Genomic DNA, 115,343 nt, shown 5'->3' with positions numbered 1-115,343 from the left:
TTTCTCTTTGCTATTGATTAGCATTTATTCTTTGCTTTTTTTTACCGTATTAAATTATCCTAGTAAACAGGATTTCACTTCATTTTATTCTGCACTTCTATCACTAAAAAATCATGAAAGTCCCTACGGGACGCTATACAGCAATTTTTTACCACTGGCTAAGAAACTAACCCCTAATTTAAATCCGCCTACTGCTTTATGGATCTTTAGTCCTCTAACTTATTTTAGTTATCATACTGCGCTGTTGATCTGGGTTACCCTCTCTTTTACTCTTGGTTTAATCGGCGCATGGATAGCGTTTTATTATACTTTTTCAATTAAATTTATTAAAAAATACAGAGTTATTTTATTTGCTTTGTATTTAGCATTTTTCCCAACAATGATTAATACCGTCTTAGCGCAATTTGGTTCTTTCCTATTATTTTTATTGATTGTTGGTTATCATTTTTTTCTATCCAATCGTCATTTTATTGCCGGCATTTGTTGGGGACTTTGTGTAGCACTTAAATTTTTTCCTGCTTTATTGTTTTTTTTCCTCTTTAAGCAGAGGCGCATGAATACTTTTATAATTGTGGCAATCAGTTTTTTTCTATTTAGTTTAATTCCATTGATTATTTATGGGGTAGAAATTTATTCGCAATATTTTTTACTGCTGAAACGTGTATTTTGGTATGGAGATAATTGGAATGCATCGCTTTACGGTTACATTTTTCGCTTATTTGGTTACCACAATAAACCGTATTTAGAAATTGCTTTTCCTGCTTTATTTTTCATTTTATTAATTTGGTATTTTCTTAATCTTCATCCCTACAAAACAGAAAGGATTAACCATCAACCTTTTTGCCTGACTTTAGCAATGATGTTGCTCATAAGCCCATTTGGGTGGTTATATTATTTTCCAATTCTCGTTTTCCCTTTAGCATTAATTTGGGCAAACGCCGTTCAAGAAAAAACCTTGACAAACAAAACGATGTTGTTATGGTTATTCTGCCTTTTTCTCATCAACCTACCCCAAGGGTATGTTATCACCGGAAACATGCAAAATTTCGCTGTTCGATTACTTCCATCTTCATTTTATTTTTATGGACTAGTTTTACTCAATTATTTATTAATGAAGAAAACAACTTTCTCAGGCAATAATGAAATCGAACTTGAGCACAGTGAATACCAATTTTTATATATTCTCTTTTTTATTTTCCTGTTTGCTGCAGTAATAACACCACTAAAAATTATCCTAACGGGTTAAAACATCGCTATTATCTTTTAATTAACTTCCTTTGCGTCAATTGGCTTGCTATTAACAAGAGGAATTGACAAACCGTCTAGCGAAGTCTAACGTTAACTGAGAAGCCTGCATTTTGCCAACTAGAATAAGCAGCAATGATTGATTTGATTATTCATACGCAACCTGACGATGAAAGCTGTGGACCAACAAGCTTACATGCTATATACCGTTATTATGGCTTGGATGTCGATCTTAAACAGGTTGTGAACTCTGTCGAACGCTCCCTTTCCGGAGGGACTTTAGCGCCTATGTTAGGCAAGCATGCGCTGCAAAATGGCTTTAGTGCAATTATTTATATCAACAACCTCGATGTATTTGATCCGACCTGGTTTACTTCCGAACAGGGAGACGCTTGTCAAAAGAATTTAACAAATAAACTAACCGCGCAGATGAAATTTAAATCTGACAAAGCAATTATTCAAGCGAGCGAAGCTTACCTAGAATACTTAGCTTTAGGCGGAAATGTCCGTTTTCAAACACTTAGTGTGCAGCTATTAAAGAAATATTTTCTCAAAAACATCCCTATTTTAACTGGGCTGAGTGCCACTTATCTGTACCGCAGCTCACGTGAGTGCTTCACTAAACAAGGCGAATCGATTTACGATGATATCCGCGGTACACCTTGCGGTCATTTTGTTGTATTGTGTGGTTATGATGAAAGAAAAAGACTTATTGTTGTGGCTGATCCACACCGAGAAAATCCAATTTCAAATGATAACTATTATAAAGTGAACTCTAATCGTCTGATTAATTCGATTCTACTTGGCGTATTAACATACGATGCCAATTTACTGATAATTCAACCGAAGGGCTTTGAATGGAAACTATAATTGTTACGGACCACCCGTCTAGTTGGAACTTTTTGGCTCCTCTAGCTTCTATTGTTCAAGCTTCGGATTATTTGTCCGATGCCAATTATCACCATAGCAAATCGGTACGAGTCATTAATCTTTGCGGCTCGTATAATCATCAAACAATAGGCTACTACGTCTCTTTACTTGCCCATGCTCGTGACCATAAAGTCATTCCTACAGTAGATAGCATCCAAGATGTCTTAAGTACAAGCCTATCGAAATTTATTTCACAAGATGTTGATGAGGAAATTCAGCATAGTTTGCATGAAATCAAGACTGATGAATTTGTATTCAGCCTTTATTTTGGCCAAAATATGGCCAAGTGCCATGCTGCTCTAGCTCGAAAACTCCATGGACTATTTCCTTTGCCCCTACTTCGTTTCACTTTTGAGAAGAAAAAACAGTGGCGAATCAAAGGCGTGCAAACCCTTTCTCCAAATGATGTGCCTGACCATCATCAAGAATTCATGCAACAAGCAGCTGAATCTTATCTTTCGAAAAAGCGTTTTCATCAATGGCGCAAAAAACAGCGCTTTCATGATTTAGCGATTCTTATCGATCCAGCAGAACCGAATGCACCATCGAATAAGAAAGCCCTGGAGATATTTGCCAATGTGGGTGAATCCATGGGGTTAAATATTGATTTTATTGAAAAAAGCGACAGTAAGTGCATTGCCGAATATGATGCACTATTTATTCGGGCCACAACATCCGTGAATCATTACACATATCGTATGGCAAGACGCGCTGCACAAGAAAACCTTGTGGTGATTGATGACCCGCAATCCATTGTTAAATGCTGCAATAAGGTTTATTTAGCCGAGCTCATGCGAAGTCATCAAATATTGACTCCTGACACTAAATTTATTAGCAAATATGATAAAACGATTCCTGAAATTGAATTTCCTTGCGTGCTTAAGCGTCCTGATAGTGCTTTCTCGCACGGAGTAATTAAAATGGATGATGCTAAAGCATTACAAAAGTCGTTGGCCCAATTCTTTAAAACCTCTGATTTAGTGTTAATACAGCCATTTATCCCAACTGAATACGATTGGCGTATCGGTATTTTAGATAATAAGCCTATTTTCGCATGTCGGTATTACATGGCTAAAAATCATTGGCAAATTTATAATTGGGATGCAAGAAGCGAGAAGGTGGAAGGCCCAAATGAAACAATTCCATTAAATGAAGTCCCCGACGCCATCATTAAAACCGCCTTAAAATGCACTCGCTTAATTGGCGATGGCTTGTACGGGGTTGATATAAAAAGTCAAGGTGATAAACACTATGTCATCGAGGTAAACGATAACCCTAACATCGATTGCGGCATTGAGGATAGGCTTCTAGGAGAAGCACTATACCAACAAATTATGAATGTCTTTTTGCAACGTATCCGTAGGAAACATGGTTATGTCTAATTATTCGCTTTTCTCTGTTATCGGTCTCGAAATTGAATACATGCTTGTCGACCCTGAGCATCTAAACGTACAACCCAAAAGTGATGTCATTCTTCGAAGCTTGGCTGGGGAACAAGTCAATGAAGTCGAGTTGGGCGATATCGCTGTAAGTAATGAATTAGTGATGCATGTCTTAGAATTAAAAAACAATGGACCTAAACCTGCTTCTGCCCCACTTACGCAGCAATTTCAACAAGCCATTCTTAAATTACAACCGTTATTAACCCAATGCAATCTGCAACTGCTTCCGACTGGTGCGCATCCATGGATGGATCCCTTAACTGAAACGAAGCGTTGGCCTCATGGTAATATGGCAATCTACCGCCAGTACGATTCGATTTTTAATTGCCAGGGCCACGGTTGGGCCAATTTACAAAGCATGCATGTCAACCTACCTTTTGCTAATGATGAAGAATTTCGCCAATTACATAATTCAATTCGCTTAATTTTACCTTTGCTTCCCGCTATAGCTGCAAGCACACCTTTTCTTGACGGCCAAAAAACCGGTTTAAAGGATTCCCGCTTACATTTTTACGGTAAGAATCAACAACGCATCCCTTCGATCAGCGGAGAGATTATTCCTGAATTCGTCTCTTCTGAATCAGAATATCAACAAACGATCTTAGCGCCTATGTACAAAGATATCAGCCCATTTGATCCTGAAAAAACCTTGCAGTATGAGTGGCTTAACTCCCGTGCGGCAATCCCCAAATTTAATTATAAGGCGATTGAGATTCGTATTCTTGACTCTCAAGAATGCGTGCAATCCGATATTGCAATTGCACTTGCTATTCATGCAATTTTAAAAAATTGGTTGGCCAATTCGGATTATTATTTAAATAGCCCTTGCGATACTATGCGTTTGCGCAATGTCTATGATCAAGCGGTTAAAGAAGGACTTGCTTTTAGTGTGGATGATTCAGAATTATGCGGCCAGTGGCAACTACCTAAGCGAAAAATGAGTATTCATGAAATCTGGTCTCAGCTTATTGAGCGCGTTAGCTCTGATTTAGATCAAACAAGCCAACTGTGTCTTGAATATATTTTAAAGCATGGAAACTTAAGTGAGCGAATTTTACGAGCTTGCGGTAATGATCACAGTAAAACCAATTTGAAACGGGTGTATCGCCAACTGGGTCATTGCCTCTTAACCAATCAATTGTTTAACCCTTTATGAAAGAAATTGCGCTCGTTATTAGTTGCGAACATGCCGTTAATATCGTACCTAAACCGTATCAAGCTCTTTTCGCCCAACACCAGGAATTGTTGGCAACCCATCGTGGTAGCGATTTTGGGGCTCAAACGATTGCTCTTTCTTTTAGTCAGCACTTTAAGTGCGATTTTATACAAGCTCAGGCTACACGCCTATTGATTGATTGCAATCGCAGCCTCCACCATCGTAACTGCTTTTCGGAAATTACCGCCTTATTACCCAAAGAAGAAAAGAATCGGATAATCCAGCAATATTACTTGCCTTTTCGCCAACAAGTGGAGCAAACAATAAAAAACCACGTTCAACAAGGAAAATTAGTTTTACATTTATCCGTACATAGCTTTACACCCGAGTTAAATAATCTCATCCGCAATGCAGATGTTGGTTTACTCTATGATCCGAAGCGCAACAATGAAAAGCGGTTAGCCAAGCATTGGCAACATCTACTGAAACAACATAATTCTGGTTTAAGGGTGCGCATGAACTACCCCTACCGAGGAATAAGTGATGGATTTACTAGTGCACTCAGGAAAATTTTTCTCGATAGTGATTATGCAGGTATCGAAGTAGAATCTAATCAAATTTTAATCGCTGAGAAGGAATCCTTAGTTTCCCTATGCGACACACTGACCCGCACTTTAAATAGTTTAATTACTTACACCAAAACATCTCTAGACGCGAAACAATTTCATCAGGTTCTTTAATTAGCAACTAGTATTAATTGACGGCAATGAGCGCTATACTCTACATTTTTACTCTTTTTTACATTTTTTAATTGCCATGAAACAAGCGGTAGATGCCATCATTACTTGGGTAGATGGTAATGACAAAGCCTATGCTGAAAAACTAGCTAATTATTGTTCACGCCAAGGGATTAAGCGTTCGGAAGGCGCTGCGCCAACCCGATTTAACGATCGTGGTGAGCTGACTTACTGTGTGATGTCCTTACTTCGTTTTGCACCTTGGCTCAATACGATTTACATTGTCACCGACCAACAAACACCCCCTATTATCAAACAGTTACAAGGAACCCCTCACGCAGAAAAAATAAAACTAATCGACCATCGCGAGATTTTTTCCGAGTTTGAGAATTACCTACCAACCTTTAATAGTTTATCCATCGAAACAGTCTTATGGCGCATTAAGGGTATTTCAAACCAATTTATTTATCTCAATGATGATTTCTCGCTGATTCGTCCTGTCTCTCCGACAGATTTTTTTCGAGATAACAAACTTGTCTTACGTGGAGGGTGGAAAGTTCAGCTAGAACAAAAATGGCACTATAAGCTCAGGAATTATTTACTGGCCAGAGAGGCTCAAAACGCGGGATCGAACAATCTACATCGAACCGTTCAGGAAAGAAGTGCGCAATTAGCGGGTTTCACTAAACAATTTTTTCATCTACCCCACTCACCCTATCCTGTTAAAAAAGAGATTTTTACCAGTTATTTTCAAGAAAATCCCCAACAATTATCGGAAAACATCAGCTATCGTCTTCGCGATCAAAAACAATTTTGGCCAATTTCTTTAGCTCAACACTTGGAAATTCAAAAGAAGAATGTCATTTTTGATTCATCTTTAGAGGTAGTTACCATTAACGGTGCCTGTCATTCGCTCGCTAAAATCAAATCTCGTTTGGCTCGCGCGGATAAGAAAAAAAATGTTCCTTTTATCTGTCTGCAAAGTATAGACGAAGCGCCTGAATCCACACAAAGACTGCTCTTTAGTTGGCTGGATCAAAAGATTATGTTGTAGAGTTGGATTGAGACAAACATTCTGGCCTCAAACTAAGGAGTTTTTGATGCTGGGATAATCCGGGCCTAGTACCCGGGCCATCTGAGCCGCCTTCGAACAAGACGCTTATTTTACATACATTTTACCCGGTCTATCGAAGCGATAAATCAAGCCAAACGCAACCTGCGCTGTCTTAGGCGTGATTTTTGTTGCTTTGGTTACATTGCCATTTGACTCGAAAACAATGCTATGGATGCTGTTATAGGTTATTTGGCTAAAATCCATCATAAAAGAAAAATGCTCATTAAAAGCATGTCTAATTCCAAGCCCCCAGCGAAGGCCATTTTTTCTAGTGGCCGCACCATGGATCGTAGGATCACCCCCTTCAACAAGCTTTATCCTGCCATTTGCATAGCCTATACGCCCATAAAATACAGTGTTTTCTGAAAGAAGAAATCCCGGTAACGCACTGACTCCTTCACTATTCCTCACCGTAAAAGAGGTTTTGGCAAAATTCTGATGGACATACTCATCGTTGGTCAGTTTATACTCAACCGAACTCATCGTCCCATTGACTTCCGCGGCCAGATAGATTTGTTTGTAAATCCAACTCAACCCCGCAAAAAGGGTACCGAATAAACCAATACCGGCATAATGATTTCTGTCGATGACATTAAATGCATCAAATGTCCCTGGTCGTTGAACATGCACCTTTTGACTAAAACTTGCCCCTTCAGGGCCAACCGCTGCACCAACATAGAAACCAGAAAAACAAGGAGTCGCTATCAATAAAGAAAGGGCTCCGACAGAAGGTGTCATCCTTAACATGTTATTCCTTAACAAGGAGTGATTGCGACGCCTATTCTGCCATTGCAGTTATATCTCTTGTCAATAGAAAAGGTATTAAATTTGCGGGTAAAAAATGTTAGCTTAAGTTATACCCGCTTCTTACTCGCTTAGAGGGAAATATGAGTCAAACCAAGCAATTACTTTCTTTCGCTCGACACGGTGATTTCGCACATCCTGGGGAAGTCGAAGCGATCCAACTCGCCATGGCGCCGATTGAGAAAAACCCATCGCAACGGCTTTTGGATGTAGGGTGTGGTTTAGGCGGTACAGCTCACTATTTACATCAACGTGGTTGGGGAGAGATTACCGGTATTGATCTCGATAGTGAACTCATCCAATATGCAAAGAAACATTACCCTGATATTTGTTTCATCCATGGCAATGTATTGCAATCGGAGCAGCTTTTGTCACAAAGGTTTAATGTGATTTACTGTTTCAGTTCATTTTTCTGTTTTGCGTCGCAAGTCAATGCGCTTCGCCAATTCTCACGCATGGCAGAAAAAGGTTGCAACTTAATGATTTTTGATTATTCACGTCCTAACACTACGGCAATCGCAAACCCCTTCTCCTGGTCAAAAACCGCCTCACGATTTAACCCAATTTACCTACCCGAATTAAAAGAACAACTCGCAGAAGCAGGATGGAAATTTAAGGCCAGTTTGGACTTGAGTAGACAATTCGAACATTGGTATATCCAATTATTGCATCATTTTGATGCAAAGCGAGAAGCAATTGCCGAGCGTTTCGATCTTACTCTGTTTCAACAAATGTATAAGGGTTATGAACAACTACTCACCGATATTCGAGAGCACAAAATAGGTGGAATGGCAGTTTATGCTACGCATTAGTCCCTTTTAACAATGCCTGCATATCTAAAATCATCATCCAATGGGGAATGGGATCCATCTTTGGAAAAAAACGTTCAACTTTTTTAAACCCTGCTTTCTCGTAAACATGCACAGCACGTGCATTTTCTTCAGCCGGATCAATGATAATTTTATCCGCATGCGAGAATTTGTCTAAAAGAAACGCACGAATCATTTTTGCAGCTAAGCCTCGACCTAGAAATGCTTCCTCCCCAATGAGCAGATCTAAACTTACTGTTTCCTTACCCTCCTCATACCATTTATCATAATCATCCTGTTCATCATAAGGACCGTCAATTGTTGAGGTCATCAAAAAAGCAAATGGTTGATTTTGTAGGGAAGCAATCCAGTGCTCGAAACTGTATCTTCCATTGTGATTTTTACCGTTCACAAACAAATGGAGATTGTTAAGTGTATTTGCTAAACCCTCATCGTAAAAATAAGGCTTGACGTGATCTTTTTTTAACCAACCACATACCCGTTCGTAATCTTTTTTATCGACTTTGCGAAACGAAAAATCAACATTGGGCGTAGACATACAACTCGCTCCCGAAAATTTTTAGAGAAAGGATTATAACCTAACTTTCTATCCAACACAGGCTAGATAATAGGGCTTGAGACGCTTTCGACAACCTGATCTTCACTAATAATATTTTTTTCGACCAAATATTTCGTGAATAAACGATCGGATGCTGAGGCGTTAAAGCAGTCAAGCTTTGAGACCAGAATGAATGGTTGTAAGCAGGCCGTGGTTTCCTAACAATAACAATCTTATTTTTTAAGCCGCCATCTACTTCGGGCAAAGCAGATGCTGCCCTTCGCTCAGAAGGAGGCTTCGCAAAAAGCTCAGGAGGATAATATTTCATATCATTCATGCAATACCACTCTGCACCATATTTATAAAATACTTCAGGCTTCCTGCAAGGAGACAACTGGCTTGCCGAGTCAAATATGTCTTCAGCTTTTGCCCAATAAAATTTTCCCCATTGACTGACGATAAAACACAATTCTGCATTTTTATTTATGAAATAACCTGCTACGACTGTCGCATGTTCACGGAAACTGTTCATTTTCGCCGGCTCACCATTTTCATCAATATCATAAAAAAGGATCGGGAGCTCACCAGCCTCAATGGTCGAAGTAACCATTTTTACGTAATCATCAAAATAAACTGCATGAGAAATGGTTACCTCTTTAAAGCCACAATCAGCAGCAATGGCAGCCAGAATTTTTGCACTATAAACTTCGCCGACCTTTGAACCATAATAAGTTTTAGCAAGCTGGCGAATTGACATCCAATTTAAGGGATCTTTATCTTTTCTTATGGGGAAAGGTTGAACCTCACCATAAGTGTGATGTAAGGAATTTAAAACAACGCTTAGAGCATTTAGCTTACATATTTGCCCACGTTGTTTTTGCGGGATAACGGGTATACCCATTCTAATGGCATATCCGCTATAGGTATGGCGAACCTCTGTCAACAAAAAATGTTCAAAATTGCTGATAGCTGGCATGATTAAAACCCAAAAAGAGATCATTATGCTTAATTAATAAGCAATTGTCAATATTATCTTCCTTCTGCACCTTTACTCAAGATGACTATAATTTGCTCAGAAACACAGTATCACATTAACCCATAGTGGCATGATATTGCACTTTTGTCCGATAAAATCTATTTCTCTCCATGCAATTTTGTGGATAATAGTGAGTGTACTTATTAAAGGATTGCTTCGTGAAACGTATCGTAATCTGCTGTGACGGAACATGGGATGTTCCAGATAATGAAATCAATGGGTTACCCGTAAAAACCAATGTCACTAAAATTGCTGGCGCTGTATCAGAAGTCAGTGCAGGGATTAAGCAATTAATGTTTTACGAAACTGGGATCGGTACCCATGGCAATCGACTCAGGCGCCTCATTGACGGAATAACCGGAAACGGTTTATCAGAAAACATGTTGAATGCTTATCGCTATCTTATTCACAATTATGAAATTGGCGATGAGTTATTCTTTTTTGGCTTTAGCCGCGGTGCTTTTACAGTAAGGACATTAGCGGGGATGATCCGAAATTGCGGCATTCTTCGCCTTAATGCGATTGATCAAGTTCAACAGGGCTTCGAGCTTTATAGCTCGCGTTCACTGGCATCCCACCCTCGTTTGATTGAGTCAACCCTTTTCCGTCGGACTTATGCCGTTGAAGACATTACCCCCATCAAATTCATTGGGGTATGGGATACTGTCGGTAGTTTAGGAAATCCCCTCTTATTGAATGGTATCTTTACCAAACGCCATAGCTTCCATGATTATCATCTTAGTTCCATTGTCGAATACGCTTATCACGCAGTTGCCATCGATGAACAACGCCTTTATTTTCAACCAGCATTATGGGAAAAAGATAGAAAAGATACTCACCAAACCCTTGAGCAGGTTTGGTTTGTCGGCGTTCACGCAGATGTCGGCGGAGGCTATGTCGCTACGGGCTTATCCGATATTGCTCTTCAATGGATGGCAGATAAGGCGATGGCAGCCGGTTTAGGTCTTAACCCTCTCGATATTAAACCAAATTTTATGCAACCTTGTGGTAAATCAAGAACCGGTTTTTATCGCCTTATCCCTCCCTATCATCGTAAAATCGATCAGAGAATAAAAAACCCTGAGAAGGAAAGTTGTCAATCTTTACATCCCACTGTCATTGATCGTTACTTGAATGATGAACATTATCGCCCAACTAATTTAGTGGATTATATGAAGCGCCAATATAAATATTAACCTCATCCCCACGATAGTGCTCAAAATCAGAAATATAATTGCGTTTGTACTCAGTACATGATTCAAAATAAGTCCAAATTCTTAACCAGGTTTCTATCACTGTCTTAGGCATTACCCCTTTCCCGCTAAAAACCAAATAATTACCTGGATGAATTTTAACCGTAGAGAACTCAGGCACACTCTTTTCGGTAGACATTCCAACCGTTACTTTATAGTAGTCTGTGGCATCCGATTCGTAATCCGTGTATACACCGAAAATCTCAGAATTTTTTGTGAAGTGCGTTAATCGATTTGCTACCAGTGAAAACTCCTCCCAAAGCTTAGGTAACTTAGCCGTGTTCTGATTGAATTCCTCGCTATTTTTTGTCCTCACACTTAGCCCCGAAATAAGGAAGCTATCGAGAGTGGTTAATTTTGGTTCCTTAAATGTCATATTAATACTCCTCGTAAGTCAAACAAGGCCATTTTAAGAAGAGTATGTGACAAGTTCTGTCAGCAATGCGAGGTCAAATCGACCTGGGATGAACATGCCAAACCCCGAATAAATTTTTCGTGTTTCATATTACTCATCCCCAGCTAAAAATTACCAACTTTCGATAAGTTTAGTTCAATCCAATCCAGACTGACAAAAAATTAATCATAGCAATGAAATATCTAAGGGAGATTAGTAACTAAGTAAATTACGATTACCCCTGAAATATGACTGCAGGCTTGTTAGGTATTTTAATCGAATTTAATAATTTAGAGTAATTTTTGGTTAACTGGTACAGTTGAAAGAATCGCTTCTAGGTCATTGGTTAATTTTACAATTCAATGAGTTGAATAATTTTTTACCCTTACATTATGATTTTTTTTAATATTATACGTGTTATCGAATACACAGCAGGCAAACCTTCTTGCAATGTCAATTTGCAGGCCAATGTCTTTCCCTCATTTAGGGGGGTATCGGAAATATAATATGCAAAACGCAAAATAATATTAGGATCGATTAAATTTTGTATTTTAGCTCGGCTTATTTCTTGCAAAAAATAACCCCCTTCCATTTCTACGCCAATTGCTTTCCAAAAATGGCGATAAAACCATAACATTTCGGAGTTCTGCATTAAGGTCCCTAAAACAGTCAACATCGGTCCACAATGAACTTTGCGTTGCCAACCGAGATCACGGAAATCTTGCTCATTCAGATCAACGGTTGTAATGGGATAAACCACATCATTTTCTTGAATAATAAAGCGATTTGGCAACATTAATTCGCCACGCTCTCCAACAATACTTCCTGCCTTACCTAAGATAGATAAGCTTTTAATTTTTTTACCGAATAATAGTATAAGGTTGCGAATAATGGGTTCTGCCTGTTTACCAAAAGCATAATCAATATTAAATAAAATTGATTTTTTCTTAGAATAGAATTGGCGTAGATAAGGATCGATGTGTCGCGATAATTTACCCAAATCAATCACACTAACTGTGATACTTGTTAAACCAGGATTATCGAGTCGAAAAATACCGTACCTTTTTTCAATCTTTCTCCGGTCTTTTATCATTTCAGGATTGGTAGCCAGTAGTTTTTGGACAGCTGCGTATAACCGGTCTGTTGTATTTTCTAATTCAGAAAACTGGTCTCGATCTACGATTGCACTTGCATGTTTATGAACCCAGGGAGACAAGCAGTTTAAAACCGAATGGGTATTACTCGATATAATATGGATGTCAATTCCTTCATCAATAAGGTAATTGGAGAAATGTTTATTCAGTAAGTTGCTAATTTGTTCTATCCATAACTCCGTAATATCCGAATAATAACGAATATCCGAGGCAATAAATTGCACTTGTATATTGCCATTTTGGGAAACCATTTCATAAAGTCTATTGAGTAAATTATTTTTATAAATACTTCGTAATCGTGCTAATTCACTTACAGTAAAAGGTAATTCCGTTGTTTTTCTGTCGATTAGCTCTTTATCTTTTGCGCTGCCATAATAATAATTTGCTAATAACTGGATAGCCGATGGTTTTTTTATCAAGCGCGCAACAATTTTTTTCGATTCGATGGTATAGGCACATAACTTAGTAACAATATCAATATAATCAGTGTGTTCATCGCGTAATGCAGCAAATATTCGCCCCGGAAGAAGCTCATAAAAATTACGTTTAACTTTTGCAGGGGTCTCAATTTTAATGATATTCTGAATCTTCTTATACTGTGTTGGTAAATCTAATGCTAATATCAATTGGCTTAATGAAGATAACTGTTCCGGAAGCCTCGATACCACATAACTAAGTACGTAATAATCGATTTTTTCCTGCGTGCAATACTTATGTAAAACAGGGGAAAGCCGTTTATAGTCAGGTAATAGTTGTTCAATGTGAACCATTTTTCTTTGCTTCAACAAATTGACAAAATGGTCATAATTATCGAATAGATTGTGTTTGTTGCGAAAAGAGGATGCGAAAGCGTAGCAAAAATTGAAGTTACTGTTAATTAAGTTCTTGATACACTGACTATCAACGATCAAGCATTCCACTCCTTTATCTGCCATAATTGTCGCTTTACGGGGTTGCTGAAAAAAAACTGCACGTTCGCCAAAATAAGCAGGCGCTTCGATGTGACCTATAGTAACATTATCTAAGATAACGGATACGCTGCCTTTAAGTAACAGAAATAGATAATTAAGCTTTTTAGTTGACCCTGCTTTACAAAGTACAAATTTTTTTGGATAAATAGTGTATTTAGCATGTCTGATAAGCTCTATTTTTTCTTCTTTCTCTAAGTAAGAAAAGGGAAATATCCGATTTAATATATTGATATATTTATCCACGAATATATTTCCTTGCCAAGTTGTATTTAACTCTATAAGTTTAGCTTCTTATCCACAAAAAAATGGCCTTATTCTCCGGCGCCCTCTTGGAATCCCTATATTGCTTTATGTTAAGCTTCTTTATATTACGACACAGGACTATAAGGAGATTTCATGTCCTATAAAAAGATTATGGTGGCAGTGGATGATAGCCATACTTCCGTTTTAGCCTTAAATGAGGCCCTTCATCTTGCTGAAAACCAAAAGGGAAAATTGCGGATTATCCACGTATACAAACCATTTATACATGACGATCTTGATTATAATGAACAGATGACATTTTATAAAAACAATGGTGAGAAAGTTTTAAATTCTATGAAAGAAATTGCCCAGCGCTCAAAAATCAAGTTCGAAACACTATTAGTTGAAGCAGAAGGGCGAGTTGATGAAAAAATTGTAAAAGAAGCAGAAATATGGTCAGCTGATATCGTTGTTATAGGGACGCATGGACGTCAAGGATTAAGTCATGTGCTGATGGGGAGTGTGGCAGAAGGCGTTATTCGGCTTGCAACTTTTCCTGTACTCCTTATTAGAGGTTAATGTTAAAGCCGGGCATCGAATTTCTAGTTCTTTTTAAAGACATTATCCAAGTTAGGACAACAATATTATGTCTGCAATTGTCAAATTAATCATGGAATCAGACATCAATGAAAGCCATTATCCTAAGCAGTTTGTAGGCTGCCTTGTATTAACCAAAGATAATCGCATCTTGCTTCAAAAACGAGGGCATGATTGGAGCGCTTATCCTGGTTATCTTTGTGAATTCGGTGGCAAAATTGAAAGACAAGAGCGGCCTATTCAAGCAATAATCCGTGAGCTTAATGAGGAACTGGGGGCTCATGCGCACGAGAAAGAATTTGTTCCGTTAGGGGCAATCACTGAGTCTACATCAAATTATACTGAGTTAATTTATACCTATTTTTGGCATGATAAATACGGCACAATCACTGGATGCTATGAGGGTGAAGCCCGTTTTTTTGAAGATAGTACCAGTATTTTAAGCCATACTGATATTACTGCCGGATTACGTTGGATGCTTGCGGAGTGTAAGCATCGTGGCCTGATAAAATATTGACAATTATGGAACTGAAAAGCTATCAGTGATTAAGCAGTACTGAAAGAAAAACAACTTAATCGATTAGCCCTTTTTGTTGTCTTATCACTATTTAACTCCGCATTGAGTTTTTTTCAGGAAGAGCGCGCTAATAAAGTACTTGCTTTATTACGCCATCATCTTGCGTTAAAAGCGCGAGTACTTCGTGATTTACATTGGCGATTAATCGCGGCTAACGAGTTGGTACCCAACGACATTGTGCATCTTCGCACAGGCGGCATCCTTCCTGCCGTGTCTTGATAAAAAACAAGGACACCGGCTCTATCTGAATCATCTTGGGTTTATTTGAAAAGCGGGCTAATGAATGGGAGGAGAAATACATTTAAAAGTCCTACTAAAATCATAACTAAACTGGCAATAGCCCCTTCTGTATATCCTATTTTCTGCGCCTGGGCAGTCCCGGCTGAATGTGCTCCAATCCCTAAAAATGCCCCTCTAGCTAGTGCTGAATTAAACGACAAGCGGGTTAGGATGAACTCACCAATTACAGCGCCTAAGATCCCCGTAATAATAACAAAGATAGCGGTTAAATCAGGACTCCCCCCAATTCCGCGTGAAACTTCTACTGCAAAGGGGGTGCTTATAGAGCGTGGTAATAGGCTTAAGCGTAAATTTTCATCAAGCCCCAGAAGTGTTGCTAAAACCCAGCTTGATAATATCGCTGTTAAACTTCCTGCAATGACACCAATGATAAGCACAGGCCAATACTTGCGAATTAGCGCACGTTGCTCATAAATAGGGATTGCAAAAGCAACAGTCGCAGGTCCTAGTAACAGCGCCAACCATTTTGTTCCACGAAAATAATCGAAGTAACTTACATGCAATAAAAGGACGATGCTACCAACCAGGATTGGTGCGAGAGCAATTGGCATTAGCCACCAAAATCCCCAGCGACGATAGAGCCGCTTGGTAATAAAATACATGCCTATCGTGATGATCGACCAGAAAATTGCTTGTAGCCAGGGATCAACCAGAATATCACTGAGCATGTTTCATTCTCCAACGATAACAATAGTCAACGACCACAGCAGTGACTAACATCACAGAAATTGTACTTAGCACTATAACAAAAAGAATCTTCAACCCTAACAGACTAAGGAACTCACGATGCTTCAATATACCAAGGACGGATGGAATAAAAAAAAGCAACATGTCGCCAAGAAGTAATTGCGTACCCCGTTTTATATTGTCTAGCTTGATGCGCTTTGTCATTAGAAGAAACAAAACGACCATTAGGCCAAGAATTCCGCCGGAGAAAGGAAGTTCGGCAAAATTAGCGACGAGTTCGCAAACTAGCCAAAATAAGCAGACTAAGCCGACTTGGAATAACGCGTTTTGTTGAAATTTCAATGTCATATATGTGGTCGTTATGATCGTTTTTCCTTCATTTAAGTTTACACTTTTCGCTATTATGAATAAAATGAATTTATAGACTAAAAATCATTCCAATATCGAATTATTATGGAAATTAAACTCTTAAAAGTTTTCATTGAGGTAGTACGGCAAGGGAGTTTTTCTAAAGCAGCAGAGGTTTTATTTACTACCCAGTCCACAGTAAGCAAAGCAATAAAACAACTTGAAGATGAAGTAGGGACTCCTTTAATTGAGCGATTTAAGCGGCATAATATACCTACCACGGCCGGTGAAATAGTTTACCGAAGAGGCCTCAAACTGATTGCTGAACGAGATGACCTCCTCAAAGAGCTTGACGAGATCCGAGGCTTGAAGCAAGGCCGTTTGCGCCTAGGTATTTCGCCGGTAGGAAGCAGCATCTTATTTGCCCCTCTCTTTGCCCGCTATAATCAGCGCTATCCTGGTATCGAGGTGGAACTTATTGAACATGGAAGTGACAAGCTTGCAGAATGTTTGCGCGCAGGTGAGATAGACTTTGCCGGGACTTTATTACCTATCTCTGAAGAATTTGAATTTCAATTGATCCGTTCCGAACCTTTAGTCGGACTCTTGATAGCTAGCCATCCATTAGCAACGCACAGTTCAGTTTCTTTACCAGAGCTTAAGGATATACCCTTCATCCTATTTGGCAGTGGTTTTGCCTTACATCGAATTATACTTGATGCATGTCATCGAGCTGGTTTCGAGCCCAAGATTGTTGCCCAAAGCAGCCAGATTGATTTTATGTTAGAACTTGTTTCAGCGGGACTTGGTGTTACTTTTTTGCCACGAATGATTGCCACTGAAAGAAATAATACTCAAATTCACACGCTTTTACTTAACGAAAGTGAACTTCAATGGAATATGGCTATGACTTGGCGTAGAAATTCGTTCCTTTCAGAAGCAGCAAAAGCATGGTTGTCTTTAGTACGTGAAGTACATGTAAGTAACGCTTAAATCATTCAATTTACCCTCTAGCCTTCATAACGTGATTAAAATAATTAACCAATTCAAATAATAAAATGACCGCAACGCCATATTGCCCGTAATGGGTAATTTCTTTAATAAAACAATTTGTATACACGTGATGCCCTATGAGAGAAAGATTAAACGTATAATACATTCCAAAAGTAAAAACACGTGCCCATTGAGAAACATCGTATACCAGTATCCCTTGAGTGAACCCAGCGATTCTAAGCCGATAAAGCCCTTTTATCACACTTATCCCTTCGACAAGAAGAAGAAAGACGGTTGCTAAAAACCATGTACCAATAATAATTTCTTCAGGCATTATCTCAGTGGTGGCCGCGGCTAATCCTGAAATGGACAATGCGCCATGAATGATGCTATTTGTGCTATTCCATCCTAAAACAATGCGCTTCCATTGAATTTGAAGGAGATATCTTCCAATGATAAAAAGCCCCGTGAGGTAAAATAGATAACCTAAGACGATAAGCATTTGATAGGCAAAAAACCCAATTGAAGTTGCGAACAAAAAATAAGTTAACAAAGCAATTGATTGCGTACTCACTGTGGCCAATAAAATAATTCCAATATGGACTGTGGATTGTCGAACTACGATAAGCCATAGATTGGAAACAGCAAGAATGAGGTAAATTAACCAAATAATAAACGCCAAAAAAGCACACATCCAAGCTACGAAGTGGTAACAAGAAAAATCTCGGAAAATTAACATAGCCAGTATTGACGAGCCGGCAACCCATGTTCCTATCCCAAATTGGCTTACTTTACATTTGATAGTAACGTTGAAAGACCCCTGCAGGTATTGATTGATATAGCTACTCGCTAAATATAGCCAAATAATTAATAATTCCAGGGTAACTACCTGGCTAAACTTATGGGTGCAAAATGAAAGCTGTTGCAACGCATCGAATGAAAAAATACCTATGGCCATAACGATACTGCCATCAGAGGTGGAAGTGTGCGGCTCTTTTTTGTAAAAGTGGCGGATTAATCTTGATAAGAAAAGTAATATCAAAAAATAAAAAACAGTACTAAGGCATTCGTGTTTCATTTCTTATTTTTTTCACGTCCCTGTACGGCTCGCATCAGTATTCCTGATGCGAGGAATTGGCTCTAATTTAGTCTTTGTCTTCCTCAGAGAGAGCTCCGGTCGTTGCATCAATTTTTATCTTAAACTTCTTACCTTGAGCGTTTAACCCCTTCACTTCCCATTGACCGTCTTCGTATTTAATTTTCCGAATATCGGTATATCCTGCCTTTTCAGCTGCAGACAGCGCTTGCTGAATAGTCACTTTAGGTGGAGTGGTTACATCCGCAAAAGCGACTGAGGCGCTTAAGACCAAGGATGTGAGGACAATCGTTTTCATTCTCATTTTGGTTCCCTCCAAAAATTTCTTCCAATATTAAACAATTATGTATACATCACACTGTATATTATTGCACAAATTAATAAACATATCTGTTGGACAATCTCACGGCTATCCCATTAAAAATGTGGCGCCTTTCCGGGCGCAGCGAGGAATCTCCTGCAAAGTAACACGATCTCATTAAAATGCCGCCATTAAAATCATATCGAGACTCGAGCCTGTCCAGCCTGCTTTTTACTGAAGATGCCTTATGCTCATGTCTTTAAATTTCTTTTTTGGTATTTTGAAGTAATATACCGAATCATCGCAATATTTTCGGGAGCATGATCTTTTGCATCGAAATAGCATAAAAGTCCAGGCGTATCTTCCTCTGATATCATTAATCCCCTTGTAAAAAACAACGAGTTTAAAAATTAAAAGTTAATGGTAGTCAATGCACTAATTTTTCGGAGATTCCTCGCTATGCTCGAAAAGACGGCACAATTTAATGGAGTATCATCCGTAAGACTATCAAAAAAAAGAAACTCCTTCTTTCTGTTGAGGCTGCTAAAAAGTGGTTGACCTTGCTTAATGGATGCCTCCAAAAAGGAGCTTATCCATTATTCATAACATTGCAATTACCAATCCCCATCAGTCGTTAATGACAGCGTTTTCCAGTCTTTAAGTTCTGCTTCTTTTTGCGCAACCGTGTTTTCAAGCCACTCAACTGCATCGGAGCCTGCTACAAAAGACACGGGAGGATTTTTAACATCCACCAACTTGCGAATAACATCTGCAAGTTTTTTAGGGTCGCCTAATTGTTGATGTGAGCGGTTGTTAATGAATGCTTGATAGTCATTCATCACCTGATCATAGTCATTAATCGAGCGATTTAGGTGTTTAACAGATCGTTGATCAAGAAAATCAGTCCTAAAAAATCCGGGGGAAACGGCGGTTACATATATCCCAAAAGGGGCTAATTCCTCGGCAATAGATTGGGAAAATCCTTCAACAGCAAATTTACTGGAATTATAAAGCGCACCTCCAAAATTTCCTCGAAGTCCAGCAATTGACGAAATATTCAAAATATGTCCTCGGCGTTGCTCACGCATGAGGGGTATAATTGATCTCGTTACATCCATGAGGCCAAACACATTAGTATTGAATTCAGCGCGAACTTCTTCGGGGGTAGACTCTTCAAAAACGCCCAGATGACCGTAGCCTGCATTATTAACAAGCACATCAATATGGCCAAATTTTTTAATGGCAGCGTCTACAGCAACATCTATTTGCGCTGCAATGGTGACATCAAGTGTTAGTGAAAGTAAGTTAGGTAAATTCCCAAATTGGGATATTAGTTTACTTGCCTCACGCGCGGTTGCGACAACATTATCACCCGCCTCAAGTGATTTTTTTACTATTTCTGCCCCGATACCACGAGATGCACCTGTTATAAACCATGTCTTTTTCATCATTTTTTAATCCTTGCTAAACTTTTGCCAATTAATATTGGGAATATAAAGGAAAAACTACAGTATAGGCTTTAACCACTCGCGAATGTGGTGGTTCGTCTTCTGGATGACGTTTATGAGCTGATGGTAAAGCTCATCTAATAATTCCTCATGCCCCGCTTTGCGATATCGCTCCACATATTGACACGCGTATTTTAACCTAGTAGTCCCGCAATAAAGAGCAGCACTTTTAAAATGATGTGCCAATTTTTCAATTGATTCCCAATTCTGTGCTTTATAGGCTTCCTCTAAGCGAGTTATCGTTTTAGGTATTTCTTCTGAAATCATAGAGTTAAGCAAATCCCTTAAAATAATCTCTTCGCCAAGGTTAGAAATACCTTCTTGCACATCCAGTAAAGGATAACCATCGAGCTTAAACAACTCTTCCTTCGTATCGGGTAAATCCAATCCTAAAAATTGTTTTTCAGCCTCTGTTGAAGAAGATAGCCCCTCTTTTTGAGGTAGGAATTGAGCAAGCACAGATTGGAGGACAGTTAACTTAATTGGTTTGGAAATAACTTGATTCATACCTGCTTTTAGCGATTCATTTTCTGCTTCGGTTAATCCGTGCGCAGTTAAACCAATAATTGGGATTGGCTTTTTATCTTCACATTCTTCCCATTTGCGTATTTGGCGTGTTAATTCATTACCAGATATACCAGGTAAACCAATATCGGTAATAATTAAATCAAATTTTTTCGATTTAGCTAATTGAAGGGCATCCTCGCCATTATTCGTTGAAACATAATGGCAACCACTTTTCTCTGCAGTTACCTCAATCATTCTTAAAGCAATTTCGTTATCTTCGATTAACAAGAGCGTTGCCAAAGGACTCGAATTAATAGAAGTTGAAATTTTTTTGTCGTGGGGATTTGAAATTCGGCGAGACGATGATTGCTTAATTTTTTGAGATAGTCTGGTGGAAGGAACAGCCTTTTCCTCCTGGCCGATGGTTAAAGGTAGGGTAAAAAAAAACGTTGTGCCCTGCCCCTCAACACTTTCTAATTGGATTTGGCCGCCTAATAAAGCGACATATTTCTCTGCAATATGAAGCCCAATCCCATGACCATGATGATCACCTTTATAGGACGGACTAATCCGATAAAATTGCTCAAAGACTTTCGATTGCAAAGACTTTGGAATACCGGGACCTGTATCTCTGACACTGAATCTTAAGATAACAGTTCGTCCAGATTGGCTAATTTGCTTTATCGCAAGCTCAATGTATCCTTTTTGCGTGAATTTTATCGCATTGCCAACCAAATTAAGCAAAATGCGGTTTAGTTTAAAGCGATCGCAAATAATATATTGTGGAACGCTGTCGTCAATATCGACTTTGAATTCAAGGTGTTTTGCATGGATGGTCGGTCTTTCTAACCGGACAATATCTTCTATGCTTTGGCGAAGATCAATGCTCTCAGCCACAATATCACCTTCAGACAGATGAGCAGCAGAAACGACATCAAGGACCCCATTGAGCAATTTTAGTAATTGCTCCCCGCTTTGATTGACCCACAATGCGTATTGTTTCTCTTCTGGATCGTCTGTGTTTTCTTCTAAAAAGTGTGACATTCCGATGATGCCAGAGAGCGGTGTGCGAATGTCATGGCTCATATTCGCTATAAATTCAGTTTTAGCTTGGTTAGCAGATTCGGCAATTTCCTTAGCAAGTTTTAAATCATCAAGTAATTTTTTTTGTTCGGTGATGTCAATCGAGGTGCCAACAATACCAATAATATTTCCTTCATCATCACGTAACGGGGCTTTAATTGCAGTAAAATACTTTAATTCGCCTGTTGAAATATCGCGTATGGCTTCTTCTTGAGAAAGAATTTTCCCAGTTCTCATCACTTCTTCATTGTGCTGTTTAATATGGGCTGCCATATCGGCAGGATATAATTCAAAAAGCGTTTTACCCACGTAGGCCTCAGGCAACATTGCTCCTGTCGCATTAAATACTGCCTCATTTCCTCCTAGAAGCACACTATTCACATCTTCCCAATATATGGGGGCTGGAAGAATAGGGGCAACTATCTTAAGGAGTTCAAGAATTTTCGCCTTGCTTTGCACGATGCATTTCCTTTTTCAAATAGTTGATTACTATCTCATGTGTAAGTTTAGGCCAATCGAACCCCAATTTTTTCAATATCGCTTGGGTTTTATCTTGTAGTATTCGAAATGACGTTGAATAATCATGGTGCTCATTTAACCAACGTCGATGAAGTAAAAAAAGCTCGATGGTCTGGTGATAATCCGGATTATCTAACTGCTTGATAATCTTTGTAATAAATTGATCGATAGCCACTTGCTCAACATTAAAGGTATCCTCTTGTGAAAGAATCTCACTTAAATTACAGGGAGTCGGGTTAAAAACGTGAAAGGTAGTATTATTAAATCCGGTGCAATTAAACAGTTTTACTATGGCCTGTGCCGTTGAATCAACTGGCGAAACTTCCTCAATACCAATTTCAGGCGCAATCATCTTTAAATTAATTAAACATCGAAGGCGAGTAAAAAAACCATTCTCATTACTGTTTTCTTGTGCTTTCTGGTTAGACGCTATAAAGGCTAAATTGCCTACACGATATATATTGCCAATAACCCCGTGTTTTCTGTACTTAATAACAATTTTTTCCCCTTCATACTTCGTTTTGACATAAATATTCGTGCGATCTTCTAAATTGTTACCTTCATCATCTTCGGTAAAAATATAATAGTCACAATTGGGAATATAGCCTTCGTTTAGCACTGAAGTTGTCGAAATATAATGAAAATGCTTTAAGTGAGTTAACTTACAAAGCTCTAAAAGATGACTTGTCGCTTGCACATTCGCCAAATAAAATGTGTCGTATTCGCCGTAATGCTTGGTGAGTGCTGCTGAATGGATAATACTATCAATTTGGGTCACTAGTGTTTGATAGGTTTCCTTTGAAATCCCTAAATCTTTTTTCTCAATATCGCCTGCGTAAACAAACAGGCGTTTATTATGGAAATGGAGTAAATTACTGTCAAAATAATACTCAAACTTCTTGTTGACCCGCTCAAAGGCCTCATGATCCGAATTAGCTCGGACTAACAAAAAAACACTGTAATCAGTTGTGGTTAAAAAGGTATGAAGTAAATTACACCCCAAAAAGCCCGTAGCACCAGTAAGCAGCACATGGCTTACGGAATTTTTAAGAGAAGTAATTTCTAAATGCTGAATGCTTTCAAAATAGTGATCTAGTTTTTTCTGAAATGGTGCTTCATTTAATACGCAGTGCGCTTTTTCCAGGTAATCAGTGCGAATTTTTTCCAAATGATGTTTCAAATTATCTTTAATAAAGGGGATGTTCTTAGCAATTTTTTTGGGCGTTTTTAGGTTAAAAATGTCCATTACATTAATATTAAAATTGACTTGTAGGGTAGCTACAAGACTAATAGCACTTATAGAGTTCCCCCCTATTTTAAAAAAATCATCATCAATTCCCACTTTGCTCAAACTCAGGACCTTGGCAAAAGCGCCACAAACTAAAGTTTCTTTATCGTTAGTTGGTGCAATATAATTCTGGGTTAGGGTTAACTCTGGCATAGGGAGCGCATTTCTATCTAACTTGCCATTAGGTGTCACCGGTAATTGGGTTAAATGCACCATTGCACTCGGATGCATATAATCCGGTAAGTAGAGGGTAAGATGGGCATCAAGGTTGTGCTGGTCTATTCTTTCAGGGGAAACATAATAAGCAACTAAAATGTTGTGAGTAACTGACGCATCGTCCGTATCGGCAAAATTTTTTACAAGCACCACAGCTTGTCTGATATCAGGATAACTGAGGAGCGCATTTTCAATTTCGCCTAGTTCAATCCGATACCCTCTTATTTTTACTTGAAAATCATTACGTCCTAAGTATTCTAAATTACCGTCTGGATGCCAGCGGACCAAATCACCAGTCTTATAGAGGCGGCTATTGACCCCTCGGATTTTTTCATCCTCAGTCTGAAATGGATTTGCAATAAAGCGTTCTGCGGTTAACTCGCGTTTATTTAAGTAGCCTTTTGCAAGTCCCTGCCCACCAATATAGAGCTCACCTACAATGCCAATTGGAAGCGGTTGTCTTTCTTGGTTGAGTACATAGGCTGTCGTATTGGCGATAGGTTTACCAATTAAATTCACCTCATCAACTTCTATCTGTTTGCCTGTTGCATAAATAGATGCTTCAGTAGGTCCATAGTAATTATATAGCTTGACCTTATTTGACCAATAATGTGCTGTTTCCCTATCACAGGGCTCGCCTGCATAAATGATTGCTTGTAAAGAAGGGTATTTAATACGGGGTAAATTGGCCAGTAAAACAGGCGGTAGATAAACGTAGTTGATTTCATGCTCATTAATATATTTACTTGTTGCTAATATATCCCTTCTTAATGTATTACTCAAAAGATGCAATTCGTCCCCACGCAAAAGCGGTACAAAAAATTCTGAAACGGAGACATCAAAAGCATAACTAGTGAAAGCGGTAATTTTTAACGGCTTATCAGCATTGTCATCCTTCTTATAAACCCAATTCAAAGCATAGAGAGTATTGATCACACTTTTATGTTCAATCATTACTCCTTTAGGTTGGCCAGTTGTTCCGCTCGTGTATATGACGTAAGCAAGATTGGCACTTGTGTCAGCAGTAATGACATTAGTTACATCAAGCTCACTTAATTTTTTTTGAATTCCGTAACTGTCGATTGCAATAATATCAACCCGGATAGTCCCTGCTTTATATTCATAATCACGGTAATTAATGAGGGGAGCTAATTTATCGCGGTGAATTTCATTCGTGAGCACCATTTTAACTTTTGTATCGTCAAGAATATATTCGATTCGTTCGAAGGGGTAACTTAAATCAAGCGGTACATAAGCACCACCCGTTTTTAAAACTGCCAAGATAGCCATCAACATGTGTTCATTTCTTTCCAGCAGTAGCGCAATGATGTCGTCTGGTTTGACCTGATGTTGGATGGCCAGGTAATGGGCAAGCTGATTGGCTTTTTGATTAAGCTCTTCGTAAGTAAACTTAATCCCTTCAAAAACAAGTGCGATCCTATCAGGTGTTCTTTCCACTTGCGCTTCGAAAAGATCGATAAGTGTCTCTCCTTGAGGAAAGCCTTGTAATGTCTGATTAAATTCGGACAGAATTAATTTTTTTTCCCGTTCAAAAGTTAAATCAATAGTTGATAATGCTACCGTTGGATTATCCAATAATTTATTGCAGTAATTAAAAAAACGTGGAAGAAGGGAAGATGAAACATAATCCGGAAACAAATCTGACAAAACATCCATACTAAATAAGAACAAATCTCCTTCTTCTTTATACTTTACGCTTAAATTTGCATTCGCAATTTGCGGGTAGCTTTTGCCTGGGAAGGATTGGTTATCAATGATAATATTCGCAGGTTTTGCGAAATTCGAACTTGCAAAACTCGAAGTAGGAGCAAAGTGTAGTCTATTGCGCAGCTCAATCCTTGAAAGCAATCTATAAAAAGGAAGTTTATCTCTTTGTTGCTTGATTAAAGTTAGATAGGATTCTTCTGGCGCAAGGCGCAATGGCAAAACATTTAAGTTGATAAAACAACCTGGTATTGATTTATCATTGCGAATATTCACTGGATAATTGATCAGGATGCTTTTTTGGTTGCCTAACTTACAAATAAACACCCCCCAAGCTAACAACAATAAATTAAAAATACTGAGGGTATACTCCTTGCTTGCACTTATTAGCTTTTGACGCAAATCTTGGGGCATCGCGCGGGTAAAATAGCAAAGCTCCGAATTATTATGAGTTATTTGATATTCCATATTATCAGCAATATCATAAACTTCCTGAAGATAAGCATCTAACTCAGGATTATTGATATCCTGTTGCAAAGCCGTCTCATTTTTTACCTTTGCTATGTAATCGTCTGCACTTTCACTTGCTACGCTTTTGCCTTCGATTAATTGATTTAAATCATTTATGAATCCATCAAGGCTAAGTCCATCCATAAGGATGTGATGAATATTAAAAAATGCCAGATAACTGCTTCTGTCGGTTATCTTTATTATACTGAGTCGAATTGCTGAGTGTTTTGCGAAATCATGCGGTTCGTTTACAAGTGTTCTTTCAAGATTATCAAGCTCGGCTGCGCTCGAGGTAATATAATGAATGTTTGCGGGTAATTCATTGTGGATACGAGCAACTAACGTATCATGCTCAAGGGTAAATGTTTGCCGTAGGTGCGCCTTCAACTTAATTAACTTTTGCAGCATCTCCACTAACAAAGTAACTTGGCTTTCACTAGTTAAGTAATAAGAAAAACATAAATTGTATCTGTTTTGCGAATTATTAGTCCGACCCTGCTCAGCAAGATAAAAAGGTAACAAGCTATTGGGTGCATGGTATTTTCTCATAATGCGCCCACCCCTCGTAAAGAGCAGCTAAAATAATTCGTTTTTTTTCCAAAAGCAGATGCAAAATTATTCTTACATGTTGAGCTTAAATTTTGCCAATATAAAGAAGACATTCTGGACAGATAGATAGGCATAATTTTCTTATTGTTGACATACTAAATTTAATTATCGAGGTGCTCTAATTATAGTTTAATTGTCAACCCGAGTAAAAAATTTTCCCTTTGGACGATCTTTGGGCTTTACGCCGAAGCTAAATCTCTCAGTTTAATCTTAGGGTTATAGTGCCTAAACTGGTCGGTTGTGAGATAACGAATCGTCTGATTTTTGCACCCACAGGACATGCGAGAGATGAAAAATAAAAATTACATTAGGTAACGTCCCTAAAATTTTTTGTAGACTACAAAAAACTCTAAGGAGTTATCTAATTAAGCTCTGGAAAAATGGATAAAAAATAGTCCTTCCCACCCACTAAGAAAATCATTGCTTTAAAAAACAAACTACTGATTTAATCCGTAGGGCAACCTACCCAAGCTTAGAATTGCATTTTTAGCTTCGATCATTAACGATTTTCTAGCCAATAAGAAATTTCCTGTAGACTTTCCTCAATCACCCACAAAATTTGCTGATAAAGCTTCTCTAGTAAATCGCGCTGCCCCGTTTTCCAATAGCGCTCAAGGTATTGGCAAGCCACTTTCACTCTAACATTTCCCACATAAACAGCCCCACCCTTAATTTTATGGGCAAGTTGCTGGGCTTTATCCCAATCGCCAATTTCGTGCGCCTTCTTCATTTCAGACAAATCTTTTGGCAGCGATTCATCCATCATAAAAACCAACATTTCGGCCAATGCATCCTCGCTCCCAGTTGTTCTAACACCTTCATCAATGTCTAAGAGTGGAAAGGGGGAAAGATTGAATAAATCCTCTGCTTGCTCCGGCAAATCAGAATGGTAGTCTGAAGACTCTTGTTGGACTCTATTGTGATGTCTACCCGGAATGAAGGCATCCACGATGTCAGTGCAACTCTTTGCAGTCAATGGCTTAGTGAGAACCGCATTCATTCCAGCATCGATACAGCGTTTTTTATTTTCCTCCCCTGCATGGGCTGTCAGTGCAATAATGGGTGTATGGGATTTTTTTGCCAGTTCTTGAACACGAATGAGATGGGTTACTTGATATCCGTCTAAATCAGGTAAACCAATATCCATAAAAATCAAATCGTAAGACTTTGCTTTCCACATTTCGATTGCTTTATTCCCACTTTCGGCAACATCGGCTTGGCAATCCAATTGGGCTAAAATGGATTTTGCTACAGTCTGAGCAATGGCATTATCCTCGACAATCAAAACACGATGTTTTTTTGTCGATTCGTTTTGAATAGGCTTTATTTCTTGGGCATAGGTAGTTTCATAGGGCTTATCGATGGCGTTTTCCATTTCGCTATCAACGCCGAATTCATCGTCAAGGAGGGATTCTTGAAGCGGCAAAATACAGGTAAATCGGGTACCCTTTCCAGGCTCGCTTTCGACATAAATTTCACCACTTAATTCGTCTATAAATTGCTTAATCACAGAAAGACCAAGGCCTGCGCCTTTATAGATACCCTGATAAGAAGGGGTTAATCGCTTAAATTGTAAAAATATTTCTTGTTGTTTGTCTTTAGGGATGCCAATTCCTGAGTCTTCCACAATGAGCCGGACAATGATTTCGCGGTGGTTGCGTTTTGCAAGTGATGCAAACAACTTAATAAACCCGCTGTCGGTAAAATTTAGTGCGTTGGCAACTAACTCCAAAACAATGCGATGAATACGTATCTTATCTCCAATTAAATACCGAGGAATATGAGGATCATAATCGAAAGTCATTTTAAGCCTTTTCTGGGCAGCTTTGGCGCGATTAAGTTCGATAATTTGCTGCAATGTTTTCTGTAGATTAAATTTTTTCTTTAATTTAGGAATTTCCCCGGAACTAACCCTAATAGCCTCCAGCACTTCGTCCAGTAAATTAAGTAAAGCATGACTCGAGGCAACTAAATTTTCGGCGTATTCTTTGACTTGCAGACTATTAGATTCCATTTTAATAATATCCGCAAAACCAACAATCCCAGAGAGCGGGGTGCGAATATCATGACGCATGTTTTCTAAAAACTCGGTTTTTGCTTTATTGGCTGCTTCCGCTAATTCTTTGGCTTTACGCAACTCTTCTTCCATTTTTTTGCGTTCGGTTATATCTATGGAAAATCCAAGGAGTCCTATTATTACATTGTTATGATCTCTAATAGGTTGTTTTTGCGAAAGGAAGAATTTTTTTTCTCCTTGTGGAGTAACTACTGGCTCCTCCAGAATAGCGGGTATGCCATCTTGCATTATTCGATTATCAATCTCATCAATTAACTTAGCCGAATCTGGATCTTTAAGTACCTGGAAAATAGTTTTACCAATAAAATCCTTTCCAGCCTTTCCAAAAAGTTTAATTTGATTCGTATTCGCTCCTAAGTAGACACCTTGCTTGTTTTTCCAAAAAACGTAAGAAAAAGGCATGCTATTGAAAAGCAGTTCAATAATGTCTGATTTATTCTTCAACTTTAAACGAGAGTTCATCATTAATGATATTAAAATAGTCCTTGAATATATTAAATTTTTTAACTAGTTCGATAAGTATAGCTGTTTTTTTTAAAACTTGCAGATAGTAAACACCAAGTATTGTTTTTGCTCCGCATGTTTAGAAATTAGAAAAACACCGTGAACATTAAATAATTAACCTGTAATTATTTCAAGTTACAAATATTTAGTTTGTTCGAACTGGAAATTATGAGGCCAAATGAAAATGTGATATATTAGTCAATTCGAGGAAATTCACTCTTTGAGGGAATAAATGCAGGTCTATATTTTTATATATAATGTAATAGGAATAAAATCTAATTTTTTAAATCTAAAACAAAATAATTCTAAATTTATTCTAATTGGCAGTGATTATTCCTTAAAAAATTTATCTGATGAGAACCGAAGTTGCTTCGACGAAATTCACATGATTACTAGAAATTTTCATCAGATTAGCTTTAAAGAAGTAGAACCCATTTTGTTAAAATATATTCGTTTGTATGGCAGAAAAAATATTAACCTATTAACAAATGAAGAAAGTACTCAACTCGTTTGTGCTCAACTACGTGAAAAATATTGTATTCCTGGTAATAAAACAGAGCAGCTTCTGCCTTTTGTTAACAAAATAGTGTCAAAGAATAAGCTTCAAGGAAAAATAAGAACCCCTAATTTTATTCAATTTAATAAATCCGAATATAAAAACAATCCCCCAAAATACTTGCAGCATTTAATAAATAAAATTGGATTTCCAATGTTTATCAAACCTATCGATTTAGTGAGTAGCATTGGAACGCATTACATAACAGATCTTAATACTTTAAAATCAGCTGTCGAACAAATTTTAGTTGTGCCATATGAATTTGAGGTAGATGAATACATCGAAGGCGATTTGTATCATTGTGATATGCTCGTCCATAACAATGAAATTAGATTTTTTATGGCAGGTAAATATGCTTATCCTCTGGCAAGGTTTTCCAAAGGAAGTCCTATGGGCAGCATACCTGTCAAGGATGAAAAACTACTTACTAGCCTAGAAGAATTTAGTCGTAACATTTTAATTAATCTTGGCTTCTTCTCCTCTGCTTTCCACATAGAAATATTTCGAAAAGAAGATTCAGGAGAATTAATTTTTCTTGAAGCAGCGGCCAGAACGCCAGGAGCATTAGTACCTAATATGTACGAAATTATTTTTAATGTTCATCTCGAGGAATTACATTATAAGGTACAAATTGAGCCTTCTTACGATTTAAAAATCAACAAATCAGGGAATTATGCTGGTTGGCTAACTTTCCCTAAAATAAAAGGGAAATTAATTGAAGTAAAAAGCCCTAGTATTCCTATAAATAATAAAATAATTAATTTTGTTCAATCTGGTGAAGAACTTGAGCAAGCACAAAGCCTTCTCGACAGCTCTTGCAGTATAGTTTTTTGGGACGAATGTTTTCAAAAATTAGAAGAAACCTTTGAGTCTCTTAAAAATCATCAACCATTGATACTACATACAACATAAGAAGTGTAGGTTTTGAGGCTAGAACAATGGAAAACCGCAAACTTGAAGAGTTTTCCTAAAGGTTAAGTTTATTTATATGCAATGCTCTCTTTTTCAAGAAGGTGCTCTTTTAATGACTCAATATTCTCCATATCTGAAGTGATGTAATATTTACTTCCGTCCTTTAAAATTAAGTCTAATCCTGGAATATGTTTAGCAAATCCCGTTAAAAATTTGTCTATAACTGAAAACCTCGAAACTTCAACCGACTTGATATCTGAAGCCATGAAATTAATTTTTTTCCTAAAAATATTGGTTAGGATAAAACAATCTTCTTTTTTTTCAATTCGCTCAACATATTCACCCCCTTTTAGAATCATAAACGCATTGCAAAGACCATAAAAGATTAAAAAAACCGATACTATTCCCGAAATAATCCCATCTCTTGTGCTCATATTAAAAACAAAATCATTGATACCCCAATAGGCCATCATAAAAAGAATAGGTGAAATAACAACATAAACCGGTCTTGGAAGTGCAGGCTTTTTACTTAAATGAGTATCTTTCCAAATCATAATTACCATCCCGTAACTTTACCAATATTACTGCCCATACCACTAAAAAATCCATTAAACATGGAATCAATCATAGTTTTTGTAACCCTCACACTTATAGGTTTACTGATTGCATTCGAAACCCCTGCCCCCAACAATACAAAACCAAAAGAGAATAGGCTGTAATGGTTATTTGCTGGATCTCGTAGATGAGCAGCATATTGGCCAATGAGATTTGATAATCCAGAAGCTATATAAGGATTGCCTAAAACTGTTTTAAAACGGTTTATTTCTCCTCCCATCGAAATAACCGCCCCCGCTAAAGCCCCAACCCCAACATCATATTTATTTCCCCCAGAAGCAAAAGCCCCGTAAGCTCCTGAAAGTCCACCTAGCATCCCGCTCCCTATAACGCTACTAAACTCTACCCCTCTTCTTGCTCTCCAGGAGGTAAGACTTGCCATTACTGAGGTTTGGTTGAAGTTATAATAGCTTTTTTCGCCATATTTCCCAACTTTAAATGCGAGCCTTTTTGCTCCACCGACAATTGTCGCTGCTGAGAAAGTATCGTCTATGAGGGTGATATTTTGCTCCGTAAGATTGGTTTTTTGTAGGGCGGTTAGCGTTTGAGATTGGGCTAGTTCTCCTGTTGCTGTCATTTTTAGGCCGGTTGCGATTTTATCTGCAGCGTGGATGCCAAGGAGGTAGCTGAGTGGGGTTGATAGGCCTGCCGAGCTGCCTTCCAGTGCTGCCGCACCTGCCATTTCTATTACCCCCTCTCCTACTTGTTCAACGCCTGTTAGCCTATTCCCTATTTTTCCTTTTTCCCAAATGGTAGAACTTAGTTCCCGCATCCAGTTTATTGATGAATCTTTTACAAATGTCGATAAACCAACTGATAAATCACTCTCCGTACTTACTCCTGCTGATTTTTCCCCCCAAACCCCGAACAATTTAGGTCCGTATGTCAGCAGGGTATCACCATAATCATTCCATAATTCATTCGCTTTCTCACTAATGGATTCATACACTTGGCGACTTGCTGTTTCATCTTGATTAGATTGCCCATAAGTGCCTGCCGGAATGGTCGACATTTCTTCCGGTGGCACTTGAGGGAAGGGACAGTATTCCCCTTCTTCTATTTCCTGGAACAATTGAGACGGTTGACTGGGTTTTGTTTGGGCAATTTGTGATCGAATCAACCCGGTGCCAATTGCTGAACCCAGATTATCACTTAGCACTTGAGTTGCATTAAAACCGCCGCCACTTATTGCACTTTGTAACCCGTCGGTGGCTAATGCATTTAACTCAGAATGGATAACACTTCCTGCACCTTCACCGAGATTCCTGTTTAATGATTTGCTAAACTTCTCCCCTTGCTTACTCCCTGCAATTCCTCCAAACACTCCTTTTGCCCCTAATTCTGACCAACTAAAATGTTGATGGTTTTGCAGTGCCAAGCTAACGCCCTGGCTTACTGCATCTTCTCCCATCATCTCCGCTGCTGAGGAGACACTAAACCCTGAGGGGGAGAGCTTGTCGAATTTCCCAAGGAGGCTTGTGAAAGCTTCGCTTGAATTTAAACCATTCAGAATTCCTGCAGATGCTGCAGTAGAAAGGCCTGTTACTAAAGACCCCTTTAAATTGAGCCCTTTTTGTAAACCTAGGATATTGGCTAATCCCTGGCCTGCGAGGTTGCCTGTGACTCCAGCCGCAAACCCTGTTGCCAGAGAGCCTGCCATCCCCATTGCCTGGCCGGCTAATGCCTTCATACCTAAATGTAAAAGACCTTTTAACCCTTCGCTTAAGGTTGCACCTATCGCACCTGCTAGTGTTGCAAAAGCAGCGGCAGCCAATACCGTAGCAATGACAGTTACAGCGGCAACTGCTATTTTCTTAAACAATGAATGTGATTTTCTATGCGGGATTAACGGTGCAGGAGTAGATAGGGGAGACATCGGAACAGTCGGGGAAGTGTCACCAATTAAATCGCTACTGCTGATGACACGATGGGTTGCATTGTTTAAATGTTGTCTTGTCGCAACTGGCGGAATGACCAACCTCTGGCCATTGTGGAGTCCCCCTAACTTATCTGTAAGACCATTAGCGTCTGCGATAAGATACCAAAAACTGCTATCACCATAAATTTGGAGTGCGATACTCTCTAAATTATCTCCTGCCTGTACCGTATAGGCTCCTATATTGTCTTGAGGCGTATTTACTGGAATTTCGTTGCTCTGAGTACCTAACGCTTCCCTTTGCAAAAACTCAGCAGTACTATTCATGAAGGCAGGAGCAAAATCCCCGAAATAAGCCGCAAACGAACCAGCCCGTTGGCTGCCTGTTGGACTAAAGCCGCCATAGACATTCAAGTGCTGGGTTCCATCACTATCTAATCGTAAATCGCCAATCGTTTTGCCAGCCACGGTTAAATAATTCGTTTGCCCACTGCCTTCTTTTCTACCACGGATCCCTTCAAGCGTACTGATTTTGTAATCAATACTACTGGGTATGCCGCCACTACCTGTTATCGGGATATCGACCGCGTTAGAAAGTTGGCCATTTACATCATAATGACGTACGCTTAAACCCTGAGTGAGCTGACCATTATTAATAGACAAAGAGGCTATGTCCATCGATTGCAAATAGCTACCCCAATGTTCAAAGGTATAGTGATGATAGCGCTGATACCACACTCCGTTTTGGTAAAATTGGTTCGCTATATCCACTAAATTACCGACCGCATCGTAATAATATTGATTCTTATCGGTTTCTTGCCAAGTGCCTGCGACAAGAGTACTTGTGGTTTGATATTGAAGGAGATCCCTGTCATAAATCATTCGAGTGATGCTTGCAGCATGAGCAAACACATCATATAAGCGCTCTTCGTCAACTCGGCCTATCGCATCATACTGTATCGTCTTTAATAAGCCGCCATTCTTACTAATCGACTCCAATTGATTTAAATTATTATACTTGTAATTGTATTGTTGTAATGCCCCGTTCTCAAATTTCCATGCACTTTTAATATTCCCAGCATCATCATAATCCAGGTAAGAGCTTTGCGAGTCGCTGACGATGATTCCACCATTGACGAAGCCGCCCTTATTAATCAACATACGGTTATTCGCATCATATGTGTAATAATCATCCCGCCTCACTTTTTGGTAGCCCGTATAATTTGCCTCCACGGAAGTATGGCGAATGTTACCAGCTGCATCATAGTGATAATCAATATTTAAAAGTGCATGCTCCTTCTCTGGGAACCGATTATCAGTGTCATTAGGACGGTGGCGCCTGACTGCAATTAACCGCCCGTTAGTGTCATAAGCATACCCATCTGTTTCACGTATCCAACCATCTGGCTTTTCGAGAGGGCGTGATGCTGTTTTTGAGATTATGTTGCCATCCGCGTCATAGGAGTAAAAGACAGACTCTTCGCAGGCGTTATCGGAATAGGATAAAAGCTCACCGTTCCCTCGATAGCGGTAGCTGATGCTTTTACCGGTTGTCGAAGTTTCTTCCAATAAAAGTCCATTTTTATTGTATTCGTAGGCGGTAATATGTCCACCTAAATCGGTATGGGATCGCAAACGGCCATTTGTGTCATAGCTCCAGGATTGACTAAGGCTATTCGCCTCTTGTTCGAAAGTCTTATGACCCGCATCATCATATTTTGCATAAGTCATGCGGCCACTGGTGTCTTTTTTAGCAATTTGGTGATTTAGATTGTCGTACCAAAATAACAAAGACTGCCCAAGCGCATTCGATTGGACGATTAATTCACCTGTCTCATCATAAACATAAGTTTGCTTGCCTTTTGCAGAATTTACACTTACTAAACGGTTCGCTTTATCGTAAGCATACGTCGTTAAACCGCCTAACTCATTTTGAAGTGAGACTAGTTGCCCCAAAAGATTGTAGTCTTTAAATCGCATCTTCCCTTTCGCATCAATTTCAGCCCGTATTCGCCCTTCGGCATCTAAAATTTTCCCTACGATATGTCCATTTGCATCAGTCATTGCAATGGCACGACCTAATGCATCATAAGCATAATAAAGAGTGGGTTTAAGTGAATGTGCAACCATCTTTTCATCAAAAGCAACCGTTTCTGGAAGCTCTTGCTTAATCACTTGGTCAAATGCATTGTATTCATACCGTGTTTCAAACCCCCGTGCACTGATATGCGATAAGATATTACCCCACCGGTCAACTTGCTGTGACTGCTGTACGATTTCTAAACGGTCCTTTTGTCCAATTTGTTCTGCGTGAACAGTAAATTCCTTACGCTGGCTTAAAGTACGACCAAGCCCATCATAGATATTATTTTGGCGTTGCAAATTAAAACGCCACTGGTCTTCAGTAAATTGCTCGGTTTCGTTGAATCGGTCGCTGGATAAATCCACACCATGGTTATCATATTCTTCAGAATAGGCATTGGTAGAAGTCACTACTTGGGTAACATGGTCAATTAAATCGTATACATAAATCTGATAAAAACCTTGGGTGTTTGAGCGCCGAACCCGACCTAGATGGTCATATTCGATATGAATAGTTAAATTGCCGTTTATTCCTTTGGCAACCGTTTCACCAAAAGCATTATAAACAGCATCTTCCGTCATGGGCTGGCCATCATTTTTGTAGGTTGCAGTTTGTACTAAATGTCCTTCTTTATCATAGGCGTAGCGTTTATCAATCAACCTATGCGAACCATCAACCTGCGACACGACTTGCCAACTTCTTACCCTTTGACCGTTCGCATCATAGCTATATTGAATGGCGTGATTTAAACCATCAATTTCTGTAAGCAGCCTCCCTTGGCTGTCATAGATAGCATGCGTAGTAACATCTTCAGCTGAAACACCGTTCAATACATAATGTTCTTTGTCGGCATAGGCAGCACCATGAGCAAAACGAGTGACCTCAACGAGCTGCCCTAAAGCATCGTAGCTATAACTTGTTGCAGCTCGGCCTTTTGATGTCGCGGGTCCTACTTTAGCGATTAATTGATTTAGAGCATTGTAATAACAATAAGCGGTATAACCTAAAGCATCAGTGATGGATGTCAAATTTCCCAATGCATCATAAGTATAATTAGTTGTTACATCGGCGATGATCGTTTCATAACGATTGCTTCCATTAATGAGCCGCTGACAACTTACTTTTTTTAATGTCTTGCTGGTTAATTGCCCTAATACATCATAGGTAAAAACCACATGACGATCGTTCACACTCAACTCAGGAATAATAACTTGGCTTTTATCCCAAGAATTTGCTCGATTTGCATACTGAATTTCGTCAGTCAGTTTGCCGGAAGTATTGTACGTGTAAGTGGTCAGATAGTGCTCTGCATCCAAGCAGGCTTGTTTTAAGCCATCCTTGTCGTAATAGTAGTTTGTTATTGCCCAATCGATTTCATTACGCTTAATGGCAACCTGAGTGATTTCACCAAACGCATTATAGCTAGTGCGTGTGGTCGGCCTAAGAGTATCATAATGATTCGTCGCGGCATTGTAAGTGCGGGTTGGACTTTGGGATTTTTCGATTAAACGGTTATCTAAATCATATTGATAAAACTCTTCGCGATCAGAGGCACTTGGAAGTGCAGCTTCGGCAAATGCATCACTGCTGCAATCCAGGTCTTTAGACCAGCTCAAGGCTTTGGCATAACGCGTCCTCGACACTACATTGCCAAAAGCATCATAAGTAAACCTTGTTAATGCACCTTTGGCATCCAAGCTATACAATAATTGTCCTTTACTATCGTAAGCATTATAACGCCAGTTGCCTGCCCTATCTTGACTAGCAACTATTTCACCAAAAGCATTATATTCTTGCACTTCGGTTAATGTTTGCGCTTGTTCTTGACGATCGGGGCTCGCTTTATTGCTGGCAATGTTCAATAGCACATCGGGATAGATCGTTTTTATTTTGCGGTTATTGTTATCATAAACATAACGGGTTACTTGGTTTTCCCCCCCCACATCTCGAATTGTTGAAATGACATTGCCGAAACTGTCATAGCTATTTCGCGTTAGGATGGAACGAGTTTTTGCTAACCATTGCCCGGCCTCTAGGCTCATGATTAACGTACTTGGTGAGTGTGTTTCAATGAGCTGATTCGCCTCGTCATAAACATATGTCCATTCGGCTGAATTAGCCTCATTTTTAGCTAGCAAGTTACTATTGTTATCATAGCGATAGCGCGTGGTTTGTTGTTTAGCATCTGTTTTAGCGACGAGACGGCTAACATCATCATACGTAAAGGACGTGATAATCGCTTGCTCATCAGCTTTTAAAATTTGTCGCAAATCGCTTTTAACTCCACTTGATATAACAAACCGTTCATGATGGACGATTTCGTTAATGACATTGCCTAAAGCATCGTAACGCCTCTCCAAAACACGGCCTTCAGCGCTAACCCGATATACTTCCCTCCCTGCTGCATCGTAGACGAAACGCGTTAATCGATCCTGACCACTTGTTAAGATCTGATTTTGCCAATCATCCCTTAAGGTGGAATGCTCAAGAGGTACTGCATACTGTAAATTGGCAATGATATTACCTGCTCCATCATAAAAATAAGCTCTAGCAATACCGTTAGCGCTTAATTCATGACTTAAGCGGCCGGCAGTGTCATAAGCATAAAGAGTGTATTGATCTGTGGAAGAGGACTTAATGTTTGCGCGTATAACTTCCGACGAAACAACTTTTCCTTCAAGAGCTAGGCATTGCGCAAATCGGGCTTTGGCTATTAATTGCCCAGAAGAATTATAACTAAATTGAGTAAGATAATTTTTCTCGTCAAGTTGATAAATCAGTTGGTTTAGGCCATTGTAGGCAAAATACTGATGGCGATCTCTTTCTTTCTTACTCTTAGGCAAAACTAAATTTCCGGCTTTAAGCATATCCAATGACTGGGGGTTGGCAAATCGAGTCATGTGCACCAAATTACCATTACCATCATAGGCATAGGTAGTCGCGTAACCTAAAGCATCGAAATAGACAGTAACGCGCCCTGCAAAATCATAAAGTCGGAATTGATATTGGTCATTTTCTGAAGGTTTTAGTACTAAACGAAGATTCGCTTCTGTGTATTTATCCAATGCAGGGATGCGGTTTGCATAGGCAATCGTTTTTTCTTCGTGGCCATTTGCATCATAGATATGTTCAGTCACTGTACCGCGGGCATCGATTTGAAAACGGCACTGATTCTTCCCATCATAAAGAAAATGACGCGTGTTATTGTTCGCATCAGTTTCACTGATAAGATTATCATTCTCGTCGTACTCATAGCGCGTAGTCAACTTTAAACTTTCTGGATCAAGAATGGTTGCCTTACGCCTTTCCAATGCATCCCACTCGTAGGCTGTAACTTTATTTTTACCTTGCGGATTAAATTCAATTTGCCTAAGAAGCAATCCGCGATCATCGTAAAAAAAATCCGTTGTGAGGTTAAGTCCTTTAGGATCGATGCGGGTTTGAATCAGGTTGCCGCAATTATCGTAACTAAATTGTTTACATAAGCCGTTCGCTTCAATCACTTCCAACTGACGCCCAACACCATCATAGCGATACCGAGTTGTCAGTGCTAAGCCGTCTGGGGCGACCGTTTTACTTAAGACACGCCCCTCCGCGTCATAGCTGTAGCGGATCGCTTGTCCATTGCTGTCTTGCCAAACTAAATGACCTGCTTCGTCATAAAGGTAGTGCTTGCTAACCCCTTCAGGGGCACTCACGCTCAGTAATTGTCCCTTCGCGTCAAAGGCATAGTGTGTCACTTGGCCGTTAGCATCGGTAACTGTGATTTTGTCACCAAATGCATTGAATTGGGTAACTATTTTGGTTTTTTGTTCTGGGTGTTCGAGAGTAAGAGTATTATTTTGGTCATCATAAACAAAGAAATTAATCGCTCTATAAGCATTATTCGTTTCTGAGAGAATACGGCCAAATGCATCGTAAGCGAATTGCTTTTTATACCTTGCTTGATCTTCAACCATAACGCGTTCGCCGCGGCGGTTTAGGCTGTAACTCGTTACTCCTCCTCGACCGTCAATCGTCTTTTCAATACGCCCAAAAACATCATACTGAATTTCTGTTTTGCGGTTAAATCCCCCTAGATTATCCACTTGATAACGCAGCAATCCACGTCGATCATAATGGTACTGGGTCACTACTTCCTGAGAGGAATTGATACTTACATGCGTTTCTTCTAGTTCACCAAAAACATTATATTGGGTCGTTTGCTGAGCCCTACTACCTGTTAATTTTTTTACTAATTGCCCTAATGTGTTGTATTCATAATAAGTGATTTCATCCACTGCGGCATCTTGCAGAGCACTTACACGATCCACAAGATCGGCAGACGAGATCGCTGTTTCTTTCAGCAACTTGCTGTAACGGCGCGTCATGACCATTTGGTTAAACGAATTATATTGATATTCGGTCACCCGGCCCTCAGCATTCACCGCATAATTCAATAATCCAGTTTCATTATAATAATAATGGGTCGTTTGATTCAGTCCATTTGTAAGACTTATTAATCTCCCAGCTAAATCATAACGGTAATGAAGGCCATGCCGTTGCCAGATTCCTTCACATTCTTCTGGAGTGGGCGCAGCCGCTTTTAGTAATTCTTGAACCCCAATCTCATCTAAACGTTGGCTCACTCTACCCATAGCATCATAGCGGAAAATCTGCCCGCGAATTTCAGCTGTTTTGGTATCGGTAATTATTTTTTCAAGAATTAAGCCTTTTTCGTCATAGCGAAATTTTGTCAGTAAACCATTTTGCGAGCGCTCTTCAATTAATTGATCCAGATCATTGTAAAGATAACTCGTGACATGGTCAGACGATTTCTCTTTGAGTGCAAGAGCGCTAAGAAATGTCTTTTCATTGATGCTTGCTAATACTTCCTTACTTAATGCTGTGGAAAAGCCACGTTTTTGAATAAGCAATCCCCTTTCATTGTACTTATAGGTGATAGCAAATCCTAAAGGGTCAATATCAACAACTTTTAAACCAGCTGCGTTGTAAAGACTGAGATTATGAATATCCTTAAAGGTGCTTTTGGGTGCTTTCCACTCTGCATCAAGTGGGAAGCTTAAGCGATTCGCGTAGCGAATGGTTTCTATTAAATGCCCTGCTTTATCGTAACGAAAAGCAGTTGCTGCCCCTTCACCATTGACCTCAGCAAGTAAACGGCCTCCACTGTCATAAAAATAATGAATACTACGATCCTCTTTACTGCCTTGAAGTTTTATCTCGTCGAAAGATAAAATTTGCCCACTGTAACCATTTAAGCGCGTGGCGTAAGCCGTCTTAGTCACTACACGGCCTGTTGCATCATACTCAAGAGCAAGAATGCCCCCTTCGGCATCAATTTGGTAAGCAACTTGGTTATAGCGGTTATAGACTGTTTGGCTCGCGCGGTCTTTAGGACTTTTTTGGGGCTTTACGGTGAACCATAAAGGAATGTTTTTCTGCCAATCAATTGTGCTCACTGTTTCATTATAATGAACTGTTTGAATAAGGCGTCCGTTATTATCGTAGCAATATTCGGTTAAATACCCACCCGGATCGCATTTAGCTTGGAGCCGTCCTTCACCATCATAAAAGTAATAGGTGATGCTGCCATCCATACTGGTCTCGGATTGTAAGAGGCCTGCTTTATCATAGGAGTAATAAATTGTGCCGTAATCTTTTTGCCTACCATCCAAATATTGAGTGGTTAGCAAGAGTCCGGAGCTGTCATAAGTACGAATGGTTTGTAAACCATTTGCATCGGTTTCGATGGTTCGTTGATGAAGATCATCATACTCAAATCGCTGGCTATGGTTTTGATTATCAGTGCGCTGGATTAAGCGTCCTAGATCATCGTAGATGTAGCTCGTTGTGCTTAATTTTCCATTCACAGGAACCGTTTTTTCCACAAGCCTTCCTGTTGCATCATGCCGAAAATAAGTGATTACAGCCCCATCCTGTTGCCCTTCACCTTCAGCATTGATAGTCTGATAATGAGTTTCTTCATCTAAAAGTCCTCGCCAATCATAATGATAGGTCGTGAGTGTGATTGCTTGGGCTTTTTGCGTGCCGACCCAACTTAGCAGATCTTCTAATTTAAGATTTCGCTCATTGGTTAATTGCGCTATATCGTAATTTGTTTGAAAATAAACCCGACTGCTAATGCATTGCCCATCTCGATTATAACGGTATTCAGAGACGGTGCCATCACCCGCAATTTTAAAGCGTAAATGTCCCTTTTCATCATAGACAAAATGATTGGTCTTAGGAGTGGCCGGATGATGATTGCCATCAAAACAGGTATAGCTGGTTTCACTTAACAAGCGATGTTCATTATCATAGACTCGAGAAGTGATTTGCCCCGATGGTTCTTGTATGCTTACACAATCGCCAGCTTCATTATATTTCAGCAACCAATGTAAATCACCTTGATAAATGTCGGTTAAATAATTACCCTCATAAGCGTAACGAACATGGCTGCTTCCGGGACCGTCAATTCCGGTTAAACGGTTCTGATTATCATAAAAATAGACCCATTTTTCACCTTTATCATTAGTAGCCAGTGTCTTTCCGTCAGGATATTCATAGGTGGTTGTTCGATTCTCACCATCAACTATTTTTTTCACCCGACCTTTATCATCGTAATCAATCAACAAAGCAGTGCCATCTGATTGACGTATAGTCGAAATGCGATTTGAGTCGCCTACGTAATGATAACTTATCCAGTAACTTTTGCCCTCAGTTAAATCCCGACTCACTTTGCTTAAGCGATTTTGTTCATCATAGTCATACTGCAAATGATGCACAGTTATACCATCACTTGTTACCGTGAGTTCATGCAATAGGCCTTGATTAAAGGCCCACTTAATGAACTGGTTACTGCTGTTATCAACGATATAATTGAGTAACCCTTCACGGTAGAAAAATTGCAGTTGGTGACCATCGCGATCAGTAAGTTTTGTTAAATAGCCATCAAGGTTGTATTCGTAAGAGCAAGCACTGGCACCTTCTCGATAAATCCATTGATTCTCTTTGAAACTGAGGGTCGCAGTTCCGCCCTTCTTATCAACATAAAGACCTTTATTTATATTAAAAATAAAATGACTAATATGCCCATCCGCGTCAATGCGAGTGAGCTCAGAGCCTTCGCAATTAGCTGTTCCCTGTAAAGAAAGATGGCTCTGCGTGTTGAACTGCCAGTTTTTCCCTCCCTCACCGAGGGAGTTATAACTTTGGATGACTTCAAAGCCTAAACCTTGACTTGCTAAAAAACCGTCCAACTGACGCAATACCAAATTACCATTTGCAGCATTCATGTAAACAGACTCGCCGCCCTGGCCTAATTCTGCTTTACCTTTCGGTCCATAATTGCCCAATTGTCCAAGCGAAGAACCACTTATTCCTAAGCCATCATTAGTAAATACTTGTGTCATCCTGAGCTTCTCCTAATTAATTCATCACAAATAACGACAAAGGGATAACTTCTGACTTCCCTCCAGGAACGTTTTGGATTGTTAGGTAAATTTGCAGAAATTGTTCTTCAAGATCAGGTACCAAATCTGCAATCAGTTTATTGTCTTCAATGCGTAACCAGCATGGTTTTTCATGAGTTTGTGCAAATTCGACAACATAAGGAGTATCTTCATATTCGGGAAAGATATCGTGGTTAAGCACGAAATCATGATAAAACGGCTGGCCTGGATAAACGGTTGGCATTTGTGGATTGGCATCTTTAAAACGGGGTTTTCTTTCCTCATCCGCCGCAATACTCAACGTCACTTTAATTGGATAGGAATCGCCGCCAATCCGGGTATTAACGCGCAAAGTAATCTGGTATTTTTGCCCAGTTACATCCAAGGGAACTGAACCCGTTAATAAGGTTGGGTCAATGGGAGAAATTTGTAACCATTCTGCTTGAGGTTCAATATGATCGATAACCAATTTAGGATTAGGATCATTTGTCGGATCAATGACTTGTTTTCTCATATCATAGGAAAATTCATTTCCTACCGATTTTTCGAGTGAGAAGGGCTTAATCGAGGGTTTACTATTCGGATCAGTGGCGACAGGAATCCTAACCTCTAATGGCCAAGAGTCCCCTCCTGTGTTAGTGGAAGCAATGAGTGTTACTTCATATTCATTGCCTGCATCTTCAAGCTGAGGAACGCCAACAAGGTAGTTATTACCTCCCCCATCAACCTTAAGCCACTTGGGGTGCACTTCATTTTGATCGATGCGAAAGCGTACGGGACTATTTGGTTGGAAGTGCTTAGATTCCAGCAATTCAACGAGATTCAATCGGTAGTCTTTACCTGGAGTGGCACTGGGAATATAGTTATGTGTTTTGAACACGGGTTTATCACTGGGATTAACCCCTACATTGATGATCAATTGAGTAGGCGCTGCCCTGCCGTAAGCATTGGTTGCACCGATACTAAACACATAGGTTCCAGTTCTTGTTGGCGTACCGACAATAGCAAAACTCGACGGATCAAAAAATAATCCGTCTTGTGAAGCTGGGATTAATTCTGCTTGGGGCGGAACTCCGGCCTGAACATTTTCTCCATAGTAGTTAACAAATTTTTTAAGATCCAAAGCAAAAGGGATGTTCGCAGTTCCTGTCTGAATAGGAATATTTGTCATTGACAAAGAATGTGGGATGACATTCACTACGAAGGGTATGAGTGGCCAATCATCCCAGAATAAGCCACCTTCACCACCAACAAGGTGGTACATATTGCTTCCGATGATCTTATGCCCAAGTTTATCGCCAGAAATTATTAAACTGAAATAGCAATCGCCAGTGAAAGGAAAATAGATTGGCCCGCTAATTAAAGGAGGACACACACCGCCATCAAGTATTAGCTGGATACCAGGCGGCAGATACCATTCCTGGGCGTATTTCAAGAATCGATGAGTCATTTTTATTTTAATGACTTTTCGCTCACCAAAATACACCGTATTTTCAAATGGGGTTAAATTCTGAAATTGAACCCATGGAGGCAGAGCCATTGCCATTACTGATATTAGATTCAATAAACAAAACAAAACCCATTTCATATAAACAATCCTTATTCCATTTGAGGATGAACTTGCTCTTAATTCACGTTGAACCAAAAAGTTCCCTTACGTGAATTAAACGCTTCCATAAAACCAGAAGAATCGAAATAGGGAAAAGAAATTTGAATTTTTCAAATCGGGAGTTCACAGCAACAGCGGTTATGCCAAATGGCATTGATTTTACAAAATCATCCATCTTCGTTTCCTTGTGTCGTTGACTTGCGCGTATAAGCTATAGGGAAGCTAGCTATTAGTAGGAAACGGATAGGGATTTTGGCGATGATTTGAGGGGTAACCGAGGGTGCCCATTATTTTAGAGGTATGCTTGCTTGTATTCTTCATGATAAAACTCCATAGTTTCCATTTACCTTTCCAAGGGTTGGAGACATACTACTGCATAGTTTTGGTTAAATCAATCGGATTTTCCGACGATGACTTAAAATTGAATTGCTGCTCCCGCCGCCACATAATTTTCTACATCACCTAAAAAACCTCTAATGCGTTGCCCCCCCTCAAAATCAATCGTCATATTTTTGAAAGAAAGGAAAATCATGCCCACAGCAGCGTTAAAGCCACTGCCTTCGTCTGGCGCTGTTTTACTCTGACCATAAATTTCTGCATAAATTTCTAATCTGTCTACTGGATACCAACTGAAAAAAGCATCTGGATTTATGCTAGTAAAACGCTTACCCCCTGCGAGAATAGATTGGGTTTGACTACTAAATCCTAACTGGGAGGTAAAACTAAATTGTTCACTCAGGTTGAAACTAAATATACCATTAATTTCTCCGCCCCATCCTTTACTGCCGAAAGTTCTACTACCAGATGAAGGGATAAGAGAGCCATCTAAGGTAAAAATCATTCGGCTGGTATAAAAAAGTTCATGCTTATAGCCAACCGCCATCTCACTGAATCCAGAGCTCGGTTTTGTCGACAAATGAACATAAGTAGGCAAAAAAACAAAAATCTCGTTGTTAGCCGGTAGACCATAACGAAACTCAGCGAACGGGTAACTCTGGCCTTGAATTCCGCCAAGCAAATTCAGGTATTGATAACCGAATTCGAGGATTAGTTTTTTATTGGGTGCAGTGCAAGGGCTATCAGCGATAGTCGGCCGGTTCACAATCGAGAGAAATCCATTACAAGGGCTATCGTTAGTATCAGCAAATGCATTCAATGTTATTGCAAAGAGGAAGATAAGCCAAAGCTGACTCCATTTAGATTTTCCACTCATACTTTTCTCAATATTAAATCAGGCTATCTTGAACCAACCCCGAATCAGCAATCTATGCGCCCATCCGCCCATTAGAAACCTTCCCCTATTTCTTGGGGGGAAGAGGTGGGGTAAAGTTCTTTGAGACTAAGGATATGGTTAGTGTGCACCATTAATAACCGAACCATCTGCGTTTTTAATGACTTCGGTACCATCAGGATTGGTCTGTACAGATGAGCCATCTGGGTTGGTAACGATTTTTGTGCCATCAGGCCTTGTTTCTACAGAAGAGCCATCCGCATTTTTGATGACTTTTGTACCATCAGGGTTTGTCTGTACTGACGAGCCATCTGTATTCCTCACAATTTCTGTACCATCAGGGTTAGTTTGTACAGAAGAACCGTCGGCGTTTTTAACGATTTTAGTTCCGTCAGCATTCGTTTGTACAGAAGAGCCATCTGCGTTAGTTATTATTTTGCTGCCATTAGGAAAGGTTTGTACAGAGGAACCATCCGGATTCTTAACCGTTTGGTTAGGTGTTGAAACCGATGATTGGCTATCTGCCGCTGACAATTCAAAACTGGTTAGCAAGCAAATCAAACCAATCACCGCAGCCGAACATGTTGTTTTTTTTAAAAAATCATTTACCCTCATTTTCTCTCCTTAGAATCTTTTTGTTTATTTTGTCCTCTTAAACCTAATGCAGACAGCAGCGTTCGGGTTAAATCACGCATTATTTGGCGTACGATTTGCCTAAACAAAGTACTTTTACTGATTTTTTCCACCAGTGTCTCATCATTCATCTTAGCTTTGTTTTTAGGGGTTTCGATCGTGCTGTTTACTGCCTCAGCAGTTTGCGCACCCAACACTTGCTGTGCAGAGGCTTCTTTTACTCGTTTACCATAATGGGGCATTATAGTAGAGGTCGCTATTACTGCAGCAATTTCCTGGGGGCTAATTACTCCCATACGCGACTCGGGCGCCCTTACCCGGCATTCAACTAATGGCGTGGGCTCCCCCTCAGCATCTAGCCCGCTAACTAAAGCCTCTCCAATGCCAAGTGAAGTTAAAAGTACTTCTGTATCATAATATTGAGAAGATGGGAAATTTTGTGCAACAAGCTTCATTGCCTTACGATCTTTCGCAGTAAAAGCGCGTAAAGCATGTTGTATTTTTAATCCTAACTGGCTTAATACTGAATCTGGAATATCGTTAGGCGTTTGCGTACAAAAAATAAGGCCAACACCTTTAGAGCGAATCAACTTAACCATCGTATCCAACAAACTTAATAAGGCTTTACTCGCATTACTAAATATTAAATGTGCCTCATCAATAAATAATACGAGTTTAGGCTTAGGAGGATCACCTAGTTCAGGCATCTGTCTATACACATCGGATAACAATTTCAGCATAAACGTAGAAAACAGTTTCGGCTTATCTTGCATGTCGAGCAAGCGAAGAATGGAAATAATCCCAAGTCCCTGCGCATTCGTCCTCACTAAATCCATCACATCAAAGGCCGGTTCACCGAAAAACTGATCCGCACCTTGAGATTCGAGTTCAATAATCTTACGAACAATAGTCCCAACAGAGGCAGAAGATACACCGCCGAAGCTGGCTTCAATCTTTTCTTTACCTTGATCACTTTGAGCGAATTGCAACAATGCTTTGAGATCGGCTAAATCAATTAAAGGTATCTTATTAAGCTTGGCATATTCAAAAAGAATGGTTACGACCCCAGCTTGGGTTTCATTGACATCAAGCATACGAGAAAACAAAACAGGCCCAAAGGCTTCAACTGTTGAGCGTAAAGGGATACCTTCCTGAGCCGACTCATTTAGACTAAGTAATTCAACTGGGAAAGCGCGAGGGCTGTAGGTTAAACCTAAAGATTTTGCACGTTCTTCCAAGACGGGGTTAGCCTCTCCCGCCTCCGCCAATCCCGAAATGTCGCCTTTAATATCCATGACCAAGCTAGGAACCCCCAGTAAAGAGAGTTGTTCGCTGAGCACTTGCATGGTTTTGGTTTTACCACTACCGGTCGCTCCGGCAATTAAGCCATGGCGATTAAATGATTTTACGACTAAATTAACAGGTGCGTCAGGAACCAACTGATCATTCAATAAAATTCCGCCTAACCGCACTGCCGGTAAATCCCCTATCTGATAGGGTTTGCGTAAATCATCGTACATGCCTAACATCCTTGCTAATGGCTCATGAGTATAGTTAATTATAATTCATAACCTATGTTTTTTGACAATCTGGGCATAGGCCATAAATATTCAAGGCATGATCAGTCATTTTGAATTGGGCATTTTCAGCAATCATTTTTTGTCGCTCTTCAATGATCTTATCCACGAATTCTTCAACTCGACCACACTTAACACACACGAGATGATCGTGATGCTCGCCTTGACTTAGCTCAAATACAGAATGCCCGCCTTCAAAATTATGACGAGTAACCAGGCCCGCTGCTTCGAACTGAGTCAAAACACGGTATACAGTGGCTAACCCAACATCTTCACCCATATCTAATAAAGCTTTATAAACCCCTTCTGCACTTAAATGATGCTGCGGAGATTGCTCTAAAATTTGTAATATTTTTACCCGCGGCATGGTAATCTTCAATCCTGCATCTTTTAATTGCTGACTCTCTTCCACAAGCGCTCCTTTCTAGCTAGATACCACACCTTGGAGGGTGTCTTTCTCTGGATGACATGGTATTATGGCGAAATTTTTCATGGCAGGCAAAAAAATGCGTATCGTTACAATTCTGGGTACTATCACTTTAGCATTATCTCTTAGCCACTGTGCATCCTATGATTTTTCTCGGCGCGTTGTTGAGCAAGGCAATTTATTACCACAATCAAAAATAGAACGCTTAAAAACGGGTATGAGTAAAAATGATGTGGCAATTTTAATGGGGACAAGTCTGCTAAGTCCCACTTTCAATAATGATCGCTGGGATTACGCTTATACTTTACGGAAAGGAAACGGATCCCTGATGGTACAGAATTTAAGCTTATATTTCTCACACAATACGTTGATACGCATTGAACATAAGCCTTAGACCATCATTGCCAGCCTCTAAAGCGCCCTTTTTAGGCGCTTGCTTGTAATGGTGGTTTAACGGAGAGAGGCCGGGCTGAGTGCACCAAACTATAGCTGTCAAGCTATAGTGGTGGTTTTAATCGCATTAAATTATTCCACTAAGGTAAGCTATTTTGACCCGCGGGAGCACTATCCACTAACGCGCGCAAATTTGTTCAAATTTTTTGGAATTCTTTTGTAGACTAGGCGCATTAAAACTCAACGCTTTTTATAACCCCAACCCCTTGTTGCAATAACTCGTTTTTTATCACTTGGAATTTAGATTGGTCTAACGGCTGAGTAGCATCTTCGATCAACCAACTCGTAAATCCCTCGGTTATCGCATCTTTGAGTGTATAATACACACAAATATCGGCACATAGTCCACAAAAATAAAGATTTTTCGCCCCTTTTTCGCGTAAAAAACCTGCCAATCCTGTGCTTTTTTTATGCTGATTGTCATAAAATCCGCTATAGCTGTCATTTTCCCTATCTGTACCTTTGCGAAAAATAGCTTCTATCGGTCTAGTTTCTAGTTGGGGATGAAATTCAGCACCAACTGTTCCTTGTACACAATGGTCTGGCCAAAGTGTTTGCTCAACCCCGTGGAGCATGATTTTTTCAAAAGGTTTTTTGCCCGCATGCTGAGAAGCGAAAGTTTTGTGATTGGCCGGATGCCAGTCCTGAGTTGCTATGATTAAATCAAAATTCGTCAGCAAATTATTAATGACCGGAACAATTAAATCGCCATTTGGGACAGCTAACGCCCCCCCTGGCATAAAATCATTCTGAAGATCAATGATGATTAAGGTCCTCATTGTCCTTACGCCTTCATTTTTTGAATTAGTTGTTCGCGTTGAAGTTTGAGCTTATAACTTAAACCCACTTTGTAGTTGTGGGGATTAATCAAACGCTTATATTCATCGGGTAGGAGGGCTAAACGCTGTTGACTATACTCAGCAATTTCGTTTAGCGTTTTCACTGCAAATAAACGCTTCCCTTTTTCCATAACCTTATGCAACAACGGTTCTTTTTTATAATTTTTTAGGGAGAATGACTTCGCCTCCTCAAAAGGATGGAACATCATGTCTAAATCCTCTTCCTCAGCAAGCGCAATTACATCAGCGCCTAAAAAAATACCATCAGCTTCTAAAACACGGTAAGTTTGTTTTTTGTAGGGCAAAGTAATTTTAGAGAGTGTCTCAGAAAGTTTAATACGGGGCTTATGGTTGGCAAAAGCCAGCTTATATACGCCATCTAAGGCGGCATCAGGGGCGCCAATAACTAAATTGGTGCCCACTCCAAAAGAATCTATGGGCGCCTCTTGTTCCAGAAGGCTTTTTATCACTTCTTCATTGAGCTGATTGGAAGCAGTAATTTTGACATAGTCTAATCCTGCTTCATCTAACATATCTCGTGCTCTTTTTGCTAAGTAGGCTAAATCACCGCTATCTAAGCGGATCCCCTTAAGTTTTTGCCCTCGCGCTTCCATTTCTTTCCCAATGATAATGGCGTTAGGGACACCCGACTCCAGCGTACTGTAAGTATCCACGAGCAAGACACAATTATCTGCCCAACATTCAGCAAAATCACGAAAAGCAGAGAGTTCATCATCATAACTTTGCACAAAAGAGTGAGCCATCGTCCCGGATATAGGGGTATGATAATCGCGTCCACAACACACGTTGCTTGTGCTATTAAAACCACCAATGATAGCTGCCCGACTTGCATAATACCCACCGGGACCTTGTGCCCTGCGTAAACCAAAGTCTATCAACTCACGTTGCCCTGCCACATGCCGCATCCGGCTAGCTTTAGTCGCAATAAGCGTTTGAAAATTTAATACATTTAACAGTATCGTCTCTACTAATTGTGCCTCAATGATATCCGCTTCTACAGTGACAACAGGACAAGTAGGGAACACCAGATCACCTTCCTGCGATGCGTAAACAGTACCCTTAAATTTAAAATTTTCGAGGTAATTAAGAAAATCAGAATGGAAACCCTGCGTGTGCAAATAGGCGATATCTGACTGATTAAATGAAAAATTTTCTAATATCCCTAGTAAGTCCTCAAGCCCGGCAAAAATAGCATAACCTCCGCCAAAGGGAAGTTTACGAAAGAAATAATCAAACATCGCGACATGATTTTTTTGTCCTTTTAGAAAATAAACTTGAGCCATTGTCAGTTGATATTTATCGGTATAAGTGGCTGTGTAGTTGATCATTTAGCAACCTTTTCTACGCTTTAGTGAAAATCTAGATTTACCCTAAGGTCGTGTTGACAATTCCCTAGGCAGCAGAATTGTCAACGCTCACTCTTTTTTGCTCGCTGGCGTCTTCTCTCCTTGGGATCGAGCGTAAGTGGCCTGTATACTTCAATTCGATCACCTGACTTTAGTACAGTGTCTAAGGAAACTTTCTTTGAAAAGATACCGAGAGGTAAATTTTCTACCTCCGGATATTCCCGCAAAATACCGGATTCGGTTAAGGCAGCAGCGACAGTAGCACCGGTCTCTAAAACGAGAGAATGATGCACTAATGTTTGATCGGCGGCTATATAAACAAGCTCAACCTTTACCATATACCGCCTCAGCCCGATCACAAAAAGCATCGACCATTTTATCAGTGACTTGCTCAAAAATAGGGCCTAAAAGCATGGAAAACATACGCCCAGCGAATTCGAATTCCAAATCAAAAGAGACTTTGCAACCTTCAGGATCCTCATCGAAGCGCCAAAAGCCTTCCAGGTGGCTAAACGGGCCGTCTACTAAACGAATTTCTATCATTTTATTGGTCTGTAAACGATTGCGCGTGGTAAACGATCGACTCATTCCGGCTGCAGCTATTACCAACGTGGCTTGTACTTCGTCTTCGTCACGATGATGCACCAAACTTTGGGCACAGTAGGGTAAAAATTCGGCATAACGCTCAACATCATTGACTAAGCCAAACATTTGCTCGCAAGTAAAAGGAACCACCCTTGATTTTTTAACTATGGTCATTAACGTTCTCCCTTTTCCTGGGCAACAAGCCAATGAGAGAGATCATTGATTTCTTCAGCACAAACAGAATGCTCCATAAGATAATTATGCATACTCACCTGATAACCCGCCGCACTTAGCCATTCAGCAGTTTGTTTTGTCCAGATCGGCAAAACTATTGGATCATACTGCCCGCCAGCCATAAATATGGGAGTTGTTTTAGTCAGATCTGTTCTGCATTTATCGGCGAGAGGCAAATAGGCGGATAACGCAATCACACCAGCAAGCGCTGTCGGCATATGTAACGCGGTGTATAAAGCCATCGCACCACCTTGGGAAAACCCAGCCAGATAAATTTGTTCCGAACTAAACCCATCCTTAATTTGGCTGTCAATGACTTCATGGATAAACTTCGCAGATTGTTGAATCCCTTCGCTGTCTTCCCTATCAGTTAATTTCATACCCATAATATCATACCAAGCTCGCATAGCCATGCCGTTATTGAGTGTTACCGGACGTATTGGCGCATCGAGAAAAACATGACGCAAACTTAAGTCATCTAATCGCAATTGTTCTGCAAGACCAGCCATATCAGAGGCGTCAGCACCTAAACCATGCATCCAAATTATGCAAGAATGGGCTTGCTGCTGTGGTTTCTTTATATAAACGTTCAACCCATATCTCCAAAAAAACTCAAATTATCCTCAAAGCGTTTGATTAAGGCAAGGTCATGGCAAAAACTTAGGGCCAGTTTGGGACGCAACAGGGAAATTATCCTAACTATTTTTAGTAAGCCTGTGCTAAGCTTAGTCTCTTCCGCTTTGTATGACTAGGCTTTTGATTCAATGTTAGAAAAAACAGCTCTTTTTAAACGACGTGCCCTCAAAGTTATTCCTAATTTAAAAAAACTACGCTTAGAGGACGATCACTGGCTTCAAGCCAGTGTTGCTGTGGAGAAATTGGGGGTGAAGCGGCTTACCTCTACTACCTTGCTCCTTGTTTTTAGTGAAATCACCAAAACCGATATCGATAAACTCCATGCAGAATTGGCTCGAAAACCATTATCCCGTTCTGCAAAACCGATTTTTGATTCGCACCAACAACACCAACGTCCACTTAAAAGACGTAGAAAAGATAGCGGTGAGAATTCTTTCCTTTTTGCCGGTAATACACAATTGCATTCACCTATTCGAAAAACAGGCGTTCGTATTATTCCTGAACCTGCTCCAGCAACACCAGAGCGCGGGTATCCGCAAGTTTATTTAACCCCGAATAAAACGAACAAAATACGTCCATTCCTTTCTAAACGACTTGGTACCTTTTTCAAACCCGTCACACCAGATGGGCCGAAACCTCGTGGCAAAATCGATATAAGCATGGCGGATAGGACGAAACTTCGAAGTAAATTCAAATCTTATTTATTTGATCGGCCTTCTCCAATCGAATTCACCATCACTTTAGAAAAAATTGAGGACAGGCAAGGTAAAAAAAGGATTATCAGTCAGAAAAAATTAACTGGCATTTCTTGTATTGAAGTTTTTAAAGCCGATGGTTGCAGTAATGAAGAATACATTACTGTTAATGGTCATGATTATCATTGGTCGCACATGGTTGCTTATTTTTTAGGTGGAGATCACCATAAAGAAAATCTCATCCCTGCAACTGCAGCTGCAAATTACAATATCTTGGAAGTAGTTGAAAATTTCATTGCTGAGAAGATGTTAAATCAGGTTAAAGAAGATCGAATCAGCGAAATAGCTGTCACAGTTACGCCCTATTACAGCACCGAAAGCCAAAGCGACATTCCTGACCTACTTATTTTTGAGCTAAACTGGCAATCACCTAACGGACTTAATTTTGCAGAAAAAATAGAAATTAACCCACGCTCATATCAACGAGTTACAGGAACAATGCACCGCTCCATTGCTGTATTTAGGAAAATTGAAGAATTAGAGGTACAAAAAAGAATGGAAGAAATCGAGGAGGGACAGCAAGAGATCTCTTCGATGAGCCTTTGTTAATAAGATATAATGCGATTTATCGCTAATTGATAAGTTCAATTTATTATGCGCTTATTTGCTTTTATAGTTATTACATGTTGTCTATCAGTAGGCCTTTTAGCTGCTTGCGGGCAAAAGGGACCGCTCTATCTACCCGAAAACAAGAAGTCACAACAAACGAAACTGCCAAAAGCGATGAGATACTAAATGACAATTCGATTTACAAAAATGCATGGGATAGGGAATGATTTCATGGTGATCGATGCAATACACCAGCAAATCAATTTCACTCCAAGCGAGATTAGTGCGCTTGCTCGGCGTGATACCGGTGTGGGATTTGATCAATGCCTATTAGTCGAAGCAAGCAACGATCCTGAAATCGATTTCTTTTACCGTATTTTCAACGCTGATGGCCAAGAAGTTGGACAATGCGGTAATGGCGCTCGATGCCTTGCCCGCTTTGTTCACCATTATGGCTTGACCACTAAAAAAACAATTTCAGTTGCAACTTGCACCACAAGGATGCAGCTTACTCTCAATGAAAATGGCGCTATCACTGTTGATTTTGGACAACCTAAACTTAAACCAGAAGACATCCCCTTATTAGCCAATCATCAGGCCGTTCTTTATTCACTCCCTTTTGATGACGGTTCAAGTTGTCAAATTCATGCGATTAATGTCGGAAATCCTCATGCTGTGAGTATTGTTGAGGACATTACTAAAGCACCTGTTGCAACATTAGGAAAAGAGATCAGCGAGCATCCACTATTCCCCGAGCAAACTAATGCCGGTTTCATGCAGATCGTCGATAAAAATCATATTCGCTTACGGGTTTACGAACGGGGCTGCGGCGAAACCAAGGCTTGTGGCAGCGGTGCCTTAGCAGCAGCGGCGGTTGGCCGCCTCTATCACCATTTGGCGGAACAAATCCATATTGAGTTACCTGGCGGAGAGTTAATTGTGGATTGGCCAGATACCAAAAGCTCCATCTCATTAACCGGATCCGCCGCCTTCGTGTATGAAGGAGTACTAATGCCATGCGAATAGTTATTTTAGGCGCAGGCCAAGTCGGGGCTACACTTGCCCGTAATCTAGCGCGGGAAGATAACGATATTACCTTAGTGGATTTAAATGAAGAGCGCTTACGCGAATTACAGCATCGCCTTGATATTCAAACCGTTCAGGGATCGGGTTCACACCCTAATGTTTTAATTGAAGCAGGTATCGAACAAGCCGATATGTTAATTGCTGTCACTAACAGCGACGAAATTAACATGATGGGTTGTCAAATTGCCTACAGCTTGTTTCGTACACCAACAAAAATCGCCCGAATTCGCTCCCAAAACTATTATGATTACCCGCAATTGTTTCGTAATGATCATGTCCCTGTGGATGTATGTATCAGTCCTGAAAAACTGGTCACTGAACACATTGAAAACTTGATTCACTACCCAGGAGCTGCTCAGGTCTTAGAATTTGCTGAAGGACAGGTTTTATTAAGTACCGTGAAACCCTCACCAAATGAAGTCATGGTAGGGAAGACTATTGTCGAGCTTTATCAACATTTGTATCCCATTGAAGCCAAAGTAGTCGCCGTTTTCCGCAATAAAGAAGCAATAGAACCCCGGGACGATTGCCAAATTGCAGTTGGCGATGAAGTAGTGTTTGCCGCTTCTCCTGCAGCAACCCAACAGGTGCTGATAGCCTTAGGGCGTTACACTCATCCCAATCATCGCATTATGATTGCAGGAGGCGGGCATATCGGTTCTGGACTGGCTCTATCTTTAGAAAATCAATACCGCGTGAAAATCATCGATCGCAATTTGATGAGGGCTAGCCACCTTGCCTCCCATCTCCATAAAGGTACCGTTTTACAGGGGGATATTGCCGACCGCGATCTTCTAGTCAATGAAAATATCGAGTTCACCGATGTGTTTTGTGCAGTCACTAATGATGACGAAGCCAATATCATGTCTAGCTTACAGGCAAAACGATTAGGCGCACGTTATGCCATTGCGCTGGTTAATCGCAATGCCTATGTGGAATTAATTGAAGACAGCCCCATTGATCATGCGATTTCGCCCCAATTAATTACAATTGGCAGTATCCTTGCCAAATTAAGACGCGGCAACATGGTTAAGGTTTATCGGCTGCAAGATAATGAAGCGGAAGCAATTGAATTAATCACCCATGGCGATGAGTTGACTTCACAAGTGGTTGGCCGCAAACTATCAGAAATTGAGTTACCTCCCAGTTGTTCTATAGCAGCGCTAACTCGCGAAGAGCAGGTTCTCATGCCGAATCCTAATTTAATTCTTGCATCAGGCGACCATATTATACTTCTACTATTAAAAAAACGTTATGTTCGCCAAGTAGAATCGCTGTTCCAAGTGAATCTGACTTTTATGTCTTAGAGGTTTCTCAGGGGAATCAATGAATGCAAATTAAAACCATTCTTCGTCTTTTAGGCCTCCTGTTAATGATGTTTAGCCTAAGCATGCTCACCCCTTTAATCATTAATTTTATCTTTCGGGAAAACTTCTGGCTACCCTTCGTTGTCGCATTCATCTGTACCTTCTGCACTGGTTTTCTGTTATGGCTATGTTGCCGTACTCAACATCATGAACTTAAGATTCGTGAGGGTTTCATTATCGTTGTCCTTTTTTGGTTCGTGCTCTGTTTGTTCGCATCTTTGCCTTTTATTTTTGTGCTGCATCATCAAAATCAAGGGATGACAGATGCCTTCTTTGAGACAGTATCAGGCTTGACTACAACTGGGGCGAGTGTCATCGAACATTTACAAGGTTTGCCTCAGGCTATTTTATTTTATCGCCAACAGCTACAGTTTTTAGGGGGTATGGGTATTGTTGTTTTAGCAGTAGCCATTTTGCCCATGCTTGGTGTTGGGGGAATGCAACTTTTTAGAGCTGAAACCCCGGGTCCAATGAAGGATTCCAAACTAACACCACGCATCGCCCATACTGCCAAAGCCATGTGGTATATCTACCTGCTTTTAACCATAACCTGCATGTTCTGTTACTGGATAGCAGGGATGGATTGGTTTGATGCTTTAGGAGAGAGTTTTGCCACCGTTTCAACTGGGGGATTCTCTATGCATGATAACAGCTTTGCTCATTATGAGAGTGACGTCATCGAATTAATTGCTTGCTTTTTCATGTTACTTGGCGGAACCAATTTTGCACTGCATTTCGTCGCTTTCCAGAAAAAAAGTTTAAGTCATTACTGGCATGATGAAGAGTTCCGCAACTATATCTTTTTCTTAATTAGCGCTACCGTTCTCGTTGGTATAAGCCTTGTGGTCTATGGCTTTTTTAGGGCAAATCACCATGCCTTCATTAAGTCTTTATTTAATGTCATCTCCATGGCGACTACGACAGGGTTTATTTCTGCCCAATTTAGCCAGTGGCCCACCTACATCCCCTTGCTTATTACCCTGTTGGCACTCATTGGAGGATGTGCTGGTTCGACCAGCGGTGGACTTAAAGTCATCCGTGCTTTATTGATTTATAAACAAAGCAAGCGTGAAATAGTTCGCCTTATTCATCCAAATGCAATTATCCCCATAAAATTTGGCAATCACAGTTTAGCTGAACCCATTCTGCAATCAATGTGGGGTTTTTTGTCAGTATTCATCGCTCTCTTTTTTATCTTGGTCCTGCTTTTTATGGCACTAGGAAATGATTTTGTCACATCATTTTCGGCTAGTACGGCCTCTTTATCGAATTCGGGCGCTGGAATAGGGAATATTCACGAAACTTGCGCTCATCTTAATCAGCCCAGTAAATGGGTCATGATATTTGCAATGCTTGCTGGACGGCTAGAGATATTTTCATTGCTTATCCTTTTTTCGCCGTATTTTTGGCAGAAGTGATTAACCTTCACTTTTCTTATTTGGATTAGGAATATGGGAAATCTCCTTTTCCCCAAAGACAACAACCCTGTTTCTACCCGAGTTTTTAGCCATATAAAGTGCCTTATCTGCCGCTTCGATTAAGCTGGCAGAGTTCGTACCATGTTGTGGGTAAATTGAAACACCAATCGATATTGTTATCGGACCAACTTCTTGCGCACCATATTTTATGGGTAACAAGGAAACCGCACGCCTGATCTGTTCAGCTCTTTTTTTTGCCACATTAAGAGGCGTATCGTAAAATACAATAATGAACTCTTCTCCCCCATAGCGAGATGCAATATCTCCCATGCGGATATCACTCTGCAACAATCGGCCTAGCTCTTTTAAAACAATATCGCCAGCATCATGGCCATAAGTATCATTTATTTTCTTGAAGTGGTCTAAATCCAAGAGCAAAACCACAAGATTTGTTTTCGCACGCTCGGCTTGGTGGATTTGTTTCTGGAGGAAATCTTCTAAATAACGTCGATTATAAAGTGAAGTCAATGGATCACGGATGGATTGATAACGCAAATTTTCCCGCAATCTTACATTCGCCAAAGCCAAAGCGGTGAGCTCAGAAAAAGCATTCACGATAAGCCTAGTGCTTTCAACGAATTGCTTTTCTTGTTCCGCTTGCATTTCCATAAAAAGCAAACCATAGATGTCATTTTGTGCCATTAAAGGAATACATACATAAGCAGTATTATTTTTTTTATTTTTAATGTGGTTACAAAGTAATTCCAAATGAGAATGACTAACATACTGCAATCTTCCGCGACGAATAGCCCAACACTGATCGGGGTAAAATACTCTATCTTGCTCGCTCGGCTCCCCCCATTTTACCATCACCTCCAAAAAATTTTTTGATGGATGCATAGCATATAAGAACCCGCTCGAAAAACTTAGCATCCTTTGACAATATTGTTCAACCACAGTGCTTAACTCCTCTTGAGAGGCGCAAGCTAACAAATTATCACTCATCTCAACTAGCAGTGTGATTTGTTGATTTTTATTCTGTAACTCGTTCATACCCTGATTCAGTTTTTCACTGTAGTCCTGCAGCTTGGTTTGCTCTTGGATCCGTTTAGTTATATTGCGGATGATCTGCACGGCCCCTATTATTTGGCTTTTATTGTTTATTACAGCGCTGGAAGTAATTTCGTAAATATTTTTCTCTTGTTCATGGGTAAATTCCATATTTTCGGTGTACCCTTTCCCCTCCAATGACACTTTCCAAATGCTGAGGAACTTTTCTCTGATTTCAGGCACATTTACCAATGCGTCATGCACAGACATTCCTGGTCTAATTAATATTCCAAAAAGTCTTTTGAATTCAATTTGATAAGTATCGTTAAACACGATAAACCGGTATTCGGTATCAACAGCAGCAACCATATCGTGCTCACTTTCAATGATGCTGAGTAAGCGAGATTCAGTATCCCTCTCTTTTTCCTCAGAATGGATACGTCTTTTCAATTCGCGATTAAAAAGAATAAATGCAATGATTAAAAATACTAAGCTAGTTAAATTTCCTATTACTAAAATAACATCTTCGGTTTTTGTGCTTGTCAAAACGGCATGATTTCTTTCAGTCAATAGGGTTAGCTCTACTGTTCTAATTTCTTCTGCCAAAGAGCGAATGCGATTTGACATAGCCTGCCCAAACTCAATGAGCCCCAGACTTCTTTGCGTGTTTGCTAAGTTATTTTCTTTCGTTTGCTGCAATTGAGTTAACAAATCAATCCGCCTTTCTATCAATGCGGCAAACTCCTTTACTTTTTCCATTTGTAACGGGTTATCCTGAATCAGTTTTTCTAATTTCTTTAAAGTATTTCTTAAAGAGACTAATGAGTTATTTCTGTCAATTAAAAACTGCTTATTTCCAGTAATGAAATATCCTCGCTGCTGTGTCTCAGCATCAATAATGAAATAGAGGGCATTATCTGTTGCTTGAATAACTTCATAAGAATGAATGACCCAGGAGTTCGCTGAGATAAGCCTATCGATTTGTTTATATGAAAAAAAATAGAAAAAAATTATAAAAATAAATGCAAAGATAAAAAGTAAATTAAAAGACAATAACTTTCTTCCCCTCCCCATTTCACGTAATGCGGCAGAAGACCCGTTATTAAATTCTTTGGGAGCAACGATTTCCTTAATCATAAATACTATTCTAGTATATTGAGGACCCTACCATCTAAATTGAGAAGGTTTGGATTAGAAATAGGTACAAATATTTACAGTTTTTTTTTCAGCTGTTATCATGATTTGATGAAACTTAGAGCAACATTTCTCAGCTGCCTGATCATTCTCTGTCTGGTTTTACTAACTTTAAAACCATTCTGCCCATTTGTTGATAACAATAGCCTTCATTCAGCGCATTACTCAACTACAACCAGCGATTGCTCGAGTAGAACAACTACAGCGAGCTACTGTCAATTATCAGCTTTCTATACACTGGCTGAAAATGAGTTAGATGCTGCTCCCTATTTATTTATCATTGCAGGAGCACTTTTCTTCGTGCTTATTCAATTCTTTTCAAATTCGCCGATATTTCAACCTTTCAAACCTCCAATTCCCCTCAAAATAAGAACAAATATTGTGTATTAACCGATAATTGTGCTGTTCTTAATCATTTCTTATAGAAGAGTTGAGCACTCTTATCGGCCATCAATAAACTGATTTTATGAGAGTTTAGAATGAAAAACTTAGCGCGTTTTTTTGGCGTCTTGGGATTAATGCTCATGTCGCATGCTGTCTGGTCTTTTTCTTTAGGGTTTGATAATGCAAATCCAGACATGATTATGAATTTTATTCAACAGAATAATGCTTTTGTGTATTTAGGTGCCTTTTTTGTCTTCGGGATCTTACTGGCATTCACACCTTGTGTGTTACCCATGGTACCTATTTTATCAGGCATCATTGTTGGGCAAGATTCGCTATCAACTCCTAAAGCGATCAAATTATCATTAAGTTATGTGTTGGGTATGGCGCTCACCTATGCTGCAGCTGGTATGCTCGCAGGTTTTATGGGTTCAACAGTGCAAACACTCATGCAACGCCCAACAGTAATCGTTAGTTTTAGCCTAGTATTCTTGCTAATGGCTTTATCAATGTTTGGCCTGTTCGAACTGCGACTCCCCACTCAAATGAGTGCCCGTTTAAATCACTTCAGCCAACGATCAAATAAGCATAATTTTTTCTCGACTGGTTTGATGGGAGTGATCTCTACGCTCATTGTTTCGCCTTGCGTCACCGCGCCATTGATTGGCGTACTTACCTACATCGGCCAAAGCGGACAAGCACTTAATGGTGGGCTAATCCTGTTTATTATGGCGCTCGGGATGGGAGCCCCCCTCATTCTGGTTGCAGCAGGATATGGATCACTATTACCCAAAACTGGGGCATGGATGATTAGGATAAAGCAGCTTTTTGGCATTGTAATGCTTGCTATCGCCATTTGGATGTTAGGCCGAGTATTGCCTGCTAGCATTACCCAATTATTATGGGGTGCTCTATTGCTCACTTCAGGCATTGCTTTAATTATGCCAAGGTCTGCAAAGGGCAAATCTGCCCGCTTTTTCCAAATAATAGGAATGGTAATTTTAATCTTTGGCAGTATCTTCTCTTACAATACTTTCTCTCCACGTATACAATCAAACCCAGCGACAGCAAGTAAAACTCATGCACCATTTCTTGAAGTCAATACTCTGCAAGCGATTACACAGGAATTAGCTCGCGCCAGAAAGGAAAATAGACCGGTTTTTTTAGAGTTTTCTGCTAGCTGGTGCAGTGATTGTCAGGATATGGATACCAAGGTCTTCAATCAACCAGAGATTATCGATGCGATGAAGAACCTAGTTAATGTGAAAGTGAACATTAGTGAAAATAGTCAGGAAGTAGCTAACATAAAAAAGAAGTTTGGTATTTACGGAACTCCAACAATGCTATTTTTTGACACTCATGGACAACAACTGGATCAATTAACTTCCGCTGGTTTTGTGAACAAAACAGCAATGTTAGCCTTACTTAAACAAGCATCATTATTAACATAATCCAAACCTCCAAGGACTGTTGACTCTTGCCAACAGTCCTTTCTGACATCCGATCCCTTACTTGATTTTTTGCTCTGAAAGCTTTAAAGATGAATAATAACCTACTCCTATAGCGAATCTCCAACCCTTTCCAGAGGAGAAAGCAATCGACCAAAATGGTATTTTGGAGTTTCTCTTATATACTTAGATGACAGGAGAATCAACGGATACCACATTATGAAGAGAAGGTATATCCGCATTATTATTTTGTTGTTTTGCTTTTTTTTCTCTTCACTACTTAATGCCACCGTGAGAATTGGGACCCCCATGTTTGCCCCCCCTTTTTCTGTCAATATAGAGCACTACATGGTGGAGGGTTTCGATGTTGAATTGATGAAAAAGATTTGCTTGGATTTGAATTGGCAATGTGAATTTATCCCACTACAAAATGATAAAATATTCCCGGCTCTCGATCAGAATCAGGTGGATTTTCTCATCGGTGGTCTGATAATTACCCCTGAACGTAAGTTGCTTTATTTGTTTAGTCAACCTTATTTGCCGAGTAAAGCAGGTTTCGTCGTACTTTCTCAATCTCCCGTTAAGACGATAAATGATTTGCAAAACAAACGGGTCGCTACTTTGCAAGGACGAGTATATGGACCCTATCTTGCGCAAAACTTTCCCATTCCGATTCAAATTTTAACTTATGCTATCTATGGGGATTTGTTGCTGGCTGTAAAAAACAATCAAGTTGATGCTGCTTTTGTCAATTATTACACTGCATTATACATAGAGCATCAATATCCCGGGTTAGTTCGCGTATTGCATCAACCTTTTGATCTCGGTTATGGGATAGGAATTGCAACCTCCTTTAATAATGCAGATAAAATTGCACAAATTAACCAATTATTGACAAAATATGAATCGAATGGGACTTATGTTAGACTCTATAACTATTACTTTCAATTTTTTGCTAAATAGCGTTTTCTTCGACCATTACCCTGGTGTCGCTGATTCTGGCCTATCCTCGGGTATTTCTTCGATAACTTTAGCTCCAGATAAGTGCATTGGTTTAATATAGTCCAGTAGCAATCGTTGCTCTTCAGCTGTAATCGGCTGATCCGCGTCCATCTTTTTCAAGGTTTCTAAGCAACGTTCGCTCCTATTAAGGGCAGCCAATATCTCATCATGATTCTTTGGTGATTGCCTTAATTCTTCATCAAATGAATTCCTGAAAACGGTTATCTTTTGAATTAATTCCTGAACAAGAGATTTATTATTTGCAATATTTGTGATTAATTCTGCTAACGAGGAAGGATCGGCGTTTTTAAAAAACGTGAATTTCGATTTTACCATAAAATGTCCTAATTTTTGCATAATGGTTAATTTTTCATAGTTTGTTTAATTTTTATTCTTTCCTATCCCTAATTTTATTTTTTTAGAGAAGTACAAGCATATTTCATCTCCCTAATTACTATGCACAGTTAACCCATGCCTCTTTCCCTAATTTAAAATTTTTATTACGAAAAGATAGTCGAGTAGTATTTTGCCGCCATTTCAACCTTTTAATTCTTAGCGGAAATGACACTTTTTTTAAGTATAGACTAGTAAATGATCTTATGGTTTTAAAAATCTACCCTTCGTACAAAAAGTATTTTGTTATTTTCTGGTGAGCGCTTTATAATGGAATCAATCTGAATCTCATGTAAGGACAACTATGCAATTTCAAATAATATTGCAGTGGATAAATAGTGACAAGATTGTCCATTTTTGGAATAAAAAGATCACTTATAGGGATTTAGAACAAGAATATTCGGCTATTCATGAACTCAACCGACGTTTAATTGCTGAAGCAAGAATCGCAAGGTTTAGTTCGTCCTTCCTAGCCCCTCAGAAACTAAATGAACTTGAGAAAAATAATAACCTACTCACACTTATTGATCTTTGCAGGCCCGCCCTAAAAGAAACTGGAGAAGCTACTTCATTTTTGATGGCGTTACACTATTTATTGGCACTTCCTAAGGATGCACGTCCCGCAAATCATAACGAAAAGACTGTCTTTTTGTTCAATAACTTATTAAAGGAAAACCCGGTTGACACTTTAAAATTTTATCATCAGAACAAAGAGTTGTTTGCTGAATACTATGAAATTAACTCAATTGCTGAGAAAACGATCCGAAAAGAGCAAGCACTCCCTTCAGTTAGAGCCTACCTAGAGACTTTAACTGATGCATTAAAAGATCAAAAAGATCCTTTAGGCCTTATTGCCTTATTCAAAGAGAAAATTGCTGATACAGAAAAATATGCTGCCTTAATACTCTGGCTTATTCAGCGTAAAGTACCCAGCAATCAGATTATAGAGACTCATCTCTTACATGATTTCATGCGCTATAACCTTTATGATCTCAGTTCCCCTGATAGCGCTGTTAGCCATTTATACAGTCTATTAGAGGAATTTCCTGAGGCGCAAAATTTAGTCCAACAAGCAAAAAAAACCAGTTGTGGCGAACGTGGTTTCTGCAATTATGCTCTGGACGGCTCTTTAGTATTCGAAGAGGAAGAACTCGAATATGTGGAAGCTAAACCTGCTCTCTGTAAATTCTCTCCCACGGCCTTTAATTTTGGTTCCTTGTGCCAGTTATTTGATCAATCTTTTTTAATTGCAGCGATAAGTTGGGTTGCCCGCACTGAAAATACAGACTGGTTCATATTACTAAAAGGGCATTTAAATCAGCCTGGTGTCATCACAGAACAATTACCGATACTGATCAATCTCATTAGCAAAGCACAAGACCCAAAGCTAACTAAGACACTGGCCACGCTAATCGAAGATTCAACTGCCGAGCAATTAGTTTCTCTCCACCAAGGCGCTATTCTCCACCTGTTAAGTTACAAACCCTCCCTTGTTACTAAAATCAGTGGGATGAACATCGAAAATTATGTCGAGCAAATTATTTCTACTAATTCCAGTGATTTTGATACAACGATGCAGCTGCTCCAATTATTAAAGCTATTAATAATCAATAAACATGATGCGGCTAACTCGGTCTTTGAAAGGCTTATTGATTTTCTTCTTTCGCAACAGTCCAACCTCATCGAAGATGATGAGATTATACGGCAGCTAAAAAGGCATCCGGAATACATCCCTCGCCTTAGTTATCGTTGTAAAGTGTTGCATTCTCAACTTCAAGATTGCATAGAAGCAAACACCCAAAGTCAGTTAGATACTACTTGCTATAATTCCATTGAGGATGTTTGGTTCGACGTCAACAGAAAATTGAACCTCTTGCATATTCTCGATCCTCAATCGGATTCTGAAGTAATCGATAAGTATTCGTTATATGCCCTTATTGCGAAAGCCGCCTATAAAAGCCTTGGTCGGCATTTCGATCTTGATACATTTATTGAAGCCCTGTCACTACCAGAACCTGAACGCGGAGAAACAAGTATTCAAGAGCGCGTGCTTATTGAAATTTTGGCAGCAATTGAAGACGAAGATATAAAAGACAAAATAATCACCAAATTGCAGGGCGAACCTATCAATTGCATGGATTGGATGACCAAAGCCTATGGCGGCACATCGCTTTTTGTAAAAGCAGCTGAACATGGCAATAATATGCTTCTTAATTTGCTTGTAGACAACCGAGAACCCGATAAGGACAGCTATAATGATGCTGTTCATCTTTCAGCCGCAAACGGACACTGGTTAACAGTCTCCCACCTCTGTCGGCATTTTCCTGAGAAAGTTCGGAATTCTACAATCGCCAACACGCTCATTTTAGCTGCGCGGCATGGGAAGGTAGATATTGTAGAGCAACTTTGCGACACTGAAATGTATCCGCCACTGAGTGGTAAAGCTCACGCACAGCTATTAGAAACTGCCGTTGAAAACAACCAGTTAGCGGTTGTCGAATGTCTCTGTACTCTAACTTCACCTGTACCTAATAAAAACCTTATTGAAAAACTCTTTAACCTAGCCCTTAAACACAAGCATCTAACTATCCTCATTTATTTTTCTGAATTACCCCAAAACGCGCCCCATCAATTGCAAATCGATAAAGCATTTAGTCAAGCTGTGTTAAACAATGATGAAGATAGCCTCAAGTGTCTTGGAAATTTAAACACAGTTAAACCAGGGCATCTTGTGGTTGAGCGAAACTTTAAAAAAGCAGCCATGATGGGCCTTTTGAACATGATCGTCTGCCTCGGTAATTTGCCAGGTTATACATTGAATAAACCAGAAATCATCAATGGCGCCATACAAGAAGCCGCAACCTATGGCCATTTGCCTGTTGTAAAGCATTTGCTGAGCTCGATTAAAGATACTCGGACTCGACAAGATGCTTTGGTAAGTGCCTTATCGGCAGCTACAAAATCGGGAAAACTAGAAATCATCGGTTATCTTTGTAATCTATCAAGTTCCCAGCCAGTACAAAATGCTATTTTCCCTTTGTTGCTCTGGGCAATTAAATCGAAGAACTCGCCAATTGTGGAACTTTTTTGCAACTTAAAAACTAATAAGCCGCATCCAAGAGTTCTTACAAGACTTCTGCAAGAAGCCATTAAAAGCGGAGAATTAGACATAGTAAAAAGCATTTGCCAGGCTTTTTCCCCTATTCCTCAAAGAAATTTAGATCTGGCTATACCCATGGCAGTTCAATGGCGCCAACCTATTATTCTTTCGTACTTGTATGAATTATCAGAAAACAAACCAAAGCCTAAAATGATAAGATTTGCTCTCAATAAAGCAATCTCGACTAACCAAGAAAACGCAGCGATTTATTTGCGAAACAAGCTGTTGGAATTGCGATACCACACTGAAACCGAACAATCTGATCTTACTCACAATACAAGTCGGCAGCTCGAAAGTTTGGGGCTTTTCGGGAAAGAAAAATCTGGAAAAGCTGATCCTCTTTCAGAAAAAAGACTAACTTCGACCGCAGTATTTGCCTAATAATAGAAGGGGCTAATCACTTATCTATTCACGAGGATAAGCGCCCCATTTAATCCCAGCTTCCCCGCAAAGAAGTCTTAAGCATCTTGGCGGAGAGTTTTCGGTTTTTGCGATACCTAGTGCCTGGTAATAATCGGAAATAAGTATGCAAATACTTCCACTTTTCAAAATGAGCCCACATACGCCAAGGCACTTACGGATTGCGTGATACTTTTGGAGAATCCCAAGGCTCAATTACTGTTACAGCTCTTTTAATTTCCAGCGCTTGTGTAACCACAACCATTGCTCGGGATGAGCTAGAATAATTTGTTCTAAGGCTTGATTATAGCTTAGGGTATTACGATAAATGGATTCTTGGGCACTCGCATATTCTTGCCAAGGAATTGGTTCATAAAACTCGAGAACGTGCTTTCCGTTAGGCAATCGGTATCCTGCTGCCGGCACAACAGGTACCCCTGTGTGGCGGGCAAAGCTTGCTAAACTTCGATAAGTCCCCGCTTTTTTACCAAAAAATTCAGCAGCTATGCCATCCCGATTAGCGAGGGAGGCATGTTGATCTAAAACAAAAACCACAGCATGATTTTGCTCTAGAGCGTCGCAAACTTGCTGTAGGGAATTTTTCTTAGGAATAACATTAAGCCCAGCTTGGTAATAGCGTTTAAACAAGATTTTCTCAATGAACTTGTAACGCAGTGTGCGGCGAATAAAGTGGAATTGTCCTTGAAATTCTTTAAAATTCATAATTCCACCAATGGGTGCAAATTCCCAATTACCAAAATGGCCTGTAAGGATTAACACACCACGTTTTTCAGCAACAATGGCCAATAGCCGTTCGTAACCACGTACCTCCACTTGCTCGCGTAGTTTTTTTTCACTCATAAATCGAAGATGTATCGCTTCTTTGATCGAAGCGGCTAAGTGAGAATAAAATGCTTTTGCGAGGCGTGTTTTTTCTCCTTCGTTCAGCTGTGTACCAAAAACCTGCTCGATGTTTGCCTTTACGACAGCACGTCGATAAGGAAGGTAACGGTATAAAAACCGGCCTACTAAAGAAATGGGTAGATTAGCTATTTTATTCGATAAGTCAGTCACAAGCTTTAATCACCAAACAAGCATTCATACTTGCAAAACCACGATTAATTATCATTGCGGTTTTACTCGTCCCCAATTGCCTATGTTCGGCACTAATATTCAATCCCTCACACAGGGGCGCTGGCTTCACAAAATTCATTATCCCAGGAATGCAATTATCGCGAATTGCATGAGTTGCCATAACAGCATCCAAAATACCAGAAGCAGAAATGGTATGGCCATATGACCATTTTAAGGCAGTGACCGGAACCTTATTTCCAAAAACAGCCTGAATAGCCTGCGCTTCACTGTCATCGGATTTGTGGTTCCCATTCCCATGGGCAACAAGCAAACCGATTTCTGCAGGATTAATGGCTTGTTCTTCCAGCGTTCTTGATAGTAAATTGGCCAAATGTTGGCCTTCTGCCTCAATTGAAAATAAACCTGAAGCCTCGCTTGCGGCCATTCCGGCGACAATTTCACCGTAGCAAACTGCCGATCGTGCACGTGCACTCGTCTCAGTTTCCAAAACGAACGCTGCCGCACCATCAGCTATAATTGTCCCATCTCGCTCTATATCAAAAGGTTTCAAATGGCGGGGGCTGATAACTCCAATCTTTTCATAATAAAAGAGAGCTTGTGGCTCCAACACATCATAAGCCACAACTACAGCTCGCTCAGCTTGCCCATGCTTCAGCGCTTGGTAAGCTTCAAGAATAGCCTGCATACCCCCAATAGCATGATTAGTGATATTGTGATTCGGGCCTTTAAAGCTATAACTGATCCCGGTATAAGCTAACACGTTATTCGGTAAGATGCGTAATAACCACATTGGGTGTACTTCATCAAATAACTGCTGTGCAAAAGCTTGCATGTCATTGTCAGTTTTCGCGAGGAGTGGTAAAAAATCTTCTTGTTGAAAATACTTATTACCCGGTGAGCCAACATAGACCGCGGTTTGTTCGTTAAACTCTTCAGGATTTTCTAAGGTTTCTCGATAGCGTAGTAGTTCACTATGCTGTACAGCCTGCATCGCGGCATTAATCCCTAGTACATCTTGACGAGAAATAACTTTCATCAGTTTACGATCGGGCAACATTTTTGCTGGTTGAAAATGTTTAAGTTCCCCTCCTAGCCGATGAGTCCAAGAGGATAAATCCCATTGAGTTACCTCAGCGATACCGCTCTGACCAGCGAGTATTGCCTGCCATGTTTGCTCAGCATTCTCTCCGCAAGGTGTCAACGCACTCAGGCCAGTAATAAAAACTCGGTTGGAGTTCATCATTTAATCACTCCATCAAACTCAGGATGCTTAAATAGCAGGCAGCTATTTGATCCACCAAAACCAAAAGAATTCGATAGAACCACCCCTAACGATTTTTCACGGGGGCCATCGACTACATAATCTAGATCACACTCTGGATCAGGCGTGGTTAAATTTGCTGTTCTAGGAATTTGGGCATAGTGAATAGACAACACGGATATTACGGCTTCCAGCGCACCTGCAGCTGCGATGAGATGTCCTGTCTGGCTCTTAGTGGAACTAATCGGCAATCGCTGAGTATGAGTGCCAAACACCGCTTTTACAGCGTTGGTTTCGCTTAGATCATTCATCTTAGTCGATGTGCCATGAGCGTTAATATAATCAACATCACTCGGCTTGACGCCAGCATCTTTAAGCGCGCGTTCAATGGCTTGAATTGCTCCGTCGCCATTAGGATGCGAATCGGTAATGCGGTATGAACTTAGCGAATTACCTTCGCCTGCTAATTCAGCATAGATTCTCGCGCCTCGCGCTTTCGCTTTTGACCATTCTTCAAGAATTAAGAAGGCAGCACCCTCTCCTAAAACAAAACCATTGCGCGTTGCATCAAAGGGGCGGCTGGCTGTTTCTGGCGTTTCATTATAGGAAGACAATGCGCCAAGGAGGCAAAAGCTGGATACCCCCAGAGGATTAATCATTGAATCAAAACCACCTGCCAACATGAAATCAGCTTCACCACGACGGATAACTTGCATCGCCAAACCTAACGCTTGTCCCCCTGATGCACAAGCAGTATGGACAGAGGAAGCATAACCTTCGATTCCAAATTGTTGTATCAATAAGGATAACCCCGAGTTAGAGGTTGTCTTTCCGAAATCGACTAAGCTATAAAATTGACGAGTGCTGTCTTGAAGTCGTTTCCAATCCGGTTTTCCTTCTGCAGCACATGTTTTTTGAAATCGTTGCAAATAGGAAAACTCCGCTGTCATCATACCGCTACCTGTGACCACTCCCCAACGCGAAGCATCTTGTTTCGTTGGTTTTATCCCGGCATCAAGGAATGCTTGATGAGCTGCCTCCAAGGCATACTGGGTAAACTGCATGGAGAAACGGTTGTGCTTGCCTGCAATGGCAGCAGGATTAGGTTGAAACCCCTTAACTTCTGCCGCGATGTACGTTGGAAAAGCACTTGCATCGAAATGACTTATCTTTCCAATTCCGGACTTGCCTTCTAACAAATTGTACCAGGTAGACTGTACATCATTACCTAAAGGAGAAACGACGCCCAAGCCTGTCACTGCGACTCGTCTGTTTTTCATAATTATTAATTACCTTTTGCCGTCATCACCAGGTCTAAAACGCATACCCGTTTGCCATCCACTTCGCTGCGATAATGCAAAATTAGTTGCTGTTCACTTTGCTCTTTCACTTTAAGATGGGTAATTAGCACGCTCCCTGGCTGAACAAATTCATTCATTTTAATTTTACGTAATTCACTGACTTGATAGCATTGGCTAAAAGATGACCTGGCTACAAATTCACACGCCAAATTAAGTTTACACTCCAATAAAACAGTCATTGGTAGAACAGGATTATTGGGGAAATGATCATTGAAATAAGGGGCTGCTCGAGTGATACATTTTTCAGCAGTTAGACTTACACCCGGTTCAGAATCAAGTACGCGGTCAAACACCATCATTGAACCAGGCAAAACAACTTCAGCTGGAGCCAATCCTGAATTAGGTGTAAATACCTGGCGTTTGGGCCAATCACCAGGCCGATTTATTTCAGCAAATTGTCTCCGGACAATCTGTTCATCGATAAAATTAGCCATGGGTAACAATGGGCCTAAAGCGCCATCGATGGTGAACACTACCTCATCACCTACGTAAGCAATACTATGGTATTGTACGGCTCTCGAGTCGAGGGATTCGATAACAGACTCTAGTAATAAGGTTTCCCCCACATAAGCGGGACGGTGCAAGCGTGCGCTCGAGACAACTCCCGCCACAGGCCTTAATGTGAAATCATTAGTGTACATCACATTCCAAGCGGCCAGCTGACCTAACGTTTCGCCTACCAGGGAAGGAATGAAGCAAAGCTGTCCCTTCCCATCATGGCAAAGGTAGGTGTCATCGCGCGTGATGTGTTTTATCCCCCGGACAATTTCGCCAGGTGATAATTGCAATATTTGGTCAACAAATAAGAATCGCATTAGGCAACAGTTTCACAAGTTTTTTGTTCATTAGCAGCCGTAACAACCAGCTTGCAAAAGGTTTCCACAGTAAACAGCATTGGGATTTCACTCACTTTCATATTTGATTTGAAGTATTCCGCAGGAACTTCGCTCAGATAGTTTTTAAGTGCTTGTAACCCCTTCGCTGTCAATACACCGCCTTTTTCAAATTCGTCTTCCGCTAAATCACCTCGTGCATTTTTCTCTAATTGACCGCGCGGAATTTTGATACTAAATTCTTTTTCTAATTGGAAAACCAAATCAAGAAAATCAATGGACTCGGCACCCAAATCACCAATCAATCGGCTGTTCAAAGAGACTTCTTCTTCATCAATAACCAACACATCAGCGATAATTTCCCTTATTTTTGGGTAAACGCTATCTACATTCATGTTTATTTATCCTCAAAGCTGACCTAGTTCACAAAACTTCAGAGTATATCACAAAGTTTTAATAGGCAGCTATGGCCATCTTGCAAAAGTAAGGGGGAGCGTTTAAATCAATAGAACGGCAAATTAAAAGAGTGATTGTTGGATAAATCCATTGTATTTTTCATCTAAATGGAAATGAACACCTAAACCGATTAAACGTATTGCCTTTTGTTCCTTATAAATCTTATTAAATAAATCATAAAATGCCTGCAAATCGGCTTGATTATTTTTGATTTCAGCTGTCATTAATTGAAAATCATCAAACTTGATTTTAATGTACTGGTTTTTTATTAAAAAATCGCAAGCTAAATCGTTAATTCGTTTCAACAATTTTCTGTATAGGCCATCGATAATCTCCCTTGCTTGTGCTGAATCACTTATATCTTCACTCAACGTGATCTCAACACTTAGGGATTTACGTACTCGATTGGGTTGGACAGGGCGATCATCAATACCTCGACATTGATTATAAAGATGCTGTCCTAACTTACCAAAATGTTGGATTAATTCGCGTAAAGGAATTTCCAATAAATCAGCACATGTCATTATATTCATATTACGCAGTTTCGCAGCAGTGACTTTTCCTACACCAAAGAGTTCTGCTACAGGCAATTGATTCACAAATAACGTAACATCCTCAGGGCGAATCACAAATAGCCCATTAGGCTTTTTCCAAGCACTCGCTATTTTTGCTAAAAATTTGTTAGGCGCCACCCCCGCCGAAGCCGTTAATTCCTCAGCTTGCCAAATTTTCAAACGAATTGCCTCCGCTATCCATGTGGCACTTCCTCGGTATTGGGTACAATCGGTTACATCAAGAAACGCTTCATCTAATGATAACGGTTCAACTAAATCGGTAAACTCTTTAAAAATGGCATTAATCACTTGGGAGACTTGCCGGTATTTAGCCATATTAACCGGTAAGACCAAAAGATCGGGACAAAGACGCCTGGCTATGACTGTCGGCATTGCTGAGCGAACTCCATATTGTCGGGCAATGTAATTGCAGGTGCACAAAACACCCCGTCTATCCGAAGCGCCGCCAACAGCCACAGGTTTGTTAACCAAAGTGGGGTTATCACGAATTTCTATCGCGGCATAAAAACAATCCATATCAATATGGATAATCTTACGGACTTTGGCCATTGTGCTTGGTGAGCTTAAAGAATGTTGTTTGATTTTATCGATGAGCGTATTTCAAAACCAGGTCTAATGAAGAAGAAGGAGCTTCTTAGTGCACTAAAAAGCTCCCTATTTTATTCTACCCAGACGGTATATTTCTAACAAACTAAGCTAGTTGTTTCCTGCTCTACCGGCTTTTCTTCTTGCCGACTAACTTTTTCCTGCACCCCTTTCAGCTGGGAGAATATCATTTGTGGATTTAAAGTGGCTCCCGCACTGATATATTGAAAATTCGGGTGCCCTTCAAATTGTTGAATTGAATTTAAGAAAGAAATTAAAGTGGTTTCCGGATGGACTTCAAGTTTTGCTAAAGCGTACGCTAAGGTACCTGGATGATCAGGGCATTTGGAAGACATCGAAGGCACAAACAGAATTTGAGCCTTCTCAGGCCAGTCATTCTTAGTACTTATTACTCCAAAATGTGGTAACCGATGGCCAATTTGTTCAAGGATATAGTTTAAATGAGAATAATTAGTATGCGAAACTAACAAAATTTGGATATCCTTGTTTGCCTCTAGTAATGCTTGAAATTCAGCAATCCGCTTCAGTGATTCTTCATTAACCTCTGCCATGGAATTAAAAATTCTCTGAAAATCGGCAAAGCTAATTTCGGTTTTAAAATGCTGGTTTAGGTTTTCACAAAATTGTTCAAGAGTAATATCAGCCACCCTTAAGGGGTTTAGGTTGGCAATCATCCAGTTCCAAACCTTTTCACCTGTTATGTCCGGATTCCGACTAGCAAAATATTCAGTAAAACCTTCCTTCAATTTTTTAACATCAGAGGATATAAATTGACCTATGGAAAAAACAGCGATAATCATTTTTTGCCTCCCAACCCTTCAAAATGGTTGTATTGTAATAAAAAAATCCAACTTTGTCAGTTTCATAGCATCTTATCCCTCAATTCAAGTTCTTCCGTAAAGAAAATAAATTGTTGCAATTTTGACGATAGATGCTAAAGTTCGCCCTTTTAGGATGGAATATCCTTATGAACAGGGGTCTATGACGGTTTTAAAAATCTTAAAACTCCACGCGATTTTACTCTTATGTTTGCTTAGCCTGTTATCAAAGGCGTCAACCGCGGATATAGCCGACAAGATACAACAAAAATTCGACAGCAATCTCTTTAGACTAAAACCTATCATCCAATCGCATTATGCTGTACGTTTATACCGGATCACTGGAAAAAAAGAGTACTTGTATCCCATTATCAGCTTTCAATTTATTGAAAGCATGCAGCTTCACCAATTATTAAAAACCACACCAGATTCTATGCGTACTGTTTCTAATGCAAATACGATTAATCTGCCCTTAGAGAATAAAAATCTTTCAAAAACTAAAAATCGAAAAGCATTACTCGCTCAATTTCCAGAAATGGATAATCTACTTAAAATCTTACTCATTCTTGATCACGCACAACAATTAAATATTTTAAACTCGCCGTTATACCCTCATGCAAAAATTGCAATTCTTCAAATTAAGGAAAATCTTCGGCCTTTGAGTTCCTTCCTCTTAAGCCCCTCAGTAATAAAAACGTCTCCTGCTCAAGTGGCTAATTTTGTTTTCCTGCTTAATCGGCTTAAATTAATTGATCTTCGAAAAAAATACATCCATCGTTTTAAAACGATCTTTGCAGATAATAAAGATCCATATCTTTCCGACAAGGCGTTTGAAGATAAAATTTATGGCATGACGCATATTATTTTTGCTGCAAGCGATTACTACCAAAAACGCATAGCCTATAAACAATTTAAATGGATCTATCAGTATTTCGAGCAGCATATGGACCTCATTTTAAAGAGGACCAAACCGGATGTTGTTGCTGAAGTAGGATTAACTTTCTGTCTACTTGATAGCTTTCATCATTCTGCATTAATTACTAAGATTAAGCGCCATTTAACAAGTAAATATAATCCCCACCAGCAAATGATCCCAAATAAATCCGGAAGTAGGGATTTAAACTTAGCTGAACATCGAAATGTGCTGACGATAATGCTTTTTAAATGGCCATTATCACTTCATTTAGGACCCGATTTGGAGACGATGGCGGCAGATTTCATTAACACACTACAACAAGCCCAACCTCTGTAAGAGCATTGCAGCTACTTGCCCATATATATAGTAAAATCAGATTATAGACCCACTCATCTAAATGATTATATAAAATGAATACACTCTTTCACTTAGCTTTTCCAATTCATGATTTTGACCTAGCTAAACACTTTTATTTAGAGCTGTTAGGCTGTAACCTAGGTCGTGAATCAGAGCACGCTTTAATTATTCAACTAGGCAATCATCAAATTGTGGCACACAAAATCAATGAGCCGTTACCGATACAACAAGGCATTTATCCTCGTCATTTTGGTTTGATTTTTCTTGAAAAAACTGAATTTGAAGCGTTTGTAGAACGCCTAATTGATAAACAAGTGCAATTTGAAATTCCGTTAAAAACGCGCTTTCCTAACTCCAAGATTGAGCATCAATCTTTTTTTCTTAAAGACCCTAGCAACAATTTACTCGAATTTAAGTACTACACTTATCCGTCTGCGATTTTTGGAGAGCAAGAATTTAAGCGAATTGGCGAAAGCTAATTCATTATTCCAAATTGTCTTGCTATTTTGTTGACATCAGTCTCTCAAAAAATTTAGGTAGATAATAGCTGCCTCTATGTTTATGATAACTATAATGATAACGTCGAAAGGAAGTTTCCTTGCATCCGCATTGCAGTTATTTTGCCAACAGCGCACTTTTACCCACTGGCTGGGCTGACAATGTACTTATTGCGGTAGACAAAGCTGGGTACATCACTGACGTTTCCTGTAACCCCCCCCCCAACAATGCCATCCATTTTGAAGGCGCCATGCTACCAGGGATGCTGAATCTTCATTCCCATGCGTTCCAACGTGCAATGGCAGGACTCGCAGAGCGAGCAACCGCGGAAAAGGAGAGCTTTTGGACTTGGCGAGAAACCATGTACCGGTTTCTTGAAAAGCTTACCCCTGAAGATTTGCAAGCAATTGCAGCTCAGGTTTACATAGAGATGCTTAAAGCCGGATTTACAACTGTTGGCGAATTTCATTACATCCACCATCAACCAAACGGCACGCCTTATCAGGAGCGTTGCTTAACATCGCATCATATCATTTCTGCAGCCCAGGAAGTTGGCATTGCAATTACTCTTTTGCCTGTACTCTACAGTTACAGTGGATTTGGGGGGCAAAAACCCACGGTGAATCAAAAGCGGTTCATTAATAATGAAACGCAAATCCTCGATATTATTTCTTCGCTCGTGAAAGCGTATAAAGATGAACCCCAAGTCATCATTGGCTTAGCTCATCATTCGCTACGTGCCGTCACACCAGACATGTTGCAACATGCCACTGCTGCTATGAAACACATTGCGCCCCAAAGCCCTATTCATATTCACATCGCAGAACAAACAAAAGAGGTCACTGATTGCCTACAGTGGAGTGGGCAGCGCCCGGTAGAATGGTTATTGAATCATGTGGACATTAATTCACATTGGTGCCTTGTTCATGCCACACATATGACAGCGCATGAAACTCAACGCCTAGCGCATAGCGGTGCCGTTGCTGGTCTTTGTCCGATAACAGAGGCGAATCTTGGGGATGGTTTATTCAATTTGCCAGAGTATATTCGGGAAAAAGGCAAATGGGGAATTGGCACTGACAGCAACATCTCGGTGAGTATTGTTGATGAGCTTCGCATGCTTGAATATGGTCAGCGTCTGATCCATCACGAACGCGCCATTACAAAAACACCCACCGAACCTTCTGTGGGCACAGTGCTATATCAACAAGCCCTTCTTGGCGGAACCCGAGCATTAGGGCGCCCTGCAGGCAGTATCGAAATTGGCAACCGCGCCGATTTCATTATCCTCGACACCCAAAATCCTTCACTTTTATTTAAATCAAACAGCTTGATTTTAGATGCAATGATATTTGCCGGTAACGCTAATCCTGTCCGTCATGTTATTGCTGGAGGCCAGCATGTAGTAAAAAATTTCAGGCATATTGCAGAAGATGAGGTATTAAAAGCTTATACGAACACAATAAAAACTTATTTACACAGGTAAATTTAGATGGAATTATACAAATATATACCAGGAACCGTGCCTGTTATATTGAGCATCCCTCACACAGGCACTTATGTACCAAACGATCTATTGCAACGTTTTCGTGCACCTGCTAAACAACTTCCTGATACAGATTGGCATTTAGAGGCGCTTTATAGTTTCGCAAAGGAAATGGGCATTCATGTCTTAGTAGCGACTCACTCTCGCTATGTCATCGATCTTAACCGCCCGCCTACTGGGCAATCACTCTATCCAGGGAAATTCACTACAGCTTTATGCCCAACAACTTTATTTGACGGCAATCCCATTTACCAAAAGGGGATGGAGCCAACTGAAGAGGAAATACAAAATCGCATCACTAGGTATTGGCTTCCTTATCATAATAAACTGCGATCCCTAATTCATGAGTTGAAAACTAAGGGCCGTGTTATCCTATTTGACGCTCATTCAATCCGTTCACAAGTTCCCACATTATTTGAAGGCATCCTACCCAGCATTAATCTGGGTACGGCAGATGGCCAATCAGCCAATAAAGCCTTGGTTGATAAAGTGGCTGCTTATTGCCAAAATACGGCTTATTCCACTGCCCTTAATGGACGCTTTAAAGGCGGATACATTACGCGGCATTATGGTAATCCTGTTGAAAACATCGAGGCAATCCAATTGGAATTTACTCAGCTTAATTACATGGCTGAATCTTTTCCTTTTACTTATGACATTGAAAAAGCAAAAGCATGCCAAATCATGCTCTCAGAATTGTTGTCGTTATTAATTGCTGAAATTCAAAAATAATCAAAATCAACTCTTGAGCAACTGTCTTGATCCAAACTCAAGACAATTGCTACGTTTTCATCCCACTCGGCTATAACCTGCATCAACAAATAAGGTATGCGCGTTGATCATTTCTGCTTCGGGTAAACACAATAAATAAACGGCGTTGGCTACATCTTGTGTTGATAATGGGCGAGCTGCGAGGGAATGCCCCTGGTACTCATCGAGTAATTGCTCTCGATTAGGAAAGTGTTTTAAAGCATCCGTGTCCACAACCCCAGCAGAGACCGTGTTGACTGTTATACCGTACTCTGCCAATTCAAGGCTCAACGAACGCACTAAAGCTTCTAATGCTGCTTTTGAAGCACCGATAAAACCATAGTTAGGAATCGCTCTATGTGCGCCTAAGCTCGATAACGCGATCACTCGTCCGCCCCGATTCATCAGTGTTAATCCTTCGGAAACTAAATGATTTAATGCCAAAGCATTTGTTTCCATACACCAGCGCCAGTGTTTAGTCGACATTTTTAAGGCTGGTTTTAATACCCCGCTGGCAGCATTACTAATTAGAAAATCTAAATGGTTAAAATGTTCGCGAAAGACTCCATACATTTCTTTAACCGATTGCTGATCAGCAACATTAGCTTGAATTGCCACCGCTTTGCTGCCTAATCTTTGTATTTCATCTATCAATGCTTGCGCTTCATCAGAACTGTTGTAATAAACAATGGCTATATCAGCTCCACATTGCGCGAATTTGAGTGCCGTTGCCTTTCCGATTCCACGCGCCCCGCCAGTAATCAGGGCAACTTTATTAGCAAACTGCGAAGCCATGCAATTATCCTCTCGATTAAAAATGCCTCAAACTACAGTGAATTGTGGACTCTGTCAATTAACTTGCTGATCAAGTGTCAAACTCTAAATTAATAGAATCAACGCCCTGGCTATAAACTAAATCGCTTCGCTTTGTAGTAAGAACTATCATGAAAAATGCATATATCCTTGTATCAAAGCTACTAACTTTGTACCATTTGCAAACCGTACAAAGACATAACACTGTTGATGAAGCATCCTTGGTTAAATAGCGTCTTGCCGATCGCTGCCATTTTCTCCTTCCGTATGCTGGGATTATTCATGTTAATCCCTGTATTTACTGTTTTTGCAACTCATCTTCAGGGAGCAACACCTACTCTTATTGGCTTAGCCTTAGGAAGTTATGGTCTAAGCCAAGGTATTTTGCAGATGCCCATGGGTATACTGTCCGATCGCTTTGGCAGAAAACCAATACTAACTATAGGTTTACTCTTTTTTATTTTTGGCAGCTTAATCGGCGCATTGAGTCACTCTATTTATACGATGATTCTTGCACGAACATTACAAGGAATGGGAGCTATCGGCAGTGTCTTAATTGCATTGCTTGCTGATCTTACCCCCGATGAGCAGCGCACGAAAGCCATGGCAGTAATTGGTATGACTATTGGCTTATCTTTTAGCCTAGCCATGGTAGTTAGCCCAGCACTGACAAGCCATTACGGTTTAGCTGGTATTTTTTATTTAACCACTGCCTTAGCTCTACTCGGCCTTTTTTTTGTGCATGCAGTAATCCCTACTCCACAAAAAGAGTGTTTTCACATTGATAGTGAAGTTAAATCTTCTCTTTTTATAACCGTTATTCTTAATAAACACCTACAGCGTTTAAACTTCGGCATTTTCTTCCAGCACTTTATTTTAACCGCCACATTCTATGTGATCCCTATGCTCTTGCAGCAACAAATTAAGCAAGGAAATCTAACCGAGCAATGGTATTTTTACCTTCCACTAATGCTTTTCTCTTTCCTGCTAATGTTGCCGTTTATTCTTTTAGCAGAAAAAAAACAGCAGATGAAATTGATTTTTATATTGTCTGTTTTAATAACTAGCCTTGCCCAACTATCCCTCGTCTTAGCTAATCAATATTGGTTATTATTTTGTGGTTTGATGTTTTTGTATTTCGTTGCATTTAATGTTCTCGAAGCGATCCTTCCCTCTCTTGTTTCAAAACAAGCCGGACCAACTACAAAAGGCACTGCCATGGGGGTTTATTCCAGTAGTCAATTTTTAGGCATCTTTATGGGTGGCTTAACAGCAGGCTTGTTATATCAATATACCGGAAACAGGGGTGTCTTCTTATGTAATGCGGTAATTAGTCTAATATGGCTTGTCATTGCTTTCTTTATGAAACCCGAGGCTTACCTCTCCACTTTAATTTTAAGCTACCCTTCGGCAATAAAAAATGAAACAGCTTTAATCAAACAATTAAAAGCCCTAGTTGGAATCAAAGATGTTTTTATTGCCGAAGAAGAAAAGGTCATTTATGTACGAATCGATAAAGCTAATTATCAACCTGGTAGTGCTGAACAAATTTTACAAGAAACCGATCAATCTACTTAGGTTGTACTAACCTTACGAAATTACTGTTGGATTAAGGTCAAGATATAGAATTGTCACCCCACCCTCGTTATAATCCTGCTCTAACTTTCGCACGCAGGAGAATAAAAATGGCTCGTGGGATCAATAAAGTTATCTTGGTAGGAAATGTCGGCGTTGACCCAGATGTAAGATATATGCCGAATGGCAACGCGGTAACCACCTTATCAGTAGCTACTAGTGAAACATGGAAGGATAAGCAAACTGGAGAAAAACAAGAGCGTACTGAATGGCATCGTGTGGTCTGTTTCAATCGGTTAGGCGAAATTGCCGGCGAATACATCCGCAAAGGTTCAAAATTGTATGTTGAAGGCAGTCTGCGTACTCGTAAATGGCAAGATCAACAGGGGCAAGATCGTTATACAACTGAAATTGTTGCGTCTGATATCCAAATGCTGGACAGCAAAACTGGTGGTTCCGTTAATTATGAAGATATGCCTTCTTCACCTCAAACACAACACCAACCAAATTCCCGTAAACCACAAGCAGCTCTTTCACCACAAGACGCTTTTGATGAATTGGATGATGATATTCCGTTTTAATGTCCCCAAGTGGTTATTTCCGACTAACGCATTATCGATAAGCAGCAACTGCCATGTTAAGTCAGTTGCTATAATCTACTTTTTGAACCATCTTGATAGGCTAAAAAGGCTTTTCCATGACGTGGGATGACAGTATCCTTGGGAAAAGCTTTTCTAATCAGACCCACATCAGTTTTCTGGCCTAGCCATTCAACTGCAGTTACCCTTGTTGAAGCAAAACCAGTATGCGTATTGCTTAAGTGGATAGAAAAAGCCTTACCGTAAGTAGAAGGCAACTTTTTTTGAATTAGACTAACGGCTTCAGTAATCGTTGGCGGAAGCGCAAAAACCAAGATGGTATCCCCTATGGGAGCCTCATCCGCCCGGATAAATATTGCGATGCTTTCTTGATTAAATTTTTTTGCTAAATACTTGGACAAAGCAAAAATCATCTTCTCGCCCAACATATGGCCAGAAAAAAGCACACCATTATCTGCTGTTACTGCTTGTGTATTTCTCATTTGATACACACCAAGAATAGTTTTAAATTTACCTTGTTCAACTTGATTTTTTTGTAAGACATCGATAATTCCATTTTTCAATTTTTCTTGTAGGGAGCTGGTTAATCGAGTGTAAGCCTCTCTCATTTGCATTTTGGCAGTGTTATTGGAAATAAAAAGCTTAAATGACAGATTGTCTTGAGCATAAGAAATTGTCGTCAAAAGCAAAAGAAATGAACTAATTAAGGAGGATATCGAGCGCGCAGAAAAACGTATCATGATTTAAAGAAGCACGTGAGAGTCACTATATTTTATGTTGCGTCATTGAATAAGCGAATAAAAAAATTCCCGCTTAGGCGGGAATAATAAGAAATAAAGCTTGTAAACGTCGAGAAGAGAAGCACATGTAGATTAACCACCTTACTAAAGAGCGATAAACTCTATTATAGCTACTCTTCGGCAGAATTCTCCTCTGCCACCGGCCTATCTACAAGTTCAATAATTGCCATCGGGGCATTATCACCAGCGCGATAGCCACATTTTAAAACTCTGACATATCCACCTGGACGCTCATTGTAACGAGGGCCTAAAACAGTAAACAATTTGCCCACGGCACTTTTTGAGCGCAATCTGTCGAACACGTATCGTCGTGAAGCAACTGAATCAGATTTGCTGACGGTGATCAAAGGCTCAATATAACGACGTAGCTCTTTCGCTTTGGGTAGAGTTGTTTTGATCAACTCGTGCTCAATGAGGGAAGAGCACATGTTTGAAAACATTGCCTTGCGATGGCTGCTTGTACGGCTCAATTTTCGGCCGGTATTACGATGACGCATGATTAAAACTCCTAATATTACTCGCCAAGATTAGCTGGCGGCCAATTCTCAAGCTTCATCCCCAAAGACAAAGAACGTGAAGCCAATACATCTTTGATCTCGGTTAATGATTTTTTACCTAAATTTGGTGTCTTTAACAATTCGTTTTCTGTTTTTTGAACTAAATCGCCGATATAGTAAATATTTTCGGCTTTCAAACAATTTGCTGAACGAACGGTTAGTTCTAAATCATCTACAGGCCTCAATAGAATAGGATCGAAATCGACTCGTTCTTTATTATCGGTACGAGATTCTTCAAACTTCATGTCAACAAACGCATGCAATTGGCGCTGAAGAATAGAAGCAGAGATACGAATTGCTTCCTCTGGATCTAAGGTTCCGTTTGTCTGTAAATCAATAGTAAGCTTATCTAGGTCAGTACGATTTTCAACGCGAGCACTATCAACAAAATAAGCAACCTTTTTCACAGGTGAAAAAGTATTATCAATTTTTAATTTGCCAACTGACTTATACTCTATCTCATCTTCATAGGAACGGATAAACGAATCTGTTGAATGAAAGCCAACTCCTCGTTCAACTTTTAAAGTCATGTTTAACTTTCCGTTTTCATTGAGAGTTGCAATAACCAGTTCAGGATTAACAATTTCCTGGCCATGAGTCAACTGAATATCACCAGCAGTGACTTGGCAAGGCCCCTCTTTACTCAGGGTTAGAATTGCCTCCCGACCAGTAGTTAATTTAATGGCAACTTGCTTGAGGTTTAAGAGAATATCAACAACATCCTCCTGTACACCTTCGATAGTGCTGTACTCATGCAGAACACCATCAATTGCTACTTCTGTAATAGCACAACCCGGCATAGACGACAAAAGTATTCGTCTCAATGCATTGCCGAGAGTGTGACCATAACCGCGCTCTAATGGTTCAAGAACAATACGCGAGTGATATGGTGACTCAGAATGTACTTTGAGTACAGACGGGGTAAGCATTTCATTTATTTCAGTATACATTCGGCTATTTCTCCGAGCTTACTTAGAGTAAAGTTCTACAACTAAATTGACGTTATATAAAGCTGATAAGTCATTTAGTGTTGGCACAGATGTAAAGGTGCCCTTTAAAGAACTTGAATCAACGGTTAACCAATCACAGGGGGCGCGCTGTTCTGAAAGAGCTATTGCAGCTTGAACTCTACCTTGCCCCTTTGCCCTTTGACGAACAGAAATAACATCGCCAGGTTTAACTAAAAAAGAAGGTATATTAACTACTTGATCATTAACCAGAATAGCTTTGTGAACGACCAATTGTCTAGCCTCAGCACGTGTACAAGCAAATCCCATTCGGTAGACAACATTATCAAGCCGTTTTTCAAGTAGAATCATCAAATTCTCACCTGTAGAACCCTTTTGCCTTGCAGCTTTTTTATAGTAATTGCTAAATTGCTTTTCCAAGACGCCGTAAAGTCTTCGAATTTTCTGCTTTTCACGCAATTGAATACCATAATCGCTCAATCGTGGGCGCTTATCGCCATGTTGACCAGGTTGTTTTTCAGCCTTACATTTAGATTTATAATCACGCACGCCACTTTTTAAATAGAGGTCCGTAGCTTCTCTGCGCGATAATTTACATTTTGGACCAAGGTATCTAGCCATTAATAAACTCCTGAATCTTATACACGACGTTTTTTAGGTGGCTTACAACCATTGTGAGGTATGCCAGTCACATCGGTTATTTCAACAATCTTAAAATCCTGTGATATCAATTCGCGAATGGAAGATTCGCGTCCTGGTCCAGGACCATGCACAAAAACAGCAACTGATTTCATACCATACTCTTTAGCCACTGCTGATGCTCTTTCGGTAGCAATTTGCGCGGCATAAGGTGTGCTCTTTCGAGATCCACGGAATCCTGAACCACCTGCAGTTGCCCAGCAAAGTGCGTTACCCTGACGATCTGTAAAGGTCACAATAGTATTGTTAAACGATGCGTGTACGTGAACAATCCCATCTGAGACAACACGTTTTACCTTCTTTCTTGTTTTTTGCTGCTTTGACTTAGATATAGCCATCTCAATTTCCTACATATAAATTAGTTACTACCTTTGCGTCGACCTTTACGAGTACGGGCATTGGTTTTCGTACGTTGTCCTCTCAGTGGCAACCCACGACGATGTCTAAGACCGCGATAACAGCCAAGATCCATCAATCGCTTTATATTCATTGTAACTACGCGGCGCAGATCACCCTCAACTGTCATTTTAGCAATTTCTGTCCTTAAAGATTCCAACTGTTCTTCAGATAGCTGGGAAACTTTAGTTGACGGGTCTATGCCAACTGTTTTGCATAGATTTATGGAAGTTGTCTTACCAATTCCATAAATAGACGTTAATGCAATCACGATATGTTTGTGATCCGGTATGTTAACACCTGCAATACGAGCCATTAATTTCTCCGAACGTTATTTTGTTCTGTCACAAAGGGACAGAAGAATACTATTATAATGAACCAAAATCAAGCAAGGTTTAACCTTGCTTTTGTTTATGCCGTGCATCCTTACATATAACGCGGATAATACCGTTGCGATTAATAATTTTGCAGTTTCGACAAAGTCGCTTTACTGATGCTCTAACTTTCATTAATAACTCCAATACTAATCATAAAAGACCAGGCAGTTTAGTTCCTTTGAAATTGGCTTTTTTCATCAATGAATCATACTGCTGAGTCATGAGATGGGCTTGCACTTGTGCTACAAAATCCATAATCACAACTACTATGATTAGCAGTGAAGTTCCGCCAAAATAAAAAGGCACGTGCCAGGTATACATCAAAATTTGTGGCAACAAGCAAACTAATACGAGATAGATTGCACCAACCAAAGTCAAACGAGTCATAACCGAATCAATATATCGGGTAGTCTGTTCGCCGGGTCTAATCCCAGGTATATACGCACCAGATTTTTTCAAGTTATCCGCAGTATCCTTTGGATTAAATACTAATGCTGCATAAAAGAATGCAAAAAACAAAATGGCTGCAGCATAAACGATGAGATAAAGAGGTTGTCCCGGGGACAAGGCCATTCCAATATCTGCAAGCCAATCCATTCCCTTTCCTCTGCCAAAGAACTGAGCTAAAGTTGCCGGCAATAAAATTATGCTGGAAGCAAAAATAGGTGGAATTACTCCAGACATATTTATTTTCAGGGGTAAATGACTTGTTTGTGCTGCATAAACCTTACGCCCGTGAGTTCGTTGCGCATAATTAACTCTTATACGCCGTTGCGCTCTTTCCATAAAGACTACGAACCCAGTTACAACAACAACGATTACAGCAATTAATATTAAGGTTAGGGCCTGCATCTGACCTTCCCTTACTTGTTGTAGCACCGAAGCAATTGCATTCGGCATACTGGACACGATTCCAGAGAAAATAATTAATGAGATTCCGTTGCCTACTCCCTTCTCAGTAATTTGTTCTCCAAGCCACATGAGAAACATTGTTCCAGTAACTAAGGTAACAACTGCAGTAAAATAGAAAAACACATCAGCATGCAGTGCAATTTGTTGGCCAGCCAACCACCTTGCCATACCAAGTGACTGGAATATTGCTAAAACAAGTGTTAAATAGCGTGTATACTGATTTATTTTTCGTCTGCCCGACTCGCCTTCCTTTTTCAGTTGTTCAAGCTTTGGCGATACAACAGAAAACAATTGAATGATGATAGACGCAGAAATATAAGGCATTATTCCGATGGCAAAAACAGTTACCCGTGACAATGCACCACCAGAAAACATATTAAATAAACCAAAAATTGTATTTTGTTGTTCACCAAAAAAATTAGCTAATTTTTGTGGGTCAAGTCCAGGCACTGGAATGTGTGCACCTAACCTATAAATTAATATTCCTAGAACAACAAACAGTAATCTTGATTTAAGCTCAGCCAATCCACTTTTAGATTGGCCGGATAATTGCCTTTGGTTATTCATAGTCACTCTTCAATGCTACCGCCAGCTTTCTCAATTGCAGAGCGCGCACCCTTAGTGACGCGAATGCCTTTAAGTTTAACTGGTACGTTAATTTCACCGGAAAGAATGACCTTGACTTCACGTATCGCATTATTTACTAATCCTGAAGCTTTTAACACTTCTAGATCAATCGATTCTGCTTGTAGGCCAGACAATTCATCTAACGTAATTTGGTCAATCGTTCTACCGACTCGAGATTTAAATCCCATTTTTGGTAAACGGCGCTGTATAGGCATTTGACCGCCCTCAAAATTGATTTTGTGGAAGCCACCAGCGCGAGCCTTTTGACCTTTATGTCCTTTACCAGATGTTTTACCTAGACCAGAACCAATACCTCTACCAAGGCGTTTTTTACTTTGTCTAGATCCTGGGTCTGGAGATAGCGTATTTAAATTCATTTTGCGCACTCCTCAACTTGTACCATATAGTAAATTGAATTGACCAATCCTCTAATAGCAGGGTTATCTTGATGAACAACACTTGAATTCAACTTACCTAAACCAAGTTGTTTTGCAATTTGGACATGCTTAGGCTTTCGGCCAATTGTACTTTTCACCAAAGTAATTTTTAATTTTTTACTCATTGCTAATCCGCCATTATTTCTTCAACTGATTTGCCGCGCTTTGCAGCTACATAATCAGGAGTACCAATATTAGTCAGTGCTCCAATTGTGGCGCGAACAATATTGCTTGGGTTTGTAGATCCAATACTCTTAGCAAGAATATTTTGCACACCGAGCACTTCTAATACTGCACGCATTGCACCACCAGCAATAATACCAGTACCTTCACTGGCTGGTTTCATAAATACTTTTGATGCCCCATAAGACCAGGTAATCTCGTGATGGATTGTTTTGCCAGCTAAAGGGATGTAAGTCATATTTTTTCTGGCTTGCTCCATTGCTTTTTGTATGGCAATTGGGACTTCACGTGCCTTGCCTCGGCCGTAGCCAACCTTTCCTTTGCCATCACCGATAACCACTAATACCGCAAAACCAAAAACTCGACCACCTTTAACGACTTTAGCTGTACGGGTTACAGATACAAGCTTTTCTTGGTAACCTTCAGTTTTTGTAGATTCATCAAATGCCATAACCGTTCCTTAAAAATTCAGCCCAGCTTCACGTGCCCCAGTAGCTAGAGCTTTTACTCGGCCGTGGTATTTATATCCCGCACGATCAAAAGATACGTCAATAATATCCTTGGCCTTAGCTCTTTCTCCAAGTAATTTACCGACTTGTTGAGCCTGCTCAACTTTTGTTTTTGCTAGGGAAGATCTGAGCTCTTTATCAAGAGTAGATGAAGCAACAATAACAATATCACCTCTTTCTCCACGAACAACAATTTGAGAGTAGATATGTTCACTGCTTCTGTGTACAACTAGCCTCGGTCTAGTTGAATGACGCAGGATAGCTTTAGCTTTTAAACCACGTCGAATTCGGGCATTACGTTTATTCATGATTTACACCTTATTTCTTTTTGGCTTCTTTACGAGCAATTACTTCGCCTGCATACTTGATCCCCTTACCCTTATATGGTTCAGGCGGTCTAAAAGCACGGATCTCAGAAGCAACTTGGCCTAAAAGCTGTTTATCAATACCTCGGATTATAATTGTCGTATTGTTTGGTGTTTCTACAGTCACACCCTGAGGCAATCGATATTCAATAGGGTGTGAATAACCTAGTGATAAGGTTACAGCCTTATTGCCTGCTTGGGCACGATAACCAACGCCAACTAATTCTAAAGTCAGTTCAAAACCATTGGTCACGCCCTTCACCATATTATTAACTAAGGCACGTACAGTTCCTGCTTGCGCCCAAGCATTTGGATCATTAGAAGCTGGTTTAAAGAGAATTTTGTTATTATCTTCTTTACACTTACTAATCTCTACATGCTTATTGTAAGACTGAACCAAAGAGCCTTTTGGTCCCTTCACTGTTAAAGTATCTTTTCCTACAGTCAGCTCAACATTGGCTGGCAAGTGTATTGGGGCTTTTGCTACTCTAGACATTTTATTCCTCTTAAGTATTAGGCCACTTCGCAAAGAACTTCGCCACCAAGACCATTTCGTTTTGCGGCTATATGCGTCATTACACCTTTTGAGGTTGATACTATAGCTACGCCAAAGCCTGGAACTGGAGTAAGTTCTTTTGATGATTTATATACTCTTAAACCAGGACGGCTTATACGCAAAATTCGATCGATTACGGGTTTGCCATGGTAATACTTTAAATGTATTGTAATTGATTTAAGATTATTCTCTGAAGACTCCACATCATAGTCTGATATATAGCCTTCTTCTTTTAGCACCCTTGCAATTTCCTCTTTTAGTTTGGATGAGTTAAGGGTAACAGTTCGATGTTTAGCTTGCTGACCGTTGCGGATTCTCGTCAACATATCAGCTACAGGATCATGCATACTCACAGTATTCTCCGTAGAATAAAATTTACCAGCTGGATTTACGACCGCCTGTGACATTACCTGTCATCAGTTGCTGTCTTAGGCAAATCCTGCAAAGTCCAAATTTACGATAAACGGCATGCGGGCGACCACATTGTTGACAGCGTGTACAATGGCGCACAGGGTTTGAGTTTAAAGGCAGCTTAGCTAATTTGGCTTGGGCTTCCATAATTACATCAAAGTCCTGGGACGACTTAATCAAAGCTTTTAATTCATTTCTTCGCTCTTTATACTTCGCGACCAATTTTGTGCGCTTACGTTCACGAGCGATCATCGATTTTTTAGCCACAATATTTTACCCTTCTAGTGTTTATCTCTGTCTTTCAAAGGCAGATTAAATGCCTCTAGCAAAGCTTTTGCTTCCTCGTTTGTCTTTGCACTTGTCGTTATACAAATATCCAAGCCTCGAATTCCATCAGTTTTATCAAAATCGATTTCTGGAAAAACGAGTTGCTCATGGATACCCATACTATAATTTCCGGTACCATCAAATGACTTAGGACTAAGTCCACGAAAATCTCGAACTCGAGGCAAAGCAATAGTTATAAGCCTGTCTAAGAATTCATACATACGTTCGCGTCTTAAAGTCACTTTACACCCAATTGGCCAGCCCTCACGAATTTTGAAGCCTGCAATTGATTTCTTTGCTTTAGTAACAACGGGCTTTTGGCCTGATATCAACGTCATATCCTCAAGAGCATGATTCATGACCTTTTTATCACCTACAGCCTCACCAACACCCATGTTCAAAGTGATTTTTAGAATTTTGGGTACTTCCATAACACTCTTGTAGCCGAATTTCTTCATCATCATGTCGACTACTTCTTTTTTGTAAAACTCTTTAAGTCTTGCCATTTCCGTCACCTAATTAGACAAAGTCAATGACTTCATTATTTGATTTAAAGTATCTAACCTTGTGCTTTTTACCGTCTTTCTCAAGAAATTTAAATCCAACTCTATCCGCCTTTTTGGATACCGGATTGTAAATAGCAATGTTAGAAGCATCTAGTGGAGCTTCTCGTGTGATGATTCCACCTCTTTGGTCAAGTTGCGGATTAGGTTTCACATGCTTCTTGATAAGATTTGCACCTTCAACAACAACTCTTTTACCTAAAACACGTGTTACTTTACCAACATGGCCTTTGCTTTTACCGGCGATGACAACGACGGTATCACCTGATCTTATGCGCTTCATAACTAATCCTTCTCACAATACTTCAGCTGCCAGAGAAATGATTTTCATAAACCGCTCTCTTAGCTCACGAGTTACTGGCCCAAAAATACGCGTACCAATAGGTTCGTTTTGGTTGTTCAAAAGCACAGCAGCATTACCATCAAAGCGGATGAGAGACCCGTCATCTCGACGTACGCCCTGGCTTGTTCTAACCACTACAGCCTTCATTACAGCGCCTTTTTTTACTTTGCTACGTGGTATCGCATCCTTAATGCTTACTTTGATAACATCACCAACGCGGGCATAACGTCTATGCGACCCGCCAAGTACCTTGATACACATCACTTTGCGTGCTCCGCTGTTATCTGCAACATCGAGCACTGTCTGCATTTGTATCATTCTATTCTCCAGCTCTAAATTCGACCAGAAAAAGGCTGCTGATTATATCAGCCCTCTCGGAATTTTAAAAGTAATCATTTAGGAATCTTAGGAAATCACTTCAACTAAAACCCAGCTTTTCATTTTCGAGATCGGTCGAGATTCACGTATCTTAACGATATTCCCAATTTTACAAACTTGATTCTCATCATGAGCTTGAAGCTTGGTTTTACGCTTCAAGATCTTTCCATATTTTGGATGCCTAACAGTGCGCTCAACCATGACGACGATAGTTTTTTGCATTTTATCACTGACCACTTTACCTACAAGTGTTCTACCGTTTGTTTCGCTGCTATTAGTCATCGCTCTTTCCTACCTTCTCAGACATAATTGTTTTAACTTGAGCAATAGCTTTCCTAACTTGAGCAACTTGATGTGTTTTATCAAGAGTGCCATTTGCCTTCTTCATTCGTAAATTGAATTGCTTTTTTCGCAGCGAGAGTAACTCTTCATCCAGTTGCTGATGAGTAAAGCTTCTTAACTCTTTAACATAATCATTCATCACATCACCTTGCGCTCTTCAAACATAACCTTGAAAGGTAACTTTGCCTTAGCAAGATTAAATGCTTCCATTGCTAATTCTCTGGTAACGCCTTCCATTTCAAACAATACCTTTCCTGGTTGGATTTGTGCAACCCAGTATTCAACGCTACCCTTACCTTTACCTTGTCGAACTTCGAGAGGTTTTTGTGTTATCGGTTTATCAGGGAAAACTCTGATCCAGATCTTTCCGCCTCTCTTAATATGTCTTGTCATTGCCCGTCTTGCTGCTTCAATTTGACGAGCTGTCAGTCGACCTCTTTCGAGGGCTTTCATACCAAATTCACCGAAACAAACTGTAGATCCTTTTTGGGCTAAACCACGGTTTCGCCCTTTCATTTGTTTACGGTATTTCGTACGTTTTGGCTGTAACATGATTTAATTCCTCACTTACTTACCGCTTTCAACATTGCGGTTCTTCTGCGGAAGGACTTCACCTTTGAAAATCCAGACTTTGACTCCTATGATTCCATAGGTGGTTTTTGCTTCAGCAGTACCATAATCAACATCCGCACGGAAAGTATGCAAAGGAACTCTTCCTTCTCGGTACCATTCGCTTCGAGCGATTTCTGCACCGCCTAAACGTCCACTCACGCAAATTTTAATTCCTTTAGCACCAGCTTTCATCGCTGATGTAACTGCTCGTTTCATTGCACGACGGAACATGACGCGCTGTTCTAACTGTTGTGCAATACCTTCAGCTACTAAAGTGGAATCTAACTCAGGTTTACGCACTTCTTCGATATTTAAATGCACTGGCACACCGAGCTTTTCGGCAATCTCTGCTCTTAGAGCCTCTATACCGCCACCTTTTTTGCCAATAATAACTCCAGGACGTGCAGTGTGAATTGTAACTACAGCATTATTTGCTGGTCTTTCAATTCTGATCTTGCTTACCGCAGCAGCCATAAGTTTTTTCTTTAGCATTTTTCGCAGATTGATATCCTGATTCAATAGCTGCCCGTAATTTTTACTGGCATACCATTTTGAATTCCAATCTTGTGTTATACCTAATCGTATACCTATTGGGTTAACTTTTTGTCCCATTGCTATTCCTCGTCAGACACTGTAATTGTGATGTGGCAAGTGCGTTTACATATACGATTTGCACGTCCTTTAGCTCTAGGACTAATTCTTTTTAAAGTTGCTGCCTCATCAACACAAACCACACCAACCTTTAATTCATCGATATCGGCGCCATTGTTGTTTTCTGCATTCGCAATAGCAGACTCTAAAACCTTCAACATTAATTGCGCGCCCTTTTTAGGGGTAAATTTCAGAACATCGATTGCTCTAGAAACATCCATCTTACGAATCATATCGGCAACTAATCTACCCTTTTGGGCAGACAGTGGTGCATTTCTTAATTTTGCTGTAACTTCCATCATTGCCCCTCTTACTTACCTTTGGCTTTTCTGTCTCCAGAATGGCCTTTGAATGTACGAGTCATGGCAAACTCGCCCAGTTTATGGCCAACCATATTATCAGTGATATAAACTGGAACATGATCTTTGCCATTGTGAACTGCAATTGTGAGATCGATCATCTCTGGAACAATTGTTGAGCGCCTGGACCAGGTTTTAATTGGTTTCTTTGACTTAGATTCAATCGCCGTTTCGACTTTCTTTAATAAGTGATGGTCGACGAAAGGACCCTTTCTAATAGAACGTGCCACCTTGATATCCTCTTAGCTAATTACTTTTTCTTACGACTTCTGACAATAAAACGATCAGTACGTTTGTTACTTCTAGTTTTATACCCTTTTGTTGGTATGCCCCAAGGAGTAACAGGATGACGTCCACCTGAAGTTCGCCCTTCACCACCACCGTGTGGATGGTCTACTGGGTTCATGGCTACACCACGAACTGTAGGTCTAATACCTCGCCAACGTTTAGCACCAGCCTTTCCAAGAGCACGCAGGCTGTGTTCACTATTACTTACTTCGCCAATAACCGCCCTACATGCAGTTAATACTTTACGCATTTCACCAGAGCGTAATTTTAATGTTGCATAAATACCTTCTTTAGCAACAATTTGGCCGCTACAACCAGCACTTCTTAAAAGTTGTGCACCTTTGCCTGGCTTCATTTCAACGCAGTGGATTGTAGTTCCAACTGGTATATTACGCAAAGGAAGACAATTCCCAACACTTATTGGAGAATCTTCGCCACTTACTACTGTATCACCAGCAGTTAAACCAGAAGGTGCAATAATGTAACGCCGTTCTCCGTCTTTGTAAACAATTAATGCAATCAAAGCGGAGCGGTTAGGATCATATTCAATACGCTCGACCTTAGCTTCAATCCCATCTTTATTTCGTTTGAAGTCGATTAGCCGATACTTGGCACGAACACCGCCACCAATATGACGCACTGTAATTCGGCCTTGATTGTTCCTTCCACCGGTTTTATTTAATTTCTCTACAAGTGCAGCATGAGGCTGTCCCTTGTGAATGTGATGGTGGACAACTTTTATCTCACCACGCTTGCCTGGTGATGTTGGTTTAGATTTTAATAATGCCATCTTAATCTGCCTTATTCTGTCACGGTAAAGTCGATGTCATAATTTTCTTGCAAAGAGACAAAAGCCTTCTTCCAATCAGACCGCTTACCATTCAGCTGTCTGAAACGCTTACTTTTGCCCTTAACATTTACAACAGACACACTTCTGACTTTGACATTAAACATTTGCTCTACAGCCGATTTAATCTCTTGTTTTGTGGCTGAGCTTAATACTTTAAAAGTAAATTGCTTAAACTTATCAGCCATCACTGTTGACTTTTCAGAGGTATGCGGCTCGCGTAATATCATCAATAGGCGTTCAGCGTTCATTGCAACTGCTCCTCTAAATTTTTAATTGCTTCTTCAGTGATAAGCACTTTTTCAAAACGCAACAAACTAACAGGATCTAGACAACTTACATCACAGATATCAAATTGGATTAAGTTGCGAGAAGCCAGATATTCTTGCTCTCCTACTTCATGCATTACTATTAACGCACTCTGCAAATCAAGTTCTTTCATTTTAGCAATGAAATCTTTCGATTTATGCGATTGACATTGAAAATCACTGACTACAATTAGATTGCCTGTGCGGTGAAGTTCGGAAATTATACTACGCAATGCACGTTTGTACATTTTTTTATTAATTTTTTGGCTATAATCTCGTCTCTTTGACGCAAATGTCACCCCACCAGACCGCCATAATGGGCTTCTGATAGTACCTGCTCTGGCTCTTCCAGTTCCCTTCTGACGCCATGGCTTCTTACCGCCTCCACGAACCTCGGAGCGGGTTTTTTGTGCGCTATTACCACTTCGTGCGTTATTCATAAAAGTAACTACAGCTTGGTGTATTAAACCCTCATTGTAGTTATAGCCAAACACTTCATCATTTACATTTAACTTTGCGTTAGTATCTACTGTTATAAGTTCCATTATTCGCCCCTTACTCTTTTCTTAACAGCGGGCCTTACTTCAACTCTAGCACCAGGGCAACCAGGAATGGCTCCCTTTACTAAAAGCAAATTACGCTCTTTATCAACTCGAACTAGCTCAAGATTTTGTGTAGTACAACGAACATTTCCCATATGTCCGGCCATTTTCTTACCTTTAAAAACACGGCCTGGAGTTTGGTTTTGTCCAATGGAGCCTACAACACGATGCGACCTTGAGTTTCCATGAGTCGCATCCTGTGTGCGGAAATTGTACCGCTTGACAGTACCAGCAAACCCCTTACCTTTAGAGTTAGCTGCAACGTCTACCAATTGACCTTCATTAAAAACATCAGCAATCGATATAACTTGACCAGCGCTATACTCTTCAATAGAGTCCACACGAAATTCGCAAAGCATGTCTCCTGCATCAATTTGTGCCTTAGCAAAGTGGCCAGTCAAAGGTTTATTCACATGGCTAGACTTTTTTGTACCACCAGCAAGTTGAATCGCAAGATAACCGTCAGCATCCATGGTTTTGATTTGAGACACGCGGTTAGGCAAGACTTCTATAACTGATACTGGTATAGAAATTCCTTCCTCGGTAAATACACGTGTCATGCCGATTTTACGGCCTAATAACCCAATCGTCATTTTAACACCTCGTTAATAACCTTTACCTATAGATGACTATTCGTCATCAAGGCTAATCTGCACGTCTACCCCAGCAGCCAAATCTAGCTTCATCAGCGCATCCACTGTCTTTTCGGTAGGGTGCACTATAACAACTAGGCGTTTATGGGTACGCAACTCATATTGATCGCGAGCATCTTTATTAACATGCGGAGAGATCAATACAGTGAATTTTTCTTTGCGAATAGGCAAAGGTATTGGGCCCCTTATTTGGGCGCCCGTACGTTTTGCTGTCTCGACAATCTCACGAGTTGATGAATCAATTAACCTATGGTCAAAAGATTTAAGACGTATTTTAATGTTTTGATTGCTGCTCATTTTTATTACTCAATGATCTTAGCTACAACACCAGCACCAACGGTGCGGCCACCTTCGCGGATTGCAAAACGCAAACCTTCGTCCATAGCAATCGGTGAGTGTAAGCTAACAATCAGCTTGACGTTATCACCTGGCATTACCATTTCTATACCTTCAGGTAAATCACAAGAACCAGTTACGTCTGTGGTCCTGAAGTAAAATTGAGGCCGATATCCGTTAAAGAATGGGGTATGACGTCCACCTTCATCTTTTGACAACACATACACTTCAGCTTCAAATTTAGTATGCGGTTTAATGCTTCCCGGCTTAGCTAATACTTGTCCGCGTTCAACTTCATCCCGCTTCGTACCACGTAGCAATATACCAACGTTGTCTCCAGCTCGACCTTCGTCAAGTAATTTACGGAACATTTCAACGCCTGTGCATGTCGTCTTTTGAGTGTCACGTATACCAACAATCTCGACTTCCTCACCAACTTTGATGATCCCGCTTTCGATACGTCCTGTTACTACTGTTCCTCGTCCAGATATTGAGAACACGTCTTCGATCGGTAACAAGAAACTTTTATCGATGTTTCTTACCGGCTCAGGTATATAAGAATCCATCGTCTCAACTAACTTCTCAATCGCTGGTACACCTATATCACTCGTATCGCCTTCCAATGCTTTTAATGCTGAACCAACTACAATCGGGATCTCATCTCCTGGAAATTCATAGCTGCTCAACAAGTCGCGTACTTCCATTTCAACTAATTCTAATAACTCCGCATCATCCACCATGTCAGCTTTGTTTAAAAACACAACTATATAGGGAACACCTACCTGGCGGGATAAAAGTATGTGCTCTCTCGTTTGAGGCATTGGGCCATCCGCTGCTGATACTACTAATATCGCTCCGTCCATCTGAGCCGCACCAGTGATCATGTTCTTTACGTAATCCGCATGGCCTGGGCAATCAACGTGTGCATAGTGACGATTCGCTGATTCATACTCAACGTGAGCTGTCGATATCGTAATCCCGCGCTCTCTTTCTTCTGGCGCAGCATCAATCTGATCATAAGCTTTCGCTATACCACCGTACTTCTTCGCCATTATCGTCGTAATCGCGGCTGTTAACGTCGTCTTCCCATGATCCACGTGACCAATCGTGCCCACATTAACGTGTGGCTTCTTTCGTTCAAATTTTTCCTTCGCCATTTCTATAACCTCATCAACTTTTATTGTTTCTTAATGATTGCTTCAGCAATGTTTGTTGGTGCCTCTGCATATTTAGCAAACTCCATTGAGTAAGTAGCTCGGCCTTGCGTTGCTGAACGTAAATCAGTTGCATAGCCAAACATCTCCGCGAGAGGTACTTCTGCGCGAACGATCTTACCAGCAGGAGAATCTTCCATGCCTTGAACTAAACCTCTTCTACGATTGAGATCGCCCATTACATCACCCATATAATCTTCAGGGGTAACAACCTCAACGCTCATAATTGGTTCAAGCAGCACGGGTTTTGCCTTAAGAGCACCTTGCTTAAAGCCCAGTGAACCAGCAATCTTGAATGCCATTTCGCTAGAATCTACTTCATGGAAGGATCCATCAAACAACGTTACCTTGACATCAACTACTGGATAACCAGCGATAACACCATTTTGCATCTGCTCTTGTATACCTTTATCAACCGCAGGGATGTATTCTTTAGGGATTACACCACCAACGATCGCATTAATGAACTCATAACCAGCACCTGGCTCCTGAGGTTCAATTTTCAGCCAAACATGACCATATTGGCCACGTCCACCTGATTGACGAACAAATTTACCTTCTTGTTCTACAATTTGCTTTAACGTTTCACGATAAGCCACCTGTGGTTTACCCACATTCGCTTCAACGTTAAATTCGCGCTTCATACGGTCAACAATAATTTCCAAGTGTAGCTCACCCATACCTTGAATGATTGTTTGACCTGATTCTTCATCAGTATGAACACGGAAAGAGGGGTCTTCTTGCGCCAATTTGCCCAGTGCAATAGACATTTTTTCTTGGTCTGCCTTTGTCTTTGGTTCAACTGCAACGGCAATTACTGGATCTGGGAAATCCATGCGCTCAAGAGTAACAACATGATTTGCATCGCAAAGTGTATCACCTGTAGTTACTGTTTTTAAGCCTACGGCGGCTGCAATATCCCCAGCTTTAACTTCTTTAATTTCTTCGCGAGAATTTGCGTGCATTTGTAATAAACGGCCGATTCTCTCTTTCTTCCCCTTCACAGGGTTGTATACGGTGTCACCACTTTTCAAAACACCCGAATAAGCACGGAAGTAAGTTAATGTGCCAACGAAGGGATCAGTAGCGATTTTAAACGCTAACGCAGAGAACGGTTCATCATAAGATGTTTTACGATGAATCTCATTACCATCTTCATCAACACCTCGAATTGCTGGAATATCGAGAGGCGAAGGCAAGTACTCAATCACTCCATCAAGCACTGCTTGCACCCCTTTGTTTTTAAAGGCGGAACCGCAGAACACAGGCACAATTTCGTTATTCACTGTGCGCTTACGTAAAGCTTTCTTAATTTCTTCTTCGGAAAATTCTTCACCTTCTAAGTATTTTTCCATTAATTCTTCAGACGCTTCAGCTGCGGCTTCAATAATCAGCGCTCTATATTCTTCACAGAGCTCTTTCATGTCAGCAGGAACTTCCCCATAGTTGAAAGTCATCCCTTTTGAATCTTCATCCCAATGAATTGCTTTCATCTTGATGAGATCAATCACCCCTTTGAAATTTTCTTCTGCACCAATTGGCAATTGGAGAACAACAGGATTTGAACCAAGCCGCTGCTTAATTTGGGTAACAACGCGCAAGAAGTTTGCGCCCATTCTGTCCATTTTATTAACAAACACAATCCTTGGTACGCCGTATTTGTCTGATTGCCGCCATACTGTTTCTGATTGGGGCTCTACGCCTGATACAGAATCGAAGACCACAATTGCACCATCCAAAACACGTAACGAACGCTCTACTTCGATCATGAAGTCGACGTGACCAGGGGTATCGATAATATTAATGCGATGCAATGGGAAGTTTTTATCCATTCCGGCCCAGAAGCATGTGGTCGCTGCGGAGGTAATTGTAATACCACGCTCCTGTTCTTGAACCATCCAGTCCATCGTTGCAGCACCGTCATGCACCTCGCCAATCTTGTGCGACACACCTGTATAGAATAGAACGCGCTCGGTGGTTGTTGTTTTTCCGGCATCAACGTGTGCAGCAATGCCGATATTTCTGTATAGTTCTAATGGAGTAGACACGACTAACCTCTCTCAATTAATTCCATCTAAAATGTGCAAACGCTTGGTTAGCTTTTGCCATTTTATGTGTATCTTCACGTTTTTTAACGGCGGAACCTTTGCTTTCGAACGCATCCGTCAGTTCCCCTGCCAGACGCAACATCATCCCTTTCTCACCGCGAGAACGTGCAGCCTGTACTATCCAACGCATACCCAGTGCAATGCTACGATCAGTTCTTACTTCGACTGGAACTTGGTATGTTGCACCACCAACCCTTCTTGAACGTACTTCAACACTAGGACGAACATTGTCTAGCGCTTGTTCAAAATAGCGCAAGGCAGAACCGGCAGTGCCTGTGCCCCCTTGCTCACCTGACTCTTCATCGCCTTTCTTTGATTTTTTAATACGTTCATTCAAAAGGTCTAATGCGCCGTAAACAATTTTTTCAGCTGTTGATTTTTTTCCACTGACCATCAACACATTAATAAATTTTGCAAGCAATTCACTGTGATGCTTTGGATCAGGCAGTATCTCGCGTTTGGGGACTTCTCTTCTTCTTGGCATTTCAATTTCCTACAATCAATTATTTCTTGTCTTTAGGTTTCTTTGTACCGTACTTGGAGCGACCTTGTTTACGATCATTCACTCCAGAAGTATCTAAACTTCCTCGTACGGTATGATAACGAACACCAGGTAAATCTTTAACACGACCGCCGCGTATCAATACAACAGAGTGCTCCTGTAGATTATGGCCTTCACCGCCAATATAAGAAGTGACCTCAAAGCCATTTGTTAGACGCACACGGGCAACCTTACGCATAGCTGAGTTAGGCTTTTTAGGTGTTGTAGTGTACACGCGGGTACAAACACCTCGTCTTTGGGGGCATGATTCTAATGCTGGGACGTTAGATTTTTTCTTTGCGTCCACACGAGGCTTTCTTACTAACTGATTAATAGTAGCCATTTATTCTTAACTCCGAACTTTCACTAGTATTTAATTTCGAATGCATAAGGAGGCCGGATTCTATATAGGTCCAACAGGTTTGTCAAGTTCAAACCTGTTGGTGTTCAGAATCATATCAATGATCATGGTTGTCTTCTGCATTAAGAGCTTCACTTAATGCATGCTCCACATCACTGGCTGTAACCGTATGCGCACTTGGCTCTGTCCCTGTGGCTTTTGCACGTTTTGACTTTCTGCCCTGATGATAAGCGTATCCTGTTCCTGCTGGGATTAAGCGACCTACCATCACGTTTTCCTTTAGACCTCTCAACTCATCAACTTTACCGCTAACTGCTGCTTCAGTCAGCACGCGAGTTGTTTCTTGGAATGATGCCGCAGAAATGAATGATTCCGTTGCTAGAGAAGCTTTAGTAATACCTAGAAGAATAGGCGTGCCTTGTGCAGGCTGCTTACCTTCGGCAATTAATTTATCATTTTCTTGCAACATCATGCTTTCTTCGATTTGTTCCCCGGCGAGGAACTTCGAATCACCAGCAAATGTAATCACGCGTTTACGTAGCATTTGACGGACAATAACTTCGATGTGTTTATCATTGATTTTCACACCTTGTAAGCGATATACGTCTTGTACTTCATTAACGATGTAATTTGCTAATGCACCGACTCCGAGCAACCGCAAAATATCATGCGGATTCAATGGGCCATCTGCAATAACCTCACCGCGTTCCACATGTTCACCTTCGAAGACTGAAATATGGCGCCATTTTGGAATTAACTCCTCATGGGCCTGATTCTCAGAAGCAGTAATTATCAGGCGTCTTTTACCTTTTGTTTCCTTACCGAAGTTGATTAAGCCTGAAACTTCTGCCATTACAGCAGCATCTTTAGGCTTTCTTGCTTCGAATAGGTCAGCCACTCTAGGCAGACCCCCAGTAATATCACGTGTCTTAGAACGCTCTTGAGGTATACGCGCAATAACATCTCCTACCCCTACAGCACTTCCGTCTTCAAAATTAATGATCGCGTCCACCGGCAAATAGTATTGCGCTGGAACGTTCGTCCCGGCTAGGTAGATGTCCTCACCATCATCAGACACCAGTTTTACCATCGGGCGCATATCTCTGCCTGCAGAGCTACGCTGTTTGGCGTCAGTAACAACAATGTTGCTAAGGCCTGTGAGTTCATCAGTTTGTCGGTTCATTGTTAAACCTTCAATGAGGTCGACAAACTTCAATTTACCGCTCACCTCTGAAATTACTGGGTGGGTATGAGGATCCCAAGTAGCAATAATCTGCCCAGCTTCCACAGGTTGATTATCATGGACAGTGAGCACAGCACCGTAGGGCAACTTATACCGCTCTCGTTCACGGCCAAAATCGTCAACAATGGATACTTCACCTGAACGTGAGACGGCAACTAGATTGTTGTTTTCATGCGTTACAGTTTTGATGTTATGTAATCGGATAACACCCTTGTTTTTAATTTGGATGTTATTTGCCGCTGTTGCTCTTGATGCAGCACCACCAATATGGAAGGTACGCATCGTTAGCTGAGTACCTGGCTCACCGATTGACTGCGCAGCAATGATACCAACTGCTTCCCCAGTGTTTACTAAATGACCCCGGGCGAGATCTCGTCCATAGCATTTTGCACAAAGACCAAAACGTGTTTCACAAGTGATCGGTGATCGAACCAGTACCTGGTCGACACCAAATTTTTCCAATTTTTCTACCCAATCTTCATCGAGCAATGTGCCTGCATTAACGATCGGATCGTCTTGATTTGGAATGTATACGTCTTTTGCAACTACGCGTCCAAGAACACGCTCATGCAGAGGTTCTACAATATCCCCACCTTCAATTAGAGGTTGCATCAATATACCGTTTTCAGTACCACAATCATCCTCTGTAATAACAACATCCTGCGCAACGTCGACCAAACGGCGAGTTAAGTATCCTGAGTTTGCAGTTTTTAAGGCAGTATCCGCAAGACCTTTACGTGCACCGTGTGTCGAAATAAAGTATTGGAATACATTAAGCCCTTCTCGGAAATTTGCTGTAATTGGCGTTTCAATAATGGAGCCATCAGGAGCTGCCATCAATCCCCGCATTCCTGCCAGCTGCCTGATTTGAGCTGCAGAACCCCGCGCCCCAGAGTCCGCCATCATGAAAATTGGGTTAAATGATTCTTGACGAGATACATTACCGCTGCGATCGGTAACTTCCTCAGTCGCAATCTTGCTCATCATCGATTTTGCAACCATTTCATTAGTGCGCGACCAAATATCGATAACTTTATTGTAGCGTTCGCCATTCGTTACGAGACCTGATCGGTATTGTGCTTCAATTTCTCGTACTTCATTATCAGCTTGCTCAATAATCGCTGCCTTGTCATCAGGTATTTCCATATCTTCAATACCAATAGATGCACCAGCCCGAGTAGCATATTTAAACCCTGTATACATGAGTTGGTCGGCAAAAATAACGGTTTCTTTTAAACCGAACTTTCGATAACAGGTATCAAGAACTTTTGAAATCGCTTTTTTGGTCATTGCTCTATTAATTAGCGCAAATGGCATTCCTTCGGGCAAAATATCCGAAAGTATTGCGCGTCCAACAGTCGTTTCAACTAATTCATATCCCTGTCCAATTTCGCTACCCTCTTTTGGCATCCGAATTTTTACTTTTGCATGGATATCCACATAGCCTGCTTCATAAAAATTTTGTGCCTCTTGTGGGCTGGCAAATATTTTTCCTTCGCCAAGTGCATTAATCCGCTCACGAGTTAGATAATAGAGACCGAGCACTACGTCTTGGCTAGGTACAATTATTGGTTCACCGCTCGCAGGAGATAGTATGTTGTTTGTTGACATCATGAGCGAACGTGCTTCCAACTGAGCCTCTAGCGTTAATGGCACGTGCACCGCCATTTGGTCTCCATCGAAGTCAGCATTGTAGGCTGTACAGACCAAAGGATGCAGCTGGATCGCCTTGCCTTCAATAAGTACTGGCTCGAAGGCTTGTATACCTAGTCTGTGAAGAGTAGGGGCGCGGTTGAGAAGAATAGGGTGCTCGCGAATAACATCATCGAGAATATCCCAAACTACTGGATCTTCCCGTTCAACCATTTTTTTAGCTGCTTTAATTGTTGTGGCAAGCCCTCTAAACTCCAATTTACTAAATATAAAGGGTTTAAATAGTTCAAGCGCCATTTTCTTGGGCAAACCGCATTGATGTAACCGCAAGGTGGGTCCCACAACGATAACTGAGCGCCCTGAATAATCTACACGTTTACCTAGCAGATTTTGCCTGAACCTACCTTGCTTCCCTTTAATCATGTCAGCCAATGATTTGAGGGGACGCTTATTCGTTCCGGTTATTGCCCGACCTCGGCGACCATTATCGAGCAGTGCGTCAACGGATTCTTGCAGCATACGCTTTTCGTTTCGCACAATGATATCGGGTGCATTTAGATCAAGCAGTCTCTTTAATCGATTATTGCGGTTGATCACACGACGGTAAAGATCATTTAAGTCAGAAGTAGCAAAGCGTCCACCGTCAAGAGGAACTAATGGGCGTAAATCAGGAGGAAGAACAGGCAACACATCCATGATCATCCATTCAGGTTTGTTTCCAGATTCGTAAAATGCTTCTAACAACTTTAGTCGCTTAGTGATTTTTTTAATTTTGGTTTCAGAATTAGTTGTAGGTAACTCTTCGCGCAATGATTTGATTTCTTCCTCAAGTTCAATTTGACGCAAAAGATCACGGATTGCCTCAGCTCCCATACGGGCATCAAACTCATCACCGTACTGCTCCATGGCATCAAGGTAAGCCTCGTCGTTGAGCAGTTGCCCACGCTCCAACTCAGTCATACCCGGATCTACTACTACAAAAGCCTCAAAGTAGAGTATGCGTTCTATATCGCGTAATGTCATATCGAGCAATAGACCTATACGGGAAGGAAGCGATTTCAAGAACCATATGTGAGCAACAGGGCTAGCAAGCTCAATGTGCCCCATACGTTCACGTCGTACTTTTGCCAATGCTAACTCTACACCGCATTTCTCACAAATAACACCGCGGTGTTTGAGCCGCTTATATTTGCCACATAGGCACTCATAATCCTTAATTGGACCAAAAGTTTTAGCACAAAATAAACCATCACGCTCGGGTTTAAATGTACGGTAGTTAATGGTTTCTGGCTTTTTAACTTCGCCATAGGACCATGATCGAATTAAATCAGGTGAAGCAAGTGCGATCTTAATCGCATCAAATTCTTCACTCTGGCCTTGCTGCTTGAGGATACCCAGCAAATCACTCATTATAGGCGCTTTTCTCATTGGGTCGTTGCTTAGATTAGCCAAGTCTATGCCTCCAAAAAATTAGTCAGAAAATTAATCGATGAACGTTTAGTCATGTTCCAGTTCGATATCAATACCTAATGCCCTTATCTCCTTCAACAATACATTGAAAGACTCTGGCATACCCGGATCCATACGATGATCTCCATCAACGATATTTTTATATATCTTTGTTCGTCCTCCGACATCATCTGATTTAACGGTTAACATTTCTTGCAACGTATAGGCAGCACCATAAGCTTCGAGAGCCCACACTTCCATTTCCCCGAAGCGTTGACCACCAAACTGCGCCTTACCGCCAAGTGGTTGTTGAGTAACCAAACTGTAGGAACCAGTAGAGCGTGCATGCATCTTATCGTCAACCAAATGGTTAAGTTTGAGCATATACATATACCCTACAGTTACCGGATTATCGAATTGTTTACCAGTTCGGCCGTCATATAGTGTGGTCTTACCATCAGATCTCATGCCAGCTAACTCTAACATGGACTTAATTTCTGCTTCGCTAGCACCATCAAAGACTGGAGTTGCCATTGGAACCCCGTCCCGCAGATTATTAGCTAAAACTAGCAGTTCTTCGTCATCAAGAGTATCCAGATTTACCCGCTCTTGATCGTCATGATTATAGATCTTTTTCAGAAATTCTCTTATTTCTGTTACTTGGCGCTGATTGTCAAGAAGATCGGTTATCCGTTGACCTAATCCTTTTGCAGCTAAACCAAGATGTGTTTCCAACACTTGTCCGATATTCATCCGTGAAGGTACACCAAGTGGGTTTAGTACTATGTCAACTGCCGTACCATCTTCCATATAAGGCATATCTTCAACCGGCACAACAATTGAAATTACCCCCTTGTTTCCATGCCGACCTGCCATTTTATCGCCAGGTTGAATTCTGCGCTTGACAGCAAGGTAAACCTTAACGATTTTCAATACACCAGGCGCTAGATCGTCACCTTGAATGATCTTCTTACGACTATCATTAAAGCGTTTCTCCATTTCCTTGCCCATCAGCTCTAATTGCTTGGACAACTGCTCCACCTGCTGGCTTACCTGATCGTCATCTACATGGATATCGAACCATTTCTCTCTATTTACCTTTTCTAAATATTCAGCAGTAATCTTGGAACCAGGCTTAATATTGTTAGGGCCACCTGTTGCTGCTTTATTTAAGAGAAGATTATGTAGACGATGGTAAATATCTTCCTCACGAATACGGCGTTCATCAATTAAGTCCTTTCGTACACGTGCAAGATGTTCTTCCTCAATACTCTTAGCTCGTTCATCCTTCTCTAATCCATCACGAGTAAACACTTGCACATCGATGACCGTACCATTCATTCCTGAAGGCACACGTAAAGACGAATCTTTAACATCTGATGCTTTCTCACCGAAAATTGCTCTCAACAATTTCTCTTCTGGTGTAAGCTGTGTTTCTCCCTTTGGTGTAACTTTACCAACCAGAATGTCACCAGCGCTTACTTCAGCACCGATATAAACAACACCTGATTCATCTAAATTTGCTAAAGCTGCTTCGCCAACATTGGGGATATCCGCAGTTATTTCCTCTGTACCTAGTTTTGTGTCCCTTGCGATACAAGTCAGCTCTTCAATGTGGATGGTAGTGAATCTATCTTCCTGCACAATTCGTTCAGAGATAAGAATAGAATCCTCAAAGTTGTAACCATTCCAAGGCATGAATGCAACGAGTAGGTTTTGACCTAACGCTAATTCTCCCATGTCTGTACAAGGACCATCCGCAAGAATGTCGCCACGCTGGATGCGATCTCCTTTGGAAACTATTGGCCTTTGGTTGATACACGTATCTTGGTTCGAGCGGAAGTATTTTGTTAGGTTATAGATATCAACCCCAGTTTCCCCGGCTGTTGTCTCATCATCGTTCACGCGAACAACAATACGAGAAGCATCTACTAGATCAATGACACCACCTCGCCTTGCCACGACAGAAACCCCAGAATCGGAAGCTACAGTTCGCTCCATACCTGTTCCAACTAAAGGCTTTTCAGATCGCAAAGTAGGCACTGCTTGACGTTGCATGTTTGAACCCATCAACGCACGGTTAGCATCATCATGCTCTAAGAATGGAATGAGAGATGCCGCAACAGAGACAATCTGCTTCGGCGATACGTCCATATAGTTAATCTTGTCTGGCGTAGTGAGCGAAAACTCGTTTTGATGTCGGCACGGAACAAGATCAGCAAGAATTTTGCCATTTTCATCAACAGCCACATTAGACTGAGCGATATACTGATCAACTTCTTCAATGGCTGATAGATATTCGATATCATCCGTTACCCGACCATCAATCACTTTCCTACAAGGTGTCTCAATGAATCCATATTCATTGGTTCTCGCGTAGACAGATAGTGAGTTTATCAACCCAATGTTTGGCCCTTCAGGAGTTTCAATAGGACATACACGGCCATAATGGGTAGTATGCACGTCACGCACTTCAAAACCCGCTCGCTCTCGAGTTAAACCGCCTGGGCCCAGTGCAGAAACGCGCCGTTTGTGAGTGACGCCGGATAGTGGGTTAACTTGGTCCATGAATTGTGATAGCTGACTGGACCCGAAAAACTCTTTCACTGCAGCTGAAACTGGTTTAGCGTTTATTAGATCTTGAGGCATCAAGTTTTCGGACTCTACTAGACTTAAACGTTCCTTAACAGCGCGCTCAACCCTGACTAATCCGACTCGAAACTGGTTTTCAGCCATTTCACCAACTGATCGAACACGGCGATTACCTAAATGGTCGATGTCATCAACCATTCCAATTCCATTACGGATATCAATTAGGGTCTTGATAACAGCAAGAATATCTTCTTTCGTTAACGTGCCTGGACCGGTATCCTCTTTACGTCCAACCCGGCGATTAAATTTCATTCTTCCAACAGCTGACAGATCATAACGATCTTCGGCAAAAAATAGATTTTTAAATAATGCTTCCGCTGCTTCCTTAGTAGGTGGTTCTCCAGGGCGCATCATACGGTAAATTTCCACCAATGCTTCTAGCTGGCTTGTTGTTGGGTCGATTTTTACTGTGTCGGAGATATATGATCCGTGATCCAGATCATTGGTATAAATCATATCAAAACTTAGAATGCCATGCTCAGCCAGCTGATCAAGCAACTCTGCAGTTACCTCGTCATTTGCTTGCGCAAGGACTTCGCCAGTTTCGGTATTGACAACATGTTTTGCCAATATCTTGCCAACTAAATAATCATGCGGAACAACTAGATCTTGCATGTTGCTCTTTTCCATTAATTTGATGTGGCGAGCAGTTATTCTTCGTCCTTGTTCAACGATAAGTTCCCCAGTTTCGGGGGCAATAATATCAAAAGAGGCGATTTCGCCACGTAACCTGGATGGGATGAGATTAATGTGGAACTCACCATTTCTTAATTGGCAAGTCGTTGTTTCAAAAAATTCAGAAAGAATATCTTCTGTTTCATAGCCCAGCGCACGCAATAGGATGCTGACTGGAAGCTTACGTCTGCGATCAATACGAACAAACACACAGTCTTTAGGATCAAATTCGAAATCAAGCCATGAACCACGATAAGGTATGATACGTGCAGAATAAAGGAGTTTTCCGGAAGAATGTGTCTTTCCTCGATCATGCTCAAATATAACGCCAGGAGAACGGTGTAATTGTGATACAACAACGCGCTCGGTACCATTAATAACAAAGGTACCCACATCAGTCATCAGTGGGATTTCACCCATGAACACATCTTGCTCACGAATGTCTTTAATTGGTTTGGGTTCACCAGCAGCGTCTTTATCAAAAACGACTAGTCTAATTTTGACACGCAGAGGTGCAGAATAAGTTAAACCGCGTAATTTGCACTCACGGACATCAAAAGCAGGCTCGCCTAGCTTATAACTGACATATTCAAGCCTAGCATTGCCAGAGAAACTTTCGATTGGAAACACGGACGAAAAAGCTGCATGTAAGCCAGTCTTTTGTTGCTCGCCCTCTTTTGAATCAGTTTGTAAAAAATCTCGGTATGATTTTAGCTGGATTTCAAGCAGATTAGGGATCTCCATTATATCAGCTTGCTTACCAAAGCTTTTGCGAAATCGTTTTTTCTCAGCATGCGAGTATTGATGAGGTTTAGCTTCTGCAATTGCCATGGTGATTCCTCTGTAAATTTATTGATGACATCAAACACACAAACCCAGCCATGTAACCATGAGCTGGGTCTTTATATACACAACAACAGTATTACTTAACTTCGACAGCAGCGCCGGCTTCTTCAAGTTTCTTCTTCATTTCAGCGGCTTCGTCTTTAGATACACCTTCTTTTACAGTTGCTGGAGCACCTTCGACCAAGTCTTTAGCTTCTTTCAAGCCTAAACCTGTAATTTCGCGAATTGCCTTAATAACGCCTACTTTGTTAGAACCAAAGCTTGTCATTACTACATCGAATTCAGTTTTTTCTTCTGCAGCAGCGGCAGCGCCACCAGCTGCAGGTGCAGCTACAGCGACAGCGGCGGCAGCAGCTGATACGTTGAATTTTTCTTCCATCGCTTCGATTAGTTCTACCACTTCCATCACAGTCATGTTAGCAATCGTCTCGAGGATCTCATTTTTAGATACAGCCATTTCTAGCTCCTAGATTAAAAATTAAAATTAAGATTATGCGGCGTCTGTTACTTTTTGTCCTTAATTGCAGCAACCGTTCTGACCAATTTGGCATGAGGTTCCGCAAGAGTACGAACAAATTTCTCAATGGGCGCTTTCATCACAAACATCAATTTAGCCAATGCTTCATCACGAGTTGGCAAGCTGGCGATCGCTTCGAGCTGATTCGCTTCGTAAGTTTTTCCACCAACGGCTAATGCTTTGATTTCAAGCTTATCAAATGTCTTAACATATTCCTTTAACATCCTTGCCGCATCGCTGGGAGCATCCATTGATAGAGCAATGAATAAAGGACCAACAAGCTTATCGCTTAAGCAGGCAAAGTCAGTGCCTTCGAATGCCCTACGGGTAAGCGTATTTGGCACTACTCTTAAGTACACACCTGATTTGCGTGCAGCACTGCGTAGCTGAGTCATTTGATTTACCGTTAAGCCACGATAATCAGCAACGACTGCCGAAATAGCCTTAGAAGCAACCGCAGTTACTTCTTCAACAACGGCTTTTTTTGCAGCTAAAGTTAACGTCACGTTACTGACCTCCTTAGTTGTGCAAATCCTAGGGATTTGACAGTTATGGTGCCGCCTCTGAGAGATCCCGGAGCCGGTTCACCGTCTGCGCAGGGTATTAAGCTTTTAAGCACCTGCGGTCTTCGACGGCATCGAACCAAGTCTATGCCGTGAAAGCGATTTAAAGGGCGATATATATTACACAGGTATTGTAGCAATATCAATAGGCAATCCAGGCCCCATTGTGGATGAAAGTGATATTTTCTTGAAATAAACACCCTTGGCGGAAGCTGGTTTTGCTTTCTTCAGATCTATCATTAATGCAGTAATATTTTCAATTAGATCTTCAGCTGAAAAATCGATCTTACCAACTGAGCAGTGAATAATACCGTTTTTATCTGTTCTATATCGAACTTGGCCTGATTTGGCATCCGATATTGCTGCTTCAACATTTGTTGTTACAGTGCCTACTTTAGGGTTAGGCATTAAGCCTCGCGGCCCCAAAATCTGACCTAGTTGACCCACTATACGCATCGCATCGGGAGTAGCAATTACAACATCGAAGTTCATCTCACCTGCTTTGATTTGTTCAGCAAGATCTTCAAAACCAACGATATCTGCACCCGCATTTTTTGCCTTAGTTGCATTCTCACCTTGTGCGAAAACCGCGACGCGAACAGTTTTTCCTGTTCCCTTAGGCAGGTTAGTAGAAGTTCGAACTACCTGATCAGATTTACGTGGATCTACGCCTAAATTAACGCTTATATCAATACTTTCCTTAAACTTACTACTAGCAAATTCTTTTAGGATAGCAATCGCTTCTGTAGCACTGTACAAGTGATTGGGCTTAATCTTTTCACGAATTTTCTGTTGTTTTTTGCTTAACTTAGCCATAGTAACCCCTTACTCCAAACCTTCAACATCGATACCCATACTCCGTGCAGTTCCTGCGATTGTACGAACTGCTGCTGCCATATCGGCTGCTGTAAGATCGGGTTCTTTAATTTTGGCAATTTCTTCAAGCTGAGCTCGGTTCAGTTTAGCCACTTTCTTAGTGTTAGGATTACCGCTGCCACTTTGGATGCCTGCTGCCTTTTTAAGCAACACAGAAGCCGGAGGTGTTTTAGTAATAAACGTGAAGCTGCGGTCAGAATACACAGTTATAACAACTGGTGTAGCTAAGCCTGGTTCTAAATTTTGAGTTGCAGCGTTAAAAGCTTTACAAAACTCCATAATATTTACACCACGCTGACCCAATGCAGGCCCCACAGGTGGACTTGGATTAGCTTTTCCAGCTGGAATTTGTAGCTTTATGTATGCTTCTACTTTTTTAGCCATAATTACTCCTTATGGGTTATATCGCTCTTTCACCATTTGGCATATCGTAAAGATGTGCACAAGGATTACTTAAGCTCCCCTGGGTTACACACAAACAAAAACATTAAGTTTTTTCTACTTGACTAAACTCGAGTTCAACAGGAGTTGAGCGGCCGAATATGAGCACTGCCACTCTAAGTCTATTCTTTTCGTAATTTACTTCTTCTACAACACCATTGAAGTCAATAAACGGACCATCCTTAACACGAACCACTTCGCCCGGTTCAAACAGGATTTTGGGTTTGGGTTTAGTAACTCCATCTTCAACGCGTTGTAGGATCGCTCGTGCTTCTTTATCAGAAATTGGCGTAGGTGTTTGGCTTGTGCCACCAATAAAACCAAGCACCCGCGGGATTGCTCGTATCATGTGCCATGTTTCGTCATCCATCACCATGTTCACAAGCACATATCCAGGAAAGAATTTCCTGGTGCTTTTTCTTTTCTGTCCAGCACGCATTTCAACAACTTCTTCAGATGGAACAACTACCTCACCAATTTTGTGCTCTAAGTGTTGGTGCTCCGAACGTGACTTAATTTCACGCATAACGAAGTTTTCATAGCCTGAATATGCATGAACAACGTACCATTGTTTAGTTTTCTGTTCTTCCACCGTAATATCAACCCAAACGTGTTAATTTAGCGATTATCCACATCATTCCTGAGTCAATTCCCCAGAGAATAAATCCGGTGATCGCGACCATAGCCATCACAATCGATGTGGTTTGAATAGTTTCCTGGCGCGTCGGCCAGACAACCTTTTGCAATTCAATTTTCGCTTCCTTTGCAAACTCAAAAACTTGTCTTCCTTGAGTAGTAAAAAAACCTTGTAGTGCAGTTAAAACAAACCAACCTATCCAGATAAGAGCTTTAATAGGGCCTGTGAAATTATAGTAGTAAGTTCCCAAAAAAGCTAAAACTGTGACTAGTGCTATACCAATCCACAGTGAGATATCTTTAAAGTTCATTTTGGAATTATTTGAATTCTTCATAATTATCTAGTAGTTGGCAGGCCAGGAGGGAATCGAACCCCCAACCTGCGGTTTTGGAGACCGCCGCTCTGCCAATTGAGCTACTGGCCTAACATACTTTGGTGTGAAGCGATGAACTCCACACCTTTTGATCAATTACTCAATGATCTTAGCTACAACACCAGCACCAACGGTGCGGCCACCTTCGCGGATTGCAAAACGCAAACCTTCGTCCATAGCAATCGGTGAGTGTAAGCTAACAATCAGCTTGACGTTATCACCTGGCATTACCATTTCTATACCCTCAGGTAAATCACAAGAACCAGTTACGTCTGTGGTCCTGAAGTAAAATTGAGGCCGATATCCGTTAAAGAATGGGGTATGACGTCCACCTTCATCTTTTGACAACACATACACTTCAGCTTCAAATTTAGTATGCGGTTTAATGCTTCCCGGCTTAGCTAATACTTGTCCGCGTTCAACTTCATCCCGCTTCGTACCACGTAGCAATATACCAACGTTGTCTCCAGCTCGACCTTCGTCAAGTAATTTACGGAACATTTCAACGCCTGTGCATGTCGTCTTTTGAGTGTCACGTATACCAACAATCTCGACTTCCTCACCAACTTTGATGATCCCGCTTTCGATACGTCCTGTTACTACTGTTCCTCGTCCAGATATTGAGAACACGTCTTCGATCGGTAACAAGAAACTTTTATCGATGTTTCTTACCGGCTCAGGTATATAAGAATCCATCGTCTCAACTAACTTCTCAATCGCTGGTACACCTATATCACTCGTATCGCCTTCCAATGCTTTTAATGCTGAACCAACTACAATCGGGATCTCATCTCCTGGAAATTCATAGCTGCTCAACAAATCGCGTACTTCCATTTCAACTAATTCTAATAACTCCGCATCATCCACCATGTCAGCTTTGTTTAAGAACACTACTATATAGGGAACACCTACTTGCCGGGATAAGAGTATGTGCTCTCTCGTTTGAGGCATTGGGCCATCCGCTGCTGATACTACTAATATCGCTCCGTCCATCTGAGCCGCACCAGTGATCATGTTCTTTACGTAATCCGCATGGCCTGGGCAATCAACGTGTGCATAGTGACGATTCGCTGATTCATACTCAACGTGAGCTGTCGATATCGTAATCCCGCGCTCTCTTTCTTCTGGCGCAGCATCAATCTGATCATAAGCTTTCGCTATACCACCGTACTTCTTCGCCATTATCGTCGTAATCGCGGCTGTTAACGTCGTCTTCCCATGATCCACGTGACCAATCGTGCCCACATTAACGTGTGGCTTCTTTCGCTCAAATTTCTCCTTTGCCATCGGAAGTTTCCCCCATTTCAAAAGTTGCTAACTGTATGGTGCCCACAACTGGACTCGAACCAACGACCTCTTCCTTACCAAGGAAGTGCTCTACCACCTGAGCTATGTGGGCCTTAACCTAAGACCGTCATCCCATATTTCCACAGTCCGTTTCTATACAAACTTGGAGCGGGTGATGGGAATCGAACCCACGCTATCAGCTTGGAAGGCTGAAGTTCTACCATTGAACTACACCCGCTTATGTAACTACATCTTATGCATAGTACTGGTGGAGGGGGAAGGATTCGAACCTTCGAAGGCAGAGCCGTCAGATTTACAGTCTGATCCCTTTGACCGCTCGGGAACCCCTCCCAAAAGAACGCCATTTTCTTTCATGGTATGCTTAAAGTCAATAGCTTAGTGATGGACTAGCATCTAGATGGTGCTGGCACCAGGAATCGAACCCGGGACCTACTGATTACAAGTCAGTTGCTCTACCAACTGAGCTACGCCAGCAAATTCTATTTACTCATTTGTGCTTTACTAATTGTCTACTGGAGTCTTTGAGCAAGCACTAACTCATTGTATCTCTTTTTTTATATCGTCCCGAGCATGCTTGTACTCGACTCTCTCTGACAAAGCCATTGCTATTAATCAGGAGGTCCCATGCGGTACTCGGGATGAGATGGAATAAAACCCTGGCGATGACCTACTTTCACATGGGGAAGCCCCACACTATCATTGGCGCAGGTATGTTTCACTTCTGAGTTCGAGATGGGATCAGGTGGTTCCAAACCGCTATAGTCGCCAGGAAACCTGGTTTACCGATTGGGCTATTAACCAATCAGCTTGGTAAAGTGGATAGAGGTTAACACAAACTCTGTATTCATTTGTCTGAGCAATTTACATTGCCCTGTCATTCAATATTGCCTTGCTTCTTCACTCATAACCTAAAGGCAGTTCAGGTTATATGGTCAAGACAATCAGCCAATTAGTACGAGTTAGCTACACACATTACTGTGCTTCCACACCTCGCCTATCAACGTCGTAGTCTTCAACGGGCTTCATGGGAAAACTCATCTTGAGGGAGGCTTCCCGCTTAGATGCTTTCAGCGGTTATCCCGTCCGAACTTAGCTACCCGGCAATGCAACTGGCGTCACAACCGGTACACCAGAGGTTCGTCCACTCCGGTCCTCTCGTACTAGGAGCAGCTCCTCTCAATTTTCCTACGCCCACGGCAGATAGGGACCGAACTGTCTCACGACGTTCTAAACCCAGCTCGCGTACCACTTTAAATGGCGAACAGCCATACCCTTGGGACCTGCTTCAGCCCCAGGATGTGATGAGCCGACATCGAGGTGCCAAACACCGCCGTCGATATGAACTCTTGGGCGGTATCAGCCTGTTATCCCCGGAGTACCTTTTATCCGTTGAGCGATGGCCCTTCCATTCAGAACCACCGGATCACTAAGACCAACTTTCGTTCCTGCTCGAGCCGTCACTCTCGCAGTCAAGCACCCTTTTGCCTTTACACTCTTGGTACGATGTCCGACCGTACCGAGGGTACCTTTGTGCTCCTCCGTTACTCTTTGGGAGGAGACCGCCCCAGTCAAACTACCCATCATACACTGTCCTCAGCCAGGATTACTGGCCCAAGTTAGAACCTCAATAATAACAGGGTGGTATTTCAACGGCGGCTCCATGCGAACTGGCGTCCGCACTTCATAGCCTCCCACCTATCCTACACAGTCATCATCAAAGTCCAGTGCAAAACTATAGTAAAGGTTCACGGGGTCTTTCCGTCTAGCCGCGGGTACACTGCATCTTCACAGCGATTTCAATTTCACTGAGTCTCGGGTGGAGACAGTGTGGCCATCGTTACGCCATTCGTGCAGGTCGGAACTTACCCGACAAGGAATTTCGCTACCTTAGGACCGTTATAGTTACGGCCGCCGTTTACCGGGGCTTCGATCAAGAGCTTCTCCGAAGATAACCCCATCAATTAACCTTCCGGCACCGGGCAGGCGTCACACCCTATACGTCTTCTTACGAATTTGCAGAGTGCTGTGTTTTTAATAAACAGTCGCAGCCACCTGGTCTCTGCGGCCCTCTTCAGCTCATTAAGCATGTCAATTCACCAAAAAGGGCGTACCTTCTCCCGAAGTTACGGTACCATTTTGCCTAGTTCCTTCACCCGAGTTCTCTCAAGCGCCTTAGTATTCTCTACTTGTCCACCTGTGTCGGTTTGCGGTACGGTTCTCTGTAAGTTATGGCTAGCGGCTTTTCCTGGAAGCTTGGCATCAATGACTTCTCCGCACACCGTAGTGTCAGAACCACTTCGCACCTCAGCCTTAACAAGGGGCCGGATTTGCCTAACCCCTCAGCCTACATGCAAGTACCAGGACAACCATCGCCCGGCTCACCTAGCCTTCTTCGTCCCCGCTTCACCACTTACAAAAAGTCCAGGAATATTAACCTGGTTCCCATCAGCTACGCATTTCTGCCTCACCTTAGGGGCCGACTCACCCTGCTCCGATTAACGTCGTGCAGGAAACCTTAGACTTCCGGCGAGTGGGTTTTTCACCCACTTTATCGTTACTCATGTCAGCATTCGCACTTCTGATACCTCCAGCCCACCTCTCAGTGAACCTTCTTCAGCCTACAGAACGCTCCCCTACCACGTGCACTTAGTGCACATCCGCAGCTTCGGTGTATGGTTTTAGCCCCGTTACATCTTCCGCGCAGGCCGACTCGACCAGTGAGCTATTACGCTTTCTTTAAAGGGTGGCTGCTTCTAAGCCAACCTCCTGGCTGTCTGTGCCTTCCCACATCGTTTCCCACTTAACCATAACTTTGGGACCTTAGCCGACGGTCTGGG

General features: G+C 40.8%; 107 protein-coding genes, 5 tRNA genes and 2 rRNA genes (2 of these 114 cut by a window edge). 29 read left to right on the top strand and 85 right to left on the bottom strand.

The window, feature by feature from the left end:
• The 6 genes from LMI_RS02460 to LMI_RS02435 all read left to right on the top strand — a co-directional run.
• On the top strand, positions 1–1,246 hold the 3' portion of the coding sequence (locus tag LMI_RS02460; protein WP_045098387.1) for a glycosyltransferase family 87 protein. 26 nt of this gene lie to the left of the window's left edge; 1,246 of the gene's 1,272 nt are visible here — the last part of the coding sequence; its start codon lies beyond the left edge, outside the window; the stop codon is at positions 1,244–1,246.
• Positions 1,247–1,380: 134 nt separating this feature from the next.
• Positions 1,381–2,115, top strand: coding sequence for a C39 family peptidase (locus tag LMI_RS02455; RefSeq protein ID WP_045098386.1), 735 nt, complete (start codon positions 1,381–1,383; stop codon positions 2,113–2,115).
• Complete coding sequence (locus LMI_RS02450) at positions 2,103–3,557, top strand: RimK family ATP-grasp domain-containing protein (protein ID WP_045098385.1); 1,455 nt, start codon at positions 2,103–2,105, stop codon at positions 3,555–3,557. Before LMI_RS02455 ends, LMI_RS02450 begins: the two co-directional genes overlap by 13 nt.
• Positions 3,550–4,773, top strand: a complete 1,224-nt coding sequence (locus LMI_RS02445; protein WP_045098384.1) for a carboxylate-amine ligase — start codon at positions 3,550–3,552, stop codon at positions 4,771–4,773. Before LMI_RS02450 ends, LMI_RS02445 begins: the two co-directional genes overlap by 8 nt.
• A complete protein-coding gene (locus LMI_RS02440; RefSeq protein ID WP_045098383.1) occupies positions 4,770–5,513 on the top strand; it encodes an N-formylglutamate amidohydrolase in 744 nt (247 codons plus the stop codon). The genes LMI_RS02445 and LMI_RS02440 overlap by 4 nt, the downstream gene beginning before the upstream one ends.
• A 76-nt stretch (positions 5,514–5,589) precedes the next feature.
• Complete coding sequence (locus LMI_RS02435) at positions 5,590–6,564, top strand: hypothetical protein (protein ID WP_045098382.1); 975 nt, start codon at positions 5,590–5,592, stop codon at positions 6,562–6,564.
• A 105-nt stretch (positions 6,565–6,669) separates the two neighbouring features.
• Here LMI_RS02435 and LMI_RS02430 read toward each other — a convergent pair whose 3' ends face one another.
• Positions 6,670–7,371 (bottom strand): outer membrane protein, encoded by a 702-nt coding sequence (locus LMI_RS02430; RefSeq protein ID WP_045098381.1) that lies wholly within the window; start codon positions 7,369–7,371, stop codon positions 6,670–6,672.
• 140 nt (positions 7,372–7,511) lie between these two features.
• Here LMI_RS02430 and LMI_RS02425 point away from each other — a divergent pair, with 140 nt between their 5' ends.
• Positions 7,512–8,240, top strand: coding sequence for a class I SAM-dependent methyltransferase (locus LMI_RS02425; protein WP_045098380.1), 729 nt, complete (start codon positions 7,512–7,514; stop codon positions 8,238–8,240).
• Here LMI_RS02425 and LMI_RS02420 read toward each other — a convergent pair.
• Together LMI_RS02420 and LMI_RS02415 are read right to left on the bottom strand one after the other, a co-directional pair.
• Positions 8,230–8,796, bottom strand: a complete 567-nt coding sequence (locus LMI_RS02420; RefSeq protein ID WP_045098379.1) for a GNAT family N-acetyltransferase — start codon at positions 8,794–8,796, stop codon at positions 8,230–8,232. The genes LMI_RS02425 and LMI_RS02420 overlap by 11 nt on opposite strands.
• Before the next feature lie 40 nt (positions 8,797–8,836).
• Complete coding sequence (locus LMI_RS02415; protein WP_143001012.1) at positions 8,837–9,772, bottom strand: hypothetical protein; 936 nt, start codon at positions 9,770–9,772, stop codon at positions 8,837–8,839.
• A 218-nt stretch (positions 9,773–9,990) separates the two neighbouring features.
• Between LMI_RS02415 and LMI_RS02410 the strand changes: the two genes are divergently transcribed.
• Entirely contained in the window at positions 9,991–11,028 is a 1,038-nt protein-coding gene (locus tag LMI_RS02410; protein WP_045098378.1) for a T6SS phospholipase effector Tle1-like catalytic domain-containing protein, read from the top strand.
• Here LMI_RS02410 and LMI_RS02405 read toward each other — a convergent pair.
• Together LMI_RS02405 and LMI_RS02400 are read right to left on the bottom strand one after the other, a co-directional pair.
• Positions 10,988–11,461, bottom strand: a complete 474-nt coding sequence (locus LMI_RS02405; RefSeq protein WP_045098377.1) for a GyrI-like domain-containing protein — start codon at positions 11,459–11,461, stop codon at positions 10,988–10,990. The genes LMI_RS02410 and LMI_RS02405 overlap by 41 nt on opposite strands.
• Positions 11,462–11,864: 403 nt before the next feature.
• Positions 11,865–13,847 carry a cyclic nucleotide-binding domain-containing protein gene (locus LMI_RS02400; protein WP_045098376.1) on the bottom strand — a complete coding sequence of 661 codons (1,983 nt, stop codon included), beginning with the start codon at positions 13,845–13,847 and terminating at the stop codon, positions 11,865–11,867.
• Between the two features lie 153 nt (positions 13,848–14,000).
• Here LMI_RS02400 and LMI_RS02395 point away from each other — a divergent pair, with 153 nt between their 5' ends.
• From LMI_RS02395 to LMI_RS15040, 3 genes are all read left to right on the top strand, one after another.
• Positions 14,001–14,426 (top strand): universal stress protein, encoded by a 426-nt coding sequence (locus LMI_RS02395; protein WP_045098375.1) that lies wholly within the window; start codon positions 14,001–14,003, stop codon positions 14,424–14,426.
• Positions 14,427–14,493: 67 nt separating this feature from the next.
• Positions 14,494–14,961 (top strand): NUDIX domain-containing protein, encoded by a 468-nt coding sequence (locus LMI_RS02390; protein ID WP_052679418.1) that lies wholly within the window; start codon positions 14,494–14,496, stop codon positions 14,959–14,961.
• A 102-nt stretch (positions 14,962–15,063) separates the two neighbouring features.
• A complete protein-coding gene (locus tag LMI_RS15040) occupies positions 15,064–15,240 on the top strand; it encodes a P-type ATPase actuator domain-containing protein (protein WP_161939859.1) in 177 nt (58 codons plus the stop codon).
• A 41-nt stretch (positions 15,241–15,281) separates the two neighbouring features.
• Here the strand turns inward: LMI_RS15040 and LMI_RS02385 are convergent, their stop codons facing one another.
• The gene (locus tag LMI_RS02385; RefSeq protein WP_045098374.1) at positions 15,282–15,989 is read right to left on the bottom strand and encodes an LrgB family protein; all 708 of its coding nucleotides are present in this window, start codon (positions 15,987–15,989) and stop codon (positions 15,282–15,284) included.
• On the bottom strand, positions 15,979–16,356 hold the full coding sequence (locus LMI_RS02380) for a CidA/LrgA family protein (RefSeq protein WP_045098373.1): 378 nt from the start codon (positions 16,354–16,356) through the stop codon (positions 15,979–15,981). The genes LMI_RS02385 and LMI_RS02380 overlap by 11 nt, the downstream gene beginning before the upstream one ends.
• A gap of 105 nt (positions 16,357–16,461) precedes the next feature.
• Here LMI_RS02380 and LMI_RS02375 point away from each other — a divergent pair, with 105 nt between their 5' ends.
• Positions 16,462–17,349 (top strand): LysR family transcriptional regulator, encoded by an 888-nt coding sequence (locus LMI_RS02375; RefSeq protein ID WP_045098372.1) that lies wholly within the window; start codon positions 16,462–16,464, stop codon positions 17,347–17,349.
• 10 nt (positions 17,350–17,359) lie between these two features.
• Here LMI_RS02375 and LMI_RS02370 read toward each other — a convergent pair whose 3' ends face one another.
• The 6 genes from LMI_RS02370 to LMI_RS02345 all read right to left on the bottom strand — a co-directional run bounded on the left by LMI_RS02370 (position 17,360) and on the right by LMI_RS02345 (position 29,253).
• Positions 17,360–18,307: a TDT family transporter gene (locus LMI_RS02370; protein WP_058393229.1), complete on the bottom strand. Its 948-nt coding sequence runs from the start codon at positions 18,305–18,307 to the stop codon at positions 17,360–17,362.
• 187 nt (positions 18,308–18,494) lie between these two features.
• Positions 18,495–18,749, bottom strand: coding sequence for a PepSY domain-containing protein (locus tag LMI_RS02365; RefSeq protein WP_045098370.1), 255 nt, complete (start codon positions 18,747–18,749; stop codon positions 18,495–18,497).
• Positions 18,750–19,360: 611 nt separating this feature from the next.
• Entirely contained in the window at positions 19,361–20,197 is an 837-nt protein-coding gene (locus tag LMI_RS02360) for an oxidoreductase (protein WP_197540469.1), read from the bottom strand.
• Positions 20,198–20,251: 54 nt separating this feature from the next.
• A complete protein-coding gene (locus tag LMI_RS02355; protein WP_052679417.1) occupies positions 20,252–22,303 on the bottom strand; it encodes a PAS domain-containing hybrid sensor histidine kinase/response regulator in 2,052 nt (683 codons plus the stop codon).
• A complete protein-coding gene (locus tag LMI_RS02350) occupies positions 22,278–26,651 on the bottom strand; it encodes a non-ribosomal peptide synthetase (protein WP_045098369.1) in 4,374 nt (1,457 codons plus the stop codon). Before LMI_RS02350 ends, LMI_RS02355 begins: the two co-directional genes overlap by 26 nt.
• A 559-nt stretch (positions 26,652–27,210) precedes the next feature.
• Positions 27,211–29,253 (bottom strand): response regulator, encoded by a 2,043-nt coding sequence (locus LMI_RS02345; protein ID WP_045098368.1) that lies wholly within the window; start codon positions 29,251–29,253, stop codon positions 27,211–27,213.
• Positions 29,254–29,677: 424 nt separating this feature from the next.
• Here LMI_RS02345 and LMI_RS02340 point away from each other — a divergent pair, with 424 nt between their 5' ends.
• Positions 29,678–30,760, top strand: a complete 1,083-nt coding sequence (locus LMI_RS02340) for an ATP-grasp domain-containing protein (protein ID WP_161939858.1) — start codon at positions 29,678–29,680, stop codon at positions 30,758–30,760.
• 68 nt (positions 30,761–30,828) lie between these two features.
• On the opposite strand, the gene LMI_RS02335 is transcribed toward LMI_RS02340, so the two are convergent.
• From LMI_RS02335 to fur, 8 genes are all read right to left on the bottom strand, one after another.
• The gene (locus tag LMI_RS02335) at positions 30,829–31,314 is read right to left on the bottom strand and encodes a hypothetical protein (protein ID WP_045098366.1); all 486 of its coding nucleotides are present in this window, start codon (positions 31,312–31,314) and stop codon (positions 30,829–30,831) included.
• 2 nt (positions 31,315–31,316) lie between these two features.
• Positions 31,317–42,749 (bottom strand): LysM peptidoglycan-binding domain-containing protein, encoded by an 11,433-nt coding sequence (locus tag LMI_RS02330; protein WP_045098365.1) that lies wholly within the window; start codon positions 42,747–42,749, stop codon positions 31,317–31,319.
• A gap of 16 nt (positions 42,750–42,765) precedes the next feature.
• A complete protein-coding gene (locus LMI_RS02325) occupies positions 42,766–44,376 on the bottom strand; it encodes an Ig domain-containing protein (protein WP_045098364.1) in 1,611 nt (536 codons plus the stop codon).
• A gap of 43 nt (positions 44,377–44,419) precedes the next feature.
• Complete coding sequence (locus LMI_RS15295; RefSeq protein ID WP_153280296.1) at positions 44,420–44,572, bottom strand: hypothetical protein; 153 nt, start codon at positions 44,570–44,572, stop codon at positions 44,420–44,422.
• Between the two features lie 240 nt (positions 44,573–44,812).
• Positions 44,813–45,610, bottom strand: coding sequence for a hypothetical protein (locus LMI_RS02320; RefSeq protein ID WP_052679415.1), 798 nt, complete (start codon positions 45,608–45,610; stop codon positions 44,813–44,815).
• A 138-nt stretch (positions 45,611–45,748) separates the two neighbouring features.
• Complete coding sequence (locus LMI_RS14745) at positions 45,749–46,243, bottom strand: hypothetical protein (RefSeq protein WP_052679414.1); 495 nt, start codon at positions 46,241–46,243, stop codon at positions 45,749–45,751.
• Positions 46,240–47,781, bottom strand: coding sequence for a helicase HerA-like domain-containing protein (locus LMI_RS02310; protein WP_045098363.1), 1,542 nt, complete (start codon positions 47,779–47,781; stop codon positions 46,240–46,242). Before LMI_RS02310 ends, LMI_RS14745 begins: the two co-directional genes overlap by 4 nt.
• A gap of 52 nt (positions 47,782–47,833) precedes the next feature.
• Positions 47,834–48,250, bottom strand: a complete 417-nt coding sequence (gene fur / locus LMI_RS02305; protein ID WP_045098362.1) for a ferric iron uptake transcriptional regulator — start codon at positions 48,248–48,250, stop codon at positions 47,834–47,836.
• A gap of 64 nt (positions 48,251–48,314) precedes the next feature.
• Between fur and LMI_RS02300 the strand changes: the two genes are divergently transcribed.
• The gene (locus LMI_RS02300; RefSeq protein WP_045098361.1) at positions 48,315–48,659 is read left to right on the top strand and encodes an outer membrane protein assembly factor BamE; all 345 of its coding nucleotides are present in this window, start codon (positions 48,315–48,317) and stop codon (positions 48,657–48,659) included.
• Between the two features lie 232 nt (positions 48,660–48,891).
• Here the strand turns inward: LMI_RS02300 and pncA are convergent, their stop codons facing one another.
• The 5 genes from pncA to LMI_RS02275 form a co-directional block, all read right to left on the bottom strand.
• Entirely contained in the window at positions 48,892–49,497 is a 606-nt protein-coding gene (gene pncA, locus LMI_RS02295; protein ID WP_045098360.1) for a bifunctional nicotinamidase/pyrazinamidase, read from the bottom strand.
• A gap of 5 nt (positions 49,498–49,502) precedes the next feature.
• Positions 49,503–50,906, bottom strand: coding sequence for a nicotinate phosphoribosyltransferase (locus LMI_RS02290; protein ID WP_045098359.1), 1,404 nt, complete (start codon positions 50,904–50,906; stop codon positions 49,503–49,505).
• Between the two features lie 80 nt (positions 50,907–50,986).
• A complete protein-coding gene (locus tag LMI_RS02285) occupies positions 50,987–51,262 on the bottom strand; it encodes an RnfH family protein (RefSeq protein ID WP_045098358.1) in 276 nt (91 codons plus the stop codon).
• Positions 51,249–51,683: a type II toxin-antitoxin system RatA family toxin gene (locus LMI_RS02280; protein WP_045098357.1), complete on the bottom strand. Its 435-nt coding sequence runs from the start codon at positions 51,681–51,683 to the stop codon at positions 51,249–51,251. Before LMI_RS02280 ends, LMI_RS02285 begins: the two co-directional genes overlap by 14 nt.
• A complete protein-coding gene (locus LMI_RS02275) occupies positions 51,683–52,336 on the bottom strand; it encodes an alpha/beta hydrolase (RefSeq protein ID WP_074454233.1) in 654 nt (217 codons plus the stop codon). Before LMI_RS02275 ends, LMI_RS02280 begins: the two co-directional genes overlap by 1 nt.
• A 171-nt stretch (positions 52,337–52,507) precedes the next feature.
• Here LMI_RS02275 and LMI_RS02270 point away from each other — a divergent pair, with 171 nt between their 5' ends.
• From LMI_RS02270 to LMI_RS02255, 5 genes are read left to right on the top strand one after another with little or no spacing between them, the layout of a single operon-like run.
• A complete protein-coding gene (locus LMI_RS02270) occupies positions 52,508–53,683 on the top strand; it encodes a DNA/RNA non-specific endonuclease (RefSeq protein WP_045098356.1) in 1,176 nt (391 codons plus the stop codon).
• A gap of 45 nt (positions 53,684–53,728) precedes the next feature.
• A complete protein-coding gene (gene lptM / locus LMI_RS15750; protein WP_082050689.1) occupies positions 53,729–53,869 on the top strand; it encodes an LPS translocon maturation chaperone LptM in 141 nt (46 codons plus the stop codon).
• Positions 53,870–54,709, top strand: a complete 840-nt coding sequence (gene dapF / locus LMI_RS02265) for a diaminopimelate epimerase (RefSeq protein ID WP_045098355.1) — start codon at positions 53,870–53,872, stop codon at positions 54,707–54,709.
• Positions 54,700–56,076, top strand: coding sequence for a Trk system potassium transporter TrkA (gene trkA / locus LMI_RS02260; protein ID WP_045098354.1), 1,377 nt, complete (start codon positions 54,700–54,702; stop codon positions 56,074–56,076). The genes dapF and trkA overlap by 10 nt, the downstream gene beginning before the upstream one ends.
• 23 nt (positions 56,077–56,099) lie before the next feature.
• Positions 56,100–57,554 carry a TrkH family potassium uptake protein gene (locus LMI_RS02255; protein ID WP_045098353.1) on the top strand — a complete coding sequence of 485 codons (1,455 nt, stop codon included), beginning with the start codon at positions 56,100–56,102 and terminating at the stop codon, positions 57,552–57,554.
• On the opposite strand, the gene LMI_RS02250 is transcribed toward LMI_RS02255, so the two are convergent.
• Positions 57,555–59,741, bottom strand: a complete 2,187-nt coding sequence (locus tag LMI_RS02250; RefSeq protein ID WP_082050688.1) for a sensor domain-containing diguanylate cyclase — start codon at positions 59,739–59,741, stop codon at positions 57,555–57,557. It abuts the gene before it with no gap.
• Between the two features lie 108 nt (positions 59,742–59,849).
• Here LMI_RS02250 and LMI_RS15845 point away from each other — a divergent pair, with 108 nt between their 5' ends.
• The 3 genes from LMI_RS15845 to LMI_RS02240 all read left to right on the top strand — a co-directional run bounded on the left by LMI_RS15845 (position 59,850) and on the right by LMI_RS02240 (position 62,593).
• Positions 59,850–60,188, top strand: coding sequence for a lpg1681 family protein (locus LMI_RS15845; protein WP_064103000.1), 339 nt, complete (start codon positions 59,850–59,852; stop codon positions 60,186–60,188).
• Between the two features lie 89 nt (positions 60,189–60,277).
• Positions 60,278–61,633: a protein-disulfide reductase DsbD gene (gene dsbD / locus LMI_RS02245; protein WP_045098352.1), complete on the top strand. Its 1,356-nt coding sequence runs from the start codon at positions 60,278–60,280 to the stop codon at positions 61,631–61,633.
• Between the two features lie 216 nt (positions 61,634–61,849).
• Entirely contained in the window at positions 61,850–62,593 is a 744-nt protein-coding gene (locus LMI_RS02240) for a transporter substrate-binding domain-containing protein (RefSeq protein ID WP_045098351.1), read from the top strand.
• Between the two features lie 15 nt (positions 62,594–62,608).
• Here LMI_RS02240 and LMI_RS02235 read toward each other — a convergent pair whose 3' ends face one another.
• Positions 62,609–62,968: a hypothetical protein gene (locus tag LMI_RS02235; protein WP_143001011.1), complete on the bottom strand. Its 360-nt coding sequence runs from the start codon at positions 62,966–62,968 to the stop codon at positions 62,609–62,611.
• A gap of 361 nt (positions 62,969–63,329) precedes the next feature.
• On the opposite strand from LMI_RS02235, the gene LMI_RS02230 reads away from it, so the two are divergent.
• Positions 63,330–66,566, top strand: a complete 3,237-nt coding sequence (locus tag LMI_RS02230; RefSeq protein WP_045098349.1) for an ankyrin repeat domain-containing protein — start codon at positions 63,330–63,332, stop codon at positions 66,564–66,566.
• A 240-nt stretch (positions 66,567–66,806) separates the two neighbouring features.
• Here LMI_RS02230 and LMI_RS02225 read toward each other — a convergent pair whose 3' ends face one another.
• From LMI_RS02225 to LMI_RS02195, 7 genes are all read right to left on the bottom strand, one after another.
• Positions 66,807–67,658: a lysophospholipid acyltransferase family protein gene (locus LMI_RS02225; protein ID WP_045098348.1), complete on the bottom strand. Its 852-nt coding sequence runs from the start codon at positions 67,656–67,658 to the stop codon at positions 66,807–66,809.
• Positions 67,651–68,922 carry a beta-ketoacyl-[acyl-carrier-protein] synthase family protein gene (locus tag LMI_RS02220; RefSeq protein ID WP_045098347.1) on the bottom strand — a complete coding sequence of 424 codons (1,272 nt, stop codon included), beginning with the start codon at positions 68,920–68,922 and terminating at the stop codon, positions 67,651–67,653. Before LMI_RS02220 ends, LMI_RS02225 begins: the two co-directional genes overlap by 8 nt.
• Complete coding sequence (locus LMI_RS02215; protein ID WP_045098346.1) at positions 68,919–70,220, bottom strand: beta-ketoacyl-[acyl-carrier-protein] synthase family protein; 1,302 nt, start codon at positions 70,218–70,220, stop codon at positions 68,919–68,921. Before LMI_RS02215 ends, LMI_RS02220 begins: the two co-directional genes overlap by 4 nt.
• A 5-nt stretch (positions 70,221–70,225) precedes the next feature.
• A complete protein-coding gene (locus LMI_RS02210) occupies positions 70,226–71,116 on the bottom strand; it encodes a 3-hydroxyacyl-ACP dehydratase FabZ family protein (protein WP_045098345.1) in 891 nt (296 codons plus the stop codon).
• A complete protein-coding gene (locus LMI_RS02205; RefSeq protein WP_045098344.1) occupies positions 71,116–71,529 on the bottom strand; it encodes an acyl carrier protein in 414 nt (137 codons plus the stop codon). Before LMI_RS02205 ends, LMI_RS02210 begins: the two co-directional genes overlap by 1 nt.
• A gap of 123 nt (positions 71,530–71,652) precedes the next feature.
• On the bottom strand, positions 71,653–72,714 hold the full coding sequence (gene dinB / locus LMI_RS02200; RefSeq protein WP_045098343.1) for a DNA polymerase IV: 1,062 nt from the start codon (positions 72,712–72,714) through the stop codon (positions 71,653–71,655).
• A 134-nt stretch (positions 72,715–72,848) separates the two neighbouring features.
• Positions 72,849–73,571, bottom strand: coding sequence for a hypothetical protein (locus LMI_RS02195; protein WP_045098342.1), 723 nt, complete (start codon positions 73,569–73,571; stop codon positions 72,849–72,851).
• Between the two features lie 181 nt (positions 73,572–73,752).
• On the opposite strand from LMI_RS02195, the gene LMI_RS02190 reads away from it, so the two are divergent.
• The 4 genes from LMI_RS02190 to hutG all read left to right on the top strand — a co-directional run bounded on the left by LMI_RS02190 (position 73,753) and on the right by hutG (position 77,638).
• A complete protein-coding gene (locus tag LMI_RS02190) occupies positions 73,753–74,841 on the top strand; it encodes a DUF3541 domain-containing protein (RefSeq protein WP_045098341.1) in 1,089 nt (362 codons plus the stop codon).
• 74 nt (positions 74,842–74,915) lie between these two features.
• A complete protein-coding gene (locus LMI_RS02185) occupies positions 74,916–75,341 on the top strand; it encodes a VOC family protein (protein ID WP_045098340.1) in 426 nt (141 codons plus the stop codon).
• 119 nt (positions 75,342–75,460) lie between these two features.
• Entirely contained in the window at positions 75,461–76,846 is a 1,386-nt protein-coding gene (locus tag LMI_RS02180; RefSeq protein ID WP_045098339.1) for a formimidoylglutamate deiminase, read from the top strand.
• A gap of 6 nt (positions 76,847–76,852) precedes the next feature.
• Positions 76,853–77,638 carry an N-formylglutamate deformylase gene (gene hutG, locus LMI_RS02175; RefSeq protein WP_045098338.1) on the top strand — a complete coding sequence of 262 codons (786 nt, stop codon included), beginning with the start codon at positions 76,853–76,855 and terminating at the stop codon, positions 77,636–77,638.
• Between the two features lie 57 nt (positions 77,639–77,695).
• Here the strand turns inward: hutG and fabL are convergent, their stop codons facing one another.
• Complete coding sequence (gene fabL / locus LMI_RS02170; RefSeq protein WP_045098337.1) at positions 77,696–78,451, bottom strand: enoyl-[acyl-carrier-protein] reductase FabL; 756 nt, start codon at positions 78,449–78,451, stop codon at positions 77,696–77,698.
• A 285-nt stretch (positions 78,452–78,736) separates the two neighbouring features.
• Here fabL and LMI_RS02165 point away from each other — a divergent pair, with 285 nt between their 5' ends.
• Both LMI_RS02165 and ssb read left to right on the top strand, forming a co-directional pair.
• The gene (locus LMI_RS02165) at positions 78,737–80,047 is read left to right on the top strand and encodes an MFS transporter (protein WP_231852274.1); all 1,311 of its coding nucleotides are present in this window, start codon (positions 78,737–78,739) and stop codon (positions 80,045–80,047) included.
• A gap of 107 nt (positions 80,048–80,154) precedes the next feature.
• Positions 80,155–80,625: a single-stranded DNA-binding protein gene (gene ssb, locus LMI_RS02160; protein ID WP_045098335.1), complete on the top strand. Its 471-nt coding sequence runs from the start codon at positions 80,155–80,157 to the stop codon at positions 80,623–80,625.
• A 68-nt stretch (positions 80,626–80,693) separates the two neighbouring features.
• Here ssb and LMI_RS02155 read toward each other — a convergent pair whose 3' ends face one another.
• The 49 genes from LMI_RS02155 to LMI_RS01920 all read right to left on the bottom strand — a co-directional run.
• Positions 80,694–81,383, bottom strand: a complete 690-nt coding sequence (locus tag LMI_RS02155; protein ID WP_045098334.1) for a hypothetical protein — start codon at positions 81,381–81,383, stop codon at positions 80,694–80,696.
• Positions 81,384–81,553: 170 nt separating this feature from the next.
• The gene (gene rplQ / locus LMI_RS02150) at positions 81,554–81,940 is read right to left on the bottom strand and encodes a 50S ribosomal protein L17 (RefSeq protein ID WP_045098333.1); all 387 of its coding nucleotides are present in this window, start codon (positions 81,938–81,940) and stop codon (positions 81,554–81,556) included.
• Between the two features lie 17 nt (positions 81,941–81,957).
• Complete coding sequence (locus tag LMI_RS02145; protein WP_045098332.1) at positions 81,958–82,950, bottom strand: DNA-directed RNA polymerase subunit alpha; 993 nt, start codon at positions 82,948–82,950, stop codon at positions 81,958–81,960.
• Between the two features lie 18 nt (positions 82,951–82,968).
• Positions 82,969–83,589, bottom strand: a complete 621-nt coding sequence (rpsD, locus tag LMI_RS02140) for a 30S ribosomal protein S4 (protein ID WP_045098331.1) — start codon at positions 83,587–83,589, stop codon at positions 82,969–82,971.
• Positions 83,590–83,606: 17 nt separating this feature from the next.
• Positions 83,607–84,005: a 30S ribosomal protein S11 gene (gene rpsK / locus LMI_RS02135; RefSeq protein WP_045098330.1), complete on the bottom strand. Its 399-nt coding sequence runs from the start codon at positions 84,003–84,005 to the stop codon at positions 83,607–83,609.
• Positions 84,006–84,025: 20 nt separating this feature from the next.
• Complete coding sequence (gene rpsM, locus LMI_RS02130; RefSeq protein WP_045098329.1) at positions 84,026–84,379, bottom strand: 30S ribosomal protein S13; 354 nt, start codon at positions 84,377–84,379, stop codon at positions 84,026–84,028.
• A 79-nt stretch (positions 84,380–84,458) separates the two neighbouring features.
• Complete coding sequence (gene rpmJ / locus LMI_RS15030) at positions 84,459–84,572, bottom strand: 50S ribosomal protein L36 (protein WP_074454232.1); 114 nt, start codon at positions 84,570–84,572, stop codon at positions 84,459–84,461.
• Positions 84,573–84,590: 18 nt separating this feature from the next.
• The gene (gene secY / locus LMI_RS02125; protein WP_045098328.1) at positions 84,591–85,919 is read right to left on the bottom strand and encodes a preprotein translocase subunit SecY; all 1,329 of its coding nucleotides are present in this window, start codon (positions 85,917–85,919) and stop codon (positions 84,591–84,593) included.
• Between the two features lie 2 nt (positions 85,920–85,921).
• A complete protein-coding gene (gene rplO, locus LMI_RS02120) occupies positions 85,922–86,356 on the bottom strand; it encodes a 50S ribosomal protein L15 (RefSeq protein WP_045098327.1) in 435 nt (144 codons plus the stop codon).
• Positions 86,353–86,541 carry a 50S ribosomal protein L30 gene (rpmD, locus tag LMI_RS02115; protein WP_045098326.1) on the bottom strand — a complete coding sequence of 63 codons (189 nt, stop codon included), beginning with the start codon at positions 86,539–86,541 and terminating at the stop codon, positions 86,353–86,355. The genes rplO and rpmD overlap by 4 nt, the downstream gene beginning before the upstream one ends.
• 2 nt (positions 86,542–86,543) lie before the next feature.
• A complete protein-coding gene (gene rpsE, locus LMI_RS02110; RefSeq protein WP_045098325.1) occupies positions 86,544–87,050 on the bottom strand; it encodes a 30S ribosomal protein S5 in 507 nt (168 codons plus the stop codon).
• Positions 87,051–87,059: 9 nt separating this feature from the next.
• A complete protein-coding gene (gene rplR / locus LMI_RS02105) occupies positions 87,060–87,416 on the bottom strand; it encodes a 50S ribosomal protein L18 (RefSeq protein ID WP_045098324.1) in 357 nt (118 codons plus the stop codon).
• 10 nt (positions 87,417–87,426) lie between these two features.
• Positions 87,427–87,969 carry a 50S ribosomal protein L6 gene (gene rplF / locus LMI_RS02100; protein WP_045098323.1) on the bottom strand — a complete coding sequence of 181 codons (543 nt, stop codon included), beginning with the start codon at positions 87,967–87,969 and terminating at the stop codon, positions 87,427–87,429.
• 17 nt (positions 87,970–87,986) lie between these two features.
• On the bottom strand, positions 87,987–88,376 hold the full coding sequence (gene rpsH, locus LMI_RS02095) for a 30S ribosomal protein S8 (RefSeq protein WP_217423716.1): 390 nt from the start codon (positions 88,374–88,376) through the stop codon (positions 87,987–87,989).
• A gap of 28 nt (positions 88,377–88,404) precedes the next feature.
• Positions 88,405–88,707: a 30S ribosomal protein S14 gene (gene rpsN / locus LMI_RS02090; protein WP_045098321.1), complete on the bottom strand. Its 303-nt coding sequence runs from the start codon at positions 88,705–88,707 to the stop codon at positions 88,405–88,407.
• A gap of 14 nt (positions 88,708–88,721) precedes the next feature.
• Positions 88,722–89,273 (bottom strand): 50S ribosomal protein L5, encoded by a 552-nt coding sequence (gene rplE, locus LMI_RS02085; RefSeq protein WP_045098320.1) that lies wholly within the window; start codon positions 89,271–89,273, stop codon positions 88,722–88,724.
• Positions 89,274–89,286: 13 nt separating this feature from the next.
• Positions 89,287–89,613, bottom strand: coding sequence for a 50S ribosomal protein L24 (gene rplX, locus LMI_RS02080; protein ID WP_045098319.1), 327 nt, complete (start codon positions 89,611–89,613; stop codon positions 89,287–89,289).
• Positions 89,614–89,625: 12 nt separating this feature from the next.
• On the bottom strand, positions 89,626–89,991 hold the full coding sequence (gene rplN, locus LMI_RS02075; RefSeq protein WP_028388517.1) for a 50S ribosomal protein L14: 366 nt from the start codon (positions 89,989–89,991) through the stop codon (positions 89,626–89,628).
• A gap of 87 nt (positions 89,992–90,078) precedes the next feature.
• Positions 90,079–90,333: a 30S ribosomal protein S17 gene (gene rpsQ, locus LMI_RS02070; RefSeq protein ID WP_045098318.1), complete on the bottom strand. Its 255-nt coding sequence runs from the start codon at positions 90,331–90,333 to the stop codon at positions 90,079–90,081.
• On the bottom strand, positions 90,326–90,532 hold the full coding sequence (gene rpmC / locus LMI_RS02065; RefSeq protein ID WP_045098317.1) for a 50S ribosomal protein L29: 207 nt from the start codon (positions 90,530–90,532) through the stop codon (positions 90,326–90,328). Before rpmC ends, rpsQ begins: the two co-directional genes overlap by 8 nt.
• A complete protein-coding gene (rplP, locus tag LMI_RS02060) occupies positions 90,532–90,945 on the bottom strand; it encodes a 50S ribosomal protein L16 (protein ID WP_045098316.1) in 414 nt (137 codons plus the stop codon). The genes rpmC and rplP overlap by 1 nt, the downstream gene beginning before the upstream one ends.
• A gap of 15 nt (positions 90,946–90,960) precedes the next feature.
• Positions 90,961–91,617 carry a 30S ribosomal protein S3 gene (rpsC, locus tag LMI_RS02055; protein ID WP_045098315.1) on the bottom strand — a complete coding sequence of 219 codons (657 nt, stop codon included), beginning with the start codon at positions 91,615–91,617 and terminating at the stop codon, positions 90,961–90,963.
• Between the two features lie 2 nt (positions 91,618–91,619).
• Positions 91,620–91,955 carry a 50S ribosomal protein L22 gene (gene rplV / locus LMI_RS02050; RefSeq protein ID WP_045098314.1) on the bottom strand — a complete coding sequence of 112 codons (336 nt, stop codon included), beginning with the start codon at positions 91,953–91,955 and terminating at the stop codon, positions 91,620–91,622.
• Positions 91,956–91,966: 11 nt separating this feature from the next.
• Entirely contained in the window at positions 91,967–92,245 is a 279-nt protein-coding gene (rpsS, locus tag LMI_RS02045) for a 30S ribosomal protein S19 (protein ID WP_045098313.1), read from the bottom strand.
• Between the two features lie 20 nt (positions 92,246–92,265).
• Positions 92,266–93,093, bottom strand: coding sequence for a 50S ribosomal protein L2 (rplB, locus tag LMI_RS02040; protein WP_045098312.1), 828 nt, complete (start codon positions 93,091–93,093; stop codon positions 92,266–92,268).
• An 11-nt stretch (positions 93,094–93,104) separates the two neighbouring features.
• Positions 93,105–93,401, bottom strand: coding sequence for a 50S ribosomal protein L23 (gene rplW / locus LMI_RS02035; RefSeq protein ID WP_045098311.1), 297 nt, complete (start codon positions 93,399–93,401; stop codon positions 93,105–93,107).
• Positions 93,398–94,003, bottom strand: coding sequence for a 50S ribosomal protein L4 (gene rplD, locus LMI_RS02030; protein WP_045098310.1), 606 nt, complete (start codon positions 94,001–94,003; stop codon positions 93,398–93,400). Before rplD ends, rplW begins: the two co-directional genes overlap by 4 nt.
• Complete coding sequence (gene rplC / locus LMI_RS02025; RefSeq protein WP_045098309.1) at positions 94,003–94,653, bottom strand: 50S ribosomal protein L3; 651 nt, start codon at positions 94,651–94,653, stop codon at positions 94,003–94,005. Before rplC ends, rplD begins: the two co-directional genes overlap by 1 nt.
• Positions 94,654–94,689: 36 nt before the next feature.
• Positions 94,690–95,010, bottom strand: a complete 321-nt coding sequence (gene rpsJ / locus LMI_RS02020; protein WP_045098308.1) for a 30S ribosomal protein S10 — start codon at positions 95,008–95,010, stop codon at positions 94,690–94,692.
• A 5-nt stretch (positions 95,011–95,015) separates the two neighbouring features.
• The gene (gene tuf, locus LMI_RS02015; RefSeq protein WP_045098297.1) at positions 95,016–96,206 is read right to left on the bottom strand and encodes an elongation factor Tu; all 1,191 of its coding nucleotides are present in this window, start codon (positions 96,204–96,206) and stop codon (positions 95,016–95,018) included.
• Between the two features lie 20 nt (positions 96,207–96,226).
• A complete protein-coding gene (fusA, locus tag LMI_RS02010) occupies positions 96,227–98,311 on the bottom strand; it encodes an elongation factor G (protein ID WP_045098307.1) in 2,085 nt (694 codons plus the stop codon).
• A 16-nt stretch (positions 98,312–98,327) separates the two neighbouring features.
• Positions 98,328–98,855 carry a 30S ribosomal protein S7 gene (gene rpsG, locus LMI_RS02005; RefSeq protein ID WP_045098306.1) on the bottom strand — a complete coding sequence of 176 codons (528 nt, stop codon included), beginning with the start codon at positions 98,853–98,855 and terminating at the stop codon, positions 98,328–98,330.
• A gap of 19 nt (positions 98,856–98,874) precedes the next feature.
• Positions 98,875–99,255: a 30S ribosomal protein S12 gene (rpsL, locus tag LMI_RS02000; protein WP_045098305.1), complete on the bottom strand. Its 381-nt coding sequence runs from the start codon at positions 99,253–99,255 to the stop codon at positions 98,875–98,877.
• Positions 99,256–99,370: 115 nt separating this feature from the next.
• Entirely contained in the window at positions 99,371–103,579 is a 4,209-nt protein-coding gene (rpoC, locus tag LMI_RS01995; RefSeq protein ID WP_045100508.1) for a DNA-directed RNA polymerase subunit beta', read from the bottom strand.
• Positions 103,580–103,666: 87 nt separating this feature from the next.
• Positions 103,667–107,776: a DNA-directed RNA polymerase subunit beta gene (gene rpoB, locus LMI_RS01990; RefSeq protein WP_045098304.1), complete on the bottom strand. Its 4,110-nt coding sequence runs from the start codon at positions 107,774–107,776 to the stop codon at positions 103,667–103,669.
• Positions 107,777–107,867: 91 nt separating this feature from the next.
• Positions 107,868–108,248, bottom strand: a complete 381-nt coding sequence (gene rplL / locus LMI_RS01985; RefSeq protein ID WP_045098303.1) for a 50S ribosomal protein L7/L12 — start codon at positions 108,246–108,248, stop codon at positions 107,868–107,870.
• A 47-nt stretch (positions 108,249–108,295) separates the two neighbouring features.
• Entirely contained in the window at positions 108,296–108,814 is a 519-nt protein-coding gene (rplJ, locus tag LMI_RS01980; protein WP_045098302.1) for a 50S ribosomal protein L10, read from the bottom strand.
• Between the two features lie 177 nt (positions 108,815–108,991).
• Positions 108,992–109,687, bottom strand: coding sequence for a 50S ribosomal protein L1 (gene rplA, locus LMI_RS01975; RefSeq protein ID WP_045098301.1), 696 nt, complete (start codon positions 109,685–109,687; stop codon positions 108,992–108,994).
• A gap of 9 nt (positions 109,688–109,696) precedes the next feature.
• The gene (gene rplK, locus LMI_RS01970) at positions 109,697–110,131 is read right to left on the bottom strand and encodes a 50S ribosomal protein L11 (protein WP_045098300.1); all 435 of its coding nucleotides are present in this window, start codon (positions 110,129–110,131) and stop codon (positions 109,697–109,699) included.
• A 103-nt stretch (positions 110,132–110,234) separates the two neighbouring features.
• Positions 110,235–110,780 carry a transcription termination/antitermination protein NusG gene (gene nusG / locus LMI_RS01965; protein ID WP_045098299.1) on the bottom strand — a complete coding sequence of 182 codons (546 nt, stop codon included), beginning with the start codon at positions 110,778–110,780 and terminating at the stop codon, positions 110,235–110,237.
• A gap of 7 nt (positions 110,781–110,787) precedes the next feature.
• Positions 110,788–111,159 carry a preprotein translocase subunit SecE gene (secE, locus tag LMI_RS01960; RefSeq protein ID WP_045098298.1) on the bottom strand — a complete coding sequence of 124 codons (372 nt, stop codon included), beginning with the start codon at positions 111,157–111,159 and terminating at the stop codon, positions 110,788–110,790.
• Between the two features lie 14 nt (positions 111,160–111,173).
• Positions 111,174–111,249 (bottom strand) — tRNA-Trp (locus LMI_RS01955).
• Between the two features lie 45 nt (positions 111,250–111,294).
• Positions 111,295–112,485 carry an elongation factor Tu gene (gene tuf / locus LMI_RS01950; protein WP_045098297.1) on the bottom strand — a complete coding sequence of 397 codons (1,191 nt, stop codon included), beginning with the start codon at positions 112,483–112,485 and terminating at the stop codon, positions 111,295–111,297.
• A 36-nt stretch (positions 112,486–112,521) separates the two neighbouring features.
• Positions 112,522–112,597: transfer RNA gene (locus LMI_RS01945), tRNA-Thr, on the bottom strand.
• Positions 112,598–112,649: 52 nt separating this feature from the next.
• A tRNA-Gly gene (locus tag LMI_RS01940) sits at positions 112,650–112,723 on the bottom strand.
• A 28-nt stretch (positions 112,724–112,751) separates the two neighbouring features.
• Positions 112,752–112,836: transfer RNA gene (locus LMI_RS01935), tRNA-Tyr, on the bottom strand.
• A gap of 68 nt (positions 112,837–112,904) precedes the next feature.
• Positions 112,905–112,980: transfer RNA gene (locus LMI_RS01930), tRNA-Thr, on the bottom strand.
• Positions 112,981–113,160: 180 nt separating this feature from the next.
• A 5S ribosomal RNA gene (gene rrf / locus LMI_RS01925) occupies positions 113,161–113,276 on the bottom strand.
• 158 nt (positions 113,277–113,434) lie between these two features.
• A 23S ribosomal RNA gene (locus tag LMI_RS01920) occupies positions 113,435–115,343 on the bottom strand; it runs 988 nt beyond the window's last position.

Origin of the sequence: Legionella micdadei (assembly GCF_000953635.1) — a bacterium.
Classification (GTDB): domain Bacteria; phylum Pseudomonadota; class Gammaproteobacteria; order Legionellales; family Legionellaceae; genus Tatlockia; species Tatlockia micdadei.
The sequence above is the reverse complement of the archived record's forward strand: the minus strand, read 5'-3'. Positions and strand labels throughout refer to the sequence as shown.

Bases quoted from the DNA above. Each gene is read 5' to 3' on its own strand.
- fabL (WP_045098337.1), bottom strand. From the start codon at position 78,451: ATGGCTTCGCAGTTTGCTAATAAAGTTGCCCTGATTACTGGCGGGGCG.
- LMI_RS02320 (WP_052679415.1), bottom strand. From the start codon at position 45,610: ATGAGTGGAAAATCTAAATGGAGTCAGCTTTGGCTTATCTTCCTCTTT.
- LMI_RS02360 (WP_197540469.1), bottom strand. From the start codon at position 20,197: ATGATGAAAAAGACATGGTTTATAACAGGTGCATCTCGTGGTATCGGG.
- secY (WP_045098328.1), bottom strand. From the start codon at position 85,919: ATGAATAACCAAAGGCAATTATCCGGCCAATCTAAAAGTGGATTGGCT.
- LMI_RS02300 (WP_045098361.1), top strand. From the start codon at position 48,315: ATGGCGAAATTTTTCATGGCAGGCAAAAAAATGCGTATCGTTACAATT.
- rplQ (WP_045098333.1), bottom strand. From the start codon at position 81,940: ATGCGTCATCGTAATACCGGCCGAAAATTGAGCCGTACAAGCAGCCAT.
- LMI_RS02345 (WP_045098368.1), bottom strand. From the start codon at position 29,253: ATGATGAACTCTCGTTTAAAGTTGAAGAATAAATCAGACATTATTGAA.
- LMI_RS02310 (WP_045098363.1), bottom strand. From the start codon at position 47,781: ATGTACGATGATTTACGCAAACCCTATCAGATAGGGGATTTACCGGCA.
- LMI_RS02250 (WP_082050688.1), bottom strand. From the start codon at position 59,741: ATGATTAAGGAAATCGTTGCTCCCAAAGAATTTAATAACGGGTCTTCT.
- rplW (WP_045098311.1), bottom strand. From the start codon at position 93,401: ATGAACGCTGAACGCCTATTGATGATATTACGCGAGCCGCATACCTCT.
- LMI_RS02240 (WP_045098351.1), top strand. From the start codon at position 61,850: ATGAAGAGAAGGTATATCCGCATTATTATTTTGTTGTTTTGCTTTTTT.
- rpsC (WP_045098315.1), bottom strand. From the start codon at position 91,617: ATGGGACAAAAAGTTAACCCAATAGGTATACGATTAGGTATAACACAA.
- LMI_RS02330 (WP_045098365.1), bottom strand. From the start codon at position 42,749: ATGACACAAGTATTTACTAATGATGGCTTAGGAATAAGTGGTTCTTCG.
- LMI_RS02380 (WP_045098373.1), bottom strand. From the start codon at position 16,356: ATGACATTGAAATTTCAACAAAACGCGTTATTCCAAGTCGGCTTAGTC.
- dapF (WP_045098355.1), top strand. From the start codon at position 53,870: ATGACAATTCGATTTACAAAAATGCATGGGATAGGGAATGATTTCATG.
- hutG (WP_045098338.1), top strand. From the start codon at position 76,853: ATGGAATTATACAAATATATACCAGGAACCGTGCCTGTTATATTGAGC.
- LMI_RS02430 (WP_045098381.1), bottom strand. From the start codon at position 7,371: ATGTTAAGGATGACACCTTCTGTCGGAGCCCTTTCTTTATTGATAGCG.
- dsbD (WP_045098352.1), top strand. From the start codon at position 60,278: ATGAAAAACTTAGCGCGTTTTTTTGGCGTCTTGGGATTAATGCTCATG.
- trkA (WP_045098354.1), top strand. From the start codon at position 54,700: ATGCGAATAGTTATTTTAGGCGCAGGCCAAGTCGGGGCTACACTTGCC.
- LMI_RS15845 (WP_064103000.1), top strand. From the start codon at position 59,850: ATGAAACTTAGAGCAACATTTCTCAGCTGCCTGATCATTCTCTGTCTG.
- LMI_RS14745 (WP_052679414.1), bottom strand. From the start codon at position 46,243: ATGAGGGTAAATGATTTTTTAAAAAAAACAACATGTTCGGCTGCGGTG.
- LMI_RS02445 (WP_045098384.1), top strand. From the start codon at position 3,550: ATGTCTAATTATTCGCTTTTCTCTGTTATCGGTCTCGAAATTGAATAC.
- LMI_RS02270 (WP_045098356.1), top strand. From the start codon at position 52,508: ATGTTAGAAAAAACAGCTCTTTTTAAACGACGTGCCCTCAAAGTTATT.
- LMI_RS02440 (WP_045098383.1), top strand. From the start codon at position 4,770: ATGAAAGAAATTGCGCTCGTTATTAGTTGCGAACATGCCGTTAATATC.
- LMI_RS02220 (WP_045098347.1), bottom strand. From the start codon at position 68,922: ATGATGAACTCCAACCGAGTTTTTATTACTGGCCTGAGTGCGTTGACA.
- LMI_RS02325 (WP_045098364.1), bottom strand. From the start codon at position 44,376: ATGAAATGGGTTTTGTTTTGTTTATTGAATCTAATATCAGTAATGGCA.
- rplA (WP_045098301.1), bottom strand. From the start codon at position 109,687: ATGGCTAAGTTAAGCAAAAAACAACAGAAAATTCGTGAAAAGATTAAG.
- LMI_RS02165 (WP_231852274.1), top strand. From the start codon at position 78,737: ATGCTGGGATTATTCATGTTAATCCCTGTATTTACTGTTTTTGCAACT.
- rplL (WP_045098303.1), bottom strand. From the start codon at position 108,248: ATGGCTGTATCTAAAAATGAGATCCTCGAGACGATTGCTAACATGACT.
- rpsG (WP_045098306.1), bottom strand. From the start codon at position 98,855: ATGCCAAGAAGAAGAGAAGTCCCCAAACGCGAGATACTGCCTGATCCA.
- rpsD (WP_045098331.1), bottom strand. From the start codon at position 83,589: ATGGCTAGATACCTTGGTCCAAAATGTAAATTATCGCGCAGAGAAGCT.
- rpsL (WP_045098305.1), bottom strand. From the start codon at position 99,255: ATGGCTACTATTAATCAGTTAGTAAGAAAGCCTCGTGTGGACGCAAAG.
- rplN (WP_028388517.1), bottom strand. From the start codon at position 89,991: ATGATACAAATGCAGACAGTGCTCGATGTTGCAGATAACAGCGGAGCA.
- rpoC (WP_045100508.1), bottom strand. From the start codon at position 103,579: ATGAGTGATTTGCTGGGTATCCTCAAGCAGCAAGGCCAGAGTGAAGAA.
- rpmD (WP_045098326.1), bottom strand. From the start codon at position 86,541: ATGAGTAAAAAATTAAAAATTACTTTGGTGAAAAGTACAATTGGCCGA.
- LMI_RS02155 (WP_045098334.1), bottom strand. From the start codon at position 81,383: ATGATACGTTTTTCTGCGCGCTCGATATCCTCCTTAATTAGTTCATTT.
- LMI_RS02395 (WP_045098375.1), top strand. From the start codon at position 14,001: ATGTCCTATAAAAAGATTATGGTGGCAGTGGATGATAGCCATACTTCC.
- LMI_RS02365 (WP_045098370.1), bottom strand. From the start codon at position 18,749: ATGAGAATGAAAACGATTGTCCTCACATCCTTGGTCTTAAGCGCCTCA.
- secE (WP_045098298.1), bottom strand. From the start codon at position 111,159: ATGAAGAATTCAAATAATTCCAAAATGAACTTTAAAGATATCTCACTG.
- LMI_RS02205 (WP_045098344.1), bottom strand. From the start codon at position 71,529: ATGAATGTAGATAGCGTTTACCCAAAAATAAGGGAAATTATCGCTGAT.
- rplF (WP_045098323.1), bottom strand. From the start codon at position 87,969: ATGTCTAGAGTAGCAAAAGCCCCAATACACTTGCCAGCCAATGTTGAG.
- LMI_RS02185 (WP_045098340.1), top strand. From the start codon at position 74,916: ATGAATACACTCTTTCACTTAGCTTTTCCAATTCATGATTTTGACCTA.
- rpoB (WP_045098304.1), bottom strand. From the start codon at position 107,776: ATGGCAATTGCAGAAGCTAAACCTCATCAATACTCGCATGCTGAGAAA.
- LMI_RS02335 (WP_045098366.1), bottom strand. From the start codon at position 31,314: ATGATTTGGAAAGATACTCATTTAAGTAAAAAGCCTGCACTTCCAAGA.
- LMI_RS15295 (WP_153280296.1), bottom strand. From the start codon at position 44,572: ATGGATGATTTTGTAAAATCAATGCCATTTGGCATAACCGCTGTTGCT.
- LMI_RS02370 (WP_058393229.1), bottom strand. From the start codon at position 18,307: ATGGCCATAGGTATTTTTTCATTCGATGCGTTGCAACAGCTTTCATTT.
- LMI_RS02405 (WP_045098377.1), bottom strand. From the start codon at position 11,461: ATGACATTTAAGGAACCAAAATTAACCACTCTCGATAGCTTCCTTATT.
- LMI_RS02215 (WP_045098346.1), bottom strand. From the start codon at position 70,220: ATGAAAAACAGACGAGTCGCAGTGACAGGCTTGGGCGTCGTTTCTCCT.
- rpmJ (WP_074454232.1), bottom strand. From the start codon at position 84,572: ATGAAAGTTAGAGCATCAGTAAAGCGACTTTGTCGAAACTGCAAAATT.
- tuf (WP_045098297.1), bottom strand. From the start codon at position 96,206: ATGGCGAAGGAAAAATTTGAACGAAAGAAGCCACACGTTAATGTGGGC.
- LMI_RS02195 (WP_045098342.1), bottom strand. From the start codon at position 73,571: ATGATTATCGCTGTTTTTTCCATAGGTCAATTTATATCCTCTGATGTT.
- rplD (WP_045098310.1), bottom strand. From the start codon at position 94,003: ATGGAACTTATAACAGTAGATACTAACGCAAAGTTAAATGTAAATGAT.
- rpsE (WP_045098325.1), bottom strand. From the start codon at position 87,050: ATGGCATTTGATGAATCTACAAAAACTGAAGGTTACCAAGAAAAGCTT.
- rpsM (WP_045098329.1), bottom strand. From the start codon at position 84,379: ATGGCTCGTATTGCAGGTGTTAACATACCGGATCACAAACATATCGTG.
- LMI_RS02210 (WP_045098345.1), bottom strand. From the start codon at position 71,116: ATGCGATTCTTATTTGTTGACCAAATATTGCAATTATCACCTGGCGAA.
- LMI_RS02285 (WP_045098358.1), bottom strand. From the start codon at position 51,262: ATGGTAAAGGTTGAGCTTGTTTATATAGCCGCCGATCAAACATTAGTG.
- LMI_RS02350 (WP_045098369.1), bottom strand. From the start codon at position 26,651: ATGAGAAAATACCATGCACCCAATAGCTTGTTACCTTTTTATCTTGCT.
- dinB (WP_045098343.1), bottom strand. From the start codon at position 72,714: ATGGCCAAAGTCCGTAAGATTATCCATATTGATATGGATTGTTTTTAT.
- LMI_RS02255 (WP_045098353.1), top strand. From the start codon at position 56,100: ATGCAAATTAAAACCATTCTTCGTCTTTTAGGCCTCCTGTTAATGATG.
- LMI_RS02280 (WP_045098357.1), bottom strand. From the start codon at position 51,683: ATGACCATAGTTAAAAAATCAAGGGTGGTTCCTTTTACTTGCGAGCAA.
- rplO (WP_045098327.1), bottom strand. From the start codon at position 86,356: ATGAATTTAAATACGCTATCTCCAGACCCAGGATCTAGACAAAGTAAA.
- LMI_RS02455 (WP_045098386.1), top strand. From the start codon at position 1,381: ATGATTGATTTGATTATTCATACGCAACCTGACGATGAAAGCTGTGGA.
- rplP (WP_045098316.1), bottom strand. From the start codon at position 90,945: ATGTTACAGCCAAAACGTACGAAATACCGTAAACAAATGAAAGGGCGA.
- LMI_RS02375 (WP_045098372.1), top strand. From the start codon at position 16,462: ATGGAAATTAAACTCTTAAAAGTTTTCATTGAGGTAGTACGGCAAGGG.
- LMI_RS02190 (WP_045098341.1), top strand. From the start codon at position 73,753: ATGACGGTTTTAAAAATCTTAAAACTCCACGCGATTTTACTCTTATGT.
- rplV (WP_045098314.1), bottom strand. From the start codon at position 91,955: ATGGAAGTTACAGCAAAATTAAGAAATGCACCACTGTCTGCCCAAAAG.
- rpsK (WP_045098330.1), bottom strand. From the start codon at position 84,005: ATGGCTATATCTAAGTCAAAGCAGCAAAAAACAAGAAAGAAGGTAAAA.
- LMI_RS02415 (WP_143001012.1), bottom strand. From the start codon at position 9,772: ATGCCAGCTATCAGCAATTTTGAACATTTTTTGTTGACAGAGGTTCGC.
- rplB (WP_045098312.1), bottom strand. From the start codon at position 93,093: ATGGCATTATTAAAATCTAAACCAACATCACCAGGCAAGCGTGGTGAG.
- rpsQ (WP_045098318.1), bottom strand. From the start codon at position 90,333: ATGACTAATAGCAGCGAAACAAACGGTAGAACACTTGTAGGTAAAGTG.
- rplC (WP_045098309.1), bottom strand. From the start codon at position 94,653: ATGACGATTGGGTTATTAGGCCGTAAAATCGGCATGACACGTGTATTT.
- LMI_RS02435 (WP_045098382.1), top strand. From the start codon at position 5,590: ATGAAACAAGCGGTAGATGCCATCATTACTTGGGTAGATGGTAATGAC.
- LMI_RS02390 (WP_052679418.1), top strand. From the start codon at position 14,494: ATGTCTGCAATTGTCAAATTAATCATGGAATCAGACATCAATGAAAGC.
- ssb (WP_045098335.1), top strand. From the start codon at position 80,155: ATGGCTCGTGGGATCAATAAAGTTATCTTGGTAGGAAATGTCGGCGTT.
- rplE (WP_045098320.1), bottom strand. From the start codon at position 89,273: ATGGCAAGACTTAAAGAGTTTTACAAAAAAGAAGTAGTCGACATGATG.
- LMI_RS02340 (WP_161939858.1), top strand. From the start codon at position 29,678: ATGATTACTAGAAATTTTCATCAGATTAGCTTTAAAGAAGTAGAACCC.
- LMI_RS02425 (WP_045098380.1), top strand. From the start codon at position 7,512: ATGAGTCAAACCAAGCAATTACTTTCTTTCGCTCGACACGGTGATTTC.
- LMI_RS02290 (WP_045098359.1), bottom strand. From the start codon at position 50,906: ATGATCAACTACACAGCCACTTATACCGATAAATATCAACTGACAATG.
- LMI_RS02230 (WP_045098349.1), top strand. From the start codon at position 63,330: ATGCAATTTCAAATAATATTGCAGTGGATAAATAGTGACAAGATTGTC.
- LMI_RS02145 (WP_045098332.1), bottom strand. From the start codon at position 82,950: ATGTATACTGAAATAAATGAAATGCTTACCCCGTCTGTACTCAAAGTA.
- tuf (WP_045098297.1), bottom strand. From the start codon at position 112,485: ATGGCAAAGGAGAAATTTGAGCGAAAGAAGCCACACGTTAATGTGGGC.
- rpsH (WP_217423716.1), bottom strand. From the start codon at position 88,376: ATGCATGATCCTGTAGCTGATATGTTGACGAGAATCCGCAACGGTCAG.
- LMI_RS02385 (WP_045098374.1), bottom strand. From the start codon at position 15,989: ATGCTCAGTGATATTCTGGTTGATCCCTGGCTACAAGCAATTTTCTGG.
- LMI_RS02235 (WP_143001011.1), bottom strand. From the start codon at position 62,968: ATGGTAAAATCGAAATTCACGTTTTTTAAAAACGCCGATCCTTCCTCG.
- lptM (WP_082050689.1), top strand. From the start codon at position 53,729: ATGCGCTTATTTGCTTTTATAGTTATTACATGTTGTCTATCAGTAGGC.
- LMI_RS02420 (WP_045098379.1), bottom strand. From the start codon at position 8,796: ATGTCTACGCCCAATGTTGATTTTTCGTTTCGCAAAGTCGATAAAAAA.
- rpsJ (WP_045098308.1), bottom strand. From the start codon at position 95,010: ATGAGCAGCAATCAAAACATTAAAATACGTCTTAAATCTTTTGACCAT.
- rpmC (WP_045098317.1), bottom strand. From the start codon at position 90,532: ATGAATGATTATGTTAAAGAGTTAAGAAGCTTTACTCATCAGCAACTG.
- pncA (WP_045098360.1), bottom strand. From the start codon at position 49,497: ATGAGGACCTTAATCATCATTGATCTTCAGAATGATTTTATGCCAGGG.
- rplK (WP_045098300.1), bottom strand. From the start codon at position 110,131: ATGGCTAAAAAAGTAGAAGCATACATAAAGCTACAAATTCCAGCTGGA.
- LMI_RS02450 (WP_045098385.1), top strand. From the start codon at position 2,103: ATGGAAACTATAATTGTTACGGACCACCCGTCTAGTTGGAACTTTTTG.
- rplR (WP_045098324.1), bottom strand. From the start codon at position 87,416: ATGAATAAACGTAATGCCCGAATTCGACGTGGTTTAAAAGCTAAAGCT.
- rplX (WP_045098319.1), bottom strand. From the start codon at position 89,613: ATGAAGCGCATAAGATCAGGTGATACCGTCGTTGTCATCGCCGGTAAA.